The organism is Nitrospirota bacterium (assembly GCA_004296885.1).
GTDB lineage: Bacteria > Nitrospirota > Nitrospiria > Nitrospirales > Nitrospiraceae > SYGV01.
This window is the reverse complement of record SCVN01000002.1, coordinates 114,792-230,134: the sequence shown is the minus strand read 5'-3', so window position 1 is coordinate 230,134 and position 115,343 is coordinate 114,792. Positions and strand designations below refer to the sequence as shown.

At 61.2% G+C, this 115,343-nt stretch carries 95 protein-coding genes (2 of these 95 cut by a window edge); 1 reads left to right on the top strand and 94 read right to left on the bottom strand.

The window, feature by feature from the left end; all coding sequences use genetic code 11:
- From EPO61_01330 to EPO61_01030, 61 genes are all read right to left on the bottom strand, one after another.
- A protein-coding gene (locus EPO61_01330) for a hypothetical protein (GenBank protein ID TAJ10952.1) crosses the window boundary here: on the bottom strand, window positions 1–424 show its beginning. 788 nt of this gene lie to the left of the window's left edge; only the first 424 of its 1,212 coding nucleotides appear in the window; it begins with the start codon at window positions 422–424; the stop codon falls past the left edge of the window.
- A 321-nt stretch (window positions 425–745) separates the two neighbouring features.
- A complete protein-coding gene (gene rhaD / locus EPO61_01325) occupies window positions 746–2,818 on the bottom strand; it encodes a bifunctional rhamnulose-1-phosphate aldolase/short-chain dehydrogenase (GenBank protein TAJ10951.1) in 2,073 nt (690 codons plus the stop codon).
- A 90-nt stretch (window positions 2,819–2,908) separates the two neighbouring features.
- Window positions 2,909–4,060, bottom strand: coding sequence for a WD40 repeat domain-containing protein (locus EPO61_01320; protein TAJ10950.1), 1,152 nt, complete (start codon window positions 4,058–4,060; stop codon window positions 2,909–2,911).
- Window positions 4,057–5,937, bottom strand: a complete 1,881-nt coding sequence (locus tag EPO61_01315; GenBank protein ID TAJ10949.1) for a hypothetical protein — start codon at window positions 5,935–5,937, stop codon at window positions 4,057–4,059. Before EPO61_01315 ends, EPO61_01320 begins: the two co-directional genes overlap by 4 nt.
- Before the next feature lies 1 nt (window position 5,938).
- Complete coding sequence (locus tag EPO61_01310; GenBank protein ID TAJ10948.1) at window positions 5,939–6,907, bottom strand: NAD-dependent epimerase/dehydratase family protein; 969 nt, start codon at window positions 6,905–6,907, stop codon at window positions 5,939–5,941.
- A complete protein-coding gene (locus tag EPO61_01305; GenBank protein TAJ10947.1) occupies window positions 6,904–8,193 on the bottom strand; it encodes a glycosyltransferase family 1 protein in 1,290 nt (429 codons plus the stop codon). Before EPO61_01305 ends, EPO61_01310 begins: the two co-directional genes overlap by 4 nt.
- A gap of 159 nt (window positions 8,194–8,352) precedes the next feature.
- The gene (locus EPO61_01300) at window positions 8,353–9,717 is read right to left on the bottom strand and encodes a hypothetical protein (protein TAJ10946.1); all 1,365 of its coding nucleotides are present in this window, start codon (window positions 9,715–9,717) and stop codon (window positions 8,353–8,355) included.
- Window positions 9,689–11,110, bottom strand: coding sequence for a hypothetical protein (locus EPO61_01295; protein ID TAJ10945.1), 1,422 nt, complete (start codon window positions 11,108–11,110; stop codon window positions 9,689–9,691). The genes EPO61_01300 and EPO61_01295 overlap by 29 nt, the downstream gene beginning before the upstream one ends.
- 316 nt (window positions 11,111–11,426) lie before the next feature.
- A complete protein-coding gene (locus tag EPO61_01290) occupies window positions 11,427–12,878 on the bottom strand; it encodes a hypothetical protein (GenBank protein TAJ10944.1) in 1,452 nt (483 codons plus the stop codon).
- Between the two features lie 9 nt (window positions 12,879–12,887).
- A complete protein-coding gene (locus EPO61_01285) occupies window positions 12,888–14,759 on the bottom strand; it encodes a glycosyltransferase (GenBank protein ID TAJ10943.1) in 1,872 nt (623 codons plus the stop codon).
- Between the two features lie 375 nt (window positions 14,760–15,134).
- The gene (locus EPO61_01280) at window positions 15,135–16,142 is read right to left on the bottom strand and encodes a peptidoglycan bridge formation glycyltransferase FemA/FemB family protein (protein TAJ10942.1); all 1,008 of its coding nucleotides are present in this window, start codon (window positions 16,140–16,142) and stop codon (window positions 15,135–15,137) included.
- 18 nt (window positions 16,143–16,160) lie between these two features.
- Entirely contained in the window at window positions 16,161–17,048 is an 888-nt protein-coding gene (locus EPO61_01275; GenBank protein TAJ10941.1) for a class I SAM-dependent methyltransferase, read from the bottom strand.
- A gap of 8 nt (window positions 17,049–17,056) precedes the next feature.
- Window positions 17,057–17,935 carry a glycosyltransferase gene (locus tag EPO61_01270; protein ID TAJ10940.1) on the bottom strand — a complete coding sequence of 293 codons (879 nt, stop codon included), beginning with the start codon at window positions 17,933–17,935 and terminating at the stop codon, window positions 17,057–17,059.
- Window positions 17,890–19,809 carry a hypothetical protein gene (locus EPO61_01265; GenBank protein TAJ10939.1) on the bottom strand — a complete coding sequence of 640 codons (1,920 nt, stop codon included), beginning with the start codon at window positions 19,807–19,809 and terminating at the stop codon, window positions 17,890–17,892. Before EPO61_01265 ends, EPO61_01270 begins: the two co-directional genes overlap by 46 nt.
- Before the next feature lie 23 nt (window positions 19,810–19,832).
- Entirely contained in the window at window positions 19,833–20,984 is a 1,152-nt protein-coding gene (locus EPO61_01260; GenBank protein ID TAJ10938.1) for a hypothetical protein, read from the bottom strand.
- A gap of 28 nt (window positions 20,985–21,012) precedes the next feature.
- Window positions 21,013–22,947 carry a hypothetical protein gene (locus tag EPO61_01255; GenBank protein ID TAJ10937.1) on the bottom strand — a complete coding sequence of 645 codons (1,935 nt, stop codon included), beginning with the start codon at window positions 22,945–22,947 and terminating at the stop codon, window positions 21,013–21,015.
- A 53-nt stretch (window positions 22,948–23,000) separates the two neighbouring features.
- Entirely contained in the window at window positions 23,001–23,807 is an 807-nt protein-coding gene (locus EPO61_01250; protein TAJ10936.1) for an inositol monophosphatase, read from the bottom strand.
- A 135-nt stretch (window positions 23,808–23,942) separates the two neighbouring features.
- Complete coding sequence (locus EPO61_01245) at window positions 23,943–25,031, bottom strand: radical SAM protein (protein TAJ10935.1); 1,089 nt, start codon at window positions 25,029–25,031, stop codon at window positions 23,943–23,945.
- Between the two features lie 182 nt (window positions 25,032–25,213).
- On the bottom strand, window positions 25,214–26,173 hold the full coding sequence (locus EPO61_01240) for a hypothetical protein (protein TAJ10934.1): 960 nt from the start codon (window positions 26,171–26,173) through the stop codon (window positions 25,214–25,216).
- Window positions 26,170–26,442: an SGNH/GDSL hydrolase family protein gene (locus EPO61_01235; GenBank protein TAJ10933.1), complete on the bottom strand. Its 273-nt coding sequence runs from the start codon at window positions 26,440–26,442 to the stop codon at window positions 26,170–26,172. Before EPO61_01235 ends, EPO61_01240 begins: the two co-directional genes overlap by 4 nt.
- 419 nt (window positions 26,443–26,861) lie before the next feature.
- Window positions 26,862–27,791, bottom strand: coding sequence for a hydroxyacid dehydrogenase (locus tag EPO61_01230; protein TAJ10932.1), 930 nt, complete (start codon window positions 27,789–27,791; stop codon window positions 26,862–26,864).
- The gene (locus EPO61_01225; protein TAJ10931.1) at window positions 27,788–28,558 is read right to left on the bottom strand and encodes a class I SAM-dependent methyltransferase; all 771 of its coding nucleotides are present in this window, start codon (window positions 28,556–28,558) and stop codon (window positions 27,788–27,790) included. The genes EPO61_01230 and EPO61_01225 overlap by 4 nt, the downstream gene beginning before the upstream one ends.
- 39 nt (window positions 28,559–28,597) lie before the next feature.
- A complete protein-coding gene (locus EPO61_01220; protein TAJ10930.1) occupies window positions 28,598–29,218 on the bottom strand; it encodes an SIS domain-containing protein in 621 nt (206 codons plus the stop codon).
- A 22-nt stretch (window positions 29,219–29,240) separates the two neighbouring features.
- On the bottom strand, window positions 29,241–30,278 hold the full coding sequence (locus EPO61_01215; GenBank protein TAJ10929.1) for a Gfo/Idh/MocA family oxidoreductase: 1,038 nt from the start codon (window positions 30,276–30,278) through the stop codon (window positions 29,241–29,243).
- On the bottom strand, window positions 30,278–31,042 hold the full coding sequence (gene kdsB, locus EPO61_01210; GenBank protein TAJ10928.1) for a 3-deoxy-manno-octulosonate cytidylyltransferase: 765 nt from the start codon (window positions 31,040–31,042) through the stop codon (window positions 30,278–30,280). Before kdsB ends, EPO61_01215 begins: the two co-directional genes overlap by 1 nt.
- The gene (locus tag EPO61_01205; protein ID TAJ10927.1) at window positions 31,043–32,026 is read right to left on the bottom strand and encodes a class I SAM-dependent methyltransferase; all 984 of its coding nucleotides are present in this window, start codon (window positions 32,024–32,026) and stop codon (window positions 31,043–31,045) included.
- Complete coding sequence (locus EPO61_01200) at window positions 32,023–32,940, bottom strand: FkbM family methyltransferase (GenBank protein TAJ10926.1); 918 nt, start codon at window positions 32,938–32,940, stop codon at window positions 32,023–32,025. Before EPO61_01200 ends, EPO61_01205 begins: the two co-directional genes overlap by 4 nt.
- Window positions 32,844–33,650: a 2,4-dihydroxyhept-2-ene-1,7-dioic acid aldolase gene (locus tag EPO61_01195; GenBank protein TAJ10925.1), complete on the bottom strand. Its 807-nt coding sequence runs from the start codon at window positions 33,648–33,650 to the stop codon at window positions 32,844–32,846. The genes EPO61_01200 and EPO61_01195 overlap by 97 nt, the downstream gene beginning before the upstream one ends.
- A 14-nt stretch (window positions 33,651–33,664) precedes the next feature.
- A complete protein-coding gene (locus tag EPO61_01190) occupies window positions 33,665–35,503 on the bottom strand; it encodes an ABC transporter ATP-binding protein (protein TAJ10924.1) in 1,839 nt (612 codons plus the stop codon).
- A 30-nt stretch (window positions 35,504–35,533) separates the two neighbouring features.
- The gene (locus EPO61_01185) at window positions 35,534–36,235 is read right to left on the bottom strand and encodes a hypothetical protein (protein TAJ10923.1); all 702 of its coding nucleotides are present in this window, start codon (window positions 36,233–36,235) and stop codon (window positions 35,534–35,536) included.
- Between the two features lie 43 nt (window positions 36,236–36,278).
- Window positions 36,279–37,661: a glycosyltransferase gene (locus tag EPO61_01180; protein TAJ10922.1), complete on the bottom strand. Its 1,383-nt coding sequence runs from the start codon at window positions 37,659–37,661 to the stop codon at window positions 36,279–36,281.
- Window positions 37,661–39,559: a hypothetical protein gene (locus tag EPO61_01175; GenBank protein TAJ10921.1), complete on the bottom strand. Its 1,899-nt coding sequence runs from the start codon at window positions 39,557–39,559 to the stop codon at window positions 37,661–37,663. The genes EPO61_01180 and EPO61_01175 overlap by 1 nt, the downstream gene beginning before the upstream one ends.
- Window positions 39,408–40,433, bottom strand: coding sequence for a radical SAM protein (locus EPO61_01170; protein TAJ10920.1), 1,026 nt, complete (start codon window positions 40,431–40,433; stop codon window positions 39,408–39,410). The genes EPO61_01175 and EPO61_01170 overlap by 152 nt, the downstream gene beginning before the upstream one ends.
- A gap of 90 nt (window positions 40,434–40,523) precedes the next feature.
- A complete protein-coding gene (locus EPO61_01165; protein TAJ10919.1) occupies window positions 40,524–42,437 on the bottom strand; it encodes a hypothetical protein in 1,914 nt (637 codons plus the stop codon).
- On the bottom strand, window positions 42,434–43,657 hold the full coding sequence (locus EPO61_01160) for a methyltransferase domain-containing protein (protein TAJ10918.1): 1,224 nt from the start codon (window positions 43,655–43,657) through the stop codon (window positions 42,434–42,436). The genes EPO61_01165 and EPO61_01160 overlap by 4 nt, the downstream gene beginning before the upstream one ends.
- Entirely contained in the window at window positions 43,654–45,657 is a 2,004-nt protein-coding gene (locus EPO61_01155) for a hypothetical protein (GenBank protein TAJ10917.1), read from the bottom strand. Before EPO61_01155 ends, EPO61_01160 begins: the two co-directional genes overlap by 4 nt.
- Before the next feature lie 2 nt (window positions 45,658–45,659).
- The gene (locus EPO61_01150; GenBank protein ID TAJ10916.1) at window positions 45,660–46,622 is read right to left on the bottom strand and encodes a Gfo/Idh/MocA family oxidoreductase; all 963 of its coding nucleotides are present in this window, start codon (window positions 46,620–46,622) and stop codon (window positions 45,660–45,662) included.
- Between the two features lie 46 nt (window positions 46,623–46,668).
- Complete coding sequence (locus tag EPO61_01145) at window positions 46,669–47,838, bottom strand: radical SAM/SPASM domain-containing protein (protein ID TAJ10915.1); 1,170 nt, start codon at window positions 47,836–47,838, stop codon at window positions 46,669–46,671.
- 33 nt (window positions 47,839–47,871) lie between these two features.
- Entirely contained in the window at window positions 47,872–48,588 is a 717-nt protein-coding gene (locus EPO61_01140; GenBank protein ID TAJ10914.1) for an acylneuraminate cytidylyltransferase family protein, read from the bottom strand.
- The gene (locus EPO61_01135) at window positions 48,585–49,313 is read right to left on the bottom strand and encodes a hypothetical protein (protein TAJ10913.1); all 729 of its coding nucleotides are present in this window, start codon (window positions 49,311–49,313) and stop codon (window positions 48,585–48,587) included. Before EPO61_01135 ends, EPO61_01140 begins: the two co-directional genes overlap by 4 nt.
- 32 nt (window positions 49,314–49,345) lie before the next feature.
- Complete coding sequence (locus EPO61_01130) at window positions 49,346–50,392, bottom strand: ATP-grasp domain-containing protein (GenBank protein ID TAJ10912.1); 1,047 nt, start codon at window positions 50,390–50,392, stop codon at window positions 49,346–49,348.
- Window positions 50,393–50,401: 9 nt separating this feature from the next.
- Complete coding sequence (locus EPO61_01125; GenBank protein TAJ10911.1) at window positions 50,402–51,244, bottom strand: NAD(P)-dependent oxidoreductase; 843 nt, start codon at window positions 51,242–51,244, stop codon at window positions 50,402–50,404.
- Window positions 51,241–52,293, bottom strand: a complete 1,053-nt coding sequence (gene neuB, locus EPO61_01120) for an N-acetylneuraminate synthase (protein TAJ10910.1) — start codon at window positions 52,291–52,293, stop codon at window positions 51,241–51,243. The genes EPO61_01125 and neuB (EPO61_01120) overlap by 4 nt, the downstream gene beginning before the upstream one ends.
- A 5-nt stretch (window positions 52,294–52,298) precedes the next feature.
- On the bottom strand, window positions 52,299–53,090 hold the full coding sequence (locus tag EPO61_01115; protein ID TAJ10909.1) for a class I SAM-dependent methyltransferase: 792 nt from the start codon (window positions 53,088–53,090) through the stop codon (window positions 52,299–52,301).
- A 25-nt stretch (window positions 53,091–53,115) separates the two neighbouring features.
- Window positions 53,116–54,300 (bottom strand): iron-containing alcohol dehydrogenase, encoded by a 1,185-nt coding sequence (locus EPO61_01110; GenBank protein ID TAJ10908.1) that lies wholly within the window; start codon window positions 54,298–54,300, stop codon window positions 53,116–53,118.
- A 19-nt stretch (window positions 54,301–54,319) separates the two neighbouring features.
- Complete coding sequence (locus tag EPO61_01105; protein ID TAJ10907.1) at window positions 54,320–55,252, bottom strand: sugar phosphate isomerase/epimerase; 933 nt, start codon at window positions 55,250–55,252, stop codon at window positions 54,320–54,322.
- Window positions 55,249–56,199, bottom strand: coding sequence for an NAD-dependent epimerase/dehydratase family protein (locus EPO61_01100; protein ID TAJ10906.1), 951 nt, complete (start codon window positions 56,197–56,199; stop codon window positions 55,249–55,251). The genes EPO61_01105 and EPO61_01100 overlap by 4 nt, the downstream gene beginning before the upstream one ends.
- Entirely contained in the window at window positions 56,196–57,647 is a 1,452-nt protein-coding gene (locus tag EPO61_01095; GenBank protein TAJ10905.1) for an aminotransferase class I/II-fold pyridoxal phosphate-dependent enzyme, read from the bottom strand. The genes EPO61_01100 and EPO61_01095 overlap by 4 nt, the downstream gene beginning before the upstream one ends.
- A 79-nt stretch (window positions 57,648–57,726) precedes the next feature.
- The gene (locus tag EPO61_01090) at window positions 57,727–58,896 is read right to left on the bottom strand and encodes a DegT/DnrJ/EryC1/StrS family aminotransferase (protein TAJ10904.1); all 1,170 of its coding nucleotides are present in this window, start codon (window positions 58,894–58,896) and stop codon (window positions 57,727–57,729) included.
- A gap of 66 nt (window positions 58,897–58,962) precedes the next feature.
- Window positions 58,963–60,663, bottom strand: coding sequence for an SDR family oxidoreductase (locus EPO61_01085; GenBank protein ID TAJ10903.1), 1,701 nt, complete (start codon window positions 60,661–60,663; stop codon window positions 58,963–58,965).
- Window positions 60,656–62,344 (bottom strand): HAD-IIIC family phosphatase, encoded by a 1,689-nt coding sequence (locus EPO61_01080; protein ID TAJ10902.1) that lies wholly within the window; start codon window positions 62,342–62,344, stop codon window positions 60,656–60,658. Before EPO61_01080 ends, EPO61_01085 begins: the two co-directional genes overlap by 8 nt.
- A complete protein-coding gene (locus tag EPO61_01075; GenBank protein TAJ10901.1) occupies window positions 62,341–62,646 on the bottom strand; it encodes an acyl carrier protein in 306 nt (101 codons plus the stop codon). The genes EPO61_01080 and EPO61_01075 overlap by 4 nt, the downstream gene beginning before the upstream one ends.
- A gap of 29 nt (window positions 62,647–62,675) precedes the next feature.
- Window positions 62,676–63,650, bottom strand: a complete 975-nt coding sequence (locus EPO61_01070) for a polysaccharide deacetylase family protein (GenBank protein ID TAJ10900.1) — start codon at window positions 63,648–63,650, stop codon at window positions 62,676–62,678.
- A 68-nt stretch (window positions 63,651–63,718) separates the two neighbouring features.
- On the bottom strand, window positions 63,719–64,795 hold the full coding sequence (locus EPO61_01065; GenBank protein ID TAJ10899.1) for a hypothetical protein: 1,077 nt from the start codon (window positions 64,793–64,795) through the stop codon (window positions 63,719–63,721).
- A 99-nt stretch (window positions 64,796–64,894) separates the two neighbouring features.
- Window positions 64,895–66,829, bottom strand: coding sequence for an asparagine synthase (glutamine-hydrolyzing) (gene asnB, locus EPO61_01060; protein TAJ10898.1), 1,935 nt, complete (start codon window positions 66,827–66,829; stop codon window positions 64,895–64,897).
- 65 nt (window positions 66,830–66,894) lie between these two features.
- A complete protein-coding gene (locus tag EPO61_01055; GenBank protein ID TAJ10897.1) occupies window positions 66,895–67,983 on the bottom strand; it encodes a glycosyltransferase family 1 protein in 1,089 nt (362 codons plus the stop codon).
- The gene (locus EPO61_01050) at window positions 67,980–69,158 is read right to left on the bottom strand and encodes a glycosyltransferase (GenBank protein TAJ10896.1); all 1,179 of its coding nucleotides are present in this window, start codon (window positions 69,156–69,158) and stop codon (window positions 67,980–67,982) included. The genes EPO61_01055 and EPO61_01050 overlap by 4 nt, the downstream gene beginning before the upstream one ends.
- Before the next feature lie 315 nt (window positions 69,159–69,473).
- Window positions 69,474–71,090, bottom strand: coding sequence for a radical SAM protein (locus tag EPO61_01045; GenBank protein ID TAJ10895.1), 1,617 nt, complete (start codon window positions 71,088–71,090; stop codon window positions 69,474–69,476).
- A gap of 28 nt (window positions 71,091–71,118) precedes the next feature.
- Window positions 71,119–72,618, bottom strand: a complete 1,500-nt coding sequence (locus tag EPO61_01040; protein ID TAJ10894.1) for a B12-binding domain-containing radical SAM protein — start codon at window positions 72,616–72,618, stop codon at window positions 71,119–71,121.
- A 155-nt stretch (window positions 72,619–72,773) separates the two neighbouring features.
- On the bottom strand, window positions 72,774–73,487 hold the full coding sequence (locus EPO61_01035; GenBank protein ID TAJ10893.1) for a glycosyltransferase family 2 protein: 714 nt from the start codon (window positions 73,485–73,487) through the stop codon (window positions 72,774–72,776).
- 51 nt (window positions 73,488–73,538) lie between these two features.
- Window positions 73,539–74,846 carry a hypothetical protein gene (locus EPO61_01030; GenBank protein ID TAJ10892.1) on the bottom strand — a complete coding sequence of 436 codons (1,308 nt, stop codon included), beginning with the start codon at window positions 74,844–74,846 and terminating at the stop codon, window positions 73,539–73,541.
- 149 nt (window positions 74,847–74,995) lie between these two features.
- Between EPO61_01030 and EPO61_01025 the strand changes: the two genes are divergently transcribed.
- Window positions 74,996–76,168: a glycosyltransferase gene (locus EPO61_01025; GenBank protein ID TAJ10891.1), complete on the top strand. Its 1,173-nt coding sequence runs from the start codon at window positions 74,996–74,998 to the stop codon at window positions 76,166–76,168.
- 3 nt (window positions 76,169–76,171) lie between these two features.
- Here EPO61_01025 and EPO61_01020 read toward each other — a convergent pair whose 3' ends face one another.
- The 33 genes from EPO61_01020 to EPO61_00860 all read right to left on the bottom strand — a co-directional run.
- A complete protein-coding gene (locus EPO61_01020; GenBank protein ID TAJ10890.1) occupies window positions 76,172–77,596 on the bottom strand; it encodes a DUF2079 domain-containing protein in 1,425 nt (474 codons plus the stop codon).
- Window positions 77,597–77,619: 23 nt separating this feature from the next.
- Window positions 77,620–78,654 (bottom strand): class I SAM-dependent methyltransferase, encoded by a 1,035-nt coding sequence (locus EPO61_01015; protein ID TAJ10889.1) that lies wholly within the window; start codon window positions 78,652–78,654, stop codon window positions 77,620–77,622.
- The gene (locus EPO61_01010) at window positions 78,381–79,085 is read right to left on the bottom strand and encodes a glycosyltransferase family 2 protein (GenBank protein ID TAJ10888.1); all 705 of its coding nucleotides are present in this window, start codon (window positions 79,083–79,085) and stop codon (window positions 78,381–78,383) included. Before EPO61_01010 ends, EPO61_01015 begins: the two co-directional genes overlap by 274 nt.
- Window positions 79,086–80,090, bottom strand: a complete 1,005-nt coding sequence (locus EPO61_01005; GenBank protein ID TAJ10887.1) for an NAD-dependent epimerase/dehydratase family protein — start codon at window positions 80,088–80,090, stop codon at window positions 79,086–79,088.
- The gene (locus tag EPO61_01000) at window positions 80,071–81,048 is read right to left on the bottom strand and encodes an NAD-dependent epimerase/dehydratase family protein (protein TAJ10886.1); all 978 of its coding nucleotides are present in this window, start codon (window positions 81,046–81,048) and stop codon (window positions 80,071–80,073) included. The genes EPO61_01005 and EPO61_01000 overlap by 20 nt, the downstream gene beginning before the upstream one ends.
- Complete coding sequence (rfbF, locus tag EPO61_00995; protein TAJ10885.1) at window positions 81,045–81,818, bottom strand: glucose-1-phosphate cytidylyltransferase; 774 nt, start codon at window positions 81,816–81,818, stop codon at window positions 81,045–81,047. Before rfbF ends, EPO61_01000 begins: the two co-directional genes overlap by 4 nt.
- Window positions 81,819–81,877: 59 nt before the next feature.
- Entirely contained in the window at window positions 81,878–83,596 is a 1,719-nt protein-coding gene (locus EPO61_00990; GenBank protein ID TAJ10884.1) for an ABC transporter ATP-binding protein, read from the bottom strand.
- 49 nt (window positions 83,597–83,645) lie between these two features.
- Complete coding sequence (locus tag EPO61_00985) at window positions 83,646–85,529, bottom strand: hypothetical protein (GenBank protein TAJ10883.1); 1,884 nt, start codon at window positions 85,527–85,529, stop codon at window positions 83,646–83,648.
- Window positions 85,530–85,554: 25 nt separating this feature from the next.
- The gene (locus EPO61_00980; protein ID TAJ10882.1) at window positions 85,555–87,258 is read right to left on the bottom strand and encodes a carbamoyltransferase; all 1,704 of its coding nucleotides are present in this window, start codon (window positions 87,256–87,258) and stop codon (window positions 85,555–85,557) included.
- Between the two features lie 108 nt (window positions 87,259–87,366).
- Window positions 87,367–88,224 (bottom strand): NAD(P)-dependent oxidoreductase, encoded by an 858-nt coding sequence (locus tag EPO61_00975; GenBank protein TAJ10881.1) that lies wholly within the window; start codon window positions 88,222–88,224, stop codon window positions 87,367–87,369.
- 39 nt (window positions 88,225–88,263) lie between these two features.
- Window positions 88,264–89,247, bottom strand: a complete 984-nt coding sequence (locus EPO61_00970; protein ID TAJ10880.1) for an SDR family NAD(P)-dependent oxidoreductase — start codon at window positions 89,245–89,247, stop codon at window positions 88,264–88,266.
- Window positions 89,244–90,353 (bottom strand): CBS domain-containing protein, encoded by a 1,110-nt coding sequence (locus EPO61_00965; GenBank protein TAJ10879.1) that lies wholly within the window; start codon window positions 90,351–90,353, stop codon window positions 89,244–89,246. The genes EPO61_00970 and EPO61_00965 overlap by 4 nt, the downstream gene beginning before the upstream one ends.
- Window positions 90,350–91,504, bottom strand: coding sequence for an N-acetyl sugar amidotransferase (locus tag EPO61_00960; GenBank protein ID TAJ10987.1), 1,155 nt, complete (start codon window positions 91,502–91,504; stop codon window positions 90,350–90,352). Before EPO61_00960 ends, EPO61_00965 begins: the two co-directional genes overlap by 4 nt.
- 58 nt (window positions 91,505–91,562) lie before the next feature.
- Window positions 91,563–92,300, bottom strand: coding sequence for an imidazole glycerol phosphate synthase subunit HisH (hisH, locus tag EPO61_00955; GenBank protein TAJ10878.1), 738 nt, complete (start codon window positions 92,298–92,300; stop codon window positions 91,563–91,565).
- A complete protein-coding gene (gene hisF / locus EPO61_00950; GenBank protein TAJ10877.1) occupies window positions 92,254–93,123 on the bottom strand; it encodes an imidazole glycerol phosphate synthase subunit HisF in 870 nt (289 codons plus the stop codon). The genes hisH and hisF overlap by 47 nt, the downstream gene beginning before the upstream one ends.
- Before the next feature lie 14 nt (window positions 93,124–93,137).
- A complete protein-coding gene (gene neuC, locus EPO61_00945; GenBank protein ID TAJ10876.1) occupies window positions 93,138–94,298 on the bottom strand; it encodes a UDP-N-acetylglucosamine 2-epimerase (hydrolyzing) in 1,161 nt (386 codons plus the stop codon).
- Window positions 94,298–95,335 (bottom strand): N-acetylneuraminate synthase, encoded by a 1,038-nt coding sequence (gene neuB, locus EPO61_00940; GenBank protein TAJ10986.1) that lies wholly within the window; start codon window positions 95,333–95,335, stop codon window positions 94,298–94,300. Before neuB (EPO61_00940) ends, neuC begins: the two co-directional genes overlap by 1 nt.
- Window positions 95,336–95,343: 8 nt before the next feature.
- Window positions 95,344–96,150 (bottom strand): SDR family oxidoreductase, encoded by an 807-nt coding sequence (locus EPO61_00935; protein TAJ10875.1) that lies wholly within the window; start codon window positions 96,148–96,150, stop codon window positions 95,344–95,346.
- On the bottom strand, window positions 96,138–96,899 hold the full coding sequence (locus EPO61_00930) for an acylneuraminate cytidylyltransferase family protein (protein TAJ10874.1): 762 nt from the start codon (window positions 96,897–96,899) through the stop codon (window positions 96,138–96,140). The genes EPO61_00935 and EPO61_00930 overlap by 13 nt, the downstream gene beginning before the upstream one ends.
- On the bottom strand, window positions 96,896–97,879 hold the full coding sequence (locus EPO61_00925; protein TAJ10873.1) for a Gfo/Idh/MocA family oxidoreductase: 984 nt from the start codon (window positions 97,877–97,879) through the stop codon (window positions 96,896–96,898). Before EPO61_00925 ends, EPO61_00930 begins: the two co-directional genes overlap by 4 nt.
- Before the next feature lie 102 nt (window positions 97,880–97,981).
- Complete coding sequence (locus EPO61_00920; protein ID TAJ10872.1) at window positions 97,982–99,070, bottom strand: radical SAM protein; 1,089 nt, start codon at window positions 99,068–99,070, stop codon at window positions 97,982–97,984.
- Between the two features lie 14 nt (window positions 99,071–99,084).
- The gene (locus EPO61_00915; GenBank protein ID TAJ10871.1) at window positions 99,085–100,896 is read right to left on the bottom strand and encodes a carbamoyl transferase; all 1,812 of its coding nucleotides are present in this window, start codon (window positions 100,894–100,896) and stop codon (window positions 99,085–99,087) included.
- Between the two features lie 19 nt (window positions 100,897–100,915).
- Window positions 100,916–102,802 carry a hypothetical protein gene (locus tag EPO61_00910; protein ID TAJ10870.1) on the bottom strand — a complete coding sequence of 629 codons (1,887 nt, stop codon included), beginning with the start codon at window positions 102,800–102,802 and terminating at the stop codon, window positions 100,916–100,918.
- A 35-nt stretch (window positions 102,803–102,837) separates the two neighbouring features.
- Window positions 102,838–103,737: a glycosyltransferase gene (locus tag EPO61_00905; GenBank protein TAJ10869.1), complete on the bottom strand. Its 900-nt coding sequence runs from the start codon at window positions 103,735–103,737 to the stop codon at window positions 102,838–102,840.
- Window positions 103,734–104,726, bottom strand: a complete 993-nt coding sequence (locus EPO61_00900) for an NAD-dependent epimerase/dehydratase family protein (GenBank protein ID TAJ10868.1) — start codon at window positions 104,724–104,726, stop codon at window positions 103,734–103,736. Before EPO61_00900 ends, EPO61_00905 begins: the two co-directional genes overlap by 4 nt.
- Window positions 104,719–105,924: a UDP-N-acetyl-D-mannosamine dehydrogenase gene (locus tag EPO61_00895; GenBank protein ID TAJ10867.1), complete on the bottom strand. Its 1,206-nt coding sequence runs from the start codon at window positions 105,922–105,924 to the stop codon at window positions 104,719–104,721. The genes EPO61_00900 and EPO61_00895 overlap by 8 nt, the downstream gene beginning before the upstream one ends.
- A 35-nt stretch (window positions 105,925–105,959) precedes the next feature.
- The gene (locus EPO61_00890) at window positions 105,960–107,144 is read right to left on the bottom strand and encodes a UDP-N-acetylglucosamine 2-epimerase (non-hydrolyzing) (GenBank protein TAJ10985.1); all 1,185 of its coding nucleotides are present in this window, start codon (window positions 107,142–107,144) and stop codon (window positions 105,960–105,962) included.
- 135 nt (window positions 107,145–107,279) lie between these two features.
- Window positions 107,280–108,866, bottom strand: a complete 1,587-nt coding sequence (locus tag EPO61_00885; GenBank protein TAJ10866.1) for a radical SAM protein — start codon at window positions 108,864–108,866, stop codon at window positions 107,280–107,282.
- A 211-nt stretch (window positions 108,867–109,077) separates the two neighbouring features.
- Window positions 109,078–109,665 (bottom strand): winged helix-turn-helix transcriptional regulator, encoded by a 588-nt coding sequence (locus tag EPO61_00880; protein ID TAJ10865.1) that lies wholly within the window; start codon window positions 109,663–109,665, stop codon window positions 109,078–109,080.
- Between the two features lie 108 nt (window positions 109,666–109,773).
- Window positions 109,774–110,847: an SDR family oxidoreductase gene (locus EPO61_00875; GenBank protein TAJ10864.1), complete on the bottom strand. Its 1,074-nt coding sequence runs from the start codon at window positions 110,845–110,847 to the stop codon at window positions 109,774–109,776.
- Window positions 110,831–113,269, bottom strand: coding sequence for a hypothetical protein (locus tag EPO61_00870; GenBank protein TAJ10863.1), 2,439 nt, complete (start codon window positions 113,267–113,269; stop codon window positions 110,831–110,833). Before EPO61_00870 ends, EPO61_00875 begins: the two co-directional genes overlap by 17 nt.
- A 363-nt stretch (window positions 113,270–113,632) precedes the next feature.
- Window positions 113,633–113,974, bottom strand: coding sequence for a hypothetical protein (locus tag EPO61_00865; protein TAJ10862.1), 342 nt, complete (start codon window positions 113,972–113,974; stop codon window positions 113,633–113,635).
- Window positions 113,962–115,343 carry the 3' portion of a radical SAM protein gene (locus EPO61_00860; GenBank protein ID TAJ10861.1) on the bottom strand. It continues 412 nt past the right edge of the window, so the window shows 1,382 of its 1,794 coding nt (coding positions 413–1,794); its start codon lies off the right edge, out of view; the stop codon is at window positions 113,962–113,964. Before EPO61_00860 ends, EPO61_00865 begins: the two co-directional genes overlap by 13 nt.

Genomic DNA, 115,343 nt, shown 5'->3' with positions numbered 1-115,343 from the left:
AGACGGTGACGCTTTCCACGGAACTGTACTCACCCCAGAGCGTGACGATGAGGCGGTCGCCCGGACCGAGCACGTATCGGCTCGGATCAATCACCTTCGACAACGTCACATCCGGTGCTTCGACAGATGCACTTCCTTTCTTGGAAGACGCCGCTCCTCCGCTCTCGGGTTGGGAGGCTTTTCCTCTACCTGACTTTGCCAACCCCTTCTTCCCTTCCTGAGCCCAAGCCACAGGGGACAGGCTTCCGGCAAGCAGGGCAACCAGGATCAACAGCGCAAGACCTGTCCGAACAGGAATCGTGGAAAGTGTCCGGTGTTCCATGGTTATGACTTCCTTCTCAAGCGGAAAAGACCCCGGGGCGGTGAGGGAAGGTTGAGAACGGGACGTGAGCACTCTCGCCTTTGCGTCCCGCTGCGGATTCATCTATAGGATGCCCGCGTGACTGTCAAGCTTCGCGAACTCTTCCAACGGAATTAGCCCCCCCCGCAGGCAATGGCGGGGCCCCATCGGTTGCGCAAGAAACATGGCCAGACGCATCAGCCCTGGGAATCATCCTCCTCGAAGAAGCCTAGGAAAGAGAACCCGGGGAGACGGGATATTCACGCCGGTTTACTCCGGCGCGCACATCCTGCTGGAAGAAACGTCTGAGGAGGCCGCCCGAGGGTTCTGGCAGGGGGTTCAGGACTTCGCCGAGGGCGCAAGGACGGTTTCAATCCCCCCAGCCCTCCCCCGCCTGCCAGCCGCCTATCGAGGAAAAGCTTCTTTCACCCCTCCATCGACCGGAATCATGGATCCAGTGGTCTTCGCGGAGCGATCCGAGGCCAGGAAGAGAACTGCCTCCGCGACATCCGAGCCCGACACTTTTACTTTCAACAGGGTTCGTTCAACGAAATGCGCTTCGAGTCTGGCCATCGGGATGCCATAAGCCCTGGCACGTTGTTTCTTGATCTGCGAGGACCAGATGCCGGACCCTTCGATGACCGCATCTGGATTGACCATATTGACTCGAACGCCGAACTCCGCTCCTTCGATGGCCAGGACGCGTGCCAGCTGAGCCTGCGCCGCCTTTGACGCCGAATAGGCGCCGAAATGCTTTCCAGGCGCCAAAATGTTCTTAGTGGCAACCACTACAATGTTGCCCCCCAGCCCTTGTTTTTTGAAGATGTGCATGGCCTCTCGGCACACAAGGAAATGGCCCGTGGCGTTCACGGCGATGGAATCGCTCCAGTCCCCAAGGGACAACTCATCGAGCGGGGCGCTCCGGGCAATCCCGGCGTTGGAAACCAGGATATCAAGCCCCCCGTAAGCCAACACGGCCTGCTCGAACGCGCGCGCGACGCTCGCTTCGCTGGTCACATCCATGAGGATCGGGACGGTGTTGCCCTCCCCTGTCCGTGAATTCAGTTCGTCCGACAGGGCTTGAAGCTTGGATTGATTGATATCCGTCAGAATGACAGACGCTCCCTCTTCAACGAGCCGGGCGGCGATCGCTCGCCCCAATGCGCCAGCCGCCCCCGTCACGAGGGCAATCCTCCTGGAGAGCAGCTTTTCCTTCGGCAGAAGGGTCAGTTTGAAGTTTTCCATGGGCCAGTATTCAAAGTCGCACATTTCCTTGGCGGAGATTGTCGTGTAGGCATCGATGCTCGACGCATTGAGAATCACGCGCATTGTATGCACATAGATATCACGGGTGATTCGAGCCGCACGCCGATTCTTTCCGGTCGTAACCATGCCGAGGCCGGGAACCAGAATGACTCTGGGATTTGGATCGAGCATGGTCACGCCTGCCGTCCTGTACCGATTGAAGTACCGGATGTACTCCTTTCGATACTGTTCCACTCTCGTCCGGACCGCCTGATCGACCAATGCCGCTGCCTGGGTCTTAGGCAGTTCCAAGAATAGAGGCTTAGGCTTCGTATGAAGCATGTGATCAGGAGTGAAGGGCCCGATTTGAGACAGACGTGCTGCCCGAGGATCACCGACGAACTCAAGAACCGGCTTGGAATCGTCATAGACCATCACCATCCGCCCGAATTCGCTGATTATCCCGCGCAGAACGGGCATCATGCTCACAGCGAGCTTGTGGCGGTCTGATTGAGAACCGCGATTCCCTGGACTCGTCACATGAGTCTTCCCGTATCGCTGGACATACCGCTCCGCTACAGTCACCATCCTGATCGTTTCCTGATAGGCGGCTTTGGGGGTATCGGCCCAAGTCACGAGCCCGTGCTTATCGAGAATGATCCCCCGGAGAGCGGGATTCCGATGGTAGGCCTCCGCGACGAGCTTGGCCAAGCGAAACCCGGGACGGACATACGGAACGAGGGCCACACCCTTCCCGTACACCCGGTGGATGAGATCCGCACTGCCGGGCGTATCCGTCAGCGAACAGATAGCGTCAGCATGAGTGTGGTAGACGTGCAAGGCCGGAATGAAGGCATGAAGTAGCGTTTCAATGGAAGGCCTTGGAACCGTTGGATCCATCACACAGCGAGACTGGAAGGCAACCATCTCCTCGTCGGTCATGGCATCCTGCTTCATGAGCGGCAGAAGCTCATCCAGCCGAAGCGGGGTGAACTGATAGGCGGTGATGGTCTTCATATCCGAACCGCTACCCTTGATCCATAGGACCCGAACCTCACGCCCGAGATGATCCTTTTGGAGCACTTTGGCCGACGAGTTGCCTCCTCCCCAAAGGACAAGACCCTCTTCCTGCCCTATGAGCCGGCTTGTGTAGACGAGGGCATCGAGTCCATTCAGTTTGTTCGCGATCTTGTCAGACCACCGACTTCTCATAACCCTCCCCAGACCCGCCATGGAGCCACATGTGATACAGACGACCAGTCCGATGCGGAGCGCCAGGCGTGATCGCCCTCCGCATCCAACCAAGTCCCGCACACAGCCGCATCATCGACTTTTCTCACCGCGCTGTCCCAAACTCCGCTCGCGCCCTTCATTCTTGTCCGAAACCCAGGAGCCGCCTTGTGCAGCGTGTCCAGTAGATGCGGCGTCCAATCGAAACACGTCCACGATCCGATGCGTCGCCACGGCCATGCGGGTCCCATCAGACGAATACGCAAGGTCGGTGATCGAGAGGAGATATCTCTTCGACCACACCTGGCGCATCTCCTTGGATTCAACGAGCACCACCTTGCCATTCTCCTGCCCATACGCCAAATAACGACCATCGGGAGAAAAGGCCAGAGTCTTCACTGCGGAAGCTCCTTGGAATTCCACCAGCACACGCTCCCGACTCCAGTCCAAGATTCCGATGTGCCCGTCTTGGCGGCCATAGGCAAGCAATTGGCCATCCGGCGAAAAGGCCACACCCGTTACCGCGCCATCAGTTTTTTTGCTGAGGACCGGCAGAGGAGTCGAGTTCTCGCCGAATGTCCAAACAACCACTTCCCCCGTCATCATTCCGACAACCAGATTTTTTCCGTCCGGCGAGAACGCGAGCGTAGATACGGGATCAAATCTCGCCTTGACCCTAACCACCCCGCCCGTCTCCATATCCAGGAAGCCCAACGGAAACGATCGGTCGAGGCTCCCCGAGGCAACCCACTTACCGTCTGGCGAGAAGGCGAGCGCGGTGATCTCGCCTTTCTGGTGATAACTCTTGAGAGAGACTCGCCCCGCCGACTTGGAGGAAATCAGGCGCCCAGCCGCATCACCCGCCACCCACATGTTCCCATCGGACGACACGGCCAATGCGGTCACAGTGCCAGGTAATTCTATCGCGGCCACCGGCCGAGTCGCTCCAAGGTTCCAGACCTGCACCAGACCATGGTCGCAGGCATCGGCGCTTGAACCCGTCCCGTTGGTGGAAGATGGCATCTGGCAACCACCGACAACCAACGAACGTTCCCCTTGGAAAAAGGCCACCGCCTTCATCCAGCCTGGGAACCTGACCTGCTCGGCTTTCTCCAGATGAGGACCGGCCCCTTCCCCCCGGTCGGTGGAACTTGGCATAGCCCTGCATCCCGCGTTCAAAACAAGCGACAGCATGATCAATAAGAATCCAACCCTTCGGACATCCCACCGCATTGACACCATCATGGCTCGGCCCGTTCTTCTCCGACTTTGAGCATCGGCGTTCTGAACGCCCGAGGTGAGACGCGGTACGAAGTCCCGCTCAGCTCTTTGAAAAACAGGTCAGCCAACGACGGCATCAACGTGACCGGCAGTCCGGATAACTGACAGATGTTGATGATCTTGGCCTGTGCCTCGGGAGAAACGGAAGGAATGGCAATGATAATCTGATCGACGGCCAGACGCTCCACGCTCTCCAGAATCTTGTCCCGTCCTCCCAGGACCGGGATCCCGTGGATCCGTCGTCCCTGTTTCTCGGGGTCATCATCGAAAAATGCTACCGGGGCGCATCCCAGCCGGACATTGTTCCTCATCTCCCGGAGCACCAATTCTCCCGCGTCCCCTGCGCCGACGATCACGACACGTTTCCCCTTCACCTCGGAAAGACCCGCCAGATACTCACGGATGACATGGATCAACAGACGAGCCCCACCGAGCAGCAACAACAATGTCATCCAGTCGATGACCAGCACTGTCAAGGGAAATACATGAAACACCGGCATCAGGGCGGCCAAGGCCGCCATGGCGATGGCGGAACTCAAGGTGACCGCCTTCAAGATGGCGATGAGATCATGAATCCCGAAGTATCGCCACACTCCGCGATAGAGCTGGCAGTACGAGAACACCACCAGTTTCAACGGTAGCAACAGAGGAAGAGACAATGCGAGTTCACGGAAGTGGTCTGGAGGGATATCTCCGTCATAACGGATGACGAAGCTCCCCAAATACGCCAGACAGGTGAGCACTGCAAAGAGCACAACCTCGAAAATCTTTCTCTTGTGCATCAGGAAGACTTCGAAGACGACACCCCGATCGACAACGGGACGTCCGCCCACCTCGCTTTCGGTCCCATAGGTCACAATGCCGCTCAGGAACATGCCAAAGTAGACAATCCCGATGACCATCAGGGTCCCGAGGAGGGCCGGAAGCAACGCATTGTACCAGACGCCCAAGAACGCGATAGCACCGCAGACGGCACTGATCAGATAGAACAGCAATACCGCCTTCCTTTCCGATAGCCCGAAGGCCACGAGGCGATGCGAGGTATGGTCGCGTCCGCCAATCGAAATCGATCGTCCGTTCATCCAGCGAACCAGCGTCACGAACGTGGTGTCAAAGATGGGGACGGCAAGCACGAGGACCGGCGTAAGAGCTGTCAACGCGAGACTCGTGGCGCCTTCCCAATTGCTCTTCACGGTCAAGGAGGCGAGCATGAACCCGACGAACATGCTGCCGGAATCCCCCATAAAAATGGTGGCCGGATTGAAATTATAGAAGAGAAATCCCAACGTCGCGCCACAGAGGATCGCCGCCAAGAAAGCGACGGAATAATTGCCGATTGAGAAGGCGATCAAGAGAAGAAAGAACGAGGCGATGCAGGCGGTCCCGGCCGAGAGGCCGTCCATATTGTCGAGCAGGTTGAACGCGTTAGTCAGGGCCACGAGCCAAAAGATCGTTAGCGCAATCACCGCCAGGCTCAACCCCTGCGACGACGCCACAAAAGATCCAAAGGTTGCAATCCCTGCCGCGACGATCTGAACAACGAGCTTCGTGTAGGGTTGCACCCGATAGAGATCGTCGATGACCCCGAGCCCGAACATAACCGTGGCCCCGGCCATCAAGAACAACAGACTTCGGTCGTAACCATACAGCATAGCGAAGGGGACCAGGAACGCCACAAAGATCCCCACCCCCCCGAACAGAGACGTAGGCTTCTGGTGCCACCGGTCCTGTCGCGGATACGCCACGTAGCCCAAACGCTTGGATGCCCAGCGGACAACCGGGGTGAGCGTGAGAGAGAGCAACAGCGAACACGAAGCGCCCGTGGCGATGGTGTTCCACACGTCAGGCTGGCCTCTGCTCGAAGTAGTCGTTCACCGATTTGAGGATCCCATCGAGCCCCACGGTCGGGCGATAGCCAATCAATCGATGGATTTTGTCGAGGGAGGGGACCCGCCTCACCATGTCCTCGAACCCTTCGGCATAAGCCTGAGCATACGGGACAAACGTAATGGGTGAGGTACTCCCGGTCAACCCTTTTGCGCGCTCGGCCAGCTCGAGGATGCTGACTTCCTCCGTGCACCCCACGTTAAAGATCTCCCCGACTGCGCCAGGATGCTCGGACAGCGCGATCAAGGCGTTCACCACATCACCGACCCACGTAAAGCAGCGGCGCTGGCTGCCGTCGCCATACACCGTGATCGGTTCGCCGCACCGGGCTTGGCTGATGAATCGGGGGACGACCATGCCGTAGCGTCCGGTCTGCCGGGGACCGACCGTGTTGAATAAACGGGCCACGATGGTCGGAACCTGCCGTTCCTTCCAGTAAGCGAGAGCCAGGAACTCATCGATCATCTTCGAGCAGGCATAGCTCCACCGGCCCTTATCGGTGGCCCCCAGCACCAAATCGTCCTCTTCGCAGAACGGGACCTTGCTGGCCTTGCCGTACACTTCGCTCGTCGAGGCGATCATGACCTTTTTTTTCTTCCTGCCCGCCAGTTCCAGGACGATTTCAGTCCCTTTGATGTTCGTTTCGATTGTCCGGACGGGACTCTCCACGATCAAGCGCACCCCGACCGCCGCCGCAAGATGCACGATGACATCGGCGCGATCGACCAGTTCCGTCAGAACCGCCCGGTTCATCACGGTGTCGAGGACATAGCTGAAGCGGGCGTTGGATTTCAAATGCTCAACGTTGATGATGCTGCCCGTGGAGAGATCGTCGATAATGGCCACGTCCGCGCCGTGTTTCAGCAACGCATCCGCCAGATGCGACCCGATGAACCCCGCTCCTCCCGTGATCAGATACTTCATGCCCCTACCTTTCTTCCGGATGATGGTCGTCCGGCCAGCGAAGGCCTGCGGCCTGCTTGCACGTCAGGAGAGGCCTGTTCTTCCAAGCATTCACGGTACAGCGCCATCGTATCGGCCACCAAGCGCTGCTTCGAAAAACGATCCCTCACGAATCGTCGGCCCGCCAACCCCATGTCAGCCATCTGCGCGGGATGGGCCAAGAGGTGTTCCACCGCAGCGGTCAACCCTTCAACATCACCCGGAGACGCCAGTGCCCCGTTGGCAAAGAGGCTGAACAGCGGGCGACCACCCGATCCACAGACCACTTGTTCAGCTCCGACCATCAGGTCCGCCACGCCTCCGACGCGCGCGGCGACAAAAGGACGCGCCGCGGCCATGGCTTCGATCAAGGCAACCGGCGTGCCTTCGTTGGTCGAGGTCAACAGAACGAGAGCAAATCGCGGATACACGCGAGAGAGGTCATCCTGCCACCCGGCAAAGACGACTTGCTGATCAATCCCCGCCTGCTTTGCACATTGTTCCAGCCCAGACCTCAACTCCCCATCCCCCGCCACAAAGAGACGGTACCGATCTCTGCCGGGATGACCGACAATCAATCGTTCAAAGACCTGCAGCGCCAGGTTCGGGTTCTTGATCGGAACAAGTCGTCCGACAAAACCGATCACGACGTCCCGGTTATGGTTCAAAGCTCCGCGATCCGGTTGACCCTCGGAGATCCGAAGCAGCGGGTCCAAGTCAAGCCCGATGGGAATAATCCTGAATTTGCCGGGGGCGGCAATGCGATAACGGCCGGATAGATCAGCCAACTGGCCCTGACTGATCGCGACGATCCTCGTGGTGAAGCAAGCCAGCACCTGCTCGATGGCGATGAACAGCCTCGTGGTGACTGGGCCGAAATACCCGTGAAAGACGTGACCGTGAAACGTATGGATCCTGATCCGGACGCGGGCCAGCAGGGCGGCAATGCGCCCCAGCGTCCCGGCCTTGGCGGTATGGGTATGCACAATGTCGGGACGCTCCTTCGCGAGAAGGCGGTAGAGTTTCCACAAGGCCACCAGGTCATCCGCCAGAGAAATCTCTCGGCCTAGTTCAGGAATCACCACCGGATTAACGCCGAGGCGACTGGCCAGATACAGCATGTTCCCCTCTGATTGTCCGATCGTACCGGTGACCAAGATCGACTGGAAATCCTTGTTGCTCAACTCGTGGGTAAGGAGCACCGCGTGGACGGCGGGACCGCCGATGTTCATCCGGCCTAGGACCCGGACGATCTTTACTGGTTGCACGGAATCCCGCTCCACGATACGTCCCGAGACTGCCCAGGCGCAATAGCTTGAAACCGCCTTCCCGCCTGCATTCGCTCGCCCTCCACACTGGAGCACCCCCAACGCAAGCGCCTCTCAGGGCCGAAGTCCGGCTCGCGCACGGACATCGAGAGGAGAGAATCAACCGTGCATGCGCTCGACTGCCTTTGAAGGAACCGGGGACACATCGGTCAAGCTGCCATTGCCATTCTGATCAATGACCGCCGCCTCGCTTTCTCCCGCCGGCAGGGAATCCCTCAAAGCCTCGTAGGCCCTCAGCCGGTCGAGGTGATCGAGGAACAACGTCAACAGAATTCCAAAGACCAGTGCCGAAACCCCGGCCAACCCCATATACTTCAAGGGGGTCGGCTTGCTGGGGAAATCCGGGGGAAGCGCAGAGTCCATGACCTGAAGGGTTGGCAAGTCCTTCGCTTCCGTGATCCTGGCCGATTCGAGCATGCCGACCAGCATGCCATAGACGGCCTCTTCGACTTTGACCTGCCGGTTCAGCCGGAGCAGACTCAGCCCTAATGCAGGAGCTTCTTCGAATGCCGGGTAAAACTTCTTCGACAAGGGTGCCCGCTTTCTATTCTTTGTCGCTATGCCGAGAACCTGGTCCTGCTCCATGCGATCGAGTTGGCCTTGTAGTTCCTTGATCTGAGCCTCTAGTTGATTGATGCGTGGATGGTCAGCAGTGGCAAACTCCCTCAAGCCGGCCAGCTCAACCTGGAGCCCCACGATCTGGCCGTGAAGATCCGCCGCAGCCAGGGCCCCGGACGACGTCTGCTCATCCCCCAGAACCCGCTGCGTCCTCCGAAATTCCTTAAGCATGTTCTCCGCTTCATCGAGCTTCTTGGATTTCTCCGCGAGCCTGGCTTCGATAAAAATGCGCATCCGCTTGGTCGAGGAGGTGTTATATTCCTTGTTCAGTCGATCGAGGTTCGCCGCCGCCGTGTTGGCGATCTCGGCAGCCATCTTGGGGTCCCTGCTCAACACCACAATCTCAAACGCCTTGTTGGGAGTTTGTTGCAACGAGGCTTCTGACTGGAAGGCCCCCATCGCCCCGCGTAGAGAGTCCGTTTCGTAGTAGTTCATCAAGTTCAGTTGCTGAACCACTGCCATCGCCATCGCTCGGGATCGAAATAGGACGTTCAGGACATCGGCCTGACTCGCCGCGCCCGACTTGCCCAGAACATCCGCCGCAATACTCCCGCTCCCACCCCCGCTGCCCCCACCACCACTCTTTCCCCCGCCCCCGCCCCCGCCTCCAAACGAGATGCCGCCGCCCAGCGTCTCCTCTTTGACAGTCAGGAGAGTGGTCTTGGTTTCATAGAGCTTCGGCATCGCTTTGCTCACAAGGCCGGCGACCATGACCGACGAGACAACAAGACCCACAATCATCCGTCTAGCGCGGTAGATGATGCGCCAATAACCGAGAATCGTGAGGCTATCGTCCGGAATGGGGCGTTGGATCACGTTACCGTCCAAAATTGGTGAACGCGGCATAGAACCCTACCATGCTGAGTATGACCCCGGTGACGGTTCCCACCAAGGCAAAGTAGTCCTGCCAGGTCTTAAAGATCTTTTCGAGGATCACCACCGTATCCCCGTTATTCAGCTCCACATTGGCGACATACGGCTCCATGGTACCGTCGGCCCGCTGGATGAATGATCGTCCCAAATCCGCGGTCAGCGAGGGCCCACCGGCCCGGCTGAGATACTCTTCAGCATGTCGCCCTGGGAAATAGCTGTATGCTCCGGCCTGCTTCACCGCGCCAGCCACATGGACCCGCCGGACCTGCGCGGGGATATAGACCTGATCCCCTGCCTGTAACACCACGTTCTGGCTTTCATCCCTTGCATTCCAATACCGCCGGAGGTCAATCGGGATCCGCATCGTTCCTTCCGGAATCTTCGTCTCCCGCTGGATCAAGACCCCCTCCAGATCCCACCACGGATTTTGCCCACCCACCGAGCTCAGGAGGACCGACAGGCGCTCCCCGTCCTTCAACTCCACGAGGTAGGGAACCGAGCTTTCCGTCAGCAATCCGCCAGCCCCAGTAGAGACTTCCGTAATGTAGGCCGCCACTCGATTCGCCTCCATGGGCGGAACAAACACCACATCCCCATCTTGCAGGAAGGGATTTTCTTGCTCGCTTCCCTGGCGGAGGAACGCGACAAGATCGGCTATGGCCACAACCTGCCCTTTCCTCCGCACCTGGATGCGGCGCTGGCTGCCTGCGCCAAGCACCCCTCCGGTCTGGGCGATCACATCCGACACCCTCTTGACCGGGGTCGCAAAATAGGTACCGGGATTCATGACCTCGCCCAGCACCAGAACCTGAAAGACTCGCAAAGAGGTCAGGCTCACACCGACCATGACACCTCGATGCCGCTGCTTCACCTCGGTTTCAAGCAAGTCCTGAGTCTGGAGCAGGGTCAGTCCTTCGACTTTGATTTCTCCAATCCCAGGAAGATTGACCTTGCCATCGGGCGAAACTTTGACGTCATAGGTGTCATCGAAAGCGCCCCAGAGATTCACGACCAGGCCGTCACCGGCTCCCATGAGGTACTTGTCCGGTGCAACGGCTTGGGAAAGAGCCTGCCCACCTGGCACCGTCTCCTCTGCAGGTGTGACGGAGACCACTCCTTGCCTTCCTCCTCCGGCCCCACCGCCTCGTGCCCCGGCAGCAGATCCACCCTTCCCGCCCGATGGCGTCGCACTGCGTCCACCTGAGCCAACCTGGGCCAATCCGGCATTCAACACCCAGGGCCCAGCCGTCAACTGAAGGACGAGCACGATGATGATCATGCGTTTCAACCGAAGCATCAACCCCTCTCTTGTTCCAACCCGGGCCAGTAAAAATGAGCCTTCGTTCGCATGCGGACGAAGGACCATTCCAAGCTTCTCCCGATGGCGCCTCGCAGGGCGAGGCCACGCAGCACACAGTTCCCCCTAGGAAGGCGAACGGACATTAGCGCCCCGGCAACTCATCAGCAGGCGCACCAGGCTGTGCCCCCTTTTGCGTCAAGTCTCGGTGGATTTTACAACCCGTTGAAATCAGGAGCAATGTCGAGTGGAAACACCACGGCGGCAGTATAGCAGAGGTCTACCAGCTTGTCACTATCTCCCTTTTTAATCACTTCCTTACAAAGAGGAAGGCCCCATTCTGCATCCGGCCATTAGTCCTTGGGATCAACTCTGTCCGAGAGCCTCACCCCGTTCTCCTCACGGGTAGCCGGGAATCCAAAAATGCCCGGCCTTCCTTGTGGACCAAGGCAATGATCCCCAGTAGGAAGAACGGCAGGATTTGGAGTTTGTATCGAGCGCCAGACCCGAAGTTGGCCATGACGATCAAACCGTACAACAGGGCCCAGAGCAGGGTCATGGACAGAAGCCAGATCACGAGAGGGTCTCGCAAGTAGCCGAGCCGGAAACGAATCAGGGCAACAAGGCACAGCCACAGGATTACGCTGTTCTCGACGGCGGCAAGCGCGGTAAACGCATTGGTAATGTCGAATGGCAGAGGTCTGAAGAGGCCTGAAAAGATAATCAGCGGAATCGAGACTTCCCCCGGTTTCGGGAGCTCCGCTTGGGAGCCTCCCGCAGATGCCACGGCTTGCGCTCTCGTTCCCATGGCCTCCACTAACATTTCCGGAGCATAGATATCGGTCAACCCCATGGAAAACAACATGGCCTGGGGGCTGACAATTAACAGCGACACCAGCACCGCGGACAACGTGAGGCCGACCTGCCAGGGTCGGCATCGCCCCATGAGTGTCGCCAGGCCGAGCACGGCCGCTCCCATGATCGCGGTCCAAGGCCGAAACAGATAGGATCCGAACAGGCCCAACCCCACATACCAGAGGGCGGCGAATCGGCCCTGAACCAGCCACATGGCTCCGCCATAGGCATAGAGCCCGAGAAAGACGAGCTGCAAGGGGTCCTTTCCGAGGATCGAGGACCAGAACAGAATCGACGGAAAGAATGCCAGGAGGTAGAAGGCCTGCGGGTACGGACGGCCCAACGTCACTTCGACCGCGCGGTAGAACCACCAGACCCCCAGCAGACCGAGGAACGCAAAGCCGATCTTCATGGCATGGTAAAACGGGCCGGTAATGGAAGCCATGAGCACCATGAATCGGACACCGTTCTCCGTCCCGATTCCGTGCGTCACGAAGCTCCCCAGATCACCGGTTTGTTCAATCGGCCGCAGAGCCGGGAGCATGTCTTGCCGGAAGTCGTGACCCGGGTACATCCAGAATCGTCCCGTCGCGCCAGAGTTGAAATAGGTATAGGCGTCAAGGTCGTAAAAGCGCTCATAGACAAGCATGGCGACCAGGACCACGAAAAATTTCACCAGCCAGGCCGTCATGAGCATGCGGCGGGGTTGCCCGTCGAAGAGGACGAACAGAGCCGTCGCGATCACAAACCACCAGAACAGCCCCATCGCATAGTCCAGTTCGAGCCCGAACAGCATATTGCGGCCGCTGAAGTGGACCAATCGGACGCCGAAGACATGCATGTTGATCCCGACCCAGGCAGCGCACCACACCAGCGGGAGGAAGGCGAGCTTCCAGCCCAGCTTGCGATACGCCGGCCCGGCTGGAGCCGACGTCGTTTCTTGGGTGTGGTCTAGCACTTCATCCTCCGGACTCGCGTTCACGACCTGCTTCTAGATGTAGCCCTTCCAGCGGTAGTAGAGAAGGGCCAGATATTCATGGGCAATCGCCCGGACATGCCGCCGGGCGACCTGGTCCCGATCGCCGAAGAAATTGCTGTCCACGGACGGCGTGATCTTGACGACGGCTTCAGGGAAGTTCTTTTGCGCAACCAGCCGGCTGCGCCGGCCGTTATAGAGCGACGTCACGAGTAACGCGCGCTTCCAGCCGTGAGTTTGCATGATCTCCCGCAGTGTCAGAAAGCTAAGATAGTTGCCGCCCCCAACTTCGTCAACCAGGATGGCTTCCTCCGGAACCCCCAGCGAAACGGCTAAAGCCTGCATCACCCGCGCCTCATTGAACGCCCGATTGACCCCTGATGAGAGGATGAGGTGCTTGGCATATCCGCGCTGATAAAGATCAACCGCCTGCCGAACCTTTTCCTGATAGGACTCGCTCGGCTCGCCGGACTCGCCGATGCCTCCGGCCATGACCGCAACGACATCAGCGGAGGCCGGCTCTTCCATGATCAGGAGCGGTTTCGCCAGCCACCATACCAGCGAAGTCTGGAAGACCAAAAGATAGCCCAGTAGGCAGGCGGCTGCCGCTGCGGAAGCCCTCCGCCGGGCCGTCAAATAGAGCTTGGAGAACGTTTGCTGCCAGGCCTGCTCGCGCACCTTGGCCTTTTCTTCGAGTTTTCCCCGAATCAAGCCTTCCATGGTCTCGATCTTCCGGTCCCACGCATCCTTATCCACCTGCCGCATCCGTTCCGCGCGTAGGCCCTCGTTGTCGCGGCTAAGGCATTCCTCGATCTGTCTCAGGAACGATTCGTGACTCGCCGCGACGGCCACGATGCCGTCATGATGTCGGTTGAACTCCTCCACCTCCGGCAGGTTGGTTGACACCACCGACTTGCCCAGCGCCAGGTAATCGACCAGTTTCGCCGGATGTATGCTGCGCGTGAAATCAGTGAGGATGTACGGGATGAGGCAGAGGTCAAAATACTTAATGTAGGCAGGGACCTCCTCGTATCGCTTCTGCCCGAGAAAATGCACGTTCGGCAGCCGTGCAAGCCGGCTCACGTCGGTTTGCAAAGGCCCGACGAAGACGAGGGATTTGTCGGGATGCGCCAGCGCCACTTTTTCGACGAGATCAAAATCCACGATCTGACGGACCCCGCCCACAAAGCCCAGGATAGGCCGCTTGATGTCGACCAGATCGACCGGTGGGGAGCCGCATGGGCGATGGAAGATCTCCCGATTGAAGCCATAGGGGAAGAGATGCACCTGATCGGTAAAGGGCTTGCAGCGGTCAAACAGCGCCTTGGAGTGCGCAAAGACTAGGTCCGCCTTCCGGAGCAGCGCATTTTCAGGCTCCCTGATACTCCGGCTTTCTGCGGCAGTGGCCTCGAAGTTGTCGGCACAGTAGTAGATCACGAGCTGCGCGTTGAGGTCCCGAATCAATTCCTGAGCGAGAGCCGTCGGCAACCACGTCCAGACGATCGGATTGTCGAAACGCATGGCCTTCGTCCAGCGCAATAAGGTCCACCGCATCAGGTGTTTGTTGATGAGGCACGCCAGCCGGGAATAGGGAAAGGGCAATGCAAGAGGGGCGTAGACATACAGATTGTCCATGACCTTCCGGATGCCCTTGACGCCCTTCCTCCAATTCAAGAGGCGGGCCTTGAGCCGCGGCAGGTCTTGGAACGTGACGTTTCTTACGCCGGTGTTTTCGATAAAAAGCACGCGGTGTCCCTGACGGGCCAGCGTGGACATGATTTCCTGATGCCCTTGCCAGATAAAGTCCCAGTCAATGGTCGAAATGCAAACAATGTTCTGAAGAGCGGGACTCATGTCGTTGCGCGGGTACTCGTTTTCATGCTTCATGCGATCCGCGGAAAGCAAAATGAGAACATGCCCTGAGCGGCCCAAACCAACAGCATGGGCACAGAGAGAAGATCCAGACTGCTCCTTCGCCTGGCGAGCGTCCCGTGCTTGCCACGGGCCACAAGCCCGGAGTCATCGAGCCCAGCACGAGGGCATAAAGCAGCTTCTAGCCGGCGGCAAATACCGGAGGGAGTCACCAGCAATAATTTGGTCGCATAGGTTGGCGTGAATGGGAAGACATACCACAACTGTCGAAGACACCGCCACAGAACGCCGCGAATCACCCGCAATGAACCGCAGAGTGTTTCCGCGGGAAATCGCGCAACCGATCATCGAATGGCTTTCCCCATGTTGGATGGCCGGTGGCAACTGGAATCAGATCATCGTCCGCATACGGAACCGCACCCACTGATTTACGCCCCAGGAAAGCGCCGGAGAATTGCTCCATTCCCATTCGCCCGGCCGCTGCACCACAGCATTTCCCATGCCATGCTTGAAATGGAAGACCCCTGGATTGTTGTCCCGATCGACGCCGCCGAGATCATAGATCAGGACGCCGCGCTGCTTCAATTCCTGCAGCAGTCTCCACAGGACGACATAGGAGGCGTAGCTCTTCCGGCCTTCCATGGAGGTCGCGGCGAACAAATCGTATCCATAGGGACCCAGCCACCCGCCGGCGCGGGCCGCCACGATCTGCCCGCCGCGGTTCCGTGAAACCACCAGGATCATGCGATGGCCAAAGGCACTGAGCATGCCTCGAAGCTCGGCTTTGCTGATGTTGAGCGTAAAGCCTTTGTACTCCGCCATGGCTCGATACAGCTCGAACAGGGCTTCAGGGTCCCGACCTTCCCAGCGCTCGACGGTGGACGCGCGAGCTTCTCCCCGCACGAGATTGTGACGCCAGTTGCCCGTCAACCGGCTGCGCCACTTGTCCTCAGCCTCCTCAAGCGAGAAGAGGATCGTGCAGCCGTTGTTCAGCCGTGCAGGTGACAGTTTCCAGCCGGAAGCGGTCAGTTCCTGGGCCACCTGCTCGGCACGCGTCACCAGCATGGGATCAATGCGCAGGTAAAGCCGGCTGCCTGTGAATTGACGCGCCAACGCCTCTCGCAATTCCTGCCATCTTGGCTCCCGGAGAAGCGGCCCGCCGGGCACCCAGATCACAGTGACGCGCGGCCTTCGGATTTCCTTGATCAGACACTGCGCGCCCCCCCAGACCGTGTCGCCGGAACGGAACAGGCAGCGGACGGGACGCCAGCCCAACGCGCGCTTGTACTCTCCCCAGAGATGCCCCTGAAGAAACGCCGGCGTCCGGAAGCCGGTCACCCAATCGTCCCAACAGCGGGTGGCCTCGTCATCGGACAGGATGGTCATCTCGAAAGCCATGGGTCCGCCGTTTCAGCCCTAGGCTGTCCCCTGGATCTCGATTTGACGGGCGAGAACAGGCGCCAGGCGGGAAGAAGCCAGCCAGCGGTCAAGCAAGCTAACGATAGTCCCTGAGCCGGCCACGTGCAGATCGGGATGAAAGAGCGTTTCGGAATAAGCCAGACGGATGTCGCGGAATGTGTCCCGCAGCTCGGCTTCTATCCTCTCATCGAACCGGTAGAAGTGCATCCCGGAAACCGCCATCCCGTGCTGGTGATAGGACCTTCCGAAAAGGCGGTGCATGAACCTGGCCGCCGGCACCGAGCGCACCCAGGTCAGGTGGCATTGCGCGCCCGGCTTCAAGATACGCTTCACTTCCTCCAATCCGGACAGGCGGCGCTCCGGGGGCAGATGCTGAAAAGCCTGCACGCTCCAACAGCCATCGGCAAGGTGATCGTCCAGCGGCAAATCGGCGATGTCGGCATGCAGGCAGAGGACGTTTGGGTACTCACGGAAGGGCAGCAGCATCCGGCTGACCAGCAGATTGGTCATGACAAAATCCACCAGGACGAACCTGATCTGTCCAAACTCCCTGGCCAGCCCCACCCACTGCCAGCCGAATCCCGACCCCAGATCCACGAGAACCGGATCCGGACTGGAGGATGAGCGGACGAGCTGGCCCAGGACCCCCCGCGCGCGGCGCTGCATGACTCCCCGGGAATGGAAGCGATTTGCCTCCCGGACGGCTTCTTCAGCGGTGCCCAGGAAAGGCGAGGCAAGGCGCTCCCGCCACCTCCGCTCCGATTCCTGTGACTCGACGCCGCGGAACCCGCGCTCCATTGCGATGCCGTCCTGCCCCACCTCCACGATTCTTCCATTGCGTCCCTTGATGATTTCGGACCACTGCATTGTCATTGTCCGCGCCATACGCGCGCCTAGCGGAGGCGGTGCCGGAGAGCCTGCAGGGCGAAAGACGCCGTCAACCGAAGGAGTTTATAGACGTATCCCGCCATGGTCACCTTGCGACGGTGGAGCGCGGCGACGCGAACGGCGGCCCGCCACCGTTTTCGATGACTGCCCGACGTGATGTTGCCCGACCGGTCGCAGTAGTCGCCCAGCACGTCCGGAATGAAACAGGGCCGCGTGTAAGGCGACATCCTGATCCACAACTCATAATCCTGGAATGCCATCAAGGTCTCGTCAAAAAGGCCGGCCTCAAAAAGCAGGCTTCGCCGGCAGGTCACCGCTGAGGGAGAAAACATGTTGTTGTAATACAGTTGTTTGGGCAACGGCACCGCGGCGTCGAACCGGGCGCCATAATCCAGCAGCAGGAAGGACCCATCGCTCCGAAGATGTCTCTCATTGTGGCAAAACATGTTGGCGCCGGGGTGCGCCTCCATCGCCCGGATGACCATCTCCAGCTTGTTCGGACGCCAGACGTCGTCCGAGTCTAAGAATGAGATCCACTCTCCCCGTGCGCGCCGTATGCCCTCATTTCGTGCCGCTCCCGGCCCCCGGTGCGCGTTCCGGATCACCTGCGACGGGAGACGGGGATGCCGGCTCAGAAACTCCTGGACCAGGTCTGGCGTGCCGTCCGTCGAGCCGTCGTCCGAGACGACGATTTCACAGGGGAGGATGGTCTGGGCGACGACGCTTTCCAGCGTGGCAATCACAAATCGCCGCGAGTTGTAGGTGGGACAGATGACCGAAATCGTCGGCGCCGGAGGGGCGCCGGGTGCAGGTCCCGGCGGACTGATGGCGGGATGATTCAATGAGCCGGTGCCGCCCACTTCAAGACAAATCGCTGCACGCAGGGCAGACGGGGTCGGCTTTCGTGAATGAGCGTGGGCGCTTCAGTCCGGGCGCCATACCCTGGGAAATACCATCCACCGGGTGACGGTGACGCCTCACCTCGTACGTGCCTCCAACGGGAATCCTCCTCCGCCGGCGCACCGTTCGGCTCCGACCAGAATGCTCCGGCAAAGCCCCCGCTCCGGTTGCGGACTGCAAATCGGCCCCCTCCCTCACCCTCCTTCGTCACCTGCACGTCGGGTGACCATTGAAAGAAGGTCTCGATGGTATGCCAACACCGCCCGTCCAGCCGGTCTTCAATGATCAGTTCGTTGCACCGCACCGTGAACGTTCGTCGGAAGGAGACGGCATCTCCGGCCAGACGGTGAAAACCGGCATGTTCGATCCAGAGACTGAGACCCGGGTCTTCGGTTTTCCATTGAACCTGAACCTGTCCGCAACGGTAGAACGGCGGCAACCGGTTGGGATTCTTGTAGACAAAAGGTTCGAGCCCGTCGAGGATCACATTGTTGTGGGCCCGTGCGGACACCCCGTACAGTCCAAGAGCATCGTCCTCTCTGTAATTGAACCGTCCGGGATCCGTGAGGATCGCCGAGCCATCCCAATACAGGGCAAAGGAACCCGTATCGCAATGTCCATGCGAGACAAACGACGGCGCGCCGGCCGGCTCCACGTGCCAGAAGAGGGTAAGCCGGCCCAGATCGAGGCGGTACCATCCGCTCAACGGAAAGGCCTCAATCCGAGGCTCGGCGCTCTCCGCCACTCTCTCACCTCCCTCGCCGGAACGCTCCTGACCGAAGAGACGGCCCCATCCCGCCTGGCGGGGCGCGCTCGGAAGCTGTGGCGGAGCGTAGAGGCTTTGCGCCAAACCAGACCACGGCAGGCCCGCCAGCCAGGTCCAGGAAAAATCGGGCGAGACGTCGCCGATCAGCGGGATGGTCCACTCGCCACCGTCCTGGTCGAAGACCAAGAAGGTCCAAGACCGCTGCACCATCGAGGCGGCCACGGGCTCGAGCAGGCTGAGACACTCCCGATCACCGGTCAACCGCGCCAGCCAGATCACTTCGAGAAGCCAGCGGGTCACCAGAAAGTGATAATGGGCGGACCCCTCCCGCAGAAATCCCTCCGAGTTCACGATGGCCGGCAGGTCGTGTCGCAGAATGGCCAAGGCCAGCCGGCTGCAGGAGGGAGCGGCAAGCGTCTGTCCGGCGAAATACAGGGCGCGGGCGTTGTTCAGGACATGGTTCCACGCGAAACCCGGCCGACCGTACTCCAGCCTGGCCGACACATGACAGGCCATGTCCAGCAGCGCCTTTCCCAGCTCGCCGGGGACAACCGGCAAGCCGGGGGGACCGCCATCGGAGCAGGCCAGGAACAGGATGGCATTGCAGATCCTTTCCCCTGTCGTATAGGTCTCCCATGGGAGGCCCCTCTTCGGCTCCCCCATCGTCCGGCTCCAATCCAGCATCAAGGTCACGCCCCAGTCACGAATGCCCGGAAAAGATCCGGTGGTCAGCCTCGTCAAAAGCCAGTTCCAGCGGTGCAAAGACACGAGTTGCTCCGGATCCTCGAACCGGCTGCTCCAATCCGGCGTGCCGCAGCAGGCCAGCGCGCCGACCGCAAGGTCGAGGTCGTAGGATCCGAGGCCGCTTGCAGAAGATCCGGGGGACACGGAGGCAAGAGTCTGGCGGTCGAGATCCGGGTCCGAGGCCACCCTCTTGAAGGCCGCCTTGACGCTCGGCGGATATCGCCAGGCATGGGGAGCCGCCTTTGCAAACAATTTCACACCTGCCTGCCTAGCCCAGAACGACAGCAGGGCCGCCACGAAGAGCGGTTGGCGGCACCGCTTCCGAACGTTGAGCCATTCCTGGTCCATGCCGGGTCAGGCCCTCGATCCCTTCACGCAATCGCCTGAGCACAGACGGCCGAAGCCTGGCCGGGGTGGGAGGCTTGCACCTCGGCGCGAATGGCCGGGTTCCCCAGCACGGTCATGATGTGGGCGATGTGCTCGGCGTCAATGTCCTGGTGCACCGGGAGCGTCAGGATGCGCTGATAGGGATGGGATCGCGGCAAACCGGCGAGCACCGACGGATCAAGCGCGAGACCCGTTCCCGCGGGGATGCCAAGCGCTTCCAGTCGGCTTGCGGCTTTTCCCGCATCGTAATGCTCCTTGAGAAACATCACGAACATGTAGGGAACGTCCCGCTCGGCGTCCAGGGCCAATACGTCCCCCCATTGAGCGAGAATGTCTCGATGCTGCATGTACAGGGCATAGTTCTCTCTTCTGCGCTTGGTCGCGACGTCGCCACTGTCGCCAGGAAGCAACCGGCGGAGGAAACGCCAGGCATAATTGAAAGGCGGCAACTCATCTCCGCCGTCGCGGCGCGGAGGGGCGTAGCTCATTTTCATCAGGAGCAGCGCCTTCTTGGCGACCTGCCGGACCATCCAGTCCAGCATTTCCGTCGCATTCCCCGTCGCCACGGCGCCAACCCGCCGGCTGAGGAAATCCGCGAATGCGTCGCGGCCGTCTCCGACGACCAGCACCCCGCCATGAGGGACCGGGTAGACTTTTCGTAGGGAGTAGAGCTTGGCAGCCACCCGATCCTCCTCAAAGGCGGCGTGGTGAGGGAAGGGCAGGTGCACGCAATCTTCAATCAAGGGAAGATCTTTTTCACGGCACCACCTCGCGACTGTCTGTCTGTTGCGGCTGAGGCGTCCATAGAAATGCCCCAGCACGATGGCTTGGCAACGTCCTGTTTGAGTTTCAAGCTCCTCAAGAGCTTGCATCGAGACCTCGAAGTCGGCTCCGAGCGGGTAGTACCGGGGTTCGTATCCATGCTGCTTCAGCGCGTGACCGACATCCCGGCACATGTAATCCGGGAGGAGCACGCGACGGGGGGCGCCAGGGCGTGTCTGACTTACATAGTCCAAATAGGAGAGGAGTCCATAGCGCGCACAGGAGAAAATGCCGTAATGCGGAAACGACAATCGCCTCGAGCCGATCAGCGAGCGCAGGCTGACGACGGGCTGGCTGGGGATGTATTTGGGCATAAGCGACGGCGCGAGGGGACGCGCCAACCTACCGTCCACAGGCCGGCAGCGCCAGGGCTTCATCGCGACTGGCGGCCTGGGTCAGCACCGAGGCGATGCGGTCCGCAGCACGGCCGTCGCCTTTATAAAACAGACGCTCCAGCGCGATGTGCCGCTCCGCCGACGTTGGAAGGAATTTGCCCGGATCAGCGCGGAATTCCAGCAAGGCCTGGCGCAAGCTGGAGACCGAGAAGAACCTGGGAATCGGCAAGGCCTCGCCCAGCGCCGAACCGTTGAAATCGAAGGAGCACCACTGCCAGACTGCATTCCCGCGGATGAACGCCTCCTCGGCCACCGTCGAATAGGTAAAGAGAATCAGGTCCGCCTGCGCCAGCTCCTCTTCCAGGGTGCCCTCCGCCATCCGGACGACCGGCTTGTAGGGCGCAAACTCAGGCTGTTCCGCCAGCCGCCGGAATGGATGGGCTTTGAGAAACAGATGCACCCCGTCGAGCTCCCGTGAGGCGGAACAGACGGCATCCAGCATCTCGAAATCCAGGTCCGCATGGTGTGCTGCGACGATCAGCACCCGCATTCCCCCTTTTTTGTGCAGCCTGCTCAACGGAGCGCCCATAGCCGGTGCCGACACGTGATCGTACCGGGCAGACCCGGTGAGGAGGACCCGCTCCGGCGGATACCCGCAGTCCAGAAACAGATCCCGTCCAAGCGTACCCATGGCAAAGACGTAGTCAGGCTTCGGAACTTCGCAACCGTCAGGCCTTCCGTGAAACTCCAGCTCCGGATCAAGGAAGAGAAAGGTCTTTTCATGGTTGTAACTGGCATGCTGCATGGCGTAGTTGACCGTGCCGGTTGCCGCCCGCTTCACCCCTTCATAATGGGCGCGCGCGTAAGGAAAGTGTTCCAGAAAGCTCACGGTGAGTCGCGGACGCAGGCGCCGGCAAGCTCGTTCCGTGGCGGTGGCCACGAGTTCGCAATGCGGAATGCCGGAACCGAGGAATCCGCTCAAAAGGGAATCCGCAAAGAGGGGATAATAATCCAGGCCGCCTTCATGAAAGACCTGCCGGAAATCCGGCAGGCAACGCATATCAAGGTAGGTCATGAGCGCTCGCACATTCACGAGCGCAAAGACAATATCGCCGGCCCGAAGAAACGTTTGCAGGATGACCAGATCCAGCCGGTTCGCAGCCGGCGCTAGAGAGTCGTCGAGCCGTCGCTTCTTCCCATCCTGCGCCGTCCATGGGTCAAACCACGTCACCCATCCGACGGACGCCGTCCCTTGCGCACGCAGGGCGGCGGGAAGCGCCTTGAAGTAGCGGTCCGCAAGCGATTGCGTCGAATCATCCCAGCCGACGCTCCAATCCCAGAATCCGCTCAGGACCACATCGAAACGCTGGTCAGGCCGGCCTCCGCGGAACGCTCGCAAGGCCCGGAACTCCAGAAAGGCCTTGATGCCGTACTTGAGGCGGGACACAGCACCCGCCAGCCAGAGGCGCCATGCGCCGCGCGAACGGCCGGGCGATTGCTCCTCGACGGCAAACCCTGTCCTCAACACCTCCGCGACTTCGAACGGCGCGGAGACGAGGACCAGATGCTTCGTTCCCTGGGCGCGGGCGACCTCTTCGATGGTCAGGATCGCGATGATCCACTGAAAGGCCGGGTCGGCCTCGCAATCCTTGAAGGGGGTCAGATGGTACCACCAGCGGCTGGCCTGGCCCGCCACAGCCAGCCTGGACCGCAGCGTGCGGCCTTCCGCATCGCGCGCGGTCCCGATCCGCGCCACGAGCCGTACATAAAGTTTCCTTGCGCGCTCGCGAACCTTGAGCGACGCTTCCCGCCCCCGGATAAGCGATCCCGGACGGGTTTGCTCCAACTCGGCTTCAACGGATGGCGGCAAAAAGCTCAGGATCGTCCCGTCGCTTCCGGGAAGGATCTCAGGCCTTTTCCAGATCACCCAGAGTGTTGGCATGCGAGGCGTGACAAGCAGGGGGAAGGTCAATCCGGGATTGGGTTTTTTCGCTTCTATGGACAGAGCGCCGGCATGCTGGGCGGGCCGGCGTATAACGTGACGGCATCTTTCTTGTCGGACTCGCTCCGTAGGATGCGACCGCCGGCCGCCACTACAATAGCCGCGCCAGCCGCCACATCCCACAGCTTGATGTCTTGTTCGTAATACACATCCGCCCGGCCGGCCGCCACATAGGCGAGAGACAAGGCGGCGGATCCAAGCATTCTGATCTTCTTGTAGGCACGGATCAGATTGACAAACCGGGAGAGGGCGTCAGTTGAGAAATCCATCTCGACCGGAAAGCCGGTACACAGCACCGCGCGCCCAGGCTCCGTCACAGAGCCCACATGGATGGGAGCTTTGTTCAGCCAAGCGCCAACACCGACAATTCCGGCAAACAATTCCTCTCTCTTAAAATCATAGATCGCACCGAGCAACGGCTCATTCTTCCTCCACAGACCCACTGAGACGCAACACGAAGGAATCCCTCGCAAATAGTTGAAGCTGCCGTCAAGCGGATCCACAATCCAGCACAGGTCGTCGTCGCCCTGCCCCCTAACCATGCCCCGTTCTTCGGAGTGAATCCGGAAGTTAGACTTCCGATGCAGCACTTCCAGGATGTGCGCCTCAGATAGATGATCCGCTTCAAGCTTGACGTCTCGACCGGACTCGGCTGTCACGCGTGCGCCGGTCAGGGCTGTTTTGGCCAGATATTCGCCGCCGCTCCGCGCAGCATCCTCCGCAAGACGCAGCCAGGCATACAGCTCCTCGTCTCGGCAGAGCAGATCCCCTCCCCCGGAGCATCCATGTTCTATTTGCACGGCTTAGACGCTTTCCTGTGAGACCGGACGATTTTTACTGGAGGTTGACGAGCGGATCGATGAGGCACGGGGCCGAGCATTGATCAACGCTGTCGGACGGAGCTGCGCCTGATCGCGCATATCCTTAACTGAAGCCTACCAGCGATATCTGAAAAAATTGGCAGCGCTCTTTATTGCTGCGCCCGCCTTGGTCGGAGTCCCATGACATTTCTTGCAAGCCTCGAAATGCAATTGGCCTCCCCCGTGCAGACCGTCGATGATGGACTTATTACGCTGCAGGATCGATAGCAGATCATCCGAAAAGATATTGCCCAAGCCGGTGAACCCCTTGTAATCCAGACAGCAGCACGTCACAGTCCCATCCGCGAGGATCCCGACGATGTCCGTATCGCACGACGATCGCTCGACCGGATGATTGCTCAATATCCGGCGGCCATTGATAAACTGCTTGTAAGCTATTTTATTGTTCCCCTTCAAAACGTACGCAGTCCACCAGCCCTCAGACAACCCGGCATTTGAATAATAGCGGTCTATGCATTCGTCAAGATGATCCAGCGATACACGGAACGAACGGGAGTGTTCCTGAATGAGATTGAGGAAACGGATCAGGTGAGGACGCGACGCCTTCGGCGTCGTATCATAAATGGTGGGATCTCCGCGTTCGGCTGCCCCGACAGCTTGCGCAATGAGATGCAGCTTCCCACGTACGCCGTAATGCCGCTCATCGTTCACCGCAACGTCTGTTCTAACCTCTGCAATCCGATGCTCGGTGTCTAGAAGCCGCCCCAAGCAGGCCGCCACTCGCTGAATATACACGTCGAATTCAACATCGACCCCGCGGGTCGCAGCATGGTGGGCCGGATTCAGGGTTTGAACGGAAATGCGCAAAATATCAGGCTGGTGTTCGAGCAGCAACGCGACGTTCCGTTCCGTCAGTAAGAGGCCGTTGGTGACTAACTGGGTCCGGAGTCCCAGATCCTTGCACCGATCAATGCAGTCCCAGATACCCGGATAGAGCAAGGGCTCGCCGTATTGATGGAACGCGACCCAATCAATGCCATCAATGGCCGCTATGGACTCCAATATCCTAAACACCCCGTCCTTGGGAATATCTTGCAGTGGAGAATCTCGGATAGGTAAGGGGCAAAACGAGCAGGCCATGTTGCAGCGGTTTGTGACCTCAATGCACACGACCCTGTATCCGAAATCCCTAAGATTCGCCATCGTCTATCTCCTTGACGACCACCCGCTCATCCTCTGAGGCGAACTGGGCGCAGTGTCTGTTCAGCGCAAGTCTCTTATCGCCAGGCAGGAGGTCTCATCCACACCAGATTGCACCTCCCTCGAGCCGATCCAGCATATCGCCGTCCTTCGACATCGGACACAGTGGCCAGAATTGCTCACAATCACCAGAGAGGATAAATATTGGGGTTATCGATCTCGTCAAACGGCTTGCCCTTCTCCGCACCGGCCTGCCGGCCTCCTTGACCGTGGTCCCCGGACCATTGCTCGTAAGCCGCAACGAAGCGTCTAAGTGCGCCCACACACAGAAGATGCCTGCGCAAACTTCTTCGTAGAATTAGGCCCATCGGCCCCACACTCTGGAGAGCATTCGTATATCCCTGCGACAAGGCCGAAATATTTGGCCTTGCAGAAGAGAACTGTTGGTCCACATCATTGCACCCAGTCAACGACACGACGTAGGCAGGAGGCTGATTGGTAAAATCAACCTTCTGGAGGACAGAAATGAGCTCCTGGAATGAATTCCCGGCGGGGAATGCGTAGTTCACCACCTGCCACCGGCGCCCCCCGTTCGGATCAGCCGAATTAAGATAATATTCAAGCCTGCTGGCAACGGTGTGGGCGTCTCTCGTCGCGCCATAACCGTAGGCGACCGACCCGCCTGTCAATACGACACGCTTGAGACCGTTTTCCGCCGTCTCGCAGGCGAGTCCGGAGTCCGTGGCGCGCGTACCATCGCTTGCGATCGATACAGTCCTCAACCGCTGGTCCGGCTTGGGAACAAGCCCCATGTGCCACTGGAGAATGTTTTGAAGCACCAGTCTTGACGTCGTGAGTTTCCACCAGGACATTTGAAACCCGAACAAGGCCTCGATCTCGGCCTTGGATTTCCCGGACGCCGAGGCATACAGCTCAAACAGATCATCAAACGACCGTCCGCCAGCCCGTTCAACCCGTTGATGAATTTCGGTGATCGCTTCGACAGCCTCTCGACTCAACAAAAAGCAGGCATGCCACAATCTTAGCCGAAGCGGTGCGAGGCGCAGCCGGCGAAAACGCACCCACGACTCCAGCATGAGAACAAGGAACAGGGCGGCTATGAGCAGTCCCCATGCGAAAGTCATCTGGCCTCACGCGGCACTTTAGCCTGCGCCGGCTCTGAGAACAGCGCTGGCCTTTCCGAACCACACCCCGCCACACGCCCCTCTTGCTTCAAGATATCTTTAGCCATACGCTGTGCCATTAAGTCATAACCCTTGTCCGAGCAATGAACCTGATCAATATAGATAACGGTTCCCTCGGGGTAATGATCGAACACATCCGTCAAGTCATGGAATTCGTCGGATCCAAGCCGCCGGAAATCCACGGCGGCCTGGCTGTAGAACTCACGCATGGCGTCCCACTCGTTGAGCCCATCAACCGTGATACGCCGACGGAGATGCTCCACAGAAGCCCTATCCCTGAGGGACATCCTTCTGACTCCGAAGCCGTTAAATGGTTGCAGATAGGTCAAGGACCGGGATCCATGCGTCTTGACATACGAATGCATCACCGTCAGGTTGCGAAGAAACGTTCGCACACACAACCTGACATCGAATCGGGGGTAAGTCTCCAGAGGATACAGACTGGGATCCTGCAGCCAGACGTTCAGCGCAAACTTCAACCGCTGCCGGCGTTGGCCTAACAGGAGAATACGACGGACCCGCGAGAAGAACCCCGGCACCCGCATCTCACTCCTCTCCCGATGGCAAAGGGGATATCCGGCACACCGCGCGGTTTCCTTGCCAAGAGCCGATGTTAAACGCAAGGAGATCAGCTTCGACTTGCAATCTCGGCGAACGCGTCAAGAAGATTGTCGACGGACTCCAACTCCATGCGCCGCCGACACTCCACAGTCAATGAGCCGATATGCGGCGTCAGCATGGCTCGCTCGAACGAGACGAGCGGACCTTCATAGGGCTCCCGCGAAAATGTATCAATCCAGGCTCCGGCCACCCTCCCGCACCGCATCGCTTCACAAAGGGCCGATTCGTCCACAAGCCCTCCGCGCCCCGCATTGAGCAGAAACACTCCGTGCTTCATCAGCGAGAACTCTTTTGTCCCAAGAATTTCATCTTCACCGCCTGCGTGAAGACAGATGATATCAGCCTGCGGAAGCGCTTCGTGCAGCGGTAGAAGTTGGGTGCCCTCCTCCGCTCCATCAACGGCAGGGTCAACAGCCAGCAGCTTCACGCCGAAAGGCCGCAACAGGCTGGCCACCTTCCTGCCGATTCTCCCCAGACCAACGATGATCACGGTCTTTCCCTCAAGCTGCATGCCGATTTGCTTGTTCCACCGCCCCTCGTGCATGTCTCGATCCATTTGCTGGATTTTCCGCATGAGCGCAATCAGAACGCCCACGGTGAGCTCAGCGACCGAAACGGTCGGGGCATCCGGTGTGCTCCGGACTATGATTCCCATGGCGCTAGCCGCCTCGAGATCTACATTCGACAGGCCCGCGCCGCAGCGGGAAATAACCTTGAGCTGTGACTTCTCCAGGACGTCGCGGGTCAAGGGCTCGAGGCCCGCAATGATCCCGGTGACCCCCGGCAGCAGCGCTCTCAGCTCTTCCTTGGCCAACTTCCTGCCATAGGGATTCCTGATCACCTCCCACCCCTCCGCCTCCAGACGACTCATCGGAAGTCGATCGACATCACAGAAAGATGAAGGCGCAACCAGGACTCGCTTGGAGGCCTTCGTCATGCCGGCTCACCGACGCGTCCGGGGCTCTCGAAAAGCATGCACTTCCCGGGAGTCGGATTGAAATAGGTCGGCTCGACGACCCTGTCCCGGACCAGAACCAGCCTGAACGGGTCCATCATCTTTTGGTAGGTCTCAACGGACCTCGCCCGGCTGAGGAACTGCGATCCGTCCTCCGCGTTGGCCGTCGTCCCGATCTCTGCGGTCTTTTCGATGAGCAGCACATACCCTTTGGGGGCCAGTCGTTTCAGAACCGCGCAGGTTTCATGTGCCTCCGCATCCGTCAGATGCTGAAGGACGGTGCACGTCATGGCGAAATCGTAGGACGTCTTGTCAGTGATCGACGTCAGCGCATCCACGCGTTCAAACGTCACGTGGGGGAGAAGGCGTCTTCCGATTTCAACCAGGTGGGGCTCGCGTTCAAAGCCTTTTACGTGTTCTGCGAATTCCGATAACACCATGGTCAGACGCCCATAGCCGCACCCGACCTCACAGGCATGCCGCAGCGGACGCGTGCGGGGCAGGTTGGCCAATATCGTCCGGATCGTGCGCCGCTCAAGGTAATTTCTGACGTTATCGACAGGCCCATAGGCATCGCTGACCGCATTCAGTGTCCAGACAAACCGCGAGCCTCGATCCGCCCAACGGCCGATGAGTCTCCTGCGAAATTTAAGCAAGAGCGCTTTCACGAGATAAGAGGCCGGAATGCCGCTGCAATCGGGCGATTCCAATTCTCTTGCACTGAAGAATTTTGACTCCTTAAGGTTCATGGTCGCCGTTGAGTCTTTCTCTCTTCCCCGATCCTCGTCCTACTCCTTCGAAAAGCCAGCCTTCGCCTTCAACCATGCATAAACGAGATGATCCATAATCATGTGAATGTCCTCGACCGGTCCGTATTCGCCTTTGGGTGTCTCCACGTGGATCAGCAGGTCAGACAGCCGCTTGAGCTCTCCCCCGTCGAATCCGACAAGCCCGATAACCCGGCCTCCCTGCTTCTTCACCCACCGGGCTGCCTCTGCGATATTGGGCGAGTTGCCACTTGCCGAGATCGCGATCAGTCTGTCGCCGGGCCGATAATGAACACGGAGCTGGTACACGAAGAGGTTTTCGTACCCGGCGTCGTTGCCGATGGCGGTCATGGCCGCCACGTTGTCGGTGAGTGCAAGGACACGGAAGGGCGGGGACCCGTCGCGGGGGTGCGCCCCGACCGAGAAATCATTGGCCATGTGCGAGGCCGTTGCCGCGGACCCGCCGTTGCCAACCACAAACACCGTATTGCCCTTTAACCGAGCCGACTCCAGTTCCCCGATGAAAGCCGCGATGGATTGGGAGTCCAGCCGCCGCAGCAACCCAGACAGGTAGTCCAGATAAGCACGGGCAAATTGAGCGGGGTCGGAAGATTCTTTCAGGATTATCTCGAGGGTCTGCATACGTCGTTCCTCTTCAAATGGGTTAATCAGGACAGGGCAGGTCGTGGGCGTTTCGCCATTCGGGATCCGCCCAGTAGATCCGGCAAACCAGCTTCATCGTTTCAAGCGCCTCCACACTGGTGCCGGAGGTGATGCGTCCGCCATTGCACACGGCATCAGCAAACTCATGGATCTCGTCACGCCAGGAATTATCCTCCAGGTAGTTGACGACTTCTTCCCTTGTGGTGCCGGCATGGGACTCGTCGCGCCGGCCGACGACGAGCTTCTCCTCTCCGTAGCTCTTGGTTCCGGACAGGATACCGCGGAGTTCGAGGTAGCCCTCCGTCAGCGTGATGTCCAGGGCAAACCGATGCTGCCACTGCGTGGCGCTCGAGTGCAGAAAGGCGATGCGGCCGCGCGCGTCCCGCATCAGGGCGTAGGCGTTGTCCTCGACATCGTGACGCCAGTACCCGTTGGACACGAAGCTCTGGACTTCGACGAACTCGCCGCAGAACAGGCGCAGGAGATCCACCATGTGGATGCCCTGGTCGAGCAGGATCCCGCCCCCGGCATACTTTCGCTCAGCCCGCCACCCGCCGGAAAACGGAATGATCTTGCTCTTCCCGTACACCCCTCGGAGATTGATCACCTCTCCGAGTTCTCCCGACCGGACGATCTGCAACGCCTGCCGGACCGAGTCGTGATACCGGTGGTTGAAGCCGTACTTCAACAGCACGCCCGGATGCTGTTTTTCAGCCTCCCTGACGCGCATGACATCGGCGACGTCCCGGCCCGGCGGCTTCTCGCAAAAAACGTGCAGCCCCCGCTGCAAACCCGCGATCGTCACTTCCGGAGCCAGATAGTTCGGCAAGCTGACGAAGAGGGCATCGAGCGGCTCCTCCAGGAGCTGCTCATACCGGGCATAGCACCGCACACCGTCCGGCAAGGTGGACGTCATGCCGAAGGTCTGATCGCAGACCGCGACCGTCTTGAGGCTCGGATGCTGGTCGATAAAGAAACGTCTCCGCTTTCCCACGACCCCGTAACCGGCAATCCCGACCCTGAGTGGCTCCCGTTTCATCAAGCCAACCTTAGGTACCGTGCCACGAGCGGATCGGTCGCCAGCGCTTGCTCGACCCGGGCCACATCCTCGGGCCGATCGACCCCGATCATCCGCCCCTTCGTCACCACCACTCGGACGCGGTACCCATGCTCGACGGCCCGCAGCATATCCACGGACTCGATCTGTTCGAGCGGAGTGGCCGCCAGTTTTGAGAAAGATTGCAGAAAGTCGCTGCGAAACGCAATGATGCCGAGCTGCTTCAGCTTGCGGTAGACATCCGTGCCCGCCTTCTTTCTCGATGGAATCGACTCCCGGGACACGTAGAGAATGTCGCCGGCCAGGTTGGCGACCAGTTTGGGGGCGTTCGGATCCGCAAACTCCTCCGGCCCCTCGATTTCCGTCGCCAGGTTTGCGGCCGGAAGCGCCGGGTCCTTAAGCAACGGCGCAGTGACTTCTTCGATCATCCGGGGAAGAACCAGCGGCTCGTCCCCCTGAACGTTGACGACGATATCGGCCTTCAAGCCGGACGCGGCTTCGGCAATCCGGTCCGTGCACCGTTCATGCGTGTCCGCGGTCATGATTACCCGCCCGCCGGCCTCTTCTACGACCCGCCGAATCTCCTCGTCGCAGGTCGCCACGACAACGGCGTCGAGCCAGTCGCACAGGGCCACACGCCGGCGCACGTGCTCGATCATGGGCAGCCCCATGATCGGCGCCAGCGGCTTGCCGGGAAAACGTGAGGACGCCATCCGAGCCGGAATGATGCACACCACGCCGGGCATCTAGGGTTTCCTCGCCAGAATCCGCATGTGCGAACTCAACTTGTGGCGGGAGAGCCACTGTTGCAAATCCCGTTTGCAGGCCGCATCCCCGGACCGGGCCAGCCCCCTCCAGAACCGATCGACGTTCATGCCATCCTTCAATACCGCGCCTTCGACGATATCCCAGTCCAGTTCACCCGGCGTGCAGATCTCTTCAACGACAAAACCGGTCCGCGTGACAAGCTGAGCCAGCGACTCCGGGGTAAAGAAGTTCAGGTGATGGGGCGGGGACACGCTGTTCGACCGTTCCCAGAGGATCTGAACATCGAATCCCCGGCCGCTGAGCGTCGTAGCCAGCAGATACCCGCCCGGACACAGCAAGTCAAAGGCTTTCTTCAGAAAGAGGCGCGGCTCATGCAGATGCTCCAGCAGCTCGAACGCGGTCATCAACCGAAACCGTCCGGCATGCCCGTCGAGCGATTCGATGGTGCGCTCTTCGACTTCAAAACCCTTCGCCCGTCCGATCGCCGCCATTTCGGGCGATGGCTCGATAGAAACCAGGGCGGTCGCGGGCCACAGGTTGTGCAATTCTTCCAGAAAAAGGGCAAAGCCGGCTCCCACGTCTGCGACCGTCCCGCTCTTGCAGTGGCCGAGTCGCCGGGCCACGTACTGCGCCCGCGGCCGGAAGATTTTCTCCCGCCGGCTTTCCGCGACAGGACGGAAAAACCCATCGATCCAGTACCGACTCGACGGAGCCGCGCGGTAAAACTCCGCTAAAAGTTCGGACGCAGGGCGGGGATTGACAAAGAGCGTCTCGCATGCGGCGCAGGTGACATAGGGAAATCCGCTCTTCACAAACTCGAGGGCATGTTGCAAGCCATCGCAAGCCGGGCAGGCGACCGTCTGGAAGCGCGAGGGATCGGGGAAATACGTCGCGATGTCCTGTTGCACCAGTTCGAGATACCGGGCGAAGGCGCTGCGGTCTCGGATGTCCGCTTCTTTCATCGGCGACCAAAAATGAGGTTGTGGGACCGCAACCCGTTCAGCGCGGCGATCCAGTCGCTGGCCCGCAGTAACCGGAACCCGAACCGGTCGAGCCGTTTTTCCATGTCCGCATCGGCCGAGCCGTCCCTCATGGTCACTTCGACGAGAACCGCCCGCAGGACAGGCGAGGCCAGCACAGCCTCGGCGCCGTCCAGAATCCTTTCCTCGATCCCGTCCACGTCAACTTTGAGCAGCGCGGGCTGCGGCACTCCGTACCGGGTCACAAGCGCGTCCAATGTCACGGACAGGGTTCCTTGCCGCAGAGGGACCGGCTCGTCAGAACGACGATATTCGCTCGGCCGCCCCAGGGAGTGCAGAGCCGATCCCGGCTCAAGGCTCCCGACGTACAACAGATCGAACGCCTCGCGATCGGAGAGCGCAAAGTTGCACGGTACGACGTTCCCGGCCTTGCTCAGAACGATATTCCGGCAGAGACGAGAAAAGTTCTGGGATTCGGGCTCAACGGCGTAGACGGTGCATTGCGGGTTGCGTTTCGCCGCGTAGAGTGAATAAAGTCCGATGTTGGCGCCGACGTCCACGAACACATCGCCGTTTCGCAATTGGGCATCCAGCCAATCCAGCGTCTCCGGCTCTTTGGTGCCATAGCTCTCCGCTCGGAAGGCTTCGATTTCCGAAGACACACCGATTTCGATGACGAGATTCCGGACCCGGCATGTCCGCCTCGGGAGCAGGATTCTCGCCGCAGCTCGCAACCCTTTCAGGGATCGGCGGTAGGCTGCGAGCAGCCAGGCCGGTGTCGCCGCCTTGAGCGCGTCCTTCAAGACCGTTCCGCGCCGCTTCGGATCGTGCGCACCCCTTGACGGCAGGATTCTCCCAGAAAAAGGAAGTCCACGCCATACCCAATGAAACGATATCCTTCGCGGAGCTTTTCAAGAGCCAGTTCCGGCTGCGGCTGCACCACATGATAGCCCGCCACCGCCTGCTGTTTGCCGGCCACACGCATGACCTCCCGCAGGGCCTCCCCGACCGAGGGGTGATCGAGTTGCCCCGGCACGCCGAGCGACCCGGAGAGGTCGTATGGCCCGACCAGGAACCCGTCCACTCCCTCCACGCCCAGAATGTCGCTGAGATTGGCCACCGCTTTGACGTGCTCCACCTGCACGATGATCAGACTTTCCTTCTCGAGCCACTCCTTGTACTCGTCGAATCGAGTGCCATAGCCTTGCGCCCGCGCCAGTCCGACACCGCGCCGGCCGAGCGGAGGATAGCGGACAGCCTGGACCGCCTGCTCGGCTTCCTGCCGGCTGTTTACCATCGGCACAATCACCCCGTGAGCCCCCGCATCCATCACCCGCTTGATCTGGATCGGGTCGTTGGCGGACAGCCGAACGAGCGGGGCGACGCCGCAGAACTCGATCACGCGGATCAGTTCCTCCGCCTCCCGAAGCGTGACCACGCTGTGCTCAAGATCCACCGCCAGCCAGTCGAAGCCAGATCGGGCCATGATCTCGGCAATGGCAGGATGGCCCAGTGTGATCCACGATCCCAGCGTCGGCTCCTGACTTCGAAGCCGTTCCTTCAGGGACGCCTTTCGGGCCTCGCGCGACTTGCTTAGGTCATCCATGCGGTTTCTCACCTTTACAGTTGAGGTCCTGTCGGCAGAGCTTTGCGGTCCGGATCCGAAGCATCCACGTCCGCCGACTCGCGGCTGTACAGCTTCCAGTACAGGCCCCGTCGCTCCAGGAGGGAGGCGTGCGTCCCCTCCTCGGCGACCCGGCCACGGTCCAGCACCGCGATCTTGTCGGCCCCCACGATGGTGGAGAGCCGGTGCGCGATCATGATGACCGTGCGGTCCCTGCTCAGACGGTTGATCGCCTGCTGAACACGCTGCTCCGATTCGTTGTCCAGGGAACTCGTCGCTTCATCGAAGATGAGCATGATCGGATTTCGTAGCACGGCCCTGGCGATCGCGATGCGCTGCCGCTCGCCGCCCGAGAGCTTGAGCCCGCGGTCTCCTACAACCGTCGCATAGCCTTCCGGCAAGCCCTGGATGAAGTCATGGGCATCGGCCTGCCTTGCCGCTTCGACGATCTGCCCCTCCGTCGCGTCCGGCATTCCGAAGGCGATGTTCTCCCGGATCGAGGCATTGAAAATAAAAGTGTCCTGGCTCACGAACCCGATGGCATTGCGCCAGGACTCGAGGCTGTATTCCCGCAGGTCCGTTCCGTCCACCATGATACGGCCCTCGCTCGGCTCATACAACCGGATCAACAAATCCACGACCGTGGATTTCCCCGCGCCCGACGGACCGACCAGCGCCGTGACCTTGCCCGCCGGGAAGGTGAGCACGACGTCCCGGAGCGCCGGAGGCTCCGGCTTGCCCGGATAGCGGAACGTCACACCCTCGAAGCCTACGCCCTGACGCAACTCAGTAAAGAGCCGGCCGCCATCCCGCGTCTTTGCGGTCTCGCTGGGGGCGAGCAGGTCGGTGACGATTTGCACGGAGGCCATGTCGCCCTTGAGCCTGATGAAATCCCTGTTCAAGGAGACGATCACCGGAAAGAGACGAATCAGAACGACGAGAAAGGTGACCAGGAAGGGAACCAGCGCGCTGGCCTCGTGGAAGATGCCGGCGCTCAATGTCATGACCATCGCCGCGAGGACAAGGACTGCGACCACCTCCCCGACGGGCTGGGCCAGCAGCGACAGCGACTGCAGGTCAAGGTTGGCCTGGCGGACCCGCCCGGCCAGGTCCGCAAACCGGGCCGCGAGCCGCCCTTCCGCGCCGAAAACCTTCACCTGGCGGATGCCGAGCACCGCTTCCGCGCCGAACGACACGAATTCGCCGACCAGGGCCTGCCGGGTCCGCCCCAGTCTGCCGGACGCCATCGACACCCAGTAGAATCCCAAAGTCAGGAGAAGGAAGGTGCCGGTGGCGATCATCGTCGCCTGCCACGAGAGGAACAGAAGAAGAAGGTAAAGGGCCGCGGCGGTGATCCCGTTGGACAGCAGCGTGATCGTGGTGGACACAGCCTGACCGGCGGTTCCTCCCTCCTGGAAGAGATCGTTGACCAGCCGGCCCTGCCTCCGGTCCAGGAAGAACTGGTAGTCCGCAGCCATGTACCGCCCGAAGACCTGCTTGCGCAGGTCGCTGATTGCCGAATGCTCGAGACGCACGGCCAGCAGGCGTCCGGCATAGCCGAACAGGCTTTTGACCAGCACGGTCGCCACCAGCGCGGCCGCGATGATCTGGATCTGGCGCGGGACGGAATGCGCCTGCAGGTACCGTTCAAGGGAGGTGAAAACCCCCAGGTCCTGGACCGGGAGCGAGCCACCCGCCTGGCCGAGGGCCAGAAACAACGGGACGAACAGGCTGATTCCAGCCGACTCCAATGCCGCGCTGACGGACAGAAGCACGAGGATCGCGGCAAGGGACAGCCGGTAGGGTTTGAGAATGAAAAGAAGCTGGCGGGTCATCTGATCTTGGGACGAGAGGTCATGGAGATACTAGGAGGGCGGCTCCATCAGGTCGACGAGCTGAGACAGGGGCCTTCCCAGTTCGGTCAGTTGCCGAAATTCCGCGGGCGTCGCGCTGAGCACATGATCCCGGATGACCTGCGAAGCCTTGTTCAAGGTGAAATGCTTCTCCACGTAGCGCGCCCCGCGCGCGATCGCGAGCAGGCACCCTTCGACACCCAGCATGTGATCGCTGTACCCGTGGAACCCGCGGGAATGGAAACGCCCCGGCATGGCCGCCATGTCGCCGGGCGCAGTCGGGTATTTCGAGCGGCAATAGATATAGTGGAGAATCTTGCCGTCTGGTTCGCCGAACGGAAAGCCCTTCTTGTCCCACATGCCGAGCGAGACGTAGGTCGGTTTTCCCTCGGCGAGAATGCGCTCGCACAACGCGGGCTTATCGATCACGGTCCGCGACGCGATCTTGTATCTGGACAGGTTGATGTGGTGAGCCAGATCCATGGCTTCTTCCGTGATGATGGAGGCGAGCATCTCGATCCCGACGTAGTCGCACCAGGCCTTGAGTTGGGCGGCACGGTCGGCGTCGATGCAATTGATCTCGTCGGGCTTGCACCGCCATCCGAACTGGAATTTGGCGACGTCCGCGCCGGCCAGTTTTGCCTGCCGGATCAGCTCGCGGGCCAGATCGAAGTTTCCGTCATGGTTGAGACCGATCTCGGCGATGAATTCCATGCATGCTCCCTGAGTGGTGGTGAACCGGAAACTTTCTGCGCCGCTACAAGCCCAGCCCCTCGGCCAAGGCCCCTCCGCGCAGCGTGAGCAACTGCTCCGCCAGCCACACATCGTACGGGGTATCGAGGTTGAGGCTGGTTTCCCGGGTCATGATGATATGGCCGACCCGGGCCCCGACAAAGGATCGCGCCGTCACCGCCCTGCTCCAGGAGACGTAGACCGCCCCGTTTTCTTCATAGAGCGCATCCCGCTCGAACCTGAGCTCCCGCCGGTGAAAGACCGGCTCGAGTCCGTTGAGACGATGATGGTACTGATGCCGCGTGTTCTCGCAGACGGAGATGACGCTGTCGGGCTTGAAAATCAGCAGCGTATTGATGGCTTCCTCGATGTGGTGCGCGCGCCGCAGAGGCGAATTCGCATGGAGCAGGCAGACGATGTCCGGGGAAAATCCCTTGCGGGCCAGCTCTTCCAGCGCAAAGAGCACGGTCGGCTCGATCGGCGAATTCATGCGGGCCAGAGTCGCCGGCCGGATGAGAGTCTCCACGCCCTGGGACCTGGCATACTCGCCGACCGCCTCGTTCTCGGTCACGACCACCGCCCTCGTCACCGATGGACATCCCTTGAGCTGGTCCAGCGTGTACTGCAAGATCGGCGAGCTGCCCAGCGACCGCAGCGCCCACCCCGCCCCGACAGGCGATTCGTTGCGAACCGGTACCAGAGCCAGTACGGAGGGCAGCTTGGCGCCGTACCGCGCCCGCACGTGGCGCGCCTTCAAGGCCCGCCGCGCCCGCAGGATCCGCTCCTGGTTCGAGCTCAGGCTGACCGGGTGCCGCCGGTAGTAAAAGAGCGGCAGGTTCACGTTGTAGACCTTGTAGCGGTCGATGAATTTGACCCACAGATCGTACCCGTCCTGGCAATCCACCGACTCATCGTAGCCGCCGACCTCCTCGAAACACTGCCGGCGGATCATCGTGCCGGCGCCGTGGGCCGGCAGGTCGAGGAGCCCCAGATCGTCGGCGATCTTTTCCCTCCGCACGTGTCCGAGGATTTCACCGTCGCTGGAGATCAGGAAATAGTCGGGGTACACCAGCCCGACCTTCGGGTGGGCGTCGAGCACGCCGGACAGGACCAGCAGCGCGTTCTCGTCGAAGTAGTCGTCCGCGTCAAGCCGGATGATGTAGTCACCCTTCGCGTGGGAGATGGCCAGATTGCAGGACGGCGGAAGGCCGCGCGGCGGCTGGTGGATGATCTTGATCCGGGGATCGGACTCGAACTGCCGGAGGACGTCGGGCGTGTTGTCCGTGGAGCCGTCGTTGATGACGATCAATTCCCAATCCTGCATCGTCTGGTGCAGCACGCTCTTGATCGCCTGGGGAAGATAGCGCCCATAATCGCGTCCGACGGTGTAGACAGTGACCTTCGGCATTACGCCCTCATCTTCAAGTTGGAATTGACGGTCACGGCCTTGCCCCGCACGGCGGCATTGATCTCGCGCAATTCCGGGTGCGCATCGAGAAACTCGATGATCTCCCTCGTCCCCGCCACCTTTCCCGGACGGTGGAGGCGCTCGAAGATCTCCTGCAGGAGGCGGAAGTCTTCCCGTGTATCCAGCGTCAGCCGGTAGGGCCGGCGATCGGCCTCCTCGACCGGCATGTCCGACACGCGGAATACGTCGGGGCGGCGCAGGTAATAGGTCATGTACTCGCTGAACGAGGGATCCTCGGCCATGGCGTGGGCCGCGCGCAGCATGCTGACGGACAGGATTTCGGTCTCCATGCCCTTGGGAAGACCGGGATAGGCCGTATAGTCGGCGTTTTTCGACAGGTGGAACGCCACGGCCCGGTCGAGGTAGGCGGGATCCAGGAGAACATCGTCCCCCGTCGCCCGGACGACCACGTCCGCTCCCTCCCGATCGGCCGCATCCAGAAACCTCCGCATCACGTCGTCTTCGGCCCCGCGGAACCACTTGATCCCGCAGCGCTCGGCGACTTCCACCAATACCTCGTCGTCCGGATGGGTGGACGTGCAGAGCACGATCGACGCCGGCGTCTTGGCCAGCTTCAGGCGGGCGATGAGGTGTTCGATCGCCGGACGGCCGGCCAGCGGCAAGAGCGCCTTCCTGGGAAGCCGTGTGGAATGCATGCGCACGGCGATGAGGGCCACGGTCTTGAGCCCCAACTGGTCGAGCGACAGAGGCTCATCGGCTTTCCGGGACACCTGAAGCGTTCGGCCGGCCACATCCGCATACTTGAGGGGATGAACGTCGGACGGGGCGCGCTTGTACGTCACCATCGATTCGTCCAGGCGGGTCCCCGCCGGGAGATCCCGGGCGGCCAGCATGAGCTTTTTGACCTCGTGCAGGTACTTCAGCTCGCCGTCGCTCATGGCATAGGTGCCGCCGAGGCCCTTGCCGGCGTCCCGGAGCAGCCGAACCAGCCGGGCCAGCTCCTGCGGCTCGGCCGACGAATAGTAATCGATGCCCTTGCGGGACCGGTCGAGCGTCACATGCTTCTCGACCACCCGGGCGCCAGCGGCCACCGCCATCAGCGGAAGCATGACGGCCCATTCGGACTCGCCGGCCACGTGGTCGGCATAGCCGACGGGACAGCCGAATTGCGCGGCCAGGGCCTGTACCCGCCTGAGCTGGGTGTCCTCCAGCCGGGTGGGATAGTTCTGGAACCCGTGCAGCAGCACGATCTGCTCACAGCCGGTCCGGCGCAGGACCTGAACCGCGTCCATCACTTCGATCTGGCGCGCCCCCCCGCAACTGAGGAACACCGGCCGTCCGTACTGCGCCACCTGCCGGATCAACGCATGGTTGATCGTGTCCGAGGAATGGATCTTGTAGCCGTCCACGTTCAGCCGGTGCATGAGCGAGGCGCTGTCCGGCCCGAACACGTCCGCCAGCACGTAGAGCCCCAGCCCCAGGGCCAGGTCCACGAGCTCCGCCCAGGCCGCATCCGGCATCTCCAGCTGCTTGAAGTGCCCGTACCGCGGATGGCTGCGCACGAGCAGCTCCTCCGCCGTGAACTTCTGGAACTTGACGGCGTCCGCGCCGGCGGCGGCCGCCGCCTCGACGATCGCGCGAGCGGACGCCGGCGATCCTTCGTGGGCGTTCGCCATCTCCGCGATGACGACGGGCGCCTCGCGCTCCCGGATCACGGTGTAGAGATCAGGGTTGCCCATCAGAGCCATTCTCGATTGGCTGCTTGGGATAGGCGCAGGTGGCGCAGGTTCTGATTTGCCGGTAATCCCCGTTGGCGTGAGTCTCCCGCAGCTGTTCCAGTTTCTCCCCCCGCCAAATCTTGATAAGCGGTGTCTCATTAATGTTCCCGAGTTTCAGATCGTCCGGCTCCTCGAAGGCATGGCAGCAGGGATAGACGTCGCCGTTGTCCAGCACCATGAGCCGTTGCCAGAGTTGCGGGCAGGTAAACCGCTCCGGCTTGGTGTACTGCTTGACCAGCATGTCCTTTCTGATCAGCTCCGCCGGATTATAGACGTCGGACACGAGAATCCTGTCCGCTCCCATGTCCGTCCAGAACTTGACGAACGCGTCCTTCTCATGGGTGTTCGCCTTCTGATGGACGAAGGAGACCCGGACGCGCAGACGGTCGCGGTGCCTCAGCATCTGCATCGCGTTGCTCATGGCCAGGAAGAAGTCGCCGCCCACCCGGACCTTCTTATACGTGTCCGGAGTCAGGGCATCGAACGAAAAGGCGATGTCGGACAACCCCGCGTCCACGAGCTTCTCGTTCAGCTCCGGCGGATAGTTGCCGTTCGTGTTGAGGAGGATGTCCAGCACGCCGCGCTCTTTCGCGTAGCGGATGAATTCGTCGATCTTCGGGTGCAGCGTGGACTCGCCGCGAAAGTTCAGCTTGATCGCGGAGAAATCCTCGTACCCCACCCCTTCGTCGATGGCCCGCCGGAAGGTGTCGAAGGGCATGAGCCTGGTGGCGTCCTGCTGCACGAAGGCCGGATAGGACGGGTGCTCAATGTAGACCGTGTGGCACATCGGGCAGCGCAGGTTGCACATGCTGGCCAGTTCGAGGTCTACGTTGATCGGGAAATCGCTGACGATGCGGTTTTTCGGATAGGTTTCCCACTTGCGGCGGTACTCGGCATAGCGCTCGCCGAAGCGCGCGGGATCATAGTCCTTCACATAGTGGTGGCCGGACCTGTAGGGCGTGTACTCAGCCATGGACAGCGGTCCCCTCTCTTGCAGGACGACGAGGAGCGGACCCCTCGGAGTCGCTCTCGACGCCCGCTCGCACAGATAAGCGGGCGGTGATCAGCATGCGGCCTCGTTGGCCGCATGGAATTCCGACGGGACGACGGCCAGGATCTCGCTCCTCATCCGCTCCAGGGCGCGGCCGTCATTAAAAGGATCGAACAGGTGCGCGATCATCCCGTCAACCTCGCCCTTCCCGGGCGTTGTGAGACTGTCGGTCACGACCACGGCAAGACGCTCTTCGTGGTCGAAGATCCAGCGGTCAAAAAACTTTCCGGCAAACGGGGCCGACCTGAACTCAGAGGGCGCGAAGACATAGGAGGGCTTCCCAAGCAGGAGGGCCTCCACCCAGACCGAGCCGAATGCGGCGTGCTGCGCGGTTGACAGCACCGTATCGGACAGGCTCATCAGATACTGCGCCGAGCAGGTCAGGCCGGCGCGGGGGTCTAGGACGGTGATCCTCCCGTTCTGGACCCCCGCCTGGATCGTGCTCCGGAAGGGTTCCTCGGACAGAAAATAGGCATGCTCAGGCCATTCCTCTGTGGCCTTTGGCTTGATGATGATCCGCAAGGAGGCGGCTCGCTCGGCCAGCAAGGCCAGCGCCCGGAGAAACCGCCGATACCGCTCCTGCACAAACGTATCGGGGGTATACGACCCGGTGAAGGCGCCCAGGATTTTGACCGGTCCGTTACCTCTGAACCCCTCGACCAATCTGCGAACGGCGTCGCTGGCCAGGCTTGCTTCCGCATCACCGGGGCGATCGTTCGTCGCCATGCCGACGGGTCTGACCCGCATCCGCTTGTTCCAGGTCTCGCCGCAATTCTCGGCGTGAAACCAGCCTTGAAGCGGCAGAAGATCGAAGTGCAGGTAGGCCATCGTGAAAAGGCCCCCGACGACGGTATGGGGGATCCAGGAAGTGGCTCCGCCGAATTTGTTGAGGACGGCTGTTTCCACGACAGCTTCGTAGGAATCCTCATCGGCATTGAGGAGCACGCCGAGGCGATAGTGCTGGAGCAGGACCTCCAGGCTTATCCCATAGAGGATCGCCCCCGCCGCCCGGCGGCGAAGGAGCGGGTGCACCGACCGGGACGGCAGGCAGAGGCAGGCCGCGGCTTTCAACAGGCGGGGGACCAGCCTGACCGCGTAGGCCGCCGGTGCCCGCAGCCCGGAGAGGAGGACAAAGGCGAATCCTGCCTCCCGGTATTGGCGCATGCGCTCATCCGTGTTCCCTCCTCGGGACAACAGAAGAAGCAGGTCTTCGCGCCGGACACGCGTGCCATCGACGAGAAAATCCGCCGAACGGAGATCCCAGGGACGCCCCGAGGCCACATTCCAGTAGCCATGCAGGCCTACGAGGTAGCGCGATGGCCGGGGCGCGCGCAGGCACAAGCCTTGGTGCAGCAATCGTCCCAGCCATTGGGCCAGCAAGGCCAGCCCAGCCACACCCCCATAAAGAGAACCGTAGAATCCGCTCGCAATGGAGCCCGCCCTATCTTCAATAATCTCGATGGCGTCGGCCTTGGCATCCTGCTGCAGCCTTCTCCAGCAGTCCAGGAGCGCGGCTGACTGTGGCCCGATTGGAAGGCACGTGATGGCTTCACAACCGGCCTTCAACGCCTCATACAGCGCCGCCTGCCAGTCCGTAATGGCTTCAATTGAATATTGCAGAAGAAACTTCCGGTAGGCCTGCAGGATCTCGTCGGTCCCGAAGAAAGCCAGCAGCGCTCGCTGCGCCCCCGCATCTTCCTTGCCTTTCCGAAGCAGCGCCTCCGTGACCGGAATGGCCAGAAGAAAGGCCAAGGCGCGGTCCCTGCCCCGATGCGTGTCGGGGAGAAGTTCCACGCCGAAGACTCTCGCGGCGAGACGACCAGCAGGCCCCGCGTTGAGAAGCACCGCCCGCCGCGCGGGGGAGGCGCTCCTCAGTCGCGCAAGCCGGAGGAGACCGAAGAGGGTGAGACGCTCCAGCACGATCATGGGAAGGCGCCCTCCTGCGCACGGGAAAGCTCCGCATCAACCAGGGCCTTCGTCTGGTCATGGGAAAGGCGGAACACCTTGATGCGGGCCAGCACCTTCAACTGCACCCACTCGTCGGGTAGCCGCTGGAGCTCCCGCAGGTGGCCTTCTTGCAGGAATCCCTGAAGGAATTGCTGCCGCACGGGATCGGGCAGGCGGTTCAGGTCCATCGCCGGACCGCCCGCTGCCTTCTCCATCTGCTGTCCGCGGCGCCTGGCATGCACGCCCAGATAGACGGACTTGAGCGCCAGCGCCCGCTCATCACCGAAGAGCCGCTGCACAAGATGAAACATCCGGTTGCGGAACGAGAGCCCTTCCGGCGATGGAAAATTCGACTGGAGCGCCCGTTCCAGACAGGCTTTCGCCTCCTCGAAGGATTCTCCGAGGCGCCATTCGCCGGCCGGTCGGCCGGTGGCCCTTGCGAGTACCGCCACCTGGTCGAAGGTCAACAGGCCTCCCGGGCCGTTCTCCGAGACAGCAACCACCTCAAAGCCGTTGTGTTCTAGCACCTGTGCGAGCGTCGCCAACGAGTAGAGCACAACGTGCCCCGTGGCCAATTGCCGCCGCTGGAGGCAATGCAGATTGGGTGTCTCAAGATACAGCAGGCCACCTGGGGTCAAGACGTCGCGAACAGCGGTTAGGACCGGATTGGGATCCTGGATGTGCTCAATCACATGGAAGCTGCTCACGAGGTCAAAGGTCGCCGGGGGAAAGGTCCCCTGCTCAAAATAGCCGGACCTGATCTCGACCCCGTACACTTCCTTCGCCAGCCTGCCGTAGGTGGCGTTCGGATCCATCCCCACCGCCTCCCAGCCGTCGTCGCGGATGAGCTTCAGGAACGACCCGTCCTTCGAGCCGATCTCGAGCGCGCGCTTGTGGCGGGGAGACCATGCCAGGCGCCGGAGCGTGGCGTCGAGCCAGGCCTTCCGATAGCGATGGATGCCGGTCTTATGAGCGGTCACCTTCAGAAACTCGGCGCGCGCCGCCTCCTGGTACGGGGCGGCATAGCACTCATCCAGCTCGGCGGAGTCCTCGAATTGCCGATGGGAATAGACGAGCCCGCAGCGTCCGCAATGCAGGTAGACAAGATCATCCGCCGGGGACACATGTTCCGTCACCACCTGCACCAGCCGCCGGCTGTCGGGACAATCGCAAGCCGGACAAGCCTCGATGTTTTTCATGCCTGTGCCACCGTCCCGGCACCGGCGAGAGCGTCGGTCTGTGCGAGCTTTTCGATGGCTTCCGCCGCCCGGTCGGCGCTCCGCCGGTCGCCCTTATAGGTGCCAAACCGCCTGAGAAAGGCCGATCCGTCCCGGCTGGCCCCCTCGAAGCGCTCGGTCGCCAGATAGCCCCGGAGGATCCCGATGAACTCATCGAAGTCATTGCTGTACACCGCGCTCTGCTTGAGCAATTCCAGTGTTTCTGGCTCCCAGCGGAACCAGTTATTGAAGACCAGGACCGGCATGCCCATCGCCAGCGTTTCCAGAAACGTCATGGTCGGAGAATCCAGGATGACGAGATCGGCCGCGGCAAGCAAGTCCACGAACGACGGCTCCTCGACAACCACTCGGCAATTGTCCATCCGCAGGTCCCGCATCAGGTCTCCGAGCGGAAACCCGCGAGGCATCCCGACGTGCTGCTTCACCACGAATTGGAGGGCAGGGTAATCCCGGAAAGTCTCCACGATCCGCCGTTGGATCGCGAAATATTGGCTGTCGGACTTGGGATAGCTGAAAGAGACGTAGAGCTTGTTCCCGGTGCTGCTGGTCGGGCAATAGATCACGGTTTTCTTCCCCTGAGCCAACCCGAGCCTTCTCAACACCTGACCCGGATTCCGGTTGCCAACCGAACGTTCCAACTGATCCAGCGCGGGGGAGCCGGTCGGCAGGGGGACAGCCGCGTGTGGATAATGCCGGCGGCAGAAGTCCTGCATTCCGGTCCCGTAGGTCAGGAGATCGTCAACCCCCTCGCATTCCGTGTAGTACACGATCGGACAGAGGCGCTCGCCCACCAGGCCGTGCTGCATGTTGACCACGCGCAAGCCGCAATCCTTCGCCGCTGCGCAAACCGCCCGTTGCCAATACAACGCCACCTGCGACATAAGCAAGACACGAATATTCATCTTGTCGAACATGGCGCGAGCCTGAAGATTGAGCTCCGCAGCCTTGACGAGCAACTCGGTGAAGACGTGCTGAAGACGGCTCTCGACTACAGGAAAGGCGTCCACGCCGTCCCATACCAGAAACCTCCGGAATCCTGGATCACCAGTCAGTTCGGGCCATAGCGTCGCTGTCTCCTGGGTGAGGGTTCGAAGGATTCCATCCCGTTGCCCTTGGTCATCCAGACGCATCAATCGGAAAGGGTTGAGCGACGCAACCCAGCGGCTCCTGCGCGACCAATACAACAGCCTGCACGTGCCTCGTTCCATCAGAGAGGCTGAAACCAGCCGGATCTCCCGGTCGTTCAAGTCCATGACGAGCAGTTCCGGACGGCTTGCGCTGAAGCGCCTTCGCCACGACAAGCTGACGCCACGACCGAGGTCTTGAATCAGAGGCCAGCAGGTATGGAAGGCCGCGGTATACCTGTTGCGCGATCGGCCTGGATTCACCAGGTCATGCAAGGCCGTCGGGACAGCATCAGCGCAGTGGCCGTCAATTTTCCAGGTTCTGAAGGGGATGCCGAGGCTGGCGCAGACTGACGGCAGGAGTCTGGCGAAGATGGAGGCACCGAAGAAAAGGAAGGGATCTAAGGGATGGTCCCCCTGTTCCTCCGGAGCAGCCCAGACTTCCACAGGCTTCTCCTGAGTCAGAATCCGCCTCAAGATGATCAGCCGAACGCTGACCGCATCGAAGAGGATCTTAAGCGGATACACGTTGAACCGGGCCGGTTTCAAACCAAACCGCTTGACGATCTCCGAACGCTGCTCGAACCAGGCATCTACATACGCACAGAACTCATCGACCCGATCATAGTTGGCAATTCCCGCTTGCGTGATCTCTTCGCCCGTGTAGTAGTCGTCCGCAAGCGCGAACGGCAGCCCGGCTTTCTCCAGCGCGTATTCGGCTTCCGGACTAAGCGCGATGATCCTGAGAGATCTATCCCGTCCGTCGCCCACATGGCGCATCCGGTCTATATCCGACCCGGATTCGACGAAGACGAGAGTGGGAGCAGCAGTGCCCATCGTTAGTTGATCTGCGGTTTCTCGCCGTTGATGATGTCTATTAGGCCAACCGTTTTCAGGTAGTCAGGCAGATCGCATCCCGGATGTGCAACGGCTTTCCCGGCCATGATGCACTCCAGGAAGTACCTGGCTTGGTCATAGAAACCGGGCTTGAACCGCTGATCCTCCTCCGACAGCGGAATGGGCTCCTCGCGGCCTCCCCGGTAGATCGCCTTCGCCGATTCGAGAGGCTGGATCAGGCAGCAGAGCCCATCGGCATAGAGCGCCACGCGCCAGCGGCCCGGGGCGTACCAATGGGACGTGTATTGTCCAACTCCTCCGCCCGTGAATTTCAACATTGCGGCATAGCCCCGTGAATTCTCCTTACCAACCTGGGCCGCTGTGACCGTAGCCACCTCGCCGCCCAGGTAGCGCAGAAGATCAATGCAATGGACGCCGTTCATGTAGATCCAGCGATCCACAACACGCGGTGGATGATGGTCATGAAGGTCGGTGATGTCTTCCGGAGCATGGACTTCAATGCCTCTCACTCTCCCATGCTTCTCGGCAAGACGAACCGCGGCGTTGATGTTGGAATAGAAGCGGCGGTTGAGACCGACCATGTGAATGGACGAGGATTGGGCCGCGACATCGGCCACCTCCTGCGCTTCTTCCAGCGAGAGGCCGACCGGCTTCTCGAGAAAGACGGCCTTGCAGGTCCGGAGACAGGCCTTGGCTACGGTGGGGAGCTCCAGTACGCTGGGCGTCACCCAATAGACATCGACCTTCGCACGCGCCAGCAGCTCCTCATAGTTGGCGTAGGCCTCCGGGATGCCGAATTCTTTTCCGAACGCCTGGCCCGATTTCAGACGGCGACCGCAGCAAGCCTTAAGCATCACATTTGGCATGGTCCGAAGCACAGCGGCATGCGCGCGCGCCATCCGTCCCGCCCCGATAAAACCGATGGTCAAAACTGTCCGAGCCATCTTAAGAGCCTCACTCGGTTATTCACCGGTCTGAATTACGTGAGTTTTAGCTGAATCCCGGACACCGATCACAGGGATGGAGCGAGTTCTTTTGGCCAGAGGCATGGATAGTGCGATAGGCCTGCATTTTGTCCCCGAGCCAAATGTTTTTTATTGTGGCACCATCCCCGAGTTTTCCAACAGACAAACGGCTCTTATAATCCTCGTCGCAAACATTCACCCCCCCGTCCCACCAGACGTAGAGACGTTCCCAGAGCAGCGCACAGAACCGCTCGACTGGAGACTTGGGCAGACCATAAATAAACAGCTTCGGGATAGCCTGGTTGACAGCGAATTCATCAACAAGCGGCGACCAGAAGTTTTCCGCGCGTACGGCATCTTGCTGCGAGCCGATAATGGTCATCGAAATGCGAGTTCGTGTTCGTCCGTTGGGAAACTCACGATGTCTAACGTCATTGAAACTCCTGATGTTCGCGACAACCTCGTCGAAGGAAGCGCCAACTCGGATCGCCTCGAACTGCGCTTTATCGGCCGAATCAACCGAAAACACGATCAGATCCGGATCGGCGGCGAGAATCCGCCGGCTTCGTGCTTCTGTCAGCATGGTCGCATTCGTATTGATCTTGATTTCCGTGATATCCGCCGCGCGGGCATAGGCAATCATCTCAGGCAGCTTCTGGTGCAGTGTCGGTTCTCCGCGCGAGGCAAGAATGAGAGAGCCCAATCCATGTTGAGCCGCTTCATCAATGATGCTCTTGTAGAGGCCGAAATCCATGTAGCCCATGGCAGACTGATCGCCGGTAAAAGATGGATCGGCCTCAAAGCACATCACGCATCGGAGATTGCACACACTCGTCGGTTCGACGGCAAGAACAATGGGGAAGTCGCCCAATGTCTGCGTGTTTGGATAGACGTTATACCGGTAGCGATAGAGAAGATAGCGCAAGACAGCCGGACCATCGTTCAATTTGAAGGCATTGAGGATTTCGGTATGGGAGAAAGAACGCTTGTCTGGCGCCCGCCCCTCGCAGTCCGTAGGTTTCGCGCCGTCAAGATAAGCCCTAACCGCCTTCAATTCTTCTCGAATTGACGTGCTTTTGGTAGACCCAATGGCCTCATCGAGTATTCCGACCAGCACCCGAACGACGGCCGGGTCTGCATAACCCTGACGAAGGTTCTTGTTCTCGAAGAGCGTGCGAGGTGATTGACTATTCATCGAAGATTTATCGTGATCCCACAGTTATGAAATCTACAACCCCTGCCTTATCTGTCTTAGACCGAGCAAGAGTTCGGTGATGGTTAATTGCGCGTGACCATCCACATCGATCGATTCCAGCGGGCTCATCAGAAACGGGACCGTCTTCCCGCCCCAGGGGTGCCTCGCCTCGCCGATCAGCTCCGTTTTCACGATATAGATAGCCCCGTTCACGAAATAGAACTTCGGATAAGTCTGGCGGCCTTTCCAGCGCTCCTCTGCCGAGAGGGCCAGGGTCATGGTCCCGTTTTCGAACGACACCATGTCGCAGGGATGCTCCAACGGCTCCGAGACGCTGACGACGCTGTCGGCCTGTTCCTTTTCGAACAGCTCGATGGCGGCGTCAATGTGGGCCTCGGTCCGGAGCGGCGAGGTCGGCTGCAGCAGCACCACCACCGTCGGCTGGTCGCCTTCGGTCTTCGCGATCTCCCGGAGGGCGTGCTTGATGACCGCCATCATGGGCGTGTCGTCGGCGGCCAGTTCGGCGGGGCGCAGAAACGGGACCTTGAGGCCGATCCGCCGGCCGGTTTCCGCGATCTCCTCGTCGTCGGTGGAGAGCAGCACCCGGTCGAGATGGCGGCTCCGGAGCGCCGCCTCGATGGTATAGCCGATCAGCGGTTTCCCGGCGACGGACACGAGGTTCTTCCGGGGAATTCCCTTCGATCCGCCGCGCGCGGGGATCAATCCGAGAAAACGGCGCGCCGCGCTCATGCGGACAGATCCTGCAAGGCCGCGCGGAGCATCCGCACCCCCAGGCCGACGTCCTCGGCCTTATGGGCATCGGAACTCACGGCCACGAGACAGTTGACGTCGAGACAGTGATGAAGCACCCGCGCGAAATGCTCGGCCGGGAACCGGCCATTGAGCTCGATAGCGACGCGATGTCGCTTCGCACCCTCCACGATCGTCCGGATGGCGCTGTCGGGGAAGGGCACGTGGTAATGTTCGAGAAAGACCCGCCCCAGATGCCCCACGACCTGTGCGCGCCCCAGCCGCACCATCGCCAGCGTCGCCTCGACTTCCACGTCCACGGCGCGGGACGGCTCGACCTGGTTCCAACTGACAAAGACCTCTTCATCCGGCTTCGCCGGCAGGCGGTGGAGAGAGCCGACGACGAAATCGAGCGAGGCCGCCGCTGACTCGGCGAGATCGATCTCGCCGGCAAGCGTCGTGATCTTCACCTCGAGTCCCCGGAAGACCCGCATCTCGGGACAAATCCGGGCGGCCTCCCGGCCGATCTCGTCCAGATAGGCGGGCACGTAGGTCGAGGTCCGCCGCGCATGGTCGGTGAAGCCGATCTCCCGCAGCCCGTTGGCCTTGGTCAGTTCCAGCACCTCCGCGACGCTCATGCGGCCGTCGGTGTAGGTGGTGTGCAAATGCATGTCCGTGAGCGGGACGTCCCGCAGCAGGGCCGCCGCCTCGCAAAAAGGCAGCACCCCTCTCTCCCCTTGTATGGATTCGCCGCCGGTCATCCGAGCCGGTTCCGGACGTGGCCTGCGCGGCCGGTGACCCCGGCCTCCTTGAGGGCCTGATAGGCGTCCGCCTTCACGTAGACATAGTCCAGGTACATGATGGCGACGACCGGCGGGCACCCCTTGAACAGGACCTTCTCGCCGGTCAGAAAATTCTTCACCAGGGCATCCACCTCATTGTACCCCGCCGCCGTCCGCACGATGTTCGTCGTGGAAAATCGGGCGTTGAATTCGAACACGTAGGCGCGCCCTTTGAGCAGCCGGCACTGGATGTTGATGGGACCGCTCGTGTTCAGGGCGCGGGCGATCGCCTCGCACTGCCGTTTCAGGTCCGGGAAGTCGTCCAGGAAGATGCGCCGCGAATCGCCCTTCTCCAACTCGCGGCGCATGCAGACGACGCCGAGCATGTCATGGTCGGTGGCGACGGCCACGCTGTTGGTGAACTCGCCCTCCGTCTCGGGGATGAACTCCTGGAGCAGCGGCTCCCATCCCAGGCTCACGATGTGATCCACCGCCTGCCGCAGCGCCGCCTCGCTCCCGACCACCTGCACGCCCCGGGAGCCCCAGACCGAGCGCGGCTTGACGACCAGCGGGAACCCCAGCTCGGCGACCGCCTGCGCCTGCTCCGCCGCTCCATAGCTGCGCAGGAACGGGAACCCGTTGGCGGCCAGGAACTGCTGCGTTGCCAGCTTGTCGTTGGCGATGCGGATGAAGTCGGGCTCGCCGATGACCGGCACCACGCCCTGCGCCCGGAGTGTGCCGCCGGCTGCCGAGAGGTAGGGAAGCTCCGCGTCAAACCCGGGGATCAAGGCTTGGACGGATTCCCGTTTCGCAATGTCCAGGATGGCGTCCAGATACTTGCCGTCGGACCCCTCCTTGGGAATGACATAGCCCTTGTCGGCCAGCACCAGCCCCGCCGAGGCGGAAAAGATATCGGTCGCCACGATCCGGTAGCCTCCGGCATGACGCAGGGAATGGATGATGTTGACCCCGCAGGCCGACCCTGCTCCCGTGACCAGCACTGTGACCGGCGCCCGGCTCATCTTCGACTCTCAGGCATGGACCGCCAGGGACCGCTGCAGACCCGTCCCGAACCCGACCGGCTCATAGCCGATGGCCGCGCGGGCCTTCGAAATATCCAGGTAGAAGCCCGTCTCCTCTTCCTGCGGCCCGTCGTACTCGATACGTCCCCCGACCGCTTCCCTCACCGTTTCGGCAATCTCCCTAGTCATGTAGGGCCTCCCCCCACCAATATTGAAGACACCCGCGGTTCCCTGGAGTTTGAGCATCGCCTCCACCGCATCTTCGACGAAGACCAAATCTCTGATCCGCTGTCCCTTGCCAAACAGTCTGATAACTCCATTGCCTCTAGCTTCATCCACAAAACGAGCAACCACATCCTCTAGGCGTGAAAATTCCGAACCATAAATCGTCGCCAGCCGAAGGATGCTCATACATAATTGTCCGCCGAGATACTTTTGGCATAACTCATCGGCCTCCCGTTTAGAATCACTGTAAGCATCCTTTGTGCGAAGCGACGTTTCCTCATTGAACGGACCGGGGCATCCCTCTGAGGCGGCATATACAGCTTGGCTGGAGGCGACGATCACGTTGGAGATCCCGGCGGCCAGGGCTTCATCGAGCAGGTGCCGCGTCCCCTCGACGTTCACCGCGCGCATCGCATCCACCGTGGCGCGCCGATAGTTCAACAGGCTGGCGAGGTGAAAGACAGCGTTCATTCCCTTCAGGGCCTCGCGCACGGCCTGCCGGTCCCGGATGTCCCGGAGGGCCTCCGGCGTGCGGAACAACCGGACCCGCACGCCGGGGATCGCGCCGAGACGGGCGACCAGGACTTTCCCGATCAAACCGGAATTGCCGGTCACGAGCGCGTTCATTCGAACAACATATCGAGCGTGATCAGGGAGTCTCTGGGGACCATGCGCTTCACGGTCCGTCCGAGCAGATAGGGGAGGAGTTCGGCGCCGAGCCCCGTGCCGGGACGCTTCAGCGTCACGTGTTCCCGCGCCAGCACCGTCCCGGCCGGAAGGTCCGCGTCCGCGACGAGGCTGCGCCGCATGGCCTTGCGGTTGGCCAGCTCCACGGGGAGCGGCCGCTTGACCTCGGAGCCGAGCGCCTGCTCGACCCGCCGGATGTCGGTGACCATTTGCGCAAACTGGGATGGATCGAGCGAGGCGGCATGGTCCGGTCCCGCCATCGCGCAGTCCAGGGTGAAATGCTTTTCGATGACCTTGGCCCCTCGGGCGACCGCGGCCACCGCGATGGCCGTGCCGACCGTATGGTCCGAAAAGCCCACGATGCAGTCGAATGCCCGGGCCAGGGTATCCATGACCCTGAGGTTGGCCTCCTCGTCCTTGATCGGATAGTTCGTCACGCAGTGCAGCAGGATGATCGAGGGGCACCCGGCCTGCCGGAGCGTCGCCAGGGCCCGCTCCGTCTCGGACAGGGTGGCCATGCCGGTGGACAGGACGACCGGAACCTTGCGGCGGCCGACTTCCTCCAGCAGCGGAAGGTTGACGATGTCCATGGAGGGGACCTTGATCAGGGGCGCCCCGACGGAGACGAGGAAGTCGATGTCCCGCGTATCGTGCGGCGTGGAGAAGAACAGGATGCCGACCCGGTCCGCCTCTTCCTTCAGCCCGCGGAAGTCCCGGTGGGAGAGCTGCAGCTTCCGCAGCATCTCCAGCTGCGATTCAGACGCGTCCGTCGTCTGTCGTTGGTAGTCGGCCTTGGGCGCCTGCGCGATGATGACCGATTCGGTCGTAAAGGTCTGGAACTTCACGGCACCGGCGCCCGCTTCCTTGGCAGCCTCCACAAGGCGCCTTGCCACTGCTACGTCACCGTTATGATTGACCCCGGCCTCGGCGATGATAAAACACGGACTTTCTTCTCCAATTGTGAGACGACCAACCTTGATGCAGTGCATCTCTCCTATTTCCTTATTGCTGCCACGTGATACCGAGCCGCCCTTGGATAGCGGCCGTTCTCCTTATCCAAATTAGAGAAACCTTCACCGAAGACCGGTTCCCATTGGGAGAGGACGACATCCTGGATCGTAAAGTGATCTCGAAGTAAATCCATCACATCTTCTAACTCGAAAAATCTCTGAGGGACCCCCGCCTCGGCTCCATCAGGTACAATGTATGTACGCCGTCCAACTTCCCGGCCTTGGCCGCATCCAGACTCCAAGGCGCTGATCAGATCCACATACAGAAGCCCGTTAGGCTTTAATACCCGGTGTATCTCACGCACCGCCTCTCGCGATTCGTCGTAATAGATGTGGTCCAACACGCCGTGGCTCATTACAAGATCGAAGACACTATCGCTATAGGGCAGAGCGGTAACCGTCCCTGTTCGGAGATCTGCTTTCAAGCCCTTCTTGGCAACCCAATCCCGCGCAACGCCGATGGCTACATCCGAGATGTCGATACCTGCCACGTCATAACCCTGTTCCGCAAGCATGATCACGTGCCGACCATGGCCACATCCAAGGTCCAAAGCCCGCGTGATCTCGTGTATCACCCTGTATTCATCGATCCCCACTCGCTTCCGGACGTATTTCGCAAGGAAGCGAATGACAAACTCGTTCGGATACCAGACGACTCCTCTGGTATCTGTGGCCGTACGTTCCCACAATTCTTTGAGATTATTTTCCATGAACAGAAGCCTTTCGATAATTTTGTCTGCGGCGGAAACTACGTGTTTTTCGAGAGGCCAGGACATGGCCCTGGCAATAGACGGACCCCAGCTATCCTTGCTTGATCATGCTGGCTAGAATTGTCGTGATGTCTTCGACGGAGATCGGAACGGGGTTGAAGTCGATGGCGGCCTTGAGCAGCACGGTTTGCTCCGCTAGAAACCGGACGTCCTGAGGGGAGATGCCGAAGGGCGCCAGGGAGCGCGGAATCCCGACCTCGTCGTAGAGGGCGGTCAGGCGCCGGTGGAACTCGGCCCCCTTCCCCTTCGGGTCGAGCCCCTGCGGCGCCCCGTCGATCAGGCCGTACAGGTCCTCATACAAGGTGCAGCCGCGCTCCACGTTCCAACGCACGATCGTGGGTTCGAAGACCGCGTGGGCCAGCCCGTGGGGGACCTTGTAATGGACGCCCAGCGGATAGGACATCGCGCCCGCCGGCCCTGGGGCGGAGTTCATCAGCGCGATCCCCGAGTAGTAGGCCCCCAGTTGCATGGCCTCCCGGTGATCCAGGTTCTCCGGTTCCCGCACGACCTTCGGGAGCGCCGCAAACACCAGCCTGAACGCTTCCCGCGAAAACACCCGCGAGGCGGGCGTCGCCTTCGTCGCGACGAAGCTCTCGATCGCCTGCATCAGCGCGTCCACCCCCGACGCGACGGTGACGCTCTTCGGGCAGGTCACGGTCAGCAGCGGGTCCAGGAACGCGACCTTGGGCAGGTAGAGAGACGTGTTGATGCCGAACTTGCGCTTCTCCTTCGACTCCGTGAAGACGGCGTTGGGCGTCACTTCGGCCCCGGTGCCGGCGGTCGTGGGCAGGGCGAAGACCGGCACGCCCGGCTGCTTGATAAGATTGTATCCCCGGTATTGCAGGGCCTTGCCGGGATTCGTGATCAGCACCGAAAGCGCCTTGGTCAGGTCCAGCGAGCTGCCGCCCCCGAAGCCGATCAGGCAGTCGAACGGCTTGGCGGCGAGACGGTCCCGGCACTCGTCGAGATAGTCGTAGTCCGGCTCGCTCACCCGGTTGACGAGCTCGTGGACCAGGTCGAAGGAACCGGCGAGCCGATCGCGCAACGTCACGAACGTGGGGTTGGCGGTCACGCCCCCGTCTACCACCAGGGCGATCCTGCGGAAGCCGGACTCCTGCAGCACGTCCGGCAGCCGCCCGCTGACCCCGCGGCCCACGTGCACGTGGGTGTGCAGCGTGAATTGAAAGCGCCCGCTGTCAATCGACTCCATGGCCATGCATTGCCCTTCCCATGAATTACTGTACGGCGTCCAGCACAGCCTCCCGGCAGGCCCGGATTTCGGGCGGCTCCAGCCGGTAGGCTTCAATGATGTAGGTGGCCTCGGGAAAGTCGGCGAGCAGGTCCATGAACCAGGCCTCGCGGCCGAAGGGAAGGTTCTGGTCGGACTTGCCGTCGTTGTCGCTCAGATGAAAGGCGCGCACGAAGGGGGCGACCCGTTCCACCAGCCGGCGGGGGTCGAAGCCGAGCGACGCAGCCGTGACCTTCAGGTGCCCTACGTCGAGGAGGAGGCCGAGATTGGGGGCGCCCACGTCCTCCATCAGCCGCAGGATGTCCTCCGCCGTGCTGGCGAACAGGAACCGGTTCTCCCCCTCGATCAGATTGAAGGGGGCCACGACGTGGTTTTCGATGAGCAGCGAGACGCCCGCGGCGGCGGCGGCCCGCGCCAGCTCCGACACGCTCTCCACGAACAGCTCGTAGGCGCGCCGGACGTCCCCGTGGACCAGATGGGTCTGCGGCTGTCCGAGATCCTCGGGCCTAGCGTTCATCGCGGCGCCCGCGTGGACGCTGAAGAACGGGGCCCCGACCTCGGCGGCCAGCGCGATGGCCGTCCGGCAATGGTCGCGCGACCGGACCAGGGCCTGCGGGTCGGTGGAGGCGAGGTTCAGCACGAAGGGGATCCGATGGGGCGGGAAGTAGTTGTGCACGAGAAACCGCATCGGCGTCCCGCGGGACCGCCGGACCAGATCGAGCAGATGCTCCGAAAAGGCGGTGCCGGAGCTGAGCTCGAGGCGATGGACGCCTTCCCGCAGGCAGACGTCGAGGATCTGCCCGAGGTCGCGCGTTTTGAACGCCCCCGTCGAGACGTAGATCCGGTCCTCCCCGCGCCGGCCCGATGACGGTCGCGGCGCGCCGGCGGCGGCCGCAGCCGGACCCGATTTCATCGTCATGGCTGTCTGGCCGGCTCAAGGCCGGTCCCGTTCCGTTCCCGGAAATACTCAATCGTCGCCCGCAGGCCCTCCTCCAGACTGACCCGCGGGGCCCAGCCGGTGACGGCTTTCAGCCGCGCGTTGTCACAGACCAGCTCGGGGCTGCCGATGACCTCCTGCCGGAGATCCACGAGGGGCACGCCGAACAGGGCGGCGATCCCCGCCGCGAGCTCGCCGACCCGGATGCCCGCGCCCTGCCCCAGATTGACGGTGAGGCCCTCCGCGCCGTCCGCTTCCGCCAGCAGCATGAGCGCCGCCACGGCGTCGGAGACGAACGTGAAGTCCCTGACCGGAGCCGCGTTCCACATCTCGATCTTTCCCCGGGACAAGGCCTGCCCGATCAGCGTGGGAATGAGGTAGGCGCCCGATTGCCTCGGCCCGAACGTGTTGAAGTTGCGGACGATCGTGATGGGGAGACCGGCATTCTCCCTGTAGTGCCGGCAGAGCCACTCGCCGATGGCCTTCGTGACGGAGTAGGGATCCTTCCCCTTCAGCGGATGCCTCTCGTCGATCGGTACATACTCGGGTTCGCCGTAGACGCTCGCGCTGGACATGAAGATGAGGCGCCGCAGCCGGCCCGCACTTTCCAGACACGCCTTCAGCCCGAGGACGTTGGACCGGAACGCCGACTCGAAATCCGCCTTGCAGCGCCGCGGATCGGCCACGGCGGCCAGATGGAACAGGACGTCGGCCTCCAGGGCCTCCTTGAGGCTCTCGGCCTGCTCCCCCAGCCGGCACCGCACCACGTTGACCCCTGCGGAGACGGTCTTGAGATGCGCGGGCGAGCCGTACGAAAAATCGTCGATGGCCGTGACGCAGGCACCTCGGGAAACCAATGCGTCGCAGAGGTGGCTGCCGAGAAACCCGCCCCCCCCGGTCACCACGACCCTGGTCCCCTGCCAGCTCATCGGGCTGTCTTTCCCGCGCGGGTCACCGCGTCCTTGAGGTGCATCACGACGTACTGCGCCTCCTCTTCGGACATTTCGTAGTAGAGCGGCAGATTCAACACCGAGTCGGCAAGGCGCTCGGCCACCGGAAACCGCGCGCCTTCGAAGAACGACCGGTACAGCGGCTGCTTGTGGATCGGCAGCGGCCAGGCGATCCGCGTGTCGATGCCCTTCTCCTTCAGGTAGCCGACGACCTCGTCCCGGTTGTGAAGTAGCACGGGGTAGAAAAACCACGCGTGCCGGCGCTCGGGCGCCACCGCGGGCAGCGTCAGCTTGCCCTCCAGCCCGGTCAGCCGTTTGGTGTAGAAGTCGGCGATCTCGGCGCGCCGCCGGAGCACCTCGTTGAGCCGCCGGAACTGCGCCAGGCCGACGGCCGCATGAAGGTCGGTCATGCGATAGTTGTGTCCGAGCACGGCATGATGGTACTTGTTCACCGGATCCTCGCCCTGGTTGCGGAGAACCCGGGCGAGGTCGGCCAGCTTCTCGTCGTCTGTGAGGACCATGCCGCCTTCCACCGAGGTGATCACCTTGGCGGCATGGAAGCTCACCGTGCTCATGACGCCGAAGGAGCATAACCGCCGCCCCTTGTACTCCCCCCCGAGCGACTGCGCGCCGTCCTCGACAAGCGCGAGTCCGTGCTCGCGCGCGATCCGGCCCAGCGCGTCATAGTCGGCGGACTGGCCGCCATAATCGATCGGCATGATGCACTTGGTCCGCGGCGTAATGCGCCGCCTGACATCCTCCGGGTCCAGGTTGAACGTCGTCGGGTCCACGTCGGCCAGCACCGGCGTGGCGTGCTGGTAGAGCACGGCGTTCGCCGTCGCGATATACGTGAGCGCCGGCACGATCACCTCGTCGCCCGGCCCAATGTGCAACACCTTGAGGGCCACATCCAGCGCCGCCGTGCCGCTGGAGACCGCCACCGCATACTTCACTCCAACGTACGCGGCCATCTCCCGCTCCAGCCTGGCGACTTTCGGACCCATGGTCACCCAGGCGGAACGGACCGTGTCCGCGACCTCGTTCTGCTCCTCCTCGCCGATGTAGGGGATCGCCCAGGGGATCTTCCTGGACAGTTCGACGAAACACACCAGGTCGCAGACCCGCCGGTCCTCGTCCAGGACGGGAATATGCCGGATCTTCACGTTCATCAGGCCGAACACCTGTTCGCGGGGCGTGGCCTTCGATGCGGTCATCGGTTCCGGGTTCATCACCAGGCGGACCTCCGCCTCCAGGCCGTGCCCGTCCAACATGGCCCGTCGCAAATCTCCGTCCGTGACCAGACCCAACAACTGCCGCCGGCCGTTCACGACCAGCGCCACGCCCAGGCCGCCCGTATCGATGACCGACAGCGCCTGCCTGATCGTCGCGTCGGGAGACACCAGGACCGATTCCAACCGTGTGCTCAACGTCGCCCCTCCCGCTGCCGGATCGTCTGTCGTCCCTTCCGCCGGCCTGCCGCCGGCCAGGCAGGGACGAGGCCGCGGCTCAGCATTGCCGCAGCACTTTCACCAACCGATCGATCGTCCATTGGAGCTTCGCGTCATCCATCTTGATGAAGATCGGGATGGCGATGGCGCACCGGAGCAAGGCCTCCGACAGGGGCCATTCGCGCGCGATGGCCTTGCCCCGGTAGCGCTCGAGCCCCGGCAGCATGTGCTCCCAGGTCCCGGCAAAATGCCAAGTCAGCGCCTCGGGCAGGATGCGGAAGCGCACGCCCTCGGCGAGCAGATCCCGAGCCGCCCGGGACGCCGCTTTGGGATCGTCGAGGAACAAGACGAGCGTGTCCCCGGTCTCCCCTTCCTCGTCCGCGAACTCCCGGAACCGGACGGCGGTGATCCCCTGGAGCGCCTGCTTGATCCTGGCCTTGTTCTCCCGTTGCCGCTTCACCGCGCCGTCGAGCTTCGCGAGCTGGACCAGGCCGATTGCCCCCTGCAGCTCCATCATGCGGTAGTTGAATCCCGGCGCGGAGCGCGTGTCCTCGCCGCGGGGCACGGCCGGATTGCTCTCGTGCCCGTGGTCCGAGTACGCGCGGGCGCTCGAATAGACCGGCTCCCGGTCGGTCACGACCATGCCGCCTTCGCCGGTCGTGAGGGCCTTGCCGAAGTCGAAGCTGAACGCCCCCGCGCGCCCCCAGCTTCCCAGGGGACGGCCCCGGTATTGCCCGCCGCAGGCCTGGGCGGCATCCTCGAGCACCGGAATGCCATGCCGGTCGGCGATCTCGAGGAGCTCCGCCATCGGCGCGGCGGCGCCCAGCATGTGCACCGGGATGATCGCCTTCGTCTTCGGCGTGATCTTCCGGGCCAGGTCCTCGGGGTCCATATTCAAGGTGCGATTGACTTCCGTAAAGACCGGCACCGCCCCGCACTCGAGGATCGCCTCCGCCGTGGCCACGAACGTGAAACACTGGGTGACGACCTCGTCCCCTGGCCGGACGCCCAGCGCCTTCAACCCCACCTTGACGGCGGCCGTGCCGGACGTGACGGCCTGGGCACGGCGGACCCCCAGCCTCGTCGCGAACGCCGTTTCGAACTCCTTGACCTTGAAGACCTGGCGGCGCGCCTCGTCGAAGCCGAACCGGAGCAGGACCGCGCTCCGCTCGAAGACCTCGTTGACCGCCTGTCGCTCCTCATCCCCGATGATTTCAAATCCTGGCATAACCCTCCTGCTTCTCAACGATCCGGTTGTAATTCGTCGCCTTGCGGGATCCCTCAGCCAGGGCGGCTAGACGAACGGCGGGTTGCCGCCGGTCACCATGAGGCGCTGGCCGGTCGTGAACGAGGACAGGGCCGAGGCGAGAAACACCACGGCCTTGGCGACATCGGTCGTCGTGGCATTGCGCTTCATGGGGGTATCGTTCTGCATGCCTTTCACGAAAATCTTGGGCAGATGCTTGACCAGGTCGGTCTCCACCAGGCTGGCCGCCACCATGTTGACCTGGATGTTGTGCGCCGCCAGCTCCACGGCGAGACTCCGCGTCAGCCCCATGAGCGCGCTCTTGGCCACCACGTACTTGGACTGGTTGGGAGGCGGATCGTCGGTCGCCACGGTTGAGAGATTGATGATTTTGCCGCCGCCGTTCTTCATCATCGTCGGGATGACCTCCTGGCAGCAGTTGAAGGCCCCCTTCAGGGTCACGTCGAGATCGCGCTGCAGGCGGTCCCAGGTCAGCTCCATGAACGGTACGGGGTAAAAATCCGCCGTGGCGTTGTTGACCAGGACATCCACCGTCCGGTACCGCTCGCAGGCGGCCGCAATCATGCGCCGGACCTGTGCCCGGTCGGACACGTCGGCCTGCGCGGCGAAGGCGCTTCCCCCCGCCTCGGCGATCTCGGCGACGACGGCCTCCGCTTCCCTGCCGGCCTGCAGGTAATTGACGACGACTCGCGCTCCATGCAGGGCCAGGAGCTTGGCGGTCGTCGCGCCGATCCCGCGGCTGCCGCCCGTGACGACGACGACCTTGTCCTTGAGCTGCAGATCCAGGTCGCGGAGCGCGGAGACGGCCGGCCCCCGGACCGGCGGCTCGTTCACCCGGACGCCGGCTTTGCCGGTGGCGACGAGGCGGCTCCCTCCCCCGACTTCACGGATCGCAAGCCCTTCCGTCACGCTGCCCGTGGATTGAGACTTGTGCTCCACCGTCCCCGTTAGCTTATAGGAGACGCCGAGCCGTATGGGCTCCGCAAAGGTGATCACGAAATCCGTCAGCGTGGCATATTTTCCGGGAAGGCACATGCCGGCGAAGGTCGAGACCAGCGACGCGGCCAGCACGTCCGGCGCCCCGATCCCGCGCAGATCATCAGGGCTCTGTCCGCCTTCCCGCCCCTCCAGCAGGAGCCGGCGAAAGAGCTCCAGGCTCTCCGCCGTGACCCGGAACTCGAGGCCCGCCTGCTGCCCTTTCTCAATCCCGTCGAATTGCCATTCCTGCTCCGTGAGAGGGCTGCTCGGCAACGGCCCGGCCGTCGACTCACGGCCGGCCTGCGGTGTCCGGAAATCCTTCTCCGCTCTCTTCGTCGCGCCACACACGACCTGGACCGTCGTGACCACCGCGCCGGAGTCCCGGTTCTTGATGGCGTATTCGATTTCGGTGGAGGGCTCCGCTCCGGACGGCCCGACGGCCCTGGCGTCGATCACCAGCCAATCGCCCACATAGACCGGCTTGAGAAACCGGGCCGCAATTTTCGTGATCGATCCGGACACGCGCCCGGACGGCGGGAACAGCATGGCAGCACAGACGACCGGCAACATGCCGTGGGCTACCCTCTGCCGGTACATGGATCGCTGGGCGAAGGCGGGATCCATGTGTAACGAGCTTCGGTCACCCGTGAGCTCGGCGAATCGATCCACGACCGCCGGCGTGACGTGCAGCGCCGGCTCCGGAGGCTGCGTGACCGTCTCACCCGACACGGCTTCCGTCCTGCTAGGCATCCTTCCCCTCGATAGTGACGGTGTCCGGCCTGGGATAGGGGTTGCTCAGGTCCCAGGAAAACAGCGCCCCTTCGGCTGCGGCAAATCCTGACTTCTGCCAGAATTCGAGGCAGGGACGGTTCTTTTCCGTCGCCACATAGCGTGCATGGAGGGTCCGGGCCCCCTGCGAGCGGGCATATTCGCCGGCGAGATGGAGCATGGCTTCCTCCACCCGCCTGCCCATCACCCGGCAGCTCAGCACGAAGTCCACGATCGTGGCGAGGCCGGCACGGGACTCCACGCTGACGATGCCGGTCAGGCCGGAATCTCCGAACCGGTCGGCCACCCGGATCGTCCACAGACGACGGTTCGCCCCGGCGGCCCATTCCGACAGCTCCGCTTCGGACATCCGTCTCGTCGTCAGGTTCATCTGATTGGTCTTATTCAACAACTGCGTCGTCCGTTGAAGGTTGGCCGGTTGCAGCCTCTCGACGGTCACCCGGACGTCCAGGGTCTTGAGCCAGGCCTCCACCGAACCCAATTGCCGCTTCAAATCCTCCCGTTGTCCTTCCGCGGCGTAGAGGCGGGTCCGCTGCGCGTCTTCCGCCGTGATGGACGCGGCGTTGAAGCAGCGGAGGCTCAGCAGGGTGCTTTCATAGAGCGTGGTGTCGGCCGGCCATTCGGGCACGAAGACCTCGGGCAGGGCCTCCCGGACCCGGTCTCGCTCGACCGGGTTGTCGTCGATGAACACGACCGACTGCAGGCCGAGATTCAGACTCCTCACCAGATCCAGGATGTTCTCGGCCTTGTCCTGCCAGTTGATCCGCCAGCCGACGAAGTCTTCCGGCCGGAGCACCATTTCCGGATGGCGTCTGAGGGCTTCCAGGGCCACCGCCTCGTCGTTCTTGCTCACGATGCCCAGCAGCACGCCGCGCCGGGTCAGCGCCTTGAGGGTCCGCTGAAAGTCCGCGAACGCCTCTCCGACGGCGTCGTGGCCTCCCAGCGCGATGTTCTCCCATCCCAAGTCCCCCACGATGCCGCCCCAGAGCGTGTCATCGAGATCCACCAGGACGAGCTTCTTCGATTGGCCGGTCAGACCCCGCAGGGCCGCCTTGACCTCCCGCGCCGCCTCGATGAACACGTCGTTGCCGAAGGCGATCTTCCCCATGTACCAGAGTTTGGGATTGAAGGCGTGCCGCCCGGCCGCCTCGACCCACCGCTGGCTGTTGAGGAGATGGATGTTGGGCGACTTCCCGCAGTGCTCGGCGAGACGCAGGTTCATCTGCATCAGCGCGTGCGCCGGACCGACGCCGGCCTTCAAATCCAGCAAGCCGAACTCCCGGTGGTGGGCGGGGGCCGTCCAGGTCGGCACGAAGAGAAATTTCACCCGCGCGCCGGCCCGCTCCAGCAGGGCCCAGTAGGCATCCACCTCGGACAGCAGGAGATCCGCCGGCACCGTCTCATAGCGGAGCAGCCGGGCGAAGGACGGGATGACGCTCTGCGGCCGCGCCCACACCACGGCGAAATCCGGGGCGTTCCGCCAGCACTCGAAGTCGTCCTGCAGCAGCGCCGGGACCACCTGGCCGAAGGGCGCCAGCACGGGATCCACGCCGGGCAGATCCTCGCTGTTTTTCAGGCACCCTTCGAAGTTTCCGGCGTTGAAATCGGAAATGATGGCGCCCTTGAAGACCGGCACGCTCATGGCTTCCGTTGCTCCAAAATCCCCGCGATGTAGTCGGCGAGCGTCGACACCGTGGCGAAGGGATTGTCCTTCAGCGACATGGCCTGGCCGTCCGCCAGGTTGACCGTCACGTCAAACTCCTCTTCAAGCTTCTGCTCGATCGCCACGATCAGATTCACCAGTCCGAGTGAGTCCAATTTCCCCGCCTCTCCCATCAGGGCCGTCTCCGGCTCCTTGTTCAACCGGGCCTCCTTGGCTGACACCTGGTTGACGGCATCGATGCCGCTGTAAATGACCTGGAGCACCTTGTCTTTCGTCGCCATGTCCATCGTTCAACTCTTGTGTGTCGCGTCTAACCCACGCCCTGCGCGTAGTACCCGAGCGCCCGAAACCGGGTTTCCGCCGGCGAATCCCCATACATGGTGAACCGGGGACAGACGGCGCAGGGCCGTCTGGCAAATTTCTCGTCCACGAGCAAGATATGGCTGATCCCCCGGCGACGCAAGATCTCGAGGTGGATCGGACGGTAGCTCCCGTTCGGAAAGGCATAGATGGATAGGGGCATGCGGAGGATGTCCTCGAAATACGCGACACACCGGTCCAGATCCTCCTCGAAGAACGCGTCGCTCTCGAACTCCATCGAATCATGCGCGTAGGAGTGGACGCCGATTTCCTGGCTGGCGCCGGCCGCGCGGACGTCGGCGGCGCTCATCATGCGGGTCATGGTCCAGTCGGCTTTCTCCATGACCTGTTCCACACGGGACCAGAGCGGCTGCCGTTCCTGCCTCGACCGCGTCTTCAGGAACCGGCTCAACGCGACCCCGTACCGTGTCTTGCTGTCAACGTCGTCCCCGGCCAGTCCCTCGGCAAAGCCCGGCAGCCGCAGCTCGTTGATGAGCGTCCTAGGCGCGCCATTGAGAAAGTCCGAGAGCTGGACGTTCCAGGGCGGGCGTCCGCTTTCCACGCAGGACGGCACGATGTTCTGGTTGGCCCGCATCCCGTGCTTGTGCAGGAGCGGCATCGCGTACTCGACAAAGTCGTAATAGCCGTCGTCGAACGAGAGGATCGCAACCGGGCGGCTGCCTCTCGCCGCAGCCAACTCGCCGAACGTGATCACGTCGAAGTGGCGCTTCATGAACCGCAGCAGGTCCTCGAAGAGGCGCGGCTGCAAGGGGCTCCAGAACGGGTTGGACCGCGGCGACACCTGGTGCAGGTTGAGCACCACCACCAGATTGTCCCGCCGGATCCTCCGCAGCAGGCCGGCGCCCCGGCCGATGGCGGCAAGCCCTGTGAAGTAGACCCATTTCAGCCCTGCCCTTGAGAGCACCGCCTAGCCACGCCCGCATCCTGCACGCAGCAGGAAGACCGGCCCCTCTTTGCATGCCCGCCCGGCGCTCACAGACCGTCATCTCCCTGTGCGGCAACAAAATAGGAATTGGCCTCCGTCATGCCGCCGGCATTCCGGCCCTCCGTTCGAAAGTAGTCCCGTCTCTCGCGCCCCGCCAACTGAATCAGGCCCAATTCCCTCAGCCCGCTCGCGAGGCCGGAGGAGAAATGCGGCACGGCGAGCAGGTCGTAGCCGTGGGCCTCGGCGTGTTCCGTGGCGCCCCGCACCAGTGCCTGCAGCACGCGGCCCTCGGCCGGGTCCGGCCACAGATCCAGGCATTCGAAGACCTTCAAACCGAACCGGTTCTCGGCGTTGAGACGGAAGATCCCGTAGCCCACCAGGTCGTCGTTGACATAGGCCCCCAGGAGCGTCTTCCGCATCCCCGGGTGGCCGAAACAGAACCAATTGATGACCTCGGCACGCCGCACGTTGGTGTTCGCGTAACGCCCCCTCGTCCGCTCCCACAGCCCGTCGAACCGGACGTCCGCATGCGCAAGCTCACGCACTTCGACCCCGCTCGGCGCGTGCCTGAGATGCCGGAGCCGCGTGGCGCTCCACAAGTCCAGTCCGCGGGCCAGCACTCCCGCCAGCACAGACCCTCCCCACCGGTCTTCCAATTGGGCCGCCGCCACACGGCTCGCATGGATGGGCACTACGCTCCTTTGACTGTCGCCCCTGGGAAGCAACTGGAATTTCATCGCCTTGAGCACCGCTACGGTGGCCTCGCCGGGGGTGGTGCAGAAAATCACGGTGTCCCTCGCGGCGCGGAGCACGGCGAGGAAGAGCGTCAGGCTCTGGCTGCGGAACTCCGGCAGGACGCGCCAAGTCGTGGCGGTCAGGGCCGCTGTCTCCTCGCCGCCCCGCTGGAACCAGGAGGGGACCATCCCGCAGAAGCCCACGACCGTTCCGTCCTTCCGAAGCAGCCACCCTCTCTCGGCGCCGGCCCGGAACGCGGGATTGCGGTCCCACCACAAGGCAAACCGGTCGAGCCAGAACGAGCGCGGGTTGGTCTCGCCGGGAAACCCGGCCAGGAAGTCGGACAGCGCGTCGTAGTCGCTGGGCAAAACAGGGAGGGTGCCGTTCATGGCAGACAGGCTAACGGCCGGCTGCACTCGCGCCTCGATCACAGGCTGCGGCCCGGGCCCCATGCAGAACCGCTCGCCGCCAGGCACCGTTGCATCCGTTCATGCGCGGACTGCTCCCGGCCGCCGACCCGCCTGGTCGCGCATCATGCGCAGCCATACTTCGAAGGTCAGCAGCGCCCACAGACGATTTCCGTGGTCCCGCGAGCCATCGACGTGCTCCCGGACCATCCGACCGACGAAACCCGGTTGCAGATAGTCGCGCGAGAGGGCGGTCGGGGAGAGCAGGTTCTCCTGGAGGTAGTCCCGCAACTCGCCGCGGAACCAGGCGCCCAGTGGAACGCCGAACCCGCGTTTCCCTCTCCGCAGGATTTCCTGGGGTAGGAGGTCGGCAAAAGCCGTCCGTAGAACATATTTCGTCGTCCCCCGGCGCAGCTTGTGGTGGTCCGGAAGTCCGGCGACGTAGTCGGCCAGGTGGTGGTCGAGGAACGGCGAGCGCCCTTCGAGGCTGTGCATCATCGTCGCGCGGTCCATCTTCACGAGCAGATCTTCCGGAAGATAGGTCATGAAGTTCACATACAGGACCTTGGACAGCGTCGAGAACTGGGAGGTCCTGGCAATGAGCTCCGGCGGGTACCCGCTGCCGCCCACCGGGATGCCTGCAAAGACCTCCGGCCGCAGCAGCTCCCGCAGATCCGCATCGAAGAAGGCGGTCCAGCGCTGCAGGCGCTCAAAGAGCCCGTCCGAGGCGGCGGCAAAAAATCGCTGGGCGCGCCGCAGCCAGTGATGGTAGGCCTTGGGCTCCGGGACGACGCTGAGAATCCGGCCGGCCAGGCGGCCGAGGGCGGGCGGCAGCCGGTCCGCGGCCAGGGCGGCCTGGAAGCGAAGGTAGCCCGCGAAGAGCTCGTCGCCCCCGTCCCCGTTCAGCGCCACGGTCACGTGTTGCCGGGTCAGCTTGGCCATGATGGAAGTGGGGATTGCGGAGGGATCTCCGTAGGGTCCGTCATGGTGCCAGACCAGCGGTTCAATCAGGTCGATGGCCTTCGGCTCGACGATGAACTCCGTGTGATCCGTGCCGAAATGGGAGGCCACAATCCGCGCGTAACGCGTCTCGTCGAAGTCCGGATCACCGGTGAAGCCAATGCTGAAGGTCTTCACCGGCTTGTCCATGAGGCGGCTCATCAGGCCCACGACGATGCTGGAGTCGAGACCGCCGCTCAGAAAGGCCCCGACGGGCACATCAGCCACAAGACGCTTCCGGACGGCCTCCGTCACGAGGTCGCGGACGCGCGCCGTCGCCTCGGGGAGCGAGGGCTCCCGGGACCGCGGAGCCCCGAAATCCAGATCCCAGTACCGCCAGGTCTCCATCCGCCCATCGGCCTCGACCATCATGGCATGAGCGGGTTTGAGTTGGTGCAGCCCCCGGTAGAAGGTTTGTCCCTGGGGCGCGTAGCCGAACGTGAAGTAACAGGGAAGCGCTTCCAACGAGATCTCGGCGGCGACGGCGGGATGCTGCAGGAGTGCCTTCACCTCGGACCCGAAGACGAAGGTAGAGCCGGCCTGTCCGTAAAAGAGCGGTTTCTTGCCCACACGGTCCCTGGCCAGGAAGAGCCGTTTCCGCCTTTCGTCCCACAGCGCGAAGGCAAACATTCCGTCCAGGGCCTCGACGCATTTGTCTCCCAGTTCCTCGTACAGATGGAGGACCACCTCCGTATCGGAGTCCGACCGAAACGTATGCCCCTTGGATTGAAGCTGCGCGCGAAGGTCACGGAAGTTGTAGATCTCTCCGTTGAGGACGATCCAGAGCGAGTCGTCCTCGTTCGCCATCGGTTGCCGTCCCTTGGGGCTCAGATCGATGATGGACAGCCGGCGATGGCCCAGGCCCACGGCGGGCCCCTGGGACGAGGACGGCCGGGCATTGATATGGCTGCCCTCCGCATCAGGGCCACGATGAGTCAGGCTCGCCATCATGCCTCCGAGGACACGGAGATCAACCGGCGCCCCGTCAAGATTTAGGATCCCGCATATTCCGCACATTACCGCTTCCTCGCGCACACAATTCTCACGTTCGCTCTCCCTGTGCCGGACCGCCCGGCCTGAGTTCACGCGCCGGCAGATCTCCCGCTCAGGGAGGTTTGCACGATGTCACGGTACGACGGCCAGTTGCTCTCGACCGAATACCTCTCCTCGACGGTCCTCCGGCCGGCCCTTCCGATCCGGGCCCGCAGTTCCGGGTCCTCGATGAGCTTGCCGACGACCGTGATCCACGCCTCTTCGTTGTCGGCAAAAAACCCGTTCTGCCCGTGAGACACAATCTCCAGGTTGGCGCCGACGGGAGTCAGAACGGTGGGGATTCCCAATCCCATGTATTGGAGCGCTTTCAATCCGCTCTTGCCCAACACCCATTCCTCATGCGGCAACGGATAGAGTCCGATGTCGATCCTGAGCAGGTCCTCCACCTCGGTCTCGAGCCTCCAGGGAATCGCCTTGACCTCGACCCCTGGGATCGAGAAGTTGGCATCCCCGATGACATAGATGGCCGCGCCGTACCGTTGCTGGAGTGCTCGGAGCACATTGTCCAATAGGTGCAGATAGGGCGAGGTGGAGAAGCTTCCGCTCCATCCGACGGTCACACGGACCGTCTCGTATTGCGTGCGGGGCCGGTATTTCTCCGTGTCGATGGTGGAGGAGATGCGAGTTACGCGGTCATTGACGCTTCGGGCCACTTTTTCCAGGTGAGGCGTGCAGACGATGACGTGCCGGCTCATGCGCATGAGGCACTTCACCTTCCACTTGCGGCTCACCAGATTCGGCAGGACATCACGAGTGCCGGGCTTCTTCAGATAGATCAGGTCGTCGATGTCGTAGACCATCGGCCGTCGCAGGATCCGGACGATCACCCACTCCATCAACGGGGGCCCCAGCGGCAGGGCTTCGAGGCTGATATACACCAGATCGCTCCGCCAGGCGATCCATAATGACCGCAGCCGCTTGATGCAGGCCCACAGCACTCCCGCCACTTTTCCCAGCAGCGCGGATTTCGCCAGCGTCCGATAGAGCGCCTTGCTGTAGAAAGCATCATGGATAACCTCGAAACCTATCTGCTCAAAGCGGTCATAGTACTGCTCGAACTTCAGGTGCTGGCTAGGAGCCTGATCCTTCGGGTAGGGAACAAGGAAGTGGATCCTCATCGGCGCGACTCAAGGCTTCGATACAGCGTGCGGTAGGCCGGCCCACCGGTGCCGGCCACGGAGTATTCTTTTTCCGCGAACCGGCGGCACCGGGTTCGCATCGGCTCTCCCTCGGCAAGCAGTTCGATCAGCTTGCCAACCCCTTCCGAGATGGCCTCCGGGTCATGGCCCTTGAGAACGACCCCGACCCGCTCCTGTTCGAGAAGCATGTCCAGATCTCCGATGCCCGGACTTGACACGACTGGCAGCCCGGCGGCCAGGTATTCCCCCACCTTGGTAGGACAGGCTCCGCGAAGCGATCGCGCCCCACGCAAGAGCAGCACTCCGAAGAGCGCGCTGGTCAAGTGGTCTGGCACTTCCTGGTGCCGCGCCTGCATGGTGTTGCACCGCTCGGCCGGAGAACCTGCGTCGGCCAGCATCTGTTTCACCAGACTTGGATCGCTGTGCGTCAGCAACAGCAGGCGGAGCCCCGGAATCTTCCGCGCGGCCTCGAGGTAGAAGGCTACCAGCAATTCCGGCGCGTATCGGGCTCCGAGCGACCCGCAGTAGGCCATGGTTGCCAACCGGCCCCCTGGTGCCGGCGGGGCAAACAGTTGAAGATCCACGCAGGTCGGAATGACGACGGGCGGACGGACGCCAGCCGTTCGCAAGTCACCGGCCAGGACTCGGGTCAATACCACGATGGCATCCGCATCCTTGATAAAACGCCGCTCCGCCCGCTCGACCAGGCGATAAATGAGCCCGCCCTCCGACCAGGTCCCGCCATCGGCGTACTCGTAGGCCATCTGCCCGCGAAGGTCAAAGACAAAGCGGCGCCGGAGCAGACGGGCCACAGGCCAGACCATGGCCGCCGCCACTTGCGAACGCGCGTGCAGAACATGAATTCCATACCGGACGGTCAGCCAGAAGGTCACGGCCATCCCCAAGAGAACATCCCACAGCGTGGAAAGGACCGGCGGGCGTTTGTGGTACCACAGCCACGTCCAGCCGATCCCTCGGTCTCGCAGCTGTTCCTGAAGGGCGGCCGCACGCTGCCCGGCCTCGGCCGCCGGCCGCTCGAAACTCAAGAGCCTGATGGCATGCCCATCACGCTGGAGTTCGCGCAGATAGGGAAGCACCTGGCTCTGCCCCAGTGAATCAAGCGCCCCGTTGTATGAGACAAACAATGCCCGCATGATAATTCGACATCCCCCGGCTCTGCCTGGGACGCTGACCGCATTGACGACATGGACGGGAGCCGGGAAGGGGAGAGAGTGATTGAGTGCGCGAGAAAGAGTCCGGGGGCGATCGTCAGATCGCAGCTGCGGCGGACATCTCCATATGACCTCAAACCTCTTGGAGTTCCCGCGTGGAGACCGTCCGCATGATCTCTGTCAGCAATCTATCTTGTTCCATGGAGGGGGCGGGGCGGACGGGGAGGAACGTTTACAACAATGAACAGCGGTTTCGACGGCACAGGCCAAGGCAAAGCAGCCCGCGGGCAAACCTCCTCACCGGTTGGCTCCCAGGCTCGCCCGCTCCACGTCCTGCAAGGCGACCTTCTTGTTCCGCAGCCGTTCCAGCAACTGACCTAAGGCCATATCCAGCCGGGATTCCTCTTTGCCGGCCATAACGTTGCGCAAGACCCTAAACAAACGCCATGGCCGGATAAGATAACTGATAACGTAAAACATCAACATGCCGCCAAGCCGGTAGACGGTCAGCTGACGATTCGAGATGTGCGGCGAGTAGGAATAGGAATACCGCATATCGCTGTAGCTTGTGAGCATCAGAAAATAATCGCTGTCCATAGCCTTGATGCGGCCGGATTGCTGCAACTCTTCGAAAAGCTCGGATCCCGGGTAGGGGGAGAAGCAGGCGATGTAGACATCGTGCACGCCGAGGATGGCCACCTCCCGCAGAAACCGGAAGCTCTCGAAGATCTCCTTCTTCGTTTCATGAGGAAACCCCATGATCATGTTGAGCTTCACGTTCATGCCTTCCTTAATGGCGTTCCGAATGGAAACCTTCATTCGATCCAGGCTGACCTTTTTCTTGATCAGCTTGAGGGACGTGGGGGAACCGCTCTCCGGCGCATAGCTGATGTTCCGCTGCCCCGACCGGTACATCAAGGGCAGCACCTCGGCGTCCAGCGCCTCTGCACGCGTTCCCGCCGGCATTTGCCAGGTGATGTTCCAGTTCTTCGCAATGACCTTCTCGCAAAATTCCTTGATCCAGTCCTTCTTGATGATGGTCGTCAGATCGTAGAAGTCGAAGTTTTGAGCCTGAAAGTTCTGAACGTAATACTCCATCTCGCGCAGCACATCGTCGACCGGACGGGCCTGCCAGCGCGTCGTCCACATCTGGGGGCTCGAGCAAAAGGTGCACTCGAACGGACATCCCCGCGACACTAGGAGCGGCACAGTCCGTCCCGGATTAACCCCGTAACCCAGCCCGTTGGCCATGTATGTTTCCAGCGGGAAGAGATCCCAGGCCGGCCAGGGGATTTCGTCGAGCTTCCGGATACGGGGTCTCGTCGGCGTTCTGATAAATCCTCCGTCGGCGCGGAACATGATGCCGGGGACGGCGTTGAGATTCCGTCCATCGTGCAGTGCATTCAATAAGTCAATAATCGTCTCTTCACCTTCGCCCATCACGCACATGTCGATCTCAGGACAGTCCCCCAGGCAGAACTCCGGAACGGCGTTGATATGCTCCCCGCCGCAGATGACCGTCACGCCGGGATTTTTTTCGTGCACGGCCTGGATGATGGCTTTGTGCACCGGCCAGTCATGCGAGAACATCAGCGAAACGCCCAGAATGTCCACCTGGCCGACTCGTTCGACGATTTGAGGAATCGGCAGCCCGTACGAAAGAAAATTGGGGTTCTCCAGTACCAGGCATTGGAAGGGGGCTTCACCCAGAGCATCCACGCAACGGACTTGAAACCCCGCCTTCCGGATGGAGGCGGCAACGTAAGCCAGCCCGAGAGGGGGGCAGATGGAGGACACATGCGCCCACCTCGGCACGACCATAGGCGGCCTCAGAAGGACGATGGACTTGCGCCCGCCGGACGGCGTCATCGTGGGAGCCTGCGGCTGACTCTCTTCAAGGGTGATCAGATTCATATTCTCCGTTCGCCCCACCGTGGGCCGCTCATGTGCTTTTCATGCTGAGGGGGGTCGTCATTCTAAGAATCGAGGGCGGAATGCCGCCCTGGCCCATTGAATGCTCGTAGCGGACGGCGGCGGTACCGGTATTGTACGGGATATTCAGCTTGCCGCGCACGTCGGCTTCGAGCCAATCGCGCAGTCGGACCAATTCTTCCGCGCTGAGGTGGTCGGTGTAGGTATAGGACGTGTATTCCCCCGGCACACCTTTGTAGTATTCGGCCACGTGGCGATAGTCCACTTCGATGCTGTGAAGACGATCGCCGGTCTTCTGATACGTGTACGTCCAGACTCCGGGCTGCGTCTGCACCGCCTCGTCGAAATACGGCGTCCCCGGATAGGTCGTGATCACCGTGGCGTCGAAATCCGCCGGCTTGACGGCCAGCAACCAGTCTCGCGTGGCACGGATCGTCTCCTCCGACTCTCCGGGATGCCCCAGCGACATCAGGGCCTTGACCTTCAGGCCGTGCCGCTTGGCGATCTCCATGCAGCGGGTGTTATCCGCCTGGCTGGCTTTTTTCTGGATGTTGGTGAGGATGCGCTCGTGCCCCGACTCGAACCCGATCAGGACCCATCGAAAGCCCGCCCGATACATGGCTTCGGCCTGTTGGTCCGTAAAGAGCTCGGACTTAATAAACCCGCGGAGCCTGAATTCAACCCCGAGATCGCGTTGCGCCTTGGCGATCAAATCCATCAACTCGACGATTTTCGGGTTCACATTCAACTCGTCATCATACAGCATGAACCCCGTGACACCGTACGTCTCGTGCAAGTGCACCATTTCCCGCACGATGTTCTCCGATGTCCGCATCCGGATGCGGCGGAGAAACGGACTCATGCGACCCCCGCAGAACCCGCACCCGAAGGGGCAGCCAAGCTGCGCGATCATGGACAGCGCGCGCACCCCGTCGATCGTATAACGATAGCTGTCGACGTCCAGCAAATGTCTGGCCGGAAACGGCAATTCGGTCAGAGCCTGATTGTTCAGGAATAGGTCGGTTTTCGGATCATCGCCGTCCACCAGTTTCGGGGGATGATCCTTCAACGCCTCAAAGACCGCCAGCTCTCCGTCGCCCGTAACCAGCACGTCGAACATCTCCTGGAGCTGCCGGATCGCCGTCGTTCCCCGGCCCGGCACCCCCCGTTTCTGCTCGTATTTGTACGCCGCCTGGATCAGGGTGACGTGCGGGCCGCCGAGGATAATTCGGACTTCCGGACGAACTGAGCGTATGACCTGATAGACCTTGGTCGCGGCGGGCATTTGGGGCGTGGTGGCGGTTAGCCCGTAGCACCTGGCCCCGCTGGACGCCACATGATCGCGGACAACATCTTCGTAATTGGCCACCCCTGATAAATCAAGCAGTTCGACCTCGACCCCGGCCTGCTCAAGCACAGCCGCGACCTTCAGAACTCCGAGCGTCATGAACACCCGCTCGTCAAGCAGGAAGATCGAAGGGGGGATGATGAGGCAGATCCGGCTCACCATGACGGCTCTCTCATCCAATGCCGCGGTTCATCCGATGAATTGCGCCCGCGCAGGATCCGAAACCGGCGCCACGCCACCCTGGAGTCAAGGATGCTCATGCTATCCAAATTCCGACCTACAGGCAACAAATAAATGGCTCCCCCTGGGCCCAGCCGTTACAAAGGACGGATGCGCCATTTGACGATCGTCCAGAGCATGCGCATGCCATCCCACCAGGTGATTTTTTTGCCTTCACTATAGCTGCGCGGAGCATAATGAATCGGCACCTCGACGATCCGATGCCCCAACCGCAACGCTTTGCAGATCATCTCATTGTCAAATTCGAACCCTTCAGATCGGATCGCCAGCGAGCACATGAGACGGCGTGTCAGCGCTTTATAACATCCTTCGTAGTCCGTGGCCCGATTCCAATAAAGCAGATTGGTCACCATAATAATGACCTTGTTGCCGATGTAGTGGGTAAAAAATGGCGACTTCCCTCCCCACTGGTATGTTTGCTCCCGGATCAGGAACCGCGATCCCATTACGAACTCCGTGTCTCCCGCCAGAATCGGCGCAAGCAGTTGCCGGAAATCGTTCGGATCATATTCGAGATCTGCGTCCTGAATGATCACCACATCGCCGGTCGCCGCCTCCAGCCCGGTCTTGATGGCGCCTCCCTTGCCGCGGTTGCGCTCGTGCAGGATCACGGTGATCTCGGGTTCTTGCATATTGCGCAGAATGTTTCGCGTGTTGTCCCGCGACCCGTCATCGACGATGATAATTTCCCGCTCCAGATTGCCGATATCCGCCTTCTGCACCCGGCAGATCACGGCCTCGATCATCTCCTCCTCGTTATATGCCGGAATGATTACCGTGAGTTTTTTCATGCACAATCCTTCCGTTTGCTCTTTAACGCCACGACCGAGGAGCGTCGGGGGCTACTCCACCAACTTCATGAAGACGTAGGCACTCACGAGGCAAACCACGAAATATCCTCCTGCGGCGCTCCAGCGTACGCGGTTCTCGCCCGCCCAACCCACCAGGGCGGCGGCGGCATACCCCATCAGAAGCGGTTCAACGCACAGGCGGAAACGCGGGATGCCAAGGATCAGCGCGGTCATCACAAGCCCATACAGGACCGGAGCCATGGGCCCCCACCAGAACTCCTCGCTCCGCCGATGACGCCAGATATAGAGCAGGAGAAAAGGAAGCATGAAAATATAGATATAATGCAGCGAGGGACGAAGACGCCCTTCGGCGTTGTACCGGCCAAAGAACTCCCAGTCGAATGGCATCACAAACAACGCGTACTTCTGTAACGTGGTCGTCAGAGCCAGCCCCGGCTCATCCAGAATCCGCTTCGCCGCTGCCTGTACATAGAAGCGATCCTGCTCGAAATGGTCAGTGATTTGATTGGCTTGCCGACTGACGTCATCGTTGGCCATGCGGCCAAATGCCAGGGGGGCCGGCGGGAACCAGGCCGAGTAGATGGTGGTCCCCGGGGTCGTCATCAGCACAAAGTGATGCCACACGCGATAGTTGCGTATCGCCCATGGCGCCAGCACGACGGCCCATATGGCCAGATAGATGGCCACGTAGCGGAGGACCCTCTGCCAAGGCTCTTTCCTCAGGGCCAGCATAAGCAGGACCGGCAAGAACACCAGAAGCAGGAGTCCATACCCCCTCACGAACGCGGCCAGGGCAAGAGAGAAAGCGCAGAGGGCAAGGGCGGCAACGCGTTGCGTCCGCAGAAACCACATCCAGGCCATGAAGCCGATCATGTAGAGGATAACGTGCGGCCCTTCGGAGGCCAGCATGGACGAGCTGCCCAGCAGGGCGGGGTTCATCGCCACCAACCCAAACACCGTCCACCCGACGCCGGCACCGAACGTCAGAGTTGCCCATCCGGCCGCCAGAACTACCGTAAGCCCGTAATATATCCGTTGGACGAGCGGCGCCCAGCCCAGGCTGTCGCGCTCTACGAAGAGGCTCAGCAGGAAGGGATATCCCGGCGGGAAATGCAGCGACGCGTCCGGCCTGTTGCGGTACAACTCGCCCCCGCCGAATGCGAGGTCCCTGGCAAGCATGACGTACTGCGCATCATCTCCTCCTTTATCGGGAAGGGTAAAGGGCAGAAAGAAATGCGTCACGAGGACCATGACACAGGCTCCCGCGATCTGAAGCGCGATGTGGAGAGCAGGCGGGCTCGAAGCCGGCGCGGCCAAGGCCCGCCACCGAGCGGTCAATACCCGAGCTGCCGAACCGCCAGCCTCAGAATTCATGGTCCGCCAGATCAGTGCCATGGACAACCCAGGACAACGGTTTCCGTGGTATAGTAGGCGCCGTATTAGCGACGGAGCAGCAAAGCCGGCAGCTGAATGCCGGGAATACCTGCATGACGAAGCGTTTTCGCATTCTGCATCTTATCGAGGATCTGGGTTCGGGGGGAGCTGAACGGCTCCTTTACACGAACCTTTCCCGCCTAGACCGAAAGCAATTCGACGGGCTCGTTGTGTATCTCTATGATCAGAACGACTTCTGGAATGAGCCGATCCGGCGACTTGGCTATCCTGTCGTCTGCCTGCAGCTCCGGTCCATTTATGATTTACCCCTTGGTATTATCCGCCTGTGGCGGCTGCTGAAACACGAGCGGGTCGATCTGATCCATGCCCATCTCTATGGCGCCAACATCATCGGCCGGATCATCGGCCGGTTGCGGGGGATTCCCGTCCTGAGCTCCCTCCACTGTCCGGATTACGAGCCGATCCTGCTCCAGGACAATCCCTCGCTGACCCCCCTGAAGCTCGCGTCGCTGCGCCTTCTCGACTGGCTGTCCTGCCGCTTCGCCCCCCCCGTGTTTCTCGCGGTCTCGAACTACGTCAAGGCATCCGCGGTTCGCTATCTGGGACTGGCGCCGGAGCGGGTATCGGTCATCTATAATTCGGTGGATCTCACAGCCTTCGAGGGGCCTGAGGACAGGCGGCACGCGATGCGAGCGACGCTCGGGATCACCCATTCCACGCCGGTCGTGCTCTGCATCGCGCGCTTCAATCCTTTAAAGGGCGTGCGGTACCTGATCGAAGCGGTGCCCTTGGTGACGGAGCAACGGCCGGACGTCTGCTTTCTCTTCATCGGCGCCACGAACCCGGAAGCCGAGCGGTCCTTCCGGGAGTTTCTCGAGCGACGGGGCGTCGCCGATCGGGTGCGCCTCCTCGGCATCCAGCCGGACGTGCGCCCGTATCTCCAGCTCTGCGACATCTTCGTGCTTCCATCGCTCGCCGAGGGACTTGGGATCGCCCTCGTCGAAGCCATGGCGATGGAGCGGGCCTGCGTCGCGACGCGAACCTCGGCCCTGCCGGAGGTGGTCGCTGACGGGCGTTCTGGGATACTGGTTGAACCGGCGAATCCCTCCGCATTGGCAAGGAGCATCATCGAGCTACTGGCTGATCCAGCCATGAGAAAGAGGATGGGCCTTGAAGGTCGAAAGATCGTTTCCGAACTATTTGACGCGGAGAAAAACGTCCTCGCACTCGAGTCGCTGTACTGGCAGATATTGCACACAGGTTGATCCTTACTTTCCCTCGCAACGCTTCCACTCCCGCAGACCTTCCTGTCTCCATCGAACCAAGTGGAGGGGAGCCTTCCGGATCAGATGGTGCACCCCATAGACGGCAAAGAGGATCATGAAGGGCTCCATGAGCAGCCGGGTCCGGTATTCGGCGAAAAACAGGACGTTTACCAGGCACATGCAGACGATGGGCAAGGTCAGTGAGAGAAACTCCGGCGGAGCCAGGCCTTTCGCACAACGGTAGAGATACAGCCCCACGCCTGGCAGGCTCAGCAGGAAGACCATGGCGGTGAGGAGATTGATTTTCTTCCCGGTGCCGAAATTCGCCGGATACAAGGTGATGGCCAGTTTCCGCAGCCAGAGATCCGGAACCGCCCGCCAGTTGGCGACTATCCAGTCCACCGCCTCCTTCCGGAGAATGGCCTTGGCTTGCGTCTCGTCATAGCCCTGCATGTAGACGAGGCCCGGATACTTCTCTTCCAACTGCCTGAGCAGCGGGAAGTCCTGGGGACGGCTGTAGCCTTCGTCGTACATGCGGCCATCGATCGACCCCCGGGCCTCCGCATTGTTCCCCAGCCATAGCTGGATCCCGCCTTGCGAGCTCAAGGAAAAATCGCCGAACACGAGATAATTTCGGACCGGCCAGGGAAGCAGGATCACCACCGCCACAAAGACGGCGACAAGGACGTTCCTTCTGAACTGTACGTTCCGAAGCACGAGCGCCAGGACGACGATCCCGGCCAGCACCAGCACCAGATAGACCCTGCTCAGAAGACAGAAGCCCAGAACGGCGCCGGCCAACAGCCGGCTCCGGACCGTGCCATGCGGGTCGTGGAGCAGATAATAGGACCAGATGAAAAGCGGGGCCACCAGGGTTTCAGCGGTGAACCTGGCCATGGAGGGCGAGAGAAAAACCAGGTTCGACGGCCAGAGCACGTAGAGGAGAGCCGCCCCAAACGCCATCCCGCGACTTGCCAGGAACAGGTCCGCCAGCTTGTACAGATAGACGCCCCCGAGACACAGAGCCGCCAGATGAACGCCGTACATGAACAGCCAGACCTGAAGGGCATTGGCTTCCGTGATCTGGTACCCGGTATCCCGGCAAAACAGCGCCAGGGGGATGGCGAAAAGGAACGGCGAGCCGGGCATTCTCCGATAGGTGATGGTCTTCGCCCGGACGGTCAGCATCTCGCCGTCGGAGTCCATATACCCCTTTCCGGAGAGCAGATTGGCCGCGATCGCGAAATAATGCGTGTTATCGCCGACGGTGAGCTCGAGGTTGGCCGTAAACCGGTCGCGCAGGCTCAGCGTGTTCCAGTCAAACACGAAATTGGTGAATTGAAACGCCAGGGTCAGGACGACAATCGCCGTCAGCGGTTTCCAGTCATCTCCCGTTGCCCGATGTTGTTGTTCCGCAGTCATGGCCATTGACGTAATTCCGCCCCGGGGGGTCACTCGACCTTACGGGCAATCGCCAAAAGACTCTGTCCGAAGGGAGGCTCCCAGCGTCGCTCCAGGCGCGTGGTCAATGGAGTGACCCATTTGTCGTACCGGCGGACATCCGCAGGCCGTGCCGTCGTTTGCCTGAGCACGCGGCTCGCCAGAAACCAGGCGAAGACGCCGGGCCAATTGAAATACCGGATACACAGGGGCTCGAACCCCGCCTGTTTCAGCCGCATGGTCAGGCCCGCCTTGCTATAGCGTCGATAATGGCCCAGCGCCACGTCGAACGCTCCGTACAGCCACTGGAACGCCGGCACAAACAGCAGGATGGTCCCGTTGCGTGCCAGGATGCGGTGGATCGTGCTCAAGGTCGCTTCGTCCTTCTCGATGTGTTCCAGCACGTTCACCATCACGACGGAATCGGCGACCAGCCCGCCGCTCAGCACTTCCAAAAATCCGTTCACCAATTTCACGCGGGACTCATGCCCGAACCGTTCGTGAAGTAAGGGAAACAGGTTGGCGGCCGGCTCCACGAGGGTCAGCTCGCAATCCGGAACACGCGCCAACAACGAGGCGGAAAAGGACCCGACGCCGGCCCCGATTTCAACGACCCGCCTCCCCACGTAAGGACGGAACCACTCCGCAATGGCGCGATGGTAGTTGGTCGCCGCTTCCATCGCATCCAACTCGGTTCCGCGATATAGAAAATCATTCATAGGAGCTGCAGAATCCACCAAGGAGCGATGACTTTCCATGCGGATGAGAAGTTTTATCTGAAGCGGGTCACCAGGATGGCCCACAGAGCCAGGAGGCCGTCCCGCCACGCGCGGATCTTCTTCCCCTCCCGCTTCGTCCTGGGACGATACTGCACCGCCGTTTCCTCGACAGTGTATCCTTTGCGCACGACTCTGGCGACAAGCTCGAAATCCAGGTCGAAGCCGCTGCATCGTAGGTCCAGACTGCGTGCAACATCGCCGTCCATCAATTTTAAGGCCGTCGCAGCGTCCGTGATTCGGCAGCCATACAACGCATTGATCAGCCATGTCAGGAACCTGACACCCAGGTAATTTCTGTAATAGACGTATTCATGGCGGATGCAGCCGCCCAGAACCCGGCTTCCCAGCACTAACTGCGACTTCGTTTCATTGGCGCGGTCGAGCATGGTCCAGATTTCACTGGCTTGGTACTCCTGATCGGCATCATGGATGATGACATGGCGGCCGCGTGAGAGTTTCATCCCCCGCTTCACCGACCCGCCCTTGCCGAGATTGCGCTCGTTGAACTGGACCTTCGCAACGGGGTGAATGACGGTCTTCAACCATTCACGGGTCCCATCCGTCGAACAATTATCCAGGACGAGGACCTCAACAAGCTCGCGACGTCCTTCCAACGCCTTGAACAGTTCGTCGAGACTTGCCTGGATCCTGCCCATCTCGTTATACACACACATGATGATCGTCAGATCGGGATCCATTCACAGCTCCTTTGCCTGGATATGCTGGCTCTGACTGTTAAGGGATGAGCTACGCTGCAGTGGATCAGAGAGACCGAGCCGTTGACGGTGCCACGCCACCGTGCTTCGTAGGGCTTCTTCAAGCGGCCACTGCGGACGCCAGCCCAGAAGGGATGCGGCCGGTTCCAAGTCGGCCACAGCCTCATGTTCGTAGGGACGATCTGGAAGCCCCCCGAAGACCGGATCGGCGACGGGACCAATTACCGAGGCCACCTGCATAACCAGCTCGCGAATGGTGACGCCCATGCCACTTCCGAGGTCAATGCAGGAACCCAAGGCTGCGGCCGGAGCAACAGCAGCCTTCAGCAGACCTCGCACAACATCTTCCACATAAACGACGTCGCAGCGCCGCCCTCCGCTCGTCAGGACGGGCGCCTCTCCCCGCAGAAATTGCTCGATCACATAGGGGATCAGCTTCGGCGGTTCCTGCCAGGGGCCGAAGGTCAGAAAGGTGCGCAGATGGATGACCGGCAAGCCGTAGAGGCGGTGAAACATTCTCCCGTATATCTCGGCGACATGTTTCGAGGCGGCGTAGGGAGAACTGACTCCGTTATCGCGGTCAGCGCCCTCCGCCTCCGAAGAGCCGATCAGGAGGAACCGGTCGCACGACACCTCGGCGGCGGCCAATAAGAGATGGACTGTGCCGATGGCGTTGGCCTCGAAAGTCGGCAGGACCATCTCGCGTTCCCGTCTGGCAAGCGTCCGCCCGGCAAGATGGACGATCAGACTTGGACGATGCCGGCCCAGGAATGCCTTGACATCGTCGAGGCGGCGCAAGTCCAGCGCATTGTAGGAGATGCCTTCGTGCATGCCCCGCCCCTTGCCTGAGAGAGACACTCCGGTGACGCATGCACCGAGCGAAGCAAGTGCTCGGCATAGATTCGTCCCGATGAACCCGGTGGCGCCGGTGACGACGACCTTCAAGCCGCGAAACTTATGGCCAAATTCATCCGCGAAGGAACCCATGGTACCACCCGATGGTCTCGCGCAAACCCGAGTCAAGATCGAACTCCGGCTTCCATTGCAATAACGAAAATGCCTTGGCTGAAGAGAGGTACTGACTCTTGATTTCCCCCTGGGCACAGTTCTGCACGTCCGGCTCGATGTGCTCGCAGTCCATCAGTTTGCGGATCCGGAGGACGAGATCCAGCACGGTCAACGGCTGTTCCATGCTGAAATTGAATCCCTCGCCTGCATTCCGTCCGCCAGTTAGATGTTCCGCCAACCGCAGGTAGGCCCGCACGACGTCCTTGACATAGATGTAGTCCCGGACGAATCTACCGTCGCTCCGTATGATAGGACGTTCTCCAGCCAGAAGTGATCGGATCGTTCCAGGCACTATGCGGCTCCAATTCAGGTCCCCTCCCCCGTAGATGTTACCGCAGCGCGCGATGGCGACGGGCAGTCCATAGGTGTGGTGATAGGACTGGGCCAGGAGATCCGCACAGCTTTTCGAGACCTCATAGGGATGCCGTCCGTTCAACGGCATCTCTTCCCGGTACGGCAGGTCGGCCTGCTCGCCGTAGGCCTTATCGCTGGAGGCGATCACCACCCGCTTCACACGGTCTCTGTGTAACCGGCATGCCTCCAGAAGGTGATAGGTTCCGCGAATATTCGCCTCAAACGTCGGAAGGGGGGACCGATGCGCGACACCCACGATGGTCTGCGCACCCAAATGGAAGACGGTGTCGATCTCATGGAGATTGATGGCTCTTTCAAGTGTCCCGAACTCCTCCAGTGCCCCGTTGACCACGGAAATCCGTTGAATGTCGCCGCTCCTGTACAGCTCGGATTGAGGGTCGGCATCCTGCACGAGGGCCACCACCGAGGCTCCCCGCGCAAGCAGTTCTTTGACCAGCCACGCCCCGACGACCCCCGTCGCCCCCGTGACAAATACCCTCCGTCCTGTCCACTGCGGCCTCATTCTGACCAGACCTTCCAGGGAGCCTTGCCGGTCGCCCACAAGGTTTCGAGCAGACGCACGTCCCGGAGATTGTCCATGCATTGCCAGAATCCTTCATGACGATAGGCGGCCAACTGGCCATCCTTCGCCAGGCGCTCCAGTGGTTCCCGCTCAAAGATGGTCTCGTTGCCATCGATGTAGTCAAATACCCCGGGCTCTAGGACGAAAAATCCTCCATTGATCCAGCCTTCACCGATCTGCGGTTTTTCGCTGAACTCGGTGACGAGATCTTCGTCAAAGCTCAGCCCGCCGAATCGCGATGGCGGACGCACCGCCGTGACAGTAGCCAAGCGCCCATGCGCTTGATGGAACCGCAGCAGATCCTGAAGGTTTGCGTCACAAACGCCGTCGCCGTAGGTCAGCATGAAGGGCTCGTTTTGGACCCATGGAGCAAGTCGCTTGATCCGCCCCCCAGTCTCCGTCGCCACGCCGGTGTCGATGAGATGGACCAGCAAATCCTCACGGTGGCCATCATGGACCGTCACGGCTCCGGTTCCGAGTGAAACCGTCAGATTGCAGTTCTGATGGTAATAATCCAAGAAATAGCGGCTGATCACATTTCCCTTGTACCCAAGCGCGACCACGAATTCCTTGAACCCATAGGTGGCGTAACTGCGCATGATGTGCCAGAGAATCGGCTTCCCGCCGATCTCCACCATTGGCTTGGGCTTGACCGCCGTCTCTTCCTGGAGGCGGGTTCCAAGCCCTCCTGCGAGTATGAGAACCTTCATACCATGACTCCCCTCAATGCGAAGCACTCACCCGGCGCCAGCACTGCCTTCGTCGTCCGTCACTTCGCAAGACCGGCCTCAGCGGTCCGCCACATCCCGGCGTAAAGTCCGCCGCTCCGCAGCAGATCGCCATGTCGTCCTGATTCCACAACCCTCCCGCCACCAACCACATAAATTTGATCGGCCCGTCGAACAGTCGACAGGCGATGGGCAATCACCAGCATCGTCAGGCGTTGGCGCAACCGCTCCAGTCCTTGCTGGAGCGCCTCCTCTGATTCCACGTCAAGCGCGCTGGTCGCCTCATCCAAAATCAGAAGGCGGGGCTCCCGAACGAGGACGCGGGCAAGGGCCAACCGTTGCCTCTGGCCCCCGGAGAGCGACAGCCCCCGCTCCCCGATCCGCGTCTCGTACCCTTGTGGCAGCTCCCGAATGAACCCGTCGGCCCCCACCAGCGCAACAACCTCCTGTAACAAAAGCTCCGGGCAATCCGGGCGAAGAAGACACAGGTTTTCACGGATCGTCCCGCTGAAAAGAAAGGCGTCCTGCGACACGACTCCCAGCTGGCGTCGCCAATGGGACAGTGCGCCGCGGCGGAGATCCACCCCGTCCACCAGTACCTCCCCCTTGTCCGGTTCGTAGAACCCGCAGAGCAGGTCGACGAGCGTGGACTTGCCAGCGCCCGAAGGACCGACCACCGCGACGAACGACCCCCATGGGATTTCGATGTCCAGTCCCGCCAGCGCCTGGTCCCGACCGGGGTAGGAGAAGTGCACGCCCTGGCATTGAATCCGCTCTTGAAACGTGACCGGCCGTCTGGCCGGCATGCACGCCTCGCCGCCGGTCGTGTTCTCGGCCGACGCCAGTTCCTGCGAGATCCGCATGATGGCCGGCCAGGCCTGCTGAATCACGACCCAGGTGCCGGCGGACGTGGAAAAGCTGGGAAGCAGCCGCAGCGCCGCGACCACCGCCAGGCCGACCGCAGACAGCACCGAGGCTTCGCCAAGCCTCGGCCAGAGTACGGCCAGCAGCCCCGCCAGACCGCAGAGGAACACGATTTCGACGAGCAGCCGGGGCGAGGATGCGAGCACGCTCGCCCGCAACTGAATGCCACGCATCTCGTCAATGTGGAGTTTCGCCCGGTCCTTCGCTTGGGCTTCAAGGTCGAACAAGCGGAGCTGCTTGATCGCGCTGAGCATTTCCGCCACGTAGGCGTATCCCTCGCTGAACACCTGAGAACGTTGCACCGCAATACGCCGTGAATACCGGGAAATCATCCATACGGTCGCGATGGAAGCGCCCGCCATGACGGTGAGCCCCACGGTGATCAACGGGGACAGGGACATGAGCACGACATAGATCGTGACCGCCGATAGCACGTTCTGGGCAAGCAGTCCCACCGCGCTGAGGCCAAAGCCGACATTCGTCGGCTCATCGAGGATGAGCTGGAGCATTGCGCCCTGGCGTTGATCCAGACGCCTGACAGGCATGTGGAACAGCGCGTGGATCAGCCGTGTGCGCCAGTCATCGGTGACATGGAGCGCCAGTGAGCAGGACCCGTACGTGATCCAAAGCGCAAGAAGGCTCCTGCCGATGTAGGTGACTCCCAGCAGGAGTAAAAACGCCCCGGGATTGTCCCGCGCATAGTCATAGACCGGGGCCAACACAGAGGTCTGCTTGGAGGTGCCCCGCGCACCCAACTGATGCAGCAACGCTGCCAGCAGGATCAACCCGAGGGCCTCCGCGCCGGCCGCCGCCACGATCACGGTCCCAAGACTCAACAAGCGCCCCCGATATGGACGGAAGAGCCACAGAAGCCGTCCCCTCTCGTCAGATATCTTCACAGCGCGCAGACTTTTTCAACAGGCTTTGCCCCACCAAAGGAACGAAAGTCTCGGGGGCGCCACCGGCGCCCACGTGCTCGACAAGATCGGCCACCCGCCGGCTGGCACACGCATCGGCCGCCACCAGGAATTCGTTAAGATAGGCCTGTCGTTGCTCCAGGAGCGATTGCTTCTCCCGTTCGTCCGTGGTCAGGGCAACAAGGGCCTGGCGCAACTCGACGCTGTCGTTGACCACCCGCCAGGCCCCCTTGAAGCTCCAGGCCGGATGTCTCATCGTAAAACTGCCGCAGGGCAGCTCGGGGTGGGCAATGGCGATGGCCGGACGACCCAGTACGATCGCGTCGGTTAGCGACATGCTCTGCTCATGCATCACAGCCACGTCACATGCGGCCAGGAGGTCCGGCGTCCGGTATTCCCCCTCCCCCACGACCCGAAACGCGCTCCTCGGAAGGCCAGCTCCGAGCACCGCTTCGCAGGTCTCCCGGTCCTCCCAGGACGGATGCAGCTTGCAAACCAAGAAAGCATTGTGCGGCAATGCCTCCGCCAGCATTTTGAGTGCCCGTTCCTGCATGGCATAGGACACGAGCTCAAGCCCCCACAGCGCTAACGTGAGCACGAGATAGGGCCTGTCCGGCGGCAGCGAAAATGCGGCGAGAGATTCTCTTCTCCCGGAAGAGGCAACGGAGCGTTTGAGCATGGCATCGTACGGGGGGTGGCCCGTCGCCACCATGCCCGTTCTGTGGTTGCCCTCGAGGTCTACCGCATTCGCCTGCGCGCAGGCGCGTCCGAACATGGTCGACGCGGTCGCCTGCAAGAACCAGCAGGACCGAGCCGGTTCGCGAAACGTATGGTTGATGAAGACCGACGGGATCCCGAGCCGCTCCGCGCTGGCTTGAAGCGCAAGGCTCATCGTTTCCGGTCCAAACGAGATCACGACAGCGGGACGCGTCGCTTCCAGCACACGGAGGTGCCGACGTACCTGGATATGGGCGGTGACCCAACTTGCGTCCAGCGCCATGGTGAGCCAGGGGCGGGACACCGGGGATTCCTGGAGCCATTCCTCCCCCAGCACCCAGGCTGGCCTGTCGATGGCTTCCTGCTCACATGCCCGGCTTCCACCAGCCGCGGCATCGAAGGGGACGGCTCCTTTCGTCGGACAGACCAGCGGGTTGTAATAGAACACCTGGACACGCCAGCCGCGTGATTCAAGCTCGATCTGAACAGGTTGGAAGAGATCCCAATAGCGTTGGTTCAGAATGAACACCGCCGCCAGCATCGAGGCCCTTCCTGTCCGCCCGCTGACCTCGCGCCGGCTTCGCCGGCCGGCCTGCCACTCCTCCCACAGGAGAGCGGCCCCTCGCAGCCGGTAGCTTCCGGTGACCGTTTCCTCCAATTGGTGCCGCAGAGGCCAGGATCGGGCGGCGCGGTGAAACCGGAGAGAACGGAGCCTGGGTCTCAACTGTCTGAAGGAATCCCGGAGGTAGGTGTCGGTCGCCAGCACGTCCAGGGTAACGTCTTCCGCCTGACAACCGTTCTGCGATAACGTCTGCTGAAGAAACGCCCTCCCGAAAACCGCAAGCCGAAGCCGGGCCTCGATCCCATAGGACAGGAGCGCTCTCTGTTTGGCGGAAAGTGGACGTCCGGCGACGGTCTGAGCCATCACCAGCGAATTGGCCCAGCGACCCAACCGGGCCTCGACCGATTCGAACAGTGGCCCGCTTTCCTTCTGCCATCGGCTGTCCTGTAACGCGGCCAGTGCGACCGTCCCTTGCCGCACGCGCAGGGTCCAACAGTGGTCCGCGGAGCGAATGAGACCGGAATAGCGGCCGAGCGCCTCAGCGGTCAGTTCTTCCGCCAAGAACACTCTCACAGGGTCTTCCTGCCCAGGAGCTTGTTCAGGATTTCCTGATCAGGTAAGGGCCAAGGGCGAGGAGATCGAGGCCGCAGGTGAAGAAAGTCCGAATTGCATGTTCCGGAGTGCACACGATCGGCTCCCCGTTCAGGTTGAACGAGGTGTTCAGCAGGACCGGCACTCCGGTCAACGCGCCGAACGTCTCGATCAATTCATAGAACTTGGGATTCACATCCCGCTCGACGGTCTGAACCCGGGCCGTGCCGTCCACGTGCGTCACGGCTCCCAGGCGACCCTTCCACTCTTCCCTGACCCATGCCACCCGCTCCATGAAGCGGACGCGCCGGCCTGGCCGCAGACGGAACAGCTCTTCGGCGCGCTCGGCCAGGACCGCGGGCGCGAAGGGACGGAACGATTCCCGATATTTGACCGCAGAGTTCACCCGGTCCTTGGTCGCCTCCTCCCGAGGGTCGGCCAGGATGGAGCGGTTGCCCAAAGCCCGATGCCCGAACTCCATGGCGTCCTGGAACCAACCGACCAGTTGGCCCTGCGCCAGCGCCTGGGCCACGTCGCGGACAATATCCGGCGGCCGCTCGGCCTTGAGCTTGAACCGGTGCAGCGTCTCCCTGATTGCGTCGTCGGAGAACGAGGGGCCCCAATAATTGTGCGTGACTTCGACCGCTTTGCGATGAGGGCGGTTCCCGAACCGATAGTGGGCCAACAGAGCGGCGCCGACGGAGACGCCCGAGTCGTCGGGACAGGAGGAAATGTAGCTGTCCCGATAAATATCCCATTCATCCAGCAGCCCGTTGAAGACGCAGTTCATCGCGGCGCCCCCCGAGAGCACGATATTGCCGCTGCCGTTCCCCCGGCACTTGGTCACGCCCAGGAGATGCTTGGCCGCCTCCACGAAAATCCGCTGCATGGCACCGGCGATTTCATAATGGCGCTCGGTGATGGCCTCCCCGGCCCTCCGGGGGGAACCGAGAAGGTCGACCAGTTTCTGACTGAAGAAATGCGGCCGCCGGTCGAACGTGTAGAAGTCGAAGTACCTCAAATCCAGCTCGAACCCCCCCTCCGTCAAGCACACCAGGGGCCGGATCTTGGCATCGAACTGACCGGGCTTCTCGGCATAGGAGGACAACGCCATGGCTTTCCATTCATCGACGTCGGGCTGGAATCCCAGGTAATCGGTGAAAGTCCCGTAAAAGAGGCCAAGCGAATGGGGATAGCGTATACCGCCGCGCGCTTCGATAGCGGCCCCCTCTCCGACGCCCATCAGACAGGTATCCGCCTCGCCGTGCCCGTCGATGGTCAGGATGTCCGCGCGCTCGTAGGGCGAGAGAAAGAACCCGTTGGCGGCATGACATTCGTGATGGTTGAGGTACAGGATCCTGGTCTTCCCGAAGCTCAGTTCCATCTGGGAAGCCACCGGATCCGCGATGGCGCGCATGAGCTGCGTCGGCACGTGTGAGAGCATTTCCCCACGCCAGGTCATTTCGGAGACCCATCGTTTCGTCGCCCAGTTCACGTTGTGCATGGGGTTCCAGGGCACAGCAATGGCGTCCAGATCGGCCCAGCCAAGGCCCTGCGATTCGAGGCACCAGCGTGCGGACAGAATCGGGAACTTGGTGCTCATTTTTTCGCGGTTGAACCGTTCTTCGGCCGCCGCGGCCATCACCTGCCCGTCGATCACAAGGGCGCTCGAAGACAGGTGCGTGTAGGGATAAACCGAGAGGACCTTCATGGGTGTATCGCTCCTGCGGTTAGACGTTGGGACCGTGCGGCCGCCCGCTGCCGAGAACGGTCGGACGGCGGGAGGCACATGTACATGCGGCCGCGGGCATCGGGCGGGTCACTGCGAAACCGGATTCAGCCGGCGTTCAACCAACTCCCGCAACCCCTCGTGCAGTTGCACTTCGGCCTGCCAGCCGAAGCGCCGGCGCATTTTGTCGGGGTCGAGAATCAAGACCGACAGGCGGCCCTGGGCCGCCTCGGAAACAGGGCGGCGGTCGGATTCGCCGGCGATCGCTGCCAGCAGGGACGCCAGCTCCTGGATGCTCGTCCTCTTTCCGGTCCCGAGGTTGAAGATGCCCGTGGCCCCCTCCATGGCAAGATCGGCCAGGCCCCGAGCGACATCCGTGACGTGGATAAAGTCCCGCACCGGCGTCAGATTGCGCACGCGCAGCATTCCCGACCCGGGAATCTGACTCAACAGGTCCGAGAGCACGTTCGTTTCCGCCATGCCAGCCCCGTACACATTTGCGATCCTGGCCACGCAATGGCCGTGCGCCAGCAGGACTGCCTCGACCGCCGCTTTGCTCCGGGCATAGACACCGGCGGGAGTCGCGGGTTCGTCCTCCTGCCTCGCGAACGCGCACTGGTCCCCGTACACCAGCGCGCTCGAGGCAAAGATCACCCTCGAAAACCCCCGCGACAGGAGCGCCCGAGTCAGGTCCATCGCGGCCGCATGATCCGCCTCGCTGCCCCCAGTGACCCCGCTGGCACTGTTCCTGCCGGCCAGATGGAGACAGATCGAACCGGCAGGCGCCTTTAGCTGATCGTACCCGCCGACTTGTTGATAGGCGATGCCGGGCAGGCGCACCGGCTTCGAGCGGCCGACGGCCTGGACGGTCGCACCCCGCCGGAGCAACTCTGCGCAAACCGCCCGACCGATAAACCCGGCTGCGCCGGTCACGACGATTTCCGGCATCGCCCCCTACCCGGCTTTGGGGCACTCTGTCCCCAACGGTCACACTGCATAGACATTGGGACGGTAGCAGTCACGGTGTACCTGCATCCATTCGATCGTCCGTGTCAGACCGACTTCGAGCGTGTGCCGGGGAGCCCAGCCTAACAGCTCGCGCGCGCGCTGATTGGCGGCGCAGAGCCGCTCAACCTCGCTGTTGCGCGGGCGGGCGCGCTCCGTTTCAAATTCAACGTCGAGCCCCACCTGCATGAGATCGGCTATTTTGCGAGCCAAGTCTCCGATCGATATCTCCTTGCCGCTGCCGAGATTGATCACCCGGCCGATCGCCGCGGACGGCCCGGCCGCCAGGCAGAACCCCTCCACGGTGTCCACCACGAAGTTCAGGTCGCGCGTGGGGGTCAGGCTGCCCAGTTTGACCGCACCGCCGGCCAGGCACTGGGCGATGATCGTCGGGATCACCGCGCGGGCCGATTGGCGGGGCCCGTAAGTGTTGAACGGCCGCACGACCACGACGGGCAGGTCGAACGAGCGCGCGAAAGACAGCGCCAATTGATCCGCGCCGATCTTGGAGGCCGAATACGGCGATTGCCCTTGCAGCGGATGCTCTTCGTCGATCGGCACATAGCGGGCGGTTCCGTAGACTTCGCTTGTGGACGTGTGGATGACCCGCTCCAGGCCCAGCTCGCGGGCCGCCTGCAGGACATTGAGGGTGCCTTCAATGTTGGTGCGGACGTAGGCGGCCGGCGCCGCATAGGAATAGGGAATCCCGATCAAAGCCGCCAGGTGAAACACGATGTCCACCCCGCGCATCGCCTGGACGACGCCATCCCGGTCGCCGATGTCCCCCGCGAACACCTTGATCTCGCTCTTGATGGGGGAACCGTCCAGCCATCCGTGGCTCCCCGCAGAATTGTAGCGGACAAACGCGCGGCACTGCGCTCCCCGTTCGACGAGCCCTTCCGCCAAATGGCTGCCGATGAACCCGCCGGCTCCCGTGACGAGCACTTTCTTGCCCGACCAGTTCACGACGCGATCTTGCCTTCCTTGGCATCGGCCAGCGCCTTCTCGTAATCCGCGTGATGGCCGATATCGAGCCAATATTCATGGATCGGAAAACTCACCACCCGGTGCCCTTCCGCGATGAGCCCCTTGATCAGATCGGGCATGTCAAACGGCTGCCCCGTCGGAATGTACCGACGCATGGATTGATCGAGCAGGTAGATTCCGGCGTTGATGAAATGCTTCAACACCGGCTTTTCTGAAATTCCCGTGATGTCGATGCCCTCCGTTTCCATGACTCCGTAGGGCACGCTGAGCTCATACAGCCGGACTCCGACCGTCATATCCGCCCGGTTGTCCCTGTGGAAGTCCACCATGGCCCGAAAATCCACCTGGGTGATGATATCGCCGTTCATGATCAACAGCGGTCCTTCGGACTTGTCCACGAAGTTCAACGCCCCGGCCGTGCCCAGCGGCTGATCCTCCTGGATGTAATTGATTTCCACGCCGAAGTTGCGTCCATCGCCGAAGTGATTGGCAATCACCTCGCTCTTGTAATGCGTCGTGACGTTCACGCGCCGGACCCCGGCCTCGCGGAGCTGCTGCAGGATCAGCTCCAGCAGCGGCTTGTCGCTGACCGGCAGCATGGGCTTGGGCATCTTCTCGGTGAGCGGACGCATGCGGTTGCCGAACCCCCCCGCCATCACCACGGCCTGAAGCGGCCAGGTCTCATCGGGGAGCAGGTCCCGCAGGAAGACCAGTTTCGTGACCCGGCGGCTTTCATCCACGAGGGGGATCTGCCGCACAGCCCGCTCCTGCATCAGACGCAGCAACTCCTCGGGCTCCGTGCCGATCAAGGCGGTCACGGGTTCGGGATAGGCGGAATGCGCCCGTCGGCTTCGCAAGACGCTGATGGATTCGTCCAGCGACAACCCCGCAAGAATGGCCCGGCGCACGTCGCCGTCCGTGATGACGTCCAGGAGCCTCCCCTCCGGACCCACGACCAGCGCGGTGCCGCCGCTGTTTCGTTCGATGCAGGCAATAACTTGCCGGATGGTGCTGGCCGGTGAAACGCAGTACTCGGTGATGTCGGAGACCATGGTCACAGCTCCTTGGTGATGAGCCTCGGTCATGCGGGTTCACCATGGACCGGGTGCCGCAGCCGCCACTGTCCTCCCTCCTTGGCCCAGAGATGAGGGGACCGGAATTGGTCGCAGAGTTCCAGAAATCGCTCGGGTTTCATCCCGATATATTCCATCACTTCCTGGAAATAGCGCTCCGGAAACTCACCGTCAAACCGCCGCACCAAGGCCACCCCTTCTTCCCTGGTCAAATGCTTGTTCCTGATCTCCTGGGAAGCGTCGTACGTGGCCCGTCCGAGTCCGAACTTGATAAACGTCGTGTAGTAATGGAATCCGTCGATCTTGTCATCGAGGCTGTTGTATTTGCTGTACGTGCCTTCCGTCCGGACCGGATTCGCCTCGAAACCGGTATGCTCCACCGCATAGTAGTAGCACTCCTGGGGCGTCCACTTGAGATAATAGCCGAGATACCGCACCTCGATCTGCGACTGTTCCAGCTCCTTATAGTCAGCCGGAAGATACGGCATGATCTCGTTAAGCGATAGCCCGTACCGATCCTGAAGCTCGCGTATCGAGACCCCTCCCAGCTGCACCTCCGAGAGGTCCTGCATGACAAAATAGGATTTGTCGCGGAGTGAACTGGAAGTCTCCGCGATGGGATTTCCGTATTCCGCTTCATGTTCGCCGAAAAAAATGAGGGGCACCTTGTATTTGGCGGCGATCTTGGGAGCCAGATTCTTCTGTCCGAGGATGAAAGTTTGAAAGGGGTGTAACAGGTTCTCGATTGCGAGCCGCGTCAGCAGCCGCTGGGCGCGACCATTGGGCTTGAAGGTCACATTGTCGAACCCGCCAATCTCGATCCAGCTTCGGAAGTTCTTCAAGCCGACGTCCGTATAGAGAATGGGCGGCCAGGTGATGGTCAACGGATGCATTCCATACTTGTACTTAAGAACATGGGCGGCATAGGCGCTGTCCTTGCCTCCGCTGCCAGGCACCACGCAGTCATAGTAGCCGTCTTTGCGGCGATGCTTGTCCAGCAGCTCCAGGAGCTCGCTTTCGCGCTGCTCCCAGTCGATCGCGTCCTTCTTCTCGGCCACCTTGCACGCATCGCACACACCGTCCTCATTGAACTGCAACGTCGCATGCCGGCGGTCCTTGCCATGCTTGAACTCGATGGACGAGGACGGGCGTTGGTTCGACATCACGCACCGCTTGCAAAAAACGACCGTTTCAGGCAGCCCATATTTGGCTTCCAGGTTACTAGACACCCTGTGCCTCCCTCGTGAATCGCGTGATTAGTGTGGATAGATTTCGATAGATGCGAATGCCCTGAAAACTACTACGCTCCGGATGGAACTGGCAAGCAAAGATGTTCCCGGATCGGAGCGTCGAGCAGAATTCCGCCCCGCCGTAGCGCGTCGTCGAGAGCACGACGCCCGGATCGAAGGGCCGGCAGTAGAAGGAATGCACAAAATACATATATTCCCCTTCCGTCAGTCCTTCGAGCGGCGTGCCGGTCCATCGCGACGCGGACCGCGCCGGGTCCGGCGAGCCGATCCGGTTCCACCCCACCTGCGGGACCTTGACCGGCTCGCCGCCCGCGTCCACGTCCGGCAGCTGGACGACCTCCCCATCGATCAGCCCGAGCCCCCTATGCCGGCCGAATTCACGGCTTTCGGTCATCAGCAGTTGCATGCCCAGGCAGACGCCGAACAGGATCTTGCCCGAAGCGGCGACATCCTTCAGACAACTCACGAGGTCCAGCGTCGACAGCGTGGCCATCGCATCCCCGAAGGCGCCGACCCCGGGCAGCACAACGGCGTCGGCCGCGAGGATCTCGGCCGGGCGGCTCGTGATGTCCGCAACCAGGCCGGCCCGCTCACAGGCGTGCTTGACGCTGAACAGGTTGCCGCGGCCGTAGTCCACGATGGCCACGGTATTCGGTCGAGGCTCAGACATGGAGGACGGCATCGGGGGCCGGACGGCATGGAATCCCATGGCCAGCCAGGTGCGCCTTGATCTCCGGCAGGCTCGCCCCGCGCACCTTCGAGAAGGACCGGCCGCTTTTCAGGTATTCGATGTTGCCTTCCGCCGAAAAGTCGCCGATGAGCGCCCGGTCCACCAGATTGTAGTGGAGCATCGAGGCCAGGCAGACGGCGTCCGCGCGGCTCTGCAGGACAACCTCGCACACATGATCGAGGGCTCCAGCACCACCGCAAGCGATGACTGGGACGGAGACCGCCCGCGCAATCTTGCTCGTGAGCTCCAGATCAAATCCTTTCCCTGTACCCTCGCGGTCGATGGAGGTGACCACAAGCTCTCCCGCGCCGAGTTCGGCGGCCCGAATAGCCCACTCGCAAGCATTTACACCGGTGGCCTCGCGCCCATTGTCGGTAAACGCCTCATAGGTTCCGTCCGGTTTCCGGATAGCTTCGATTGACACGACAATGGTCGAGGACCCGAAGCAGCGCGAGGCTTGACGGATGAGCTCCGGACGGCTGATGACCGCCGTATTGAGCGACACCTTGTCCGCCCCCGCGCGCAAGACGTCCCGGATATCGTCCAGGGTCCGGATCCCTCCTCCGACGGTGAGGGGGATGAAGATTTCTTTGGAGGTTCTGCTGACGATGTCCAGCAGGCTGTTTCGCTGATAGAGACTGGCCACAAGATCCATGTAGAGCAGCTCGTCGGCGCCTTGTTCGTAGTACAGGCGGGCGAAGCGCTCCGGCTTCCCAAGGACGCGAAGCCCTTCCAGGTGGATCCCCTTGACCAGGTTGGGCCCCTTGATATCCAGCCTGGCGATGATGCGGACGTTTTCCATTGCGTGACCCGGCCTCAGGGAGACCCGACTGAGGCTTCGAACTTCTTGACCACAAGGCGCTCGTCCACTGCGACCGCCTTCAGTCTCTCCGTGATCATGCTCGCAGCCCGGCCATCCCCGTAGGGATTGGGAACGCCTTTCAGGGACTCCCGAAAAGCCGGCTTCAGGGCCCTGGCGATTCCCTCCGCGACGGCCGCCCTGGCATACCCGACATCGATGACGTTCCGCCCGCGCACCCGCCCGGCCTGGCGGGTGCCGATGTTCACGACGGGCAGGCCAAAGGAAGGAGCTTCTATGATCCCGCTCGAGGAATTCCCGACCATCGCCGCCGCGCAGGCCATAAGACTGAAGTAGACCTGCGTGCCGAGGGTGTCCACACAGCGCACGGCTGGCCGGGCTCCCGCAAAATCCCTGAGCTTTTGCCCGATGATCCGGCCGGACGTGTCGGCATTGGGCATGGTCAGAAGGATCGGCCGCTCCACGTCATCGAGCGCGGCCAGCAGCTCATTGATCTGCCACTCCGACCGCTCGAATTCCAACGTGACCGGATGATACGTGACGAGCAGAGGCGCAACCTCCAATGACAAGCCCAGTCGCTTCTCCAGTTCCGTCCGGTCCAGGAGCTTGACGGTCCGGAGGTTATCAAGGCTGGGCGCGCCGCAGACAGTGATGCGCCAAGGCTCCTCTCCCATCTGCTGGATGCGCCGGGCATATTCCTCGGCAGAGACGAAGTGCAAATGGCTCATCTTGGTGATCGAATGCCGAAAGGCGTCGTCAATGGCGCCTTCGGTGATCTCGCCCCCATGGATGTGGGCCACCGGGATCTTGAACGGCACGGCCGCCACCACCGCCGCATGCATCTCGAACCGGTCGCCCAGGACGATCAGCAGATCGGGACGGCAGCGGGCATAGGCTTGCGCGAATCCCAGAGTGCCGAGCCCCATGGATTTGGCGATGCCCTCCGGTGTGTCGGAAGACAGGAGCATTTCCACGCGTTCATCCACGCAAAACCCCTCCACCTGGATCGTGTCGATCGTATGCCCGAACTCGCGGGACAGATGCATGCCGGTCACATAAAGCCGGAGGGTGAAGAAGGGATCGTCCACCAAGGCGCGCAACAGCGGACGGTAGATCCCGTAGTCGGAACGCCCGCCCGTGACGACGCCGACGAGCATCAGGCCAGCATCTCCAGGGAAAGCATGGCGTCGGCGGGGATGTCCCGCTTCGCGACCCGCCCGACCAAGGTGGCCCGCAGGACAGGGGGCAATCCGGTCCCCGGGCGCTTGATCGCGATCATGTCCTCCGTCAGGCTTATGCCCGCACGGATAGACCGGGCCGCCACGAGGCTTTTACGGGCCACGGTAGCCGTGCCCGATTCGCTGGCGGCCGGCACTTTCCGCCCGTGCCCGAGCGCCGCTTCCACCTTGTGCACCCCCGCCACCAAGGCCGCCAGCTCCGCCGGCTCGGCGGAGGCCTGCTGGTCGGGGCCCGGCAGGGCTCGGTCCAATGTGAAATGTTTCTCTATGACACAGGCGCCCAGCGCCACGGCCGCCAGCGGAACCTCAATCCCCAAGGTATGGTCCGAGTAGCCGACCGGGAGATGGAAGGCCTGGATCATGGTCGGAATGGCCCGCAGATTAACGTCCGCCGGATCGGCCGGATAGTTGCTGACGCAATGCAGAAGAATCACCTCGCAATTCCCCGCTGATTCGACGGCTCGAAGCGCGGTTTCCACTTCGCCCAAGGTCGCCATGCCGGTCGAAAGGATCATCGGCCGCCCTTTCTTGGCGACGTGCGCCAGGAAAGGGAGGTTCGTGATCTCGCCGGAGGGGATCTTGAAGGCGGAGACGGCGACATTTTCCAGCACGTCCGCGCTTTCCTCGTCAAACGGCGTCGACAGAAATAGAATCCCCTTCTGGCGACAATAGTCCCTGAGCTCATATTGCGCCTCGGGATGTAGCTCAAGCCGCCGCAGCATGTCCAGTTGGGACTCCCCGCCACCCGTGGCCCGGACCTGGTATTCGGCCTTCGGCGCGGCCTCCGTGACAAGCCGTTCAGCCTTGTACGCCTGGAACTTGACCGCGTCGGCTCCGGCCTGAACCGCCGTGTCAATGAGCCGCCGGGCCAGGCGAAGGTCGCCATTGTGATTGACGCCTGCCTCCGCAATCACGAAGCATGGATGTCCCGTCCCGATCGGCCGACCGGCCACCATTACCGGCCTTACCATGCGGTCCACCCTCCATCCACGATAAGGTTCTGGCCCGTGACGTAGGCCGAGAGATCGCTTGCCAGGTACACGGCCGCTCCCTTCAGATCTTCTTCAGTCGCCATCCGGCTTAGCGGGGTGCGGGCCACGTAGCGTTGATGAAAATTCTCGGGTTGGCCGCGACGGACCCCGCCCGGGGTGATGGCATTGACCCGTATCCGGGGAGCCAGGACGGTCGCCAGGTACCGGGTCAATTGCAGCAGGCCGCCCTTGGAGGCGGCATAGCCGGCCGGTTGCCGCCCCATGGAGGTGTCTTCATAGAGGCGCATGTCCGGACCGACCATCCCGTAGGTCGAAGAGAAGAAAATCACCGATCCTTTGCCGGACGCCTGGAGAGCCTCCCGGGCCTCCTGGACCATGATGAAAGCGGACGTCAGATTCACCTGCAGGGCGGCCTCCCAGGCCGACACGCTCTGCTGCTCGAACGGCACCGCCCAACCCGGCACCTGGGTAGTGCCCACATAGGCGGCGGCATGGACGAGCACATCCACCCCTCCGAGGTTTCGGATCACATCCCGAACCGCCTGTCGGGTGGCCTGCTCGTCCCGGAGGTCGCAGGCGACGGGAACCGCGGCGTCCCGCCGAAGGCCGGCCAGTTCGTCGGCCCGCCGCTCACAGGCTGTCTTGTCGAGGTCCAAGACCGCCACCCTTGCATTCAACTCGATCAATCCCTCGCAGACGGCCAAGCCGATATGGCCGGCGCCGCCGGTCACAAGCGCCCGGCGCCCGGACAGATCCATCATCTGTTTCAGTGAACGCATGATCCCGGATGCAGGTTGCCGAGCCAGGGCAGAGGAAATCGCCCGCTCGTCACGAACAGTTCGGCCCGCTCGAATTCCTCGAGAGTATCGATCGAGATTGCGGCAAAGTCTGCCACCTCGTACATCAGGTGCCGACCGTGGTTACGCCAGCCGGCCTCCGAACGTCGCACGAATTCAGCCCGCCAGATGTACAGCGTGCCGTTGATCCGGCAGACCGTCGGCGCGTCTTGGCGACGGGCATAGTTGCCGCCGTTGGGAATCAGGTCGGTCATCCATCCCTCCCGCTCCACCACCGAGTGCCACACCGGATTGAAATCCGGTTTCGACACCCCGACGATCCCGTCAGCCGACGGGTTGGCCTCCAAACGCCGATACGCCTCGGCGATCTGCTCGGGCAACCGGCAGGGAGTCGTCGGATCAAGAAGCACCAGGTAGTCATAGCGGAGCCCTTCCCGTGACTCGACAGTCGCGAGCGCATGCCTGATGACGTCCCAGAGCGGAGTGTCGTCCCTGGCCAGCTCGGCAGGGCGGAGGAACGGAACCTCTCCGCCGTGACGCTGGGCGACAGCGGCAATCTCCTCCGCGTCCGTGGAGATGATCGCGCGCGCGATTTCGGGACAGGCCTTTGCCAACAGCACGGAATGGGCGATGAGCGGCAGCCCCGCAAAGGGTCTGATGTTCTTGCCCGGAAGCCCCTTCGATCCGCCCCTGGCAGGAATGACGGCCAGCATGCCGGCAGAGGCGTTCACGGATAGACGACCCTTTCCTCTCGCTGTCCCGCGGAGGCCAGCCGAGCCGCATCACAGACGGCCAGCGCCCGGACTCCCTCCCAACCCGTGGCCAGCGGGGATGACGCTGCTTCCGGGACCTCGCCCAAAAAGGCGCGTGCCTGGTCCAACAGAATCTCATCCTTTGTCTGCCGGCAGACGGCCTCCTTGAGAGGCTCCCTCTCCGAACGAAGCGTCACGGCGTTTGCGACGCCGTCCCACTCGAGAGTTCCGCCGCTTCCGAATGCGGTCATGACCCTCCGCGTCGGTTTGGACAGGTAATCGAGACGGATGGAGACCTGAACGCCATCGCGGCCTTCCCACCACAGGTCCGCGGCTTCGTCCGCTGCGATGCCGAGCCGTCCCAAATTCACCACCCTGGCCTGGACAGCGTCCGGCCAGCCGAACAGCCATCCCGCGTAATCAATCTCATGAATCAGGTCCCGGAGCACGCCCCCCTCCTTGGCCCGCGCGGAATAGGAGTCCCGATAGGGTCTTGCGGGCCGCCAGTCAGGCAAATAGGACTGACACTCGATCCGGACCGCGTGCAGCAGGCCGATCTCGGGCAGCCACTGGCGGAACTTGGTCATGGACTGAGGAAACCTCATCAGGCACGCCACATACAACTGCCGTCCCCTGTTCAGCGTCTCCACATAGAGCCGGTTCGCTGTCGGAGCGTCCGTGGACAGCGGTTTTTCGACCAACAGGTCGAGGCCCCACCGCACCGCCTCCATCCCGTCCGCCACATGTCTCCTCGTGTCGGTGGCGACGATGCAGCGGCTTGCTCCACGCTTCACCGCCTCCTCAAGAGAGGCTACGGCCGTATATCCCGCCATGGTTAATTCCCTCACCTTCTCCGGATGCGCAGGGACCGCCACCGGCTGTACGCCAGGGATCTGCTTGAGGACTGAGAGATGCCTCGTGCCGATGCTGCCGGTCCCGAGAACCGCCACCAATTTCATAAGCTACTTGAAGGTTTCCGGAAGGCCGGTCGAGGCTGAACCACGTGGCGCGCGAATGGGCAGGAGGAAACATCAGCCGGTCCAGCAACCAGCGATCGATCGCTAAGAGGAAACTTCCTCCGCCGCTGCTTCGGGTGACATGCCGGTCACGCATTTCTGACAGGCATCGTTTTTATAGAACTCGCCGCGTTGGTGGAGGGCCCGGATCTCCCGATACGGCGGCGCATGCCAGACGTCATGGACGGACGTTTCGAACACGTTTCCCATCTTGAGATAATAGTTCATGAAAGAGCAGCAGGGCAACGCGTCGCCTTTCGGCCGGATGAACATGGCATACCAGGGCTGCTCGCACCGGAAGCTCGGCGGAATCTCGTCGGGAGCGCTGGAATAGTAATTGAAGTTCCGGGTGTTCACGAGTTCCTGATAGGTTTGCATGTAGACATAGTCGGCCCGCGGCACCCAGTAGTCTATGAACGGTTGGATCTCGTGCTCATTGGCCTTCTGCCGGACCATGCTGACGCGGAAGACCGGCAGTTCCGCGCTTTTTTTTCGCCGAACCTCCAGGAACATTTCAACGTTCTCGAGAACCTTGTCATAGTTTCCGCCAACGCGGATCTTGGAGAACGTATCCGCGCTGAAGGCGTCGAGGCTGATCATGAAGCGGGTGCAGCCGGCGTCGATGATCTGATGGCACAATTCCTCGGTCAGCAGTTCTCCGTTCGAATGCAAATGGATGTCGATGAAGCCGTGATCGCGGGCATACTGCATCCGCTCGATCAGGTGGTCGTCGAGCAGCGGCTCGTTGACCCCGTTCAGCAGCATGGAGGGAGTCCGGTACCGCTCGGCTTCGTCCACGATTTTGCGATAGCTCTCCATGGACATGAGTCCCTGCCCGCCGAATTGCTTCTTGAACTGGGAAATTCCCAGGTAACACTGCGGGCAGCGGTAGTTGCACGCGTAGATCGCTTCGACGATGAGGTGAATCGGGAAGTCCAGCTCCACGTCCAGATGGGCGGCCCGGTCAAACGCCTGCCGGTATTCCTTGAACCGCCGGGCTTTCTCCGGGTCCTCCTTGAAGAGGATGTCGTGGATCCGCTTGTTGATGTCGGTCTTGATCGACGGATTGGTGAGTGTCATCCCCCAATCTCTCGTTGTTCCTGCCCGGCTCTCTTTGGTCGTGTCCTGTTGCATGGCTCCCCTTTATCTCATCGGCCCTGCGAGGCCAAATCCGGCGACGTTGGCCTGTATTGGCAGGCAGCCTTCAGGACCAGCGCGTCGGCTGTCAGCAGGGCATCCAGTTCGGTCCGGTTGAACACATCATAGGCGTCGGCCGTGTCCCGCACAATCGGATAGCCGTGGAGATTGAACGACGTGTTGAGCAGTCCCGCGCGTCCGGTTCGTCGCAGAAACGCCTCCAACAGCGAATACATGGAGACATTTTGCTCCCGGCGGAGGATTTGGGCCCTCGCTGTCCGGTCCGCCGGATGACAGGCCGCCCGAAGCACCCGGAATCCCTCGTCGGTGGTGTGATAGGCAATCGTCATGTGCGGGGAATCGACCCCGTTGGGATTGAGCAAATACTCTTCCGCGAAGACATCCAGGATGACCGGCGCAAAGGGCATCCAAAAGTCCCGGCTCTTGATCATCGCATTGATGCGCGGTACAACCTCCGGGCTGGTCGGATCGGCCAGGATGGACCGGTTGCCGAGAGCCCGCTGGCCGAACTCCATTCGACCGACGCAACGGCCGATCACGATGCCCGCCGCCAGCGCGTCGGCGATCTGATCCTCCGAGGGATTGCGCACCACGACGTGCCCGTCCGTTCGCGCCTTCGCCAGAATGTCCGCCTCGGCCTCCGCCGGCGATCCCAGGTATAGGGAGGGCACCGCCTTCCCGAGCTTCACGCCCTGCTCGGCCGCGCAGCAGAGGGCCGCGCCCATGGAGTTGGATTCATCTGAACTGCTCCCCGCAACAAAGAACCGTTTCATCCAGGGCATCTGGCCGAGGCGCCCCATGGCCTTGACATTCATCGCCACGCCACCGCCCATCACGACGGTCGAGACATCGAAATGCTTGGCGACGTTGCCCACCCATTGCTCCAGCAGTTGCTCCACCCAGAGCTGCAGCCCGGCGGCGATGTAGTCCATGCGGATGCCCTCGAAGAGATCGCGGAACGGAAAATAGCTGTCGCGGGGCTTGTCAGGGCCGGGCACAAACCGGGTCCCCTCGACCTGCAGGGTCCGGTGCAGAATATTGAGCACCCGCTCGATCTGCTTGCCCCGGCCATAGGGAGCCAGTCCCATGACCTTGTATTCATGCTCCAGCGGGCGCATCCCCAGCATCAGTGTGATATACCGATAGTACCGGCCGAGCGTGCAATCGGGAGTGCTGTAGTGCCGTTCCAGCTCGTCTCCGTCCTTCAGGTAGATGGTCGCATTGGCGCCGTCTCCGAACCCGTCGACCGTCAAGACCAAGACCGGCCCGTCATGGAAGTTGGAGGCATGTAGGGCATAGCGGGCATGGCAGGTGTGATGGTCATACCGCCTGACTTTTTCCACGGGAAGCCCGAAGTGATCGGCAACGAGTTGATCGCCGTCGGCCGCAAAGGTCTCTTCGCGTTTTTCGTCCTGTCCAAGGACGGACCAATATTTTTGCGGATACTGCGTACGATCGATGTATTGCGGAAAGAGATGCCGCATCCGCAGATCCCGCCGCCCCTCATAGAACCACGGTTTCCAGAACAGGTGTTGCTCCTGGATGAAATCGGCGATACTGAAGCTCTGCATGACGTTGAGGAGATAATAATCGTAGAGCTTGTCGAGGGTGGCAATGGCGACGGCGTCGATCTTGCCTCGACCGCCGGCCATGCGCTCGCAAAAATCGGCGGCCTGACGGGGAAATCGCGATTCATTCTTGATGCGCGTGAACCGCTCCTCGGCGACACATGCCGTGATCGTAGCGCCTTCCAGCAGGGCGACGCTCGAGTGATGATCCCAATGAAACCCGATGATTTTCATATCGCCTCTCTTCTATGAATCACGAGCCGCAGGTGGACCCGGCGCGGTCGGGATCTCGAGAGCCTCCCTGCACAAGCGAGCCATTGATCGGCTCCAATCGGTAGATCATGACTCCAGGATCCACCATGAACCAGGACAATAACCGGACCACTTTCACCGTGGACTCATCGCCTTGCGGCGGGAAATCCCCGACCAGTTCTGCATTCATTCCTAGCCAGGCCAGAAACGCCTCGCGCTTCTTGGGGAAGGCGGCACCCACCGCCTTGGGCACATAGCTTTGCGGAACGTGTTCGCCCAGGACGACATACCGCACGCCTTGCCGCCGCAGCAAGTCCGTGTCATAGGCATTCTCGAAAGGCTTGCCTCGCTCCCCGAACGGCGATTCCATCGTCAGATTGATGATGACGTACGAGGGGGAATGGGGTTCCCGCAGCTGTGCTTCACGCGCCCTGCCGGATCCCAACCCGAGATCCCGCGTCGCGAGCAGCTTTTCACGATTTTCTGCTGGAGTTTCGTGGATGGGAGGGACCAGGGCGGGCAGTTCGTGATGCTTTTCCATGGCCACGGATTCCCCATCCGCAACATTCGCCTCGATCCAGTTCATGGCCCGAAGCCGGGTGTCCTGATGAGCAGTATCAGCCAGATACCCCACATACGTTGCCGTCACCTGCGCCGGATAGACTAGGATGACGGCCACCGCCACCGCCAGAATCGGTCCGACCACCTGCGGAGCCACACTCCTGATGCGATCCGCCATTCCTTGCAGTAGGAATCCGAGATAGCAGAATAAAAAAGGCAGCAACAAGAGGACGTAATGGCTCATGTAGGTCGAATACAGCAGCAGGGGAAACAGATAGAGCCCGGGAAAGATGAAAGACAGCCGGGCGGACGCGTTTCCATTAATCGCGGTCACCACTAGGGCCGTGGCCATGACCAGCAGGCCGAGCGCTCCCACGGTGCCGAGCAGGACGGCCACATAGAAATCAGCATTCCGTGCGATCATCAGCCACGCATTCCCCTGCCAATCATTGAGCGCCTTGGACACCATCACCTCGAGATAGGGATGGGTCCAGAAGATCCGGCGCTGACCGACAAGATGGGCAATGGCTTCGGTGAGTCTGAACGAGACAAGAAGATAGGTGGCGACCATAGCGCCGAGGGAGCCCGCCAAGACTTTCCAGTCGAGCGGCGCAGCGGACGACGGAGCCGACCTCGCCGTCTCACGAGTCTGCCACCAGAACCCGATGATCAACGCGAGCACCAGGGGAACGGCATTGATCCTCGCTCCAAGGGCAAGTCCGGTGAGGGCTCCCGCAGCATACCACCCTGCCCGCTTCCGGACTTGCATTGCCCGGATGATCGCAATCTGGGCAAGCAGGATGAAAAAGGCGGTCACGCTGTCCATCTTAACCCAGACCGCGGCCGCGACGGGCACCGCTGTCACCGCATAGCCCAAGGCTGCGATGACACCGGCGGTGGTTCCAAAGAGCAGCACGCCGAGACGATACGTGAGATAGATGTTCCCGATGTCAAAGGTGGCTGCCAGAAAGCGCCCGTCGAGCAAGAGCGAAGGATCGTCGAGGAGGACCATCTGCTGAAAATCCGAAGCGGCCTGGCACGCACCCGAGAGGCGGCAAAGCAAGTAATCGGCTGCGTGCACCAAGGTCAGCAAGTGCGAGAAGAGGTTCGTGGACAGCGAGAAATTGAGGTTCAAAATGCTGAACCAAAATTTGTACGTTTCGTGCATGAGATTGATTTCATCCGGGTGGTACACCTCGGGCAACCCATAACTGATCAGCGAATATCGCAGTATCGCGCCGACGACAAGGATGCCCACCAGGAGCAGCAGTGCCAGACGGGTCCCGACCCACGCTACAATGGTGGATCCGGAGGTGGCCCTGCACACCCCGGAGCACCCGGCGTTTTCCAAGCCCTGAGAAATCACCGTTTGGTTCCCGGACCCTTCATCGATGCCGGTCCCGGACCTGACCCGGCAGGGGAAAGAGCACCCGCACCGGCAGGGCTACATTCTCCTCGCCAATATCGAAGCAGCAACCACAGATACCCCCGGATCGTCCGCAAAATAGGCAACCCGCTGCCGCCCTCCTTGAGATCATACCTGATGCGGAGAGGTACTTCCGCAATCCGGTCCGTCAGTTGCCCGAGCTTCACGAGGAGGGTGGCCATAGCGGAGAAGCCCTGTCCCTCAATCAGCCTATCCCCAAATGACTCGAATCCTTTGCGGATCAGCGCAATGCGATACCCGCGATAAAATGTCGAGTAATCACGCACGTTGGGAAGGCCGACGAAATTCTGCAACAATACGGCGACGACATTGCTCATCGCGCGACGGAACCACGGCAGGCCGACCACTCCGCCTCCGGGCTGAAATCGTGAGGCGATGACGATGTCATTGCCATCTAACAGTTTGTCGAGGATATCCAACACGACGTAGGGATTGTGGGTATTATCGGCATCGAACGTGACGCAAAAGTCCTCGTCCTTCCCATTCGATAAGATCCACTTGAAGCCCGCGGCGAACACGGCGGCGATTCCTCGATTGACCGGAAAATCGATCAGCGTGATCGGCATGCCCGCAAAGGAACGGATAACCGCACGGGTACGATCGATACTCCCGTCATTGACAATCACAAGTTGCGTCTGGATCGCGTAGTTCTGACAAATGCGGTCGATCCTCGACAGGAGTTTCTCGATGCCTTCTTCCTCATTGTATGCGGGAAGCAGTATGAACAAACGCCGGCTGCCCATGCGGTCGTCTCGCCGGAGATCCCTGTTGCCTTCGGTCCAACTGCTGCTGTTCCACTCGACGTGTCTAGTCATGATTTCCGGCTCGCCTGCCCCACCGCCATCTGCTCGGGCGAAATGTTTCCGGCCGCAACCTGCGCCTTGAACCACCTCGATGTATGATCGAGCCCCTGCCGAAGCGCGACCTTCGGCTGGTAGCCGAAATCGGTGGTGGCTTTTTCGATGGTGGCGCTGCGGCGCCGCACGCCATCCCAGTGCCGGCGGGGTTGAAAGTGGATTCCGCCCGTGCTGCCGGTCACCCGGTTGATCTCCTCGGCCAGCAAGAGAATCGGCGTCTCAACTCCACTTCCGATGTTGTAGGTATGCCCGATTGCCGCGGCGCTGGCAGCTGCGGTCACTGTGCCCGCCACGGCATCGGTCACAAAGGTGAAATCCCGCGTTTCCGTCCCATCTCCCGTGATCACCAGCGGCTCGTTCTTCAACGACCTGGCGAAGAAATTCGGGATGACGTTGCGATACAGACCGGGCCGCTCGCCCGGACCATAGACGTTGAAATACCGGACGATCACAGTCGGCAGACCGTAGGTCTGGTGAAAGAAATTCGTGTACCGCTCGCCGAGCAGCTTGCTGAAAGCATAGGGCGTTTCAGGATGGAATTCGACGTCGTCCTCGCTGCACTTCCGGCTCTTAGGCCCATAGACGCAGGAGGAGGAGGCATAGATGAAGCGCTCCACTCCCGCCTGCCTGGCCTGCTCGAGCATCCGCAGGGTGCCCAGGCCGTTGACCTGCAGGTCCCGTTCGGGGTGATCGACGGAGTTTTGGTTGGCAAACAGGGCCGCGAGATGGAACACGACCTGCGTCGTGTCGCGGAACGCGCGCGCCAGGATATCCGGATCAAGGATATCGCCGATGAGCAGATCAACGGACGGAGGCAGGTTCTCCGCCACCCCCGAGGAGAGGTCGTCAACCACCACCACCGTGTTGCGTGCCGCGAGAGCCGCTACCAGGTTGGAGCCGATGGCTCCGGCTCCCCCCGAGACAACGATGCGGAGGTCTTTAAGCATCCTGGACCTCGGAGGTCAGCCCGCAGAAGTCGAGGAGTTTCTTGCCGTCAAGCGACGGCAATGGGCGAAAAGCCCGGTGCGGCACCATGACCGCGACGATGTCGGCTTCCGCGATACCCTCCGCGAGCGAACGCATCTCGAAGCCGTGGATTTCCGGGACATGGGGATCGACGAGGACAACCCGTCCGGCTTGGCAGACCTGCAGTTCCTTGGCAACCTCCAGGGCCGGCGATTCCCGGACATCATCCACGTCCGCTTTGTAGGCGACGCCAAGTATGGCAATGGTCGGCCGATCCAGGGCTTTGGCCGCTTTCATGATCCGCTCCACGGTCCAGTGAGCCTTCTCCATATTGACCTCACGCGCCTTGCGGATGAGCTGGGCCGTGGACGGGGCTTGCGAGACAATGAACCAGGGATCCACGGCGATGCAATGCCCGCCGACGCCGGGCCCCGGACGTAGAATGTTCACCCGCGGGTGACGGTTGGCCAGTCCGATCAGTTCCCACACATCGATGCCCATTTCCGAGCAGACCATCGACATTTCATTGGCGAACGCAATGTTGGCATCGCGATAGGCGTTCTCGGCGAGCTTGACCATTTCCGCCGTCCGGCATCTGGTGACGTGACACTGCCCGCGCACAAATTTCCCATAGAGCTCGGTGGCCCGCAGCGCGCAAGTCGGCGTCATCCCGCCGATAACCCGATCATTGTCCACCAACTCCTTCAGCACCTGACCGGGGAGCACTCGCTCCGGACAATAGGCGACAAACACATCGGTGCCCACCTTGTAGCCCCGCTCTTCGAGCGGAGCCGCGACGAGATCCTCGGTGGTGCCGACAGGGCACGTCGACTCTAGGATGATCAGGTTCCCTTTCTTGACGACCTGGAGCACGGCATTCACAGCATGCTGTACGGCTGTCAGGTCCGGCGCATAGTTCTCGCGAAATGGGGTCGGGACGGCAATGAGAAACGCGTCGGCTTCTTCGACCTTACAGGTCGCCCGGAGCTGCCCCGAAAGGACCGCTGCTCTCACGAGTACGTCAAGGTCCTGTTCCTGAATGTGAATATTGCCGGAGTTGATCACCTCGACGACCCGAGGATTGACATCAACCCCGATGACCTGGGCCCCTGCCGTGGCAAGCACGCTGGCCGTCGGCAGACCAATGTGCCCCAACCCGATGACGCATACGCGGCTCATGTCCCTTTCGGGAACGCATTTCTCAATGTTCAAGGTTAGGCGTCCTCCTTCCTCGATTTTCGAAATTTCCGACATAGGATATCCGCGATGCGCTCGCTGGCATGCCCATCTCCAAACGGGTTCTTTTTCTTTATCATCGACCGGTAGGCGGCCAGGTCGCGCAGCAGCCGCTCCGACTCCCTCAATATGCGCTGCGGTGACGTTCCGACGAGGCGGGCAGTCCCGGTCGCGATCGCTTCCTGTCGCTCCGTGGCATCCCGCAACACCAGGACGGGCTTGCCATAGGTGGGAGCTTCCTCTTGGATGCCTCCGGAGTCCGTCAGCAAGAAGTATGAGCGGAGCATAAGAAAGACAAAGGTAAGATAGTCCACTGGCCGCAGCAAATGGACATTCGACAATTTGGGTTTCCGGCCGCCAAACATCGCCTCTACCACATTCAGCACATTGGGGTTCCGATGAACCGGATATACAATCTCCACCTCCGGGTTGCGTTCGGCAAGGCTGCGGAGAGCCGTGCAGACATTCACCAGTGGTTTCCCAAAGGACTCCCGTCGATGGCAGGTCACCAGGATGATCCGGCCCGCCCCGGGATCGCCGGTGAGCGCCGCTACACAACTTGGTGTCAGCTGGGCCTTCAGGCCAGAGAGTATCGTCCGCTCCATCCCCGGGGTCTTGACGCGGCGACCGATTTCCAGCAGCGCGTCGACCACGGTGTTTCCCGTAACGAAAATCGAGTCACTCCGAACCCCTTCAGCGAGAAGGTTTTTGCGGGCAAGCGGTGTTGGCGTGAAATGAAAGTCCGCCACCACGCTGACGACCCGGCGGTTGATCTCCTCGGGGAACGGCGCGTATTTGAGGCCGGTCCGCAGACCGGCTTCGACGTGGCCGACGGGGATTTGCTCGTAATAGGCGGCCAACGCGGCGGTCATGACGGTGGTGGTATCGCCCTGAATCAAAACCAAATCCGGTTTGGCACTGAAGAGCACCGATCGCACGGCTGTCAGCGCCCGTGCAGAGATCTCCGTCAGGGTTTGATTCTCTGTCATTAGCGAGAGATCATAATCGGGTTTCACCTCGAACAAATCGAGCATCTGATCGACCATCTCGCGGTGCTGGCCGGTCACACACAGCAGGGCGCGAAATTTATCCTGACGCCGTTGGAGCGCCTGCAAGACCGGAAACAGCTTGATCGCCTCCGGCCTGGTGCCAAGAATCAGCAGGACAGTTATCGGTCTGGTCCGAGGCGGCATTCTTTCAACCCTATGCACTCAGCGGCTGCGGAAAAGACCGGGGGGGGTGAGGACCCCAAGAGCCGGGTTGACCGACGGGATAAACACAACGGCCCCGATCACCGGTCATCTGGCCGGTGTGGGAACAGATTCTTCCTGGAGGACAGGGCTCTCCATACCTTCGTCATCGTCGACCCATTTCTTCCGCAGTTCGTGCGTCAGCCGGATCGCGTTCCGGTGGATGACCTGACGGTCGTATTGGGCTTCTTCCGTGCCCTTATCCCACTCCATCCAATCCGGATCCGGGTTGACCAGCTTATTCATGATCAACTGCGAGAAGGCGTTGTACAGGTCTTTGATTTGCCGGAAATTGGATATGCGCATCAGCTGCCGCCAGATCATGCGTGGCCGAAGGTAGAATCTTCGCCAGGCATAACTGTCGAACTCCAGCACCCGTTCCGCAGTCAGGCCATCCAGCCGAACGATGACCTCAAGTCCCTGGCCATAGCGTTTGAACTCCAGGTGCTTGAGCCGGCCTTCTTCCACCGCCTGCTTGAACAACGCGGTGCCCGGGTAAGGCGTGCTTATACTGGGCTGGAAGAAATCCACATCCAAGTTAATGGCAAATTGCAGGCTCTCCTCCATCGTCTCCCAGGTTTCACCCAAGTTGCCAATGATGAATCCCGCCCGAACCTCGATGGCATACTTGTGCGCGATCCTGACCAGATCGGCATACCGTTCTTTTTTGATGGGCTTCTGGATGATCTGCATGATCCGCTCGCTGGCGGTTTCGATGCCAACCATGACCTGGTGGCAGCCCGCGGATTTGAGCGCCTTCGCCATTTCGTCGCTAAAGCAATCGCCCCGTACATAACATGAGAACGTAATGTCGACCTTGTTCTCTCTGAGCAGACGGCAGAGCTCCAGCACGGCCGGCTTGTTCACGGTGAACGTGTCATCGAAGAACTGAACCTGGCGGATTTTGTACATCTTCCGAAGATGTTGAATCTGCTCATAGACTTTTTGGGGGCTCCGGTATCTGAGCGTCGTCTTGGCAGAATTGCAAAAAGTGCAGAGGCCGGGGCATCCGCGGGTCATGAGCACGTTGATGGCGGGCAGGTTCCTATAGGACGACGCGGACGGGAAATATCGTTTGAAGTCCACCAAGTGATAGGCCGGCATCGGGTATTGGTCGAGATCCATCACGATTTCCTGAATGGGGGTATGATGCACAGTCCCATCCGGGCAAAGAAAACTTACGCTGGGAATGGTTTCCCAGGCCTTCCCTGCCACGATATCAGCCATCGGACGCTCCCCGTCCCCTCGGACGACCAGATCAACTGCACTGTTCTGGAGCATGCGCTCAGGGTAGGCTTCCGCATGCACGTTGCCCATCACGACCACGCAGTCAGGAACCAATTCCTTCACCAGCTTGGCGATCATGTTGGCCGAAACGACCATCGACGATAACACCGAAACTCCAACATACCGCGGGCGGTATTCAGACAGCAGCGCCCGGAGTCGCACGGGGCTCATGCGTTCGGCGTGAACATCAATCACCTTGACGGTGAATCCGCGTTCCAGCAGAACGGCAGCAATCGAGAGGATTCCGAGGGGAGGCAGACAATTCGTCAGAAATGCCCTACCCTGCAATACAGTCCAAGGAGGATAAATAAGAACGCAATCAACTCGGCCGTTGGTCGATGAAGCCATCACTCACCTCCTGCGCAATATCTGGAACCGTTGCAGCATCGGAGTCTGGTCATTACCCTGGCTGACAATAATGATTTCCTTGACCGTGCAAATGAGATGACCGGCCATGCAGCATGATAGTACAGCTCCGCCCTCTCACCTACAGACGGCTGATCAAGCCGTCCTCGGTGCATGTGCGTTTGCTGCCCCCCCCCAGCGACAGTGCTGGAGGCTATGCCAGCAGCCGCAGGGTGACGATCTTCTTCTTGGGAATTCCCAAGCGGATCATCCTAGCCGTGACATCGGCTAGGTTCTCTAAGCTCGCCACCAGCACTGCATCGAATTCCAGCTCGGGCAGCGCTTCAACCGACAGAACGGGACACGAGAGAAATCGTCCCTTTTCGACGTAATCAATGAAAGCAACCAGCTGAAGATTCACCTCAAGCACACACAGATAGGCCATTTCAGCCAGTTCGCCGGTTCCGTAAATTACCACTTGCTTTGAACCCGAGCCTGCCAACTGGATGAGAGCTTTGCCAAGAACTTGACGCACCTCACGATAATAGACGAAGGAATACTGCATGTACTCATAGGTGAGCTTCGACTTTTGAAGGACCCCGCGAGGAGTCAAAAGATACTTAATGCGATTCCTGGGGATCGTCCTGATTTTAATGTAGCCCTTGCGGGCCAACCGTTTGACATAGAGGTTCGTCAAACCAAGAGCCACCCCTAGCTTCCTGGAGAGAGCCCGTTGGGTGACATCTTCGTTCTTCTCAACCTCGTTGAGAAGCTTAAGAAGTCGTTGCTCCTGAAGTTCCATGCCGGATCATTCTATGGCTTCATAGCGTTCATATTTTGAACACTACAGGATAGCATGTCAAGATACAATGACCCGTTAAAAGTTTACGTTTTTTATGAGTATACTTGCTCATGAAGGCCGGAGAGTTGCGCAATACCAGGGAATGGCTTCTCTCAGTCCGTCCTTGACGGCGTGTGTGGGTGCATAACCGAGCAGTTTTCTGGCCTGTGAAATATCTGCCAGCGAATGCCTGATGTCCCCCGGCCGAAACGGTCCAAACTGCGGCTCCACATGCTTTACGTCCGATTGGAACTTGGCCAATTGATCCCTGATGATGTAATAGAGATCAAGGAGTGTGGTGCGTTCCCCGACCGCAATGTTGCACACTACGTGAGTATCACCCTGAGTATCAGTGATCGCTGCTAGGAGATTAGCTTGCAGAACATTTTCAACGTAGCAAAAGTCTCGGCTGGTTTTCCCGTCCCCATTCACCACGCAAGGGCTACCCTGCAGGAAGTTGGAAACCCAGGCGGGGATCACCGCCGCGTACGGTCCGCCAGGTCTCTGCCTTCTCCCGAAAACGTTGAAATAGCGTAACCCCACACAGCGAATCTGGTAGACCTTGCTAAATGTTTCAGCATACAGTTCGTTGACATATTTCGACACTGCGTAGGGGGACAACGGCTTCCCGATAACATCTTCGGTTTTTGGCAACGCGGGGTGATCGCCATATACAGCACCAGAACTTGCGTACACAAACTTCTTGACTCCCGCGTCTCTGGCCGCGACGAGCATATTTACAAAGCCATCGACATTTGATCGGTTCGTGCCTTGTGGATCGGCTATGGATCGGGGCACAGACCCCAGTGCGGCTTGATGCAGGACGTACTCTACCTCTGCGCACGCCTCCCTGCATATTTCCGGACAAGCGATATCCCCCTCGATGAACCTGAACTGCTTCCACGAATCCGGTCCAACTTCCGCTCGAACATCCTCCAAGTTGCTCCTATGGCCAGTCGAGAAATTGTCCACGCCGACAACCTCCTGCCCACACTTCAACAGCAACTCCAGAATGTTGGAGCCGATAAAACCAGCGACACCGGTAACCAACCACCGGCATGGCATAGCCAAAATCTTATGCTTAGCCGCTTCGAACGGGCTGCTCACGATCGCTTCCGCCCTCCCGTCACTTGCCGATCTCATAGGTCCCTACATACCGTCGAGAGGCATGATCCATTCCCCATGCCACTGCAGCAACCAGCATGGATACCACCAGAAGAACGCTGGAGAATTGGCACAACAAGCCAAACATCCTCGGGGCATACAGAAACTCTACAGTGTGACGCCCCGGGCCTATCGCCACTCCTCGCAAGGTGATGTACGTCCTCAGCAAAGGCCGTTCGACGCCATCGACCATAACCTTCCATCCGGGATAGTAGGCATCCGTAAGAGTCAGAATGCCTCGAGATGGGCTCTCAATTTCAAGGTGTACTCGATCTGGCGCACGCTTGAGACGAATCTGCGGCGATTCTGCTCCAGCAATCGCCTGAGGTGATCCGCCCCCCCTGCAGATGGCACTGCCCTCAGGATCACTCAAGACCAGCACAGCCCGAGCCCGAAGATCTCGCAGTCGGGCATGGTGGATGTACTCCAACGCGTCATCCTCTCGCGAGAAACAGACAATGCCATCGGAAATAAACGCCTGCTCCACCAGGGCGCTGTCCGCAGGCACATACAGCACCTTGCTATCTGGCTCAAGGCTTTTCACTGGCACATAGCCCGGCACATCGGTCCCGCGTATCGCCAGGATGTATTCCACGTCCAGCAGTCCCAAGGCTTCCAAATTTGAATCCTTGGTGTTCTCAATCTGTACGATATACTTTAATGCGCTCGCCCTCCCATTAATGCCGTGGCGGACGAAGCTTTCGTACCATCGTGTTGGCCCAAGGTTATAGCCAGATGGGGTCCTGAGACCGGCGAGAGGAAGTAGGGCCGTTTCGCTCGCGGGCCCCAACGTGTCGGAAAACCAGGGCCGCGTCAAATCAACGACCCGTCCGTTGGTCCGATTCATCTCTTTGGCGGTCGCGATATCGGATGGAACGGCATACCGCTGCGAGTAGGTCATGATGGGATCGGCTGTGCCGGCCACACCGATCTTCGGCTCCAGGACTGCGGCGCGATAGGTGTGAACCGATACCGCAAGCGAAACAGATGAAATGAGTAACACGACTCCCACAGTCCGCTGCCTTCCGCATGCAAATGGACCATGGTCCGTGGCTGGCCATAACGCCCATCGATACAAAACAACCAACAGATATGTCGTGACCACAGCATACAGAAACAAATAGGCGTAGAGGATCAGATTTTGCGGATAGATGGACGAGGGCACCAAGTGCATCCGATAGGCTGAATATCCGACTTGAAGGCAACCCAGCCCTCCCACAGCCACGATACTCCATCTGAATGCGTCAATTCTCCTGTGAGATCGAGGCTCCCTCACCGTTTGAAACAGGGACCGATCGATCATCCACCCCACAAGAGTAAGCACCGGAAAGAACAAAAAGTGCTCAAATCGTTTGACATGCCAAGCTCCAATGAGCGGGATCCACATCTTCAAATAATCGATCGTCACATCAAAAATTCCAATGATGAGACTTACCGCAGCCGCTCCTGCGCTAAACTGCAGGATTCTTCGAGTTCGCGGCTGCTCATGACGCCATGCCGTACCGAGGCTGAGCCACACCACCACTCCCAACACTGAGACCAGGTATATCCCGTATTGGTTGTGTCCGACCGCCACCTGAGACAAGATCGCGCGCGCGTTGACCAACCATCCTGCCGGATTAAACGGCGAGTCGACGGCATTCAAAAACCCAGCCCCCACAAAGCGCCCCGACAGACTCGTCGCCTCGACAACGGACCAGAGGAACGGAGAATATAAAGCCAGCCCTAACCCTAATCCACCAGCGACCCATAGCACAGATTGACGGAGCTCAAGCACCCACCATGCATAGGCCAACAGAATAACCGGGATCACTGGCAGAGAAGCCAGGACGCTATGAGTAGCACATGCGTAGAATGCAATGGCAAGCGCCACCGTCGGAGTGGCGACAGAAACGATCCTCCCCGCCTCCACCGCTCTTTCAATCCAGTGGGACAGGAGAAATAACACGGGGACCCAGGCGACGGCCATCGGGAGGTCTGGATTCCCTACCCAGAAGGAAAGCCAATAGGCCGTTGCGCCAAACATCACTGCGGAAATGCCGGCGCCCTCGATCCCCATTAGCAATTCTCGCCGTGAGTATAGGTACATCGAGGCCGAAGCTACAAAATAGAGGAGGAGATTCCCCGCTAATTCAATCCAGACCGGCGTAAGCTCAAACATCCGCGCGGCTCCGATCTGGAGCGAAAGGGGAGTCGGCCCCTTATTAGTGGCCCAGACGCTTCCGCTCAGAATATCCTCTCGCCACAGAGGCCCTAATATGGTCCCGGTCGGGATCTGGGAAAACAAGTACCGATTGGTCAGCTCGTAGGTGAACCGGTCGTTCCATTCTTGATAGCTCTGGGAGCCAAAAAGAATCACCCAGGTAAAGAGGATTGCCGGAGTAGCCAATCCCATGAGCATGTGGACAAGCAACCGTGGCCGCAGAGCACGAGAAGTTTGGACGTGAATCTGGCCATCAGGCAGAGCGCTCATGATCCCACCGGGGAAGCACTACTTTCCCGTCTCCCATGAAAACTGATCAATCTCCTCAGATGATTCACTGCCACCCCAGTGCCGTGTTCGTTCAGGGAATGCCCCCAGCACACACCAGCCCCTCAGATTTCGAAGGAACCTCACCGCTAATACCTGAGAGGTGGGAAGGGAAAAAGAGGAGGGGTGGCCCTGCTCACCACGACGGCAGCCCTGCAATCGCACCGCGAGGTACGCTCGGAGCGATTGGAGCAAGCAGGCTCCGTTTGCAACTGGCCGGATTAGGCTCGCGGGCTAGAAAAATCTTCTATCATGCTCTAATTCTCGGGCCAACGTGGCAAGAAGAGTATGATGCTGCCCGAGCAGTGCTTCGATTTCCGCATTGGAATAAATGTCGATCTCCTCAGACGATTGGAGGTGGGAATTGATCAGATAGACCCGTTCAGACTCCGGCAGCTTGATCAAGCGCGCGGCGAAGCGATCCAGGAACTCGGTCCATGCCGGGGGCTTATCCGTCCCGCAAAAATTCAATGTGGATAGGACTTTTTTTCGTTGGCTCTCGCACACAAACAGCAGCGCCAGCAACTGACGCGAGTTGAGCGTCTCTGCAATGAACTCGCTGTCTAGCTCTGCCATGGTCCTCCTAGCACCTCGCTCGGCTGGGCATTCAGCCCTTTTCGCTTCTGATAAAACTTTTCCCCCTCGTCACGGGAATGCTTAAGCAGTTCCGAGAAGAAGCTCTCTTTGACCGTCCGGAGGATATGCCCCGCCGAATACTTCATCGGATAGATCTTGGTCCCGATCAGGTACGCCTTGGCCAGGTAGTACATGACGAAATACAGCTTCGTCCAGCGCCGTTTGATGAGGTGGTTGACCACTACCCCCCGCCAGGATGGGAAGACCAGCAGGACCAGCCCCAGGAGGGACAAGTTCACCTGCTCCAGTTTCTCCTGGGCCGTGAAGCAGGAGAAGGGGGACTCCGTCTGATAGTTCTGGTGGAGCTTTTCAAAATCCCCGTCAAACGCCTTCACGTCAATGGTGTACTGGGAGACCGGTGTGCCCGGATAGGGATGCAATTCGGGAAACTCCCCGAAGACCACCCCGTTCTGGATGTTGATGTCGATCGACTCGATGTCGTAGTCCAGGACCCGGTGCCGCAAGCCCATCGATTCGAAATATTCCACCAGCTTTTTCCGGGCGGCCTGATCCAACGTGCCAGCAAGATCCACGTCCGACCGCAAGGTGCCCAGGTTCATCTTGTGATACGTCTCCAGATGGGAGACAAGATCCTTGGCTTTTTGATCGAAGTCCGGGTCGGCCGTGCTGGGAATGATCGGGACCGGGACGGCCAGAATCGTGTTCGAGAAGGTATGGATGTCCTGCTTGTGACACAGATCGAAGGCAAACCGGATGTCCTCCGCGTCCATCCCACGCTTGAAGATCTGCTCCCGGATGAAGGGATTCCCGGACTCGATGGACATGCTGATGGACTTGATGCCGGCCTTCTTGAGATAGGTCAGGATCTCCGGATCGCGGCGGACCAGATCGGAGCGGACCAGGCAATGAAAGGGCAACCCGATCGCCCGTGGATACTTGTCTGCGAATTCGATGAGCCAGTCGTCGGTGCGAAACACGAAGACGTCGTCGTAAAACTTGACGAACTGCGTCTTGTGGCGCCGGACCATGTCCTCCATCTCGGCCAGCAGCCGGTCCACGCTGTAGCGGTTCAGCATCTTTCCCTTGCCCTTGTACATCGCGTTGTACTTCGCATTGAAACAATAGGTGCAGGGAAAGGGACAGCCGCGGCCCGCCATCAGGCTGCGCATGCCGAACTCCTTCAAGCGCGTCTTTCCATAGACGACATCCCGATCCAGGTAGGGAAGTTCGTCCAGGGTCATGTTCCGCTCTTGCAACGCCACGCTGCCGTCGGCACGGCGGTTGCTGCGGGTCACGACATTGGAGATCCCATCGAGGCTGCTGCCAACGGCCAAGGCTTTCAGCATCA

Excerpts from the sequence above, each read along its gene's own strand:
- rhaD (TAJ10951.1), bottom strand. The coding sequence starts at position 2,818 with ATGGCGGGTCTGGGGAGGGTTATGAGAAGTCGGTGGTCTGACAAGATC.
- EPO61_01320 (TAJ10950.1), bottom strand. The coding sequence starts at position 4,060 with ATGATGGTGTCAATGCGGTGGGATGTCCGAAGGGTTGGATTCTTATTG.
- EPO61_01310 (TAJ10948.1), bottom strand. The coding sequence starts at position 6,907 with ATGAAGTATCTGATCACGGGAGGAGCGGGGTTCATCGGGTCGCATCTG.
- EPO61_01300 (TAJ10946.1), bottom strand. The coding sequence starts at position 9,717 with ATGCCGCGTTCACCAATTTTGGACGGTAACGTGATCCAACGCCCCATT.
- EPO61_01295 (TAJ10945.1), bottom strand. The coding sequence starts at position 11,110 with ATGGTCCTTCGTCCGCATGCGAACGAAGGCTCATTTTTACTGGCCCGG.
- EPO61_01285 (TAJ10943.1), bottom strand. The coding sequence starts at position 14,759 with ATGAAGCATGAAAACGAGTACCCGCGCAACGACATGAGTCCCGCTCTT.
- EPO61_01280 (TAJ10942.1), bottom strand. The coding sequence starts at position 16,142 with ATGGCTTTCGAGATGACCATCCTGTCCGATGACGAGGCCACCCGCTGT.
- EPO61_01275 (TAJ10941.1), bottom strand. The coding sequence starts at position 17,048 with ATGGCGCGGACAATGACAATGCAGTGGTCCGAAATCATCAAGGGACGC.
- EPO61_01265 (TAJ10939.1), bottom strand. The coding sequence starts at position 19,809 with ATGGACCAGGAATGGCTCAACGTTCGGAAGCGGTGCCGCCAACCGCTC.
- EPO61_01260 (TAJ10938.1), bottom strand. The coding sequence starts at position 20,984 with ATGCCCAAATACATCCCCAGCCAGCCCGTCGTCAGCCTGCGCTCGCTG.
- EPO61_01255 (TAJ10937.1), bottom strand. The coding sequence starts at position 22,947 with ATGCCAACACTCTGGGTGATCTGGAAAAGGCCTGAGATCCTTCCCGGA.
- EPO61_01245 (TAJ10935.1), bottom strand. The coding sequence starts at position 25,031 with ATGGCGAATCTTAGGGATTTCGGATACAGGGTCGTGTGCATTGAGGTC.
- EPO61_01240 (TAJ10934.1), bottom strand. The coding sequence starts at position 26,173 with ATGACTTTCGCATGGGGACTGCTCATAGCCGCCCTGTTCCTTGTTCTC.
- EPO61_01235 (TAJ10933.1), bottom strand. The coding sequence starts at position 26,442 with ATGCGTGAGTTCTACAGCCAGGCCGCCGTGGATTTCCGGCGGCTTGGA.
- EPO61_01230 (TAJ10932.1), bottom strand. The coding sequence starts at position 27,791 with ATGACGAAGGCCTCCAAGCGAGTCCTGGTTGCGCCTTCATCTTTCTGT.
- EPO61_01225 (TAJ10931.1), bottom strand. The coding sequence starts at position 28,558 with ATGAACCTTAAGGAGTCAAAATTCTTCAGTGCAAGAGAATTGGAATCG.
- EPO61_01220 (TAJ10930.1), bottom strand. The coding sequence starts at position 29,218 with ATGCAGACCCTCGAGATAATCCTGAAAGAATCTTCCGACCCCGCTCAA.
- EPO61_01215 (TAJ10929.1), bottom strand. The coding sequence starts at position 30,278 with ATGAAACGGGAGCCACTCAGGGTCGGGATTGCCGGTTACGGGGTCGTG.
- kdsB (TAJ10928.1), bottom strand. The coding sequence starts at position 31,042 with ATGCCCGGCGTGGTGTGCATCATTCCGGCTCGGATGGCGTCCTCACGT.
- EPO61_01205 (TAJ10927.1), bottom strand. The coding sequence starts at position 32,026 with ATGAAAGAAGCGGACATCCGAGACCGCAGCGCCTTCGCCCGGTATCTC.
- EPO61_01195 (TAJ10925.1), bottom strand. The coding sequence starts at position 33,650 with ATGGATGACCTAAGCAAGTCGCGCGAGGCCCGAAAGGCGTCCCTGAAG.
- EPO61_01190 (TAJ10924.1), bottom strand. The coding sequence starts at position 35,503 with ATGACCCGCCAGCTTCTTTTCATTCTCAAACCCTACCGGCTGTCCCTT.
- EPO61_01185 (TAJ10923.1), bottom strand. The coding sequence starts at position 36,235 with ATGGAATTCATCGCCGAGATCGGTCTCAACCATGACGGAAACTTCGAT.
- EPO61_01180 (TAJ10922.1), bottom strand. The coding sequence starts at position 37,661 with ATGCCGAAGGTCACTGTCTACACCGTCGGACGCGATTATGGGCGCTAT.
- EPO61_01175 (TAJ10921.1), bottom strand. The coding sequence starts at position 39,559 with ATGAGACACCGCTTATCAAGATTTGGCGGGGGGAGAAACTGGAACAGC.
- EPO61_01170 (TAJ10920.1), bottom strand. The coding sequence starts at position 40,433 with ATGGCTGAGTACACGCCCTACAGGTCCGGCCACCACTATGTGAAGGAC.
- EPO61_01165 (TAJ10919.1), bottom strand. The coding sequence starts at position 42,437 with ATGATCGTGCTGGAGCGTCTCACCCTCTTCGGTCTCCTCCGGCTTGCG.
- EPO61_01160 (TAJ10918.1), bottom strand. The coding sequence starts at position 43,657 with ATGAAAAACATCGAGGCTTGTCCGGCTTGCGATTGTCCCGACAGCCGG.
- EPO61_01155 (TAJ10917.1), bottom strand. The coding sequence starts at position 45,657 with ATGGGCACTGCTGCTCCCACTCTCGTCTTCGTCGAATCCGGGTCGGAT.
- EPO61_01150 (TAJ10916.1), bottom strand. The coding sequence starts at position 46,622 with ATGGCTCGGACAGTTTTGACCATCGGTTTTATCGGGGCGGGACGGATG.
- EPO61_01145 (TAJ10915.1), bottom strand. The coding sequence starts at position 47,838 with ATGAATAGTCAATCACCTCGCACGCTCTTCGAGAACAAGAACCTTCGT.
- EPO61_01140 (TAJ10914.1), bottom strand. The coding sequence starts at position 48,588 with ATGAGCGCGGCGCGCCGTTTTCTCGGATTGATCCCCGCGCGCGGCGGA.
- EPO61_01130 (TAJ10912.1), bottom strand. The coding sequence starts at position 50,392 with ATGAGCCGGGCGCCGGTCACAGTGCTGGTCACGGGAGCAGGGTCGGCC.
- EPO61_01125 (TAJ10911.1), bottom strand. The coding sequence starts at position 51,244 with ATGAACGCGCTCGTGACCGGCAATTCCGGTTTGATCGGGAAAGTCCTG.
- neuB (TAJ10910.1), bottom strand. The coding sequence starts at position 52,293 with ATGCACTGCATCAAGGTTGGTCGTCTCACAATTGGAGAAGAAAGTCCG.
- EPO61_01115 (TAJ10909.1), bottom strand. The coding sequence starts at position 53,090 with ATGTCCTGGCCTCTCGAAAAACACGTAGTTTCCGCCGCAGACAAAATT.
- EPO61_01110 (TAJ10908.1), bottom strand. The coding sequence starts at position 54,300 with ATGGCCATGGAGTCGATTGACAGCGGGCGCTTTCAATTCACGCTGCAC.
- EPO61_01105 (TAJ10907.1), bottom strand. The coding sequence starts at position 55,252 with ATGACGATGAAATCGGGTCCGGCTGCGGCCGCCGCCGGCGCGCCGCGA.
- EPO61_01100 (TAJ10906.1), bottom strand. The coding sequence starts at position 56,199 with ATGAGCTGGCAGGGGACCAGGGTCGTGGTGACCGGGGGGGGCGGGTTT.
- EPO61_01090 (TAJ10904.1), bottom strand. The coding sequence starts at position 58,896 with ATGCCAGGATTTGAAATCATCGGGGATGAGGAGCGACAGGCGGTCAAC.
- EPO61_01085 (TAJ10903.1), bottom strand. The coding sequence starts at position 60,663 with ATGCCTAGCAGGACGGAAGCCGTGTCGGGTGAGACGGTCACGCAGCCT.
- EPO61_01080 (TAJ10902.1), bottom strand. The coding sequence starts at position 62,344 with ATGAGCGTGCCGGTCTTCAAGGGCGCCATCATTTCCGATTTCAACGCC.
- EPO61_01075 (TAJ10901.1), bottom strand. The coding sequence starts at position 62,646 with ATGGCGACGAAAGACAAGGTGCTCCAGGTCATTTACAGCGGCATCGAT.
- EPO61_01065 (TAJ10899.1), bottom strand. The coding sequence starts at position 64,795 with ATGAACGGCACCCTCCCTGTTTTGCCCAGCGACTACGACGCGCTGTCC.
- asnB (TAJ10898.1), bottom strand. The coding sequence starts at position 66,829 with ATGTGCGGAATATGCGGGATCCTAAATCTTGACGGGGCGCCGGTTGAT.
- EPO61_01055 (TAJ10897.1), bottom strand. The coding sequence starts at position 67,983 with ATGAGGATCCACTTCCTTGTTCCCTACCCGAAGGATCAGGCTCCTAGC.
- EPO61_01050 (TAJ10896.1), bottom strand. The coding sequence starts at position 69,158 with ATGCGGGCATTGTTTGTCTCATACAACGGGGCGCTTGATTCACTGGGG.
- EPO61_01045 (TAJ10895.1), bottom strand. The coding sequence starts at position 71,090 with ATGAATCTGATCACCCTTGAAGAGAGTCAGCCGCAGGCTCCCACGATG.
- EPO61_01040 (TAJ10894.1), bottom strand. The coding sequence starts at position 72,618 with ATGGTGAGCCGGATCTGCCTCATCATCCCCCCTTCGATCTTCCTGCTT.
- EPO61_01035 (TAJ10893.1), bottom strand. The coding sequence starts at position 73,487 with ATGAAAAAACTCACGGTAATCATTCCGGCATATAACGAGGAGGAGATG.
- EPO61_01025 (TAJ10891.1), top strand. The coding sequence starts at position 74,996 with ATGACGAAGCGTTTTCGCATTCTGCATCTTATCGAGGATCTGGGTTCG.
- EPO61_01020 (TAJ10890.1), bottom strand. The coding sequence starts at position 77,596 with ATGGCCATGACTGCGGAACAACAACATCGGGCAACGGGAGATGACTGG.
- EPO61_01015 (TAJ10889.1), bottom strand. The coding sequence starts at position 78,654 with ATGGCTGATCAATGCGTTGTATGGCTGCCGAATCACGGACGCTGCGAC.
- EPO61_01010 (TAJ10888.1), bottom strand. The coding sequence starts at position 79,085 with ATGGATCCCGATCTGACGATCATCATGTGTGTGTATAACGAGATGGGC.
- EPO61_01005 (TAJ10887.1), bottom strand. The coding sequence starts at position 80,090 with ATGGGTTCCTTCGCGGATGAATTTGGCCATAAGTTTCGCGGCTTGAAG.
- EPO61_01000 (TAJ10886.1), bottom strand. The coding sequence starts at position 81,048 with ATGAGGCCGCAGTGGACAGGACGGAGGGTATTTGTCACGGGGGCGACG.
- rfbF (TAJ10885.1), bottom strand. The coding sequence starts at position 81,818 with ATGAAGGTTCTCATACTCGCAGGAGGGCTTGGAACCCGCCTCCAGGAA.
- EPO61_00980 (TAJ10882.1), bottom strand. The coding sequence starts at position 87,258 with ATGAAGGTCCTCTCGGTTTATCCCTACACGCACCTGTCTTCGAGCGCC.
- EPO61_00975 (TAJ10881.1), bottom strand. The coding sequence starts at position 88,224 with ATGCCGGAAATCGTCGTGACCGGCGCAGCCGGGTTTATCGGTCGGGCG.
- EPO61_00965 (TAJ10879.1), bottom strand. The coding sequence starts at position 90,353 with ATGACCGAGGCTCATCACCAAGGAGCTGTGACCATGGTCTCCGACATC.
- EPO61_00960 (TAJ10987.1), bottom strand. The coding sequence starts at position 91,504 with ATGTCGAACCAACGCCCGTCCTCGTCCATCGAGTTCAAGCATGGCAAG.
- hisH (TAJ10878.1), bottom strand. The coding sequence starts at position 92,300 with ATGGGATTCCATGCCGTCCGGCCCCCGATGCCGTCCTCCATGTCTGAG.
- hisF (TAJ10877.1), bottom strand. The coding sequence starts at position 93,123 with ATGGAAAACGTCCGCATCATCGCCAGGCTGGATATCAAGGGGCCCAAC.
- neuC (TAJ10876.1), bottom strand. The coding sequence starts at position 94,298 with ATGCTCGTCGGCGTCGTCACGGGCGGGCGTTCCGACTACGGGATCTAC.
- neuB (TAJ10986.1), bottom strand. The coding sequence starts at position 95,335 with ATGGTGGCCGGTCGGCCGATCGGGACGGGACATCCATGCTTCGTGATT.
- EPO61_00935 (TAJ10875.1), bottom strand. The coding sequence starts at position 96,150 with ATGCGTTCACTGAAACAGATGATGGATCTGTCCGGGCGCCGGGCGCTT.
- EPO61_00925 (TAJ10873.1), bottom strand. The coding sequence starts at position 97,879 with ATGAAATTGGTGGCGGTTCTCGGGACCGGCAGCATCGGCACGAGGCAT.
- EPO61_00920 (TAJ10872.1), bottom strand. The coding sequence starts at position 99,070 with ATGCAACAGGACACGACCAAAGAGAGCCGGGCAGGAACAACGAGAGAT.
- EPO61_00915 (TAJ10871.1), bottom strand. The coding sequence starts at position 100,896 with ATGAAAATCATCGGGTTTCATTGGGATCATCACTCGAGCGTCGCCCTG.
- EPO61_00905 (TAJ10869.1), bottom strand. The coding sequence starts at position 103,737 with ATGACTAGACACGTCGAGTGGAACAGCAGCAGTTGGACCGAAGGCAAC.
- EPO61_00900 (TAJ10868.1), bottom strand. The coding sequence starts at position 104,726 with ATGCTTAAAGACCTCCGCATCGTTGTCTCGGGGGGAGCCGGAGCCATC.
- EPO61_00895 (TAJ10867.1), bottom strand. The coding sequence starts at position 105,924 with ATGAGCCGCGTATGCGTCATCGGGTTGGGGCACATTGGTCTGCCGACG.
- EPO61_00885 (TAJ10866.1), bottom strand. The coding sequence starts at position 108,866 with ATGGCTTCATCGACCAACGGCCGAGTTGATTGCGTTCTTATTTATCCT.
- EPO61_00880 (TAJ10865.1), bottom strand. The coding sequence starts at position 109,665 with ATGGAACTTCAGGAGCAACGACTTCTTAAGCTTCTCAACGAGGTTGAG.
- EPO61_00875 (TAJ10864.1), bottom strand. The coding sequence starts at position 110,847 with ATGAGATCGGCAAGTGACGGGAGGGCGGAAGCGATCGTGAGCAGCCCG.
- EPO61_00870 (TAJ10863.1), bottom strand. The coding sequence starts at position 113,269 with ATGCTCATGGGATTGGCTACTCCGGCAATCCTCTTTACCTGGGTGATT.
- EPO61_00865 (TAJ10862.1), bottom strand. The coding sequence starts at position 113,974 with ATGGCAGAGCTAGACAGCGAGTTCATTGCAGAGACGCTCAACTCGCGT.